This is a genomic window from Nocardioides sp. Z13_37 (genome assembly GCF_058355585.1).
The window spans coordinates 56,410-170,184 of sequence record NZ_JBZGDV010000008.1 but is presented as its reverse complement, the minus strand read 5'-3'; the positions used below and the strand labels follow the sequence as shown (position 1 = coordinate 170,184).

96 protein-coding genes, 1 tRNA gene and 1 pseudogene (2 of these 98 cut by a window edge) are annotated in these 113,775 nt (G+C 73.0%); 28 read left to right on the top strand and 70 right to left on the bottom strand.

Going from position 1 to position 113,775, the window contains the following annotated elements; all coding sequences use genetic code 11:
• Both AC4H2S_RS18090 and AC4H2S_RS18085 read left to right on the top strand, forming a co-directional pair.
• A protein-coding gene (locus AC4H2S_RS18090) for a hypothetical protein (protein WP_491498366.1) crosses the window boundary here: on the top strand, positions 1–108 show its 3' portion. The gene continues 72 nt to the left of window position 1, outside the view; the window shows 108 of its 180 coding nt (coding positions 73–180); the start codon falls outside the window, past its left edge; it ends in the stop codon at positions 106–108.
• Positions 105–1,583: an FAD-dependent oxidoreductase gene (locus AC4H2S_RS18085; protein ID WP_491498365.1), complete on the top strand. Its 1,479-nt coding sequence runs from the start codon at positions 105–107 to the stop codon at positions 1,581–1,583. The genes AC4H2S_RS18090 and AC4H2S_RS18085 overlap by 4 nt, the downstream gene beginning before the upstream one ends.
• Before the next feature lie 116 nt (positions 1,584–1,699).
• Here AC4H2S_RS18085 and AC4H2S_RS18080 read toward each other — a convergent pair whose 3' ends face one another.
• Both AC4H2S_RS18080 and AC4H2S_RS18075 read right to left on the bottom strand, forming a co-directional pair.
• A complete protein-coding gene (locus AC4H2S_RS18080; RefSeq protein ID WP_491498364.1) occupies positions 1,700–2,302 on the bottom strand; it encodes a rhomboid family intramembrane serine protease in 603 nt (200 codons plus the stop codon).
• Between the two features lie 5 nt (positions 2,303–2,307).
• Positions 2,308–3,366 (bottom strand): LacI family DNA-binding transcriptional regulator, encoded by a 1,059-nt coding sequence (locus tag AC4H2S_RS18075; protein WP_491498363.1) that lies wholly within the window; start codon positions 3,364–3,366, stop codon positions 2,308–2,310.
• A gap of 29 nt (positions 3,367–3,395) precedes the next feature.
• On the opposite strand from AC4H2S_RS18075, the gene AC4H2S_RS18070 reads away from it, so the two are divergent.
• Positions 3,396–4,631 (top strand): MFS transporter, encoded by a 1,236-nt coding sequence (locus AC4H2S_RS18070; protein WP_491498362.1) that lies wholly within the window; start codon positions 3,396–3,398, stop codon positions 4,629–4,631.
• A 12-nt stretch (positions 4,632–4,643) separates the two neighbouring features.
• Here AC4H2S_RS18070 and AC4H2S_RS18065 read toward each other — a convergent pair whose 3' ends face one another.
• The 3 genes from AC4H2S_RS18065 to AC4H2S_RS18055 all read right to left on the bottom strand — a co-directional run bounded on the left by AC4H2S_RS18065 (position 4,644) and on the right by AC4H2S_RS18055 (position 7,707).
• Positions 4,644–5,201 (bottom strand): M15 family metallopeptidase, encoded by a 558-nt coding sequence (locus AC4H2S_RS18065; protein WP_491498361.1) that lies wholly within the window; start codon positions 5,199–5,201, stop codon positions 4,644–4,646.
• Positions 5,202–5,320: 119 nt separating this feature from the next.
• Positions 5,321–5,506 (bottom strand): YbdD/YjiX family protein, encoded by a 186-nt coding sequence (locus AC4H2S_RS18060; protein WP_491498360.1) that lies wholly within the window; start codon positions 5,504–5,506, stop codon positions 5,321–5,323.
• Positions 5,503–7,707: a carbon starvation CstA family protein gene (locus tag AC4H2S_RS18055; protein WP_491498359.1), complete on the bottom strand. Its 2,205-nt coding sequence runs from the start codon at positions 7,705–7,707 to the stop codon at positions 5,503–5,505. The genes AC4H2S_RS18060 and AC4H2S_RS18055 overlap by 4 nt, the downstream gene beginning before the upstream one ends.
• Positions 7,708–7,865: 158 nt before the next feature.
• Between AC4H2S_RS18055 and AC4H2S_RS18050 the strand changes: the two genes are divergently transcribed.
• Both AC4H2S_RS18050 and AC4H2S_RS18045 read left to right on the top strand, forming a co-directional pair.
• Positions 7,866–9,719, top strand: a complete 1,854-nt coding sequence (locus AC4H2S_RS18050) for a DUF294 nucleotidyltransferase-like domain-containing protein (protein WP_491498358.1) — start codon at positions 7,866–7,868, stop codon at positions 9,717–9,719.
• The gene (locus AC4H2S_RS18045; RefSeq protein ID WP_491498357.1) at positions 9,716–10,417 is read left to right on the top strand and encodes a 3'-5' exonuclease; all 702 of its coding nucleotides are present in this window, start codon (positions 9,716–9,718) and stop codon (positions 10,415–10,417) included. The genes AC4H2S_RS18050 and AC4H2S_RS18045 overlap by 4 nt, the downstream gene beginning before the upstream one ends.
• Positions 10,418–10,427: 10 nt before the next feature.
• Here AC4H2S_RS18045 and AC4H2S_RS18040 read toward each other — a convergent pair whose 3' ends face one another.
• Positions 10,428–11,009: a TetR/AcrR family transcriptional regulator gene (locus tag AC4H2S_RS18040; RefSeq protein WP_491498356.1), complete on the bottom strand. Its 582-nt coding sequence runs from the start codon at positions 11,007–11,009 to the stop codon at positions 10,428–10,430.
• 38 nt (positions 11,010–11,047) lie between these two features.
• Between AC4H2S_RS18040 and AC4H2S_RS18035 the strand changes: the two genes are divergently transcribed.
• Complete coding sequence (locus AC4H2S_RS18035) at positions 11,048–12,253, top strand: MFS transporter (protein ID WP_491498355.1); 1,206 nt, start codon at positions 11,048–11,050, stop codon at positions 12,251–12,253.
• 29 nt (positions 12,254–12,282) lie between these two features.
• Here the strand turns inward: AC4H2S_RS18035 and AC4H2S_RS18030 are convergent.
• The 3 genes and pseudogenes from AC4H2S_RS18030 to AC4H2S_RS18020 form a co-directional block, all read right to left on the bottom strand.
• Positions 12,283–13,224, bottom strand: a pseudogene (locus tag AC4H2S_RS18030) (aldose epimerase family protein); the annotation flags it as partial.
• 403 nt (positions 13,225–13,627) lie between these two features.
• Positions 13,628–14,326: a GAF and ANTAR domain-containing protein gene (locus AC4H2S_RS18025; RefSeq protein ID WP_491498354.1), complete on the bottom strand. Its 699-nt coding sequence runs from the start codon at positions 14,324–14,326 to the stop codon at positions 13,628–13,630.
• A 105-nt stretch (positions 14,327–14,431) separates the two neighbouring features.
• Positions 14,432–15,451 carry a hypothetical protein gene (locus AC4H2S_RS18020; protein WP_491498353.1) on the bottom strand — a complete coding sequence of 340 codons (1,020 nt, stop codon included), beginning with the start codon at positions 15,449–15,451 and terminating at the stop codon, positions 14,432–14,434.
• 64 nt (positions 15,452–15,515) lie between these two features.
• Here AC4H2S_RS18020 and AC4H2S_RS18015 point away from each other — a divergent pair, with 64 nt between their 5' ends.
• A complete protein-coding gene (locus AC4H2S_RS18015; protein ID WP_491498352.1) occupies positions 15,516–16,157 on the top strand; it encodes a TetR/AcrR family transcriptional regulator in 642 nt (213 codons plus the stop codon).
• Here AC4H2S_RS18015 and AC4H2S_RS18010 read toward each other — a convergent pair.
• From AC4H2S_RS18010 to AC4H2S_RS18000, 3 genes are all read right to left on the bottom strand, one after another.
• Positions 16,102–16,422: a hypothetical protein gene (locus AC4H2S_RS18010; protein ID WP_491498351.1), complete on the bottom strand. Its 321-nt coding sequence runs from the start codon at positions 16,420–16,422 to the stop codon at positions 16,102–16,104. The genes AC4H2S_RS18015 and AC4H2S_RS18010 overlap by 56 nt on opposite strands.
• A gap of 86 nt (positions 16,423–16,508) precedes the next feature.
• The gene (locus tag AC4H2S_RS18005) at positions 16,509–18,440 is read right to left on the bottom strand and encodes a PKD domain-containing protein (protein WP_491498350.1); all 1,932 of its coding nucleotides are present in this window, start codon (positions 18,438–18,440) and stop codon (positions 16,509–16,511) included.
• Positions 18,441–18,603: 163 nt separating this feature from the next.
• The gene (locus tag AC4H2S_RS18000) at positions 18,604–24,366 is read right to left on the bottom strand and encodes a LamG-like jellyroll fold domain-containing protein (protein ID WP_491498349.1); all 5,763 of its coding nucleotides are present in this window, start codon (positions 24,364–24,366) and stop codon (positions 18,604–18,606) included.
• A 371-nt stretch (positions 24,367–24,737) separates the two neighbouring features.
• On the opposite strand from AC4H2S_RS18000, the gene AC4H2S_RS17995 reads away from it, so the two are divergent.
• On the top strand, positions 24,738–24,965 hold the full coding sequence (locus AC4H2S_RS17995; protein ID WP_491498348.1) for a tautomerase family protein: 228 nt from the start codon (positions 24,738–24,740) through the stop codon (positions 24,963–24,965).
• 99 nt (positions 24,966–25,064) lie between these two features.
• On the opposite strand, the gene AC4H2S_RS17990 is transcribed toward AC4H2S_RS17995, so the two are convergent.
• From AC4H2S_RS17990 to kduI, 12 genes are all read right to left on the bottom strand, one after another.
• Positions 25,065–29,078, bottom strand: a complete 4,014-nt coding sequence (locus tag AC4H2S_RS17990; RefSeq protein WP_491498347.1) for a LamG-like jellyroll fold domain-containing protein — start codon at positions 29,076–29,078, stop codon at positions 25,065–25,067.
• A gap of 165 nt (positions 29,079–29,243) precedes the next feature.
• Positions 29,244–30,023: an IclR family transcriptional regulator gene (locus AC4H2S_RS17985; RefSeq protein WP_491498346.1), complete on the bottom strand. Its 780-nt coding sequence runs from the start codon at positions 30,021–30,023 to the stop codon at positions 29,244–29,246.
• A 10-nt stretch (positions 30,024–30,033) separates the two neighbouring features.
• Complete coding sequence (locus AC4H2S_RS17980) at positions 30,034–31,707, bottom strand: copper resistance CopC/CopD family protein (RefSeq protein WP_491498345.1); 1,674 nt, start codon at positions 31,705–31,707, stop codon at positions 30,034–30,036.
• A 154-nt stretch (positions 31,708–31,861) separates the two neighbouring features.
• Positions 31,862–32,959, bottom strand: a complete 1,098-nt coding sequence (locus tag AC4H2S_RS17975) for a sugar kinase (protein WP_491498344.1) — start codon at positions 32,957–32,959, stop codon at positions 31,862–31,864.
• On the bottom strand, positions 32,956–33,621 hold the full coding sequence (gene eda / locus AC4H2S_RS17970) for a bifunctional 4-hydroxy-2-oxoglutarate aldolase/2-dehydro-3-deoxy-phosphogluconate aldolase (RefSeq protein ID WP_491498343.1): 666 nt from the start codon (positions 33,619–33,621) through the stop codon (positions 32,956–32,958). The genes AC4H2S_RS17975 and eda overlap by 4 nt, the downstream gene beginning before the upstream one ends.
• Positions 33,618–35,108, bottom strand: coding sequence for an aldehyde dehydrogenase family protein (locus tag AC4H2S_RS17965; protein WP_491498342.1), 1,491 nt, complete (start codon positions 35,106–35,108; stop codon positions 33,618–33,620). The genes eda and AC4H2S_RS17965 overlap by 4 nt, the downstream gene beginning before the upstream one ends.
• A 63-nt stretch (positions 35,109–35,171) precedes the next feature.
• Positions 35,172–36,167, bottom strand: coding sequence for an ABC transporter permease (locus AC4H2S_RS17960; protein WP_491498341.1), 996 nt, complete (start codon positions 36,165–36,167; stop codon positions 35,172–35,174).
• The gene (locus AC4H2S_RS17955) at positions 36,168–37,730 is read right to left on the bottom strand and encodes a sugar ABC transporter ATP-binding protein (RefSeq protein ID WP_491498340.1); all 1,563 of its coding nucleotides are present in this window, start codon (positions 37,728–37,730) and stop codon (positions 36,168–36,170) included.
• Positions 37,727–38,734 (bottom strand): ABC transporter permease, encoded by a 1,008-nt coding sequence (locus AC4H2S_RS17950; RefSeq protein WP_491498339.1) that lies wholly within the window; start codon positions 38,732–38,734, stop codon positions 37,727–37,729. The genes AC4H2S_RS17955 and AC4H2S_RS17950 overlap by 4 nt, the downstream gene beginning before the upstream one ends.
• Positions 38,735–38,736: 2 nt before the next feature.
• Entirely contained in the window at positions 38,737–39,816 is a 1,080-nt protein-coding gene (locus AC4H2S_RS17945; RefSeq protein ID WP_491498338.1) for a sugar ABC transporter substrate-binding protein, read from the bottom strand.
• Between the two features lie 115 nt (positions 39,817–39,931).
• On the bottom strand, positions 39,932–40,711 hold the full coding sequence (gene kduD, locus AC4H2S_RS17940; RefSeq protein ID WP_491498337.1) for a 2-dehydro-3-deoxy-D-gluconate 5-dehydrogenase KduD: 780 nt from the start codon (positions 40,709–40,711) through the stop codon (positions 39,932–39,934).
• Positions 40,708–41,487 (bottom strand): 5-dehydro-4-deoxy-D-glucuronate isomerase, encoded by a 780-nt coding sequence (gene kduI / locus AC4H2S_RS17935; protein WP_491498336.1) that lies wholly within the window; start codon positions 41,485–41,487, stop codon positions 40,708–40,710. Before kduI ends, kduD begins: the two co-directional genes overlap by 4 nt.
• Positions 41,488–41,737: 250 nt before the next feature.
• Between kduI and AC4H2S_RS17930 the strand changes: the two genes are divergently transcribed.
• Positions 41,738–42,535: an IclR family transcriptional regulator gene (locus tag AC4H2S_RS17930; RefSeq protein ID WP_491498335.1), complete on the top strand. Its 798-nt coding sequence runs from the start codon at positions 41,738–41,740 to the stop codon at positions 42,533–42,535.
• Between the two features lie 14 nt (positions 42,536–42,549).
• Here the strand turns inward: AC4H2S_RS17930 and AC4H2S_RS17925 are convergent, their stop codons facing one another.
• From AC4H2S_RS17925 to AC4H2S_RS17850, 16 genes are all read right to left on the bottom strand, one after another.
• Positions 42,550–44,601, bottom strand: coding sequence for an MFS transporter (locus tag AC4H2S_RS17925; RefSeq protein ID WP_491498441.1), 2,052 nt, complete (start codon positions 44,599–44,601; stop codon positions 42,550–42,552).
• Between the two features lie 111 nt (positions 44,602–44,712).
• Positions 44,713–45,621, bottom strand: a complete 909-nt coding sequence (locus AC4H2S_RS17920; protein WP_491498334.1) for a class C sortase — start codon at positions 45,619–45,621, stop codon at positions 44,713–44,715.
• A gap of 18 nt (positions 45,622–45,639) precedes the next feature.
• Entirely contained in the window at positions 45,640–47,166 is a 1,527-nt protein-coding gene (locus AC4H2S_RS17915) for a SpaH/EbpB family LPXTG-anchored major pilin (RefSeq protein WP_491498333.1), read from the bottom strand.
• Positions 47,167–47,275: 109 nt separating this feature from the next.
• Complete coding sequence (locus AC4H2S_RS17910) at positions 47,276–50,092, bottom strand: CshA/CshB family fibrillar adhesin-related protein (protein WP_491498332.1); 2,817 nt, start codon at positions 50,090–50,092, stop codon at positions 47,276–47,278.
• Positions 50,093–50,256: 164 nt separating this feature from the next.
• Positions 50,257–50,697: a MarR family winged helix-turn-helix transcriptional regulator gene (locus tag AC4H2S_RS17905; protein WP_491498331.1), complete on the bottom strand. Its 441-nt coding sequence runs from the start codon at positions 50,695–50,697 to the stop codon at positions 50,257–50,259.
• Positions 50,698–50,839: 142 nt separating this feature from the next.
• A complete protein-coding gene (locus tag AC4H2S_RS17900; protein ID WP_491498330.1) occupies positions 50,840–51,832 on the bottom strand; it encodes an aldo/keto reductase in 993 nt (330 codons plus the stop codon).
• Between the two features lie 14 nt (positions 51,833–51,846).
• A complete protein-coding gene (araD, locus tag AC4H2S_RS17895; protein WP_491498329.1) occupies positions 51,847–52,569 on the bottom strand; it encodes an L-ribulose-5-phosphate 4-epimerase AraD in 723 nt (240 codons plus the stop codon).
• The gene (gene araA / locus AC4H2S_RS17890; protein ID WP_491498328.1) at positions 52,569–54,080 is read right to left on the bottom strand and encodes an L-arabinose isomerase; all 1,512 of its coding nucleotides are present in this window, start codon (positions 54,078–54,080) and stop codon (positions 52,569–52,571) included. The genes araD and araA overlap by 1 nt, the downstream gene beginning before the upstream one ends.
• A complete protein-coding gene (araB, locus tag AC4H2S_RS17885) occupies positions 54,077–55,807 on the bottom strand; it encodes a ribulokinase (RefSeq protein WP_491498327.1) in 1,731 nt (576 codons plus the stop codon). The genes araA and araB overlap by 4 nt, the downstream gene beginning before the upstream one ends.
• A complete protein-coding gene (locus AC4H2S_RS17880; RefSeq protein WP_491498326.1) occupies positions 55,804–56,871 on the bottom strand; it encodes a LacI family DNA-binding transcriptional regulator in 1,068 nt (355 codons plus the stop codon). Before AC4H2S_RS17880 ends, araB begins: the two co-directional genes overlap by 4 nt.
• Complete coding sequence (gene yjfF / locus AC4H2S_RS17875; protein WP_491498325.1) at positions 56,868–57,869, bottom strand: galactofuranose ABC transporter, permease protein YjfF; 1,002 nt, start codon at positions 57,867–57,869, stop codon at positions 56,868–56,870. The genes AC4H2S_RS17880 and yjfF overlap by 4 nt, the downstream gene beginning before the upstream one ends.
• A gap of 70 nt (positions 57,870–57,939) precedes the next feature.
• Positions 57,940–58,998 (bottom strand): ABC transporter permease, encoded by a 1,059-nt coding sequence (locus AC4H2S_RS17870; RefSeq protein WP_491498324.1) that lies wholly within the window; start codon positions 58,996–58,998, stop codon positions 57,940–57,942.
• Complete coding sequence (locus AC4H2S_RS17865; RefSeq protein WP_491498323.1) at positions 58,991–60,568, bottom strand: sugar ABC transporter ATP-binding protein; 1,578 nt, start codon at positions 60,566–60,568, stop codon at positions 58,991–58,993. Before AC4H2S_RS17865 ends, AC4H2S_RS17870 begins: the two co-directional genes overlap by 8 nt.
• Before the next feature lie 91 nt (positions 60,569–60,659).
• The gene (locus AC4H2S_RS17860) at positions 60,660–61,661 is read right to left on the bottom strand and encodes an ABC transporter substrate-binding protein (protein WP_491498322.1); all 1,002 of its coding nucleotides are present in this window, start codon (positions 61,659–61,661) and stop codon (positions 60,660–60,662) included.
• 278 nt (positions 61,662–61,939) lie between these two features.
• Positions 61,940–62,980, bottom strand: coding sequence for a LacI family DNA-binding transcriptional regulator (locus tag AC4H2S_RS17855; protein WP_491498321.1), 1,041 nt, complete (start codon positions 62,978–62,980; stop codon positions 61,940–61,942).
• A gap of 125 nt (positions 62,981–63,105) precedes the next feature.
• Positions 63,106–63,178 (bottom strand) — tRNA-Thr (locus AC4H2S_RS17850).
• Between the two features lie 129 nt (positions 63,179–63,307).
• On the opposite strand from AC4H2S_RS17850, the gene AC4H2S_RS17845 reads away from it, so the two are divergent.
• Positions 63,308–63,751 (top strand): OsmC family protein, encoded by a 444-nt coding sequence (locus AC4H2S_RS17845; RefSeq protein WP_491498320.1) that lies wholly within the window; start codon positions 63,308–63,310, stop codon positions 63,749–63,751.
• A gap of 7 nt (positions 63,752–63,758) precedes the next feature.
• Here the strand turns inward: AC4H2S_RS17845 and AC4H2S_RS17840 are convergent, their stop codons facing one another.
• The 11 genes from AC4H2S_RS17840 to AC4H2S_RS17790 all read right to left on the bottom strand — a co-directional run bounded on the left by AC4H2S_RS17840 (position 63,759) and on the right by AC4H2S_RS17790 (position 77,965).
• A complete protein-coding gene (locus AC4H2S_RS17840; RefSeq protein WP_491498319.1) occupies positions 63,759–63,932 on the bottom strand; it encodes a DUF6767 domain-containing protein in 174 nt (57 codons plus the stop codon).
• An 88-nt stretch (positions 63,933–64,020) separates the two neighbouring features.
• Entirely contained in the window at positions 64,021–65,583 is a 1,563-nt protein-coding gene (locus AC4H2S_RS17835) for an alpha/beta hydrolase (protein ID WP_491498318.1), read from the bottom strand.
• Complete coding sequence (locus AC4H2S_RS17830; RefSeq protein WP_491498317.1) at positions 65,583–66,755, bottom strand: DNA polymerase III subunit delta'; 1,173 nt, start codon at positions 66,753–66,755, stop codon at positions 65,583–65,585. The genes AC4H2S_RS17835 and AC4H2S_RS17830 overlap by 1 nt, the downstream gene beginning before the upstream one ends.
• Complete coding sequence (gene tmk / locus AC4H2S_RS17825; RefSeq protein ID WP_491498316.1) at positions 66,752–67,390, bottom strand: dTMP kinase; 639 nt, start codon at positions 67,388–67,390, stop codon at positions 66,752–66,754. The genes AC4H2S_RS17830 and tmk overlap by 4 nt, the downstream gene beginning before the upstream one ends.
• Positions 67,391–67,427: 37 nt before the next feature.
• Positions 67,428–68,831 (bottom strand): Vgb family protein, encoded by a 1,404-nt coding sequence (locus tag AC4H2S_RS17820; RefSeq protein ID WP_491498315.1) that lies wholly within the window; start codon positions 68,829–68,831, stop codon positions 67,428–67,430.
• Positions 68,832–68,945: 114 nt separating this feature from the next.
• Positions 68,946–69,743, bottom strand: a complete 798-nt coding sequence (locus AC4H2S_RS17815) for an SGNH/GDSL hydrolase family protein (protein ID WP_491498314.1) — start codon at positions 69,741–69,743, stop codon at positions 68,946–68,948.
• Positions 69,744–69,799: 56 nt separating this feature from the next.
• Complete coding sequence (gene topA / locus AC4H2S_RS17810) at positions 69,800–72,505, bottom strand: type I DNA topoisomerase (protein ID WP_491498313.1); 2,706 nt, start codon at positions 72,503–72,505, stop codon at positions 69,800–69,802.
• A 201-nt stretch (positions 72,506–72,706) separates the two neighbouring features.
• On the bottom strand, positions 72,707–73,753 hold the full coding sequence (locus AC4H2S_RS17805) for a sugar phosphate isomerase/epimerase family protein (protein WP_491498312.1): 1,047 nt from the start codon (positions 73,751–73,753) through the stop codon (positions 72,707–72,709).
• Between the two features lie 45 nt (positions 73,754–73,798).
• A complete protein-coding gene (locus AC4H2S_RS17800; RefSeq protein ID WP_491498311.1) occupies positions 73,799–75,922 on the bottom strand; it encodes a PQQ-dependent sugar dehydrogenase in 2,124 nt (707 codons plus the stop codon).
• 146 nt (positions 75,923–76,068) lie between these two features.
• A complete protein-coding gene (locus AC4H2S_RS17795) occupies positions 76,069–76,410 on the bottom strand; it encodes a DUF3140 domain-containing protein (RefSeq protein WP_491498310.1) in 342 nt (113 codons plus the stop codon).
• Between the two features lie 73 nt (positions 76,411–76,483).
• Complete coding sequence (locus AC4H2S_RS17790; RefSeq protein WP_491498309.1) at positions 76,484–77,965, bottom strand: DUF7059 domain-containing protein; 1,482 nt, start codon at positions 77,963–77,965, stop codon at positions 76,484–76,486.
• Positions 77,966–78,004: 39 nt separating this feature from the next.
• Between AC4H2S_RS17790 and AC4H2S_RS17785 the strand changes: the two genes are divergently transcribed.
• Together AC4H2S_RS17785 and AC4H2S_RS17780 are read left to right on the top strand one after the other, a co-directional pair.
• Complete coding sequence (locus tag AC4H2S_RS17785; RefSeq protein WP_491498308.1) at positions 78,005–78,898, top strand: phosphotransferase family protein; 894 nt, start codon at positions 78,005–78,007, stop codon at positions 78,896–78,898.
• Positions 78,899–78,961: 63 nt separating this feature from the next.
• On the top strand, positions 78,962–81,082 hold the full coding sequence (locus AC4H2S_RS17780; protein ID WP_491498307.1) for an MMPL family transporter: 2,121 nt from the start codon (positions 78,962–78,964) through the stop codon (positions 81,080–81,082).
• Between the two features lie 149 nt (positions 81,083–81,231).
• Here the strand turns inward: AC4H2S_RS17780 and AC4H2S_RS17775 are convergent, their stop codons facing one another.
• Complete coding sequence (locus AC4H2S_RS17775) at positions 81,232–83,556, bottom strand: sodium-translocating pyrophosphatase (protein WP_491498306.1); 2,325 nt, start codon at positions 83,554–83,556, stop codon at positions 81,232–81,234.
• 201 nt (positions 83,557–83,757) lie between these two features.
• Complete coding sequence (locus AC4H2S_RS17770; RefSeq protein ID WP_186339981.1) at positions 83,758–84,093, bottom strand: anti-sigma factor antagonist; 336 nt, start codon at positions 84,091–84,093, stop codon at positions 83,758–83,760.
• A 186-nt stretch (positions 84,094–84,279) separates the two neighbouring features.
• On the opposite strand from AC4H2S_RS17770, the gene AC4H2S_RS17765 reads away from it, so the two are divergent.
• Entirely contained in the window at positions 84,280–86,628 is a 2,349-nt protein-coding gene (locus AC4H2S_RS17765; RefSeq protein WP_491498305.1) for a DEAD/DEAH box helicase, read from the top strand.
• 9 nt (positions 86,629–86,637) lie between these two features.
• Positions 86,638–86,943, top strand: coding sequence for a hypothetical protein (locus AC4H2S_RS17760; protein ID WP_491498304.1), 306 nt, complete (start codon positions 86,638–86,640; stop codon positions 86,941–86,943).
• 10 nt (positions 86,944–86,953) lie between these two features.
• Here the strand turns inward: AC4H2S_RS17760 and AC4H2S_RS17755 are convergent, their stop codons facing one another.
• Complete coding sequence (locus AC4H2S_RS17755; RefSeq protein WP_491498303.1) at positions 86,954–87,550, bottom strand: TetR/AcrR family transcriptional regulator; 597 nt, start codon at positions 87,548–87,550, stop codon at positions 86,954–86,956.
• 126 nt (positions 87,551–87,676) lie between these two features.
• Here AC4H2S_RS17755 and AC4H2S_RS17750 point away from each other — a divergent pair, with 126 nt between their 5' ends.
• On the top strand, positions 87,677–88,654 hold the full coding sequence (locus tag AC4H2S_RS17750) for a DUF5692 family protein (RefSeq protein ID WP_491498302.1): 978 nt from the start codon (positions 87,677–87,679) through the stop codon (positions 88,652–88,654).
• Positions 88,655–88,740: 86 nt separating this feature from the next.
• Here the strand turns inward: AC4H2S_RS17750 and AC4H2S_RS17745 are convergent, their stop codons facing one another.
• The 7 genes from AC4H2S_RS17745 to ssd all read right to left on the bottom strand — a co-directional run bounded on the left by AC4H2S_RS17745 (position 88,741) and on the right by ssd (position 93,432).
• Positions 88,741–89,106: an Rv3654c family TadE-like protein gene (locus tag AC4H2S_RS17745; protein WP_491498301.1), complete on the bottom strand. Its 366-nt coding sequence runs from the start codon at positions 89,104–89,106 to the stop codon at positions 88,741–88,743.
• Complete coding sequence (locus AC4H2S_RS17740; RefSeq protein WP_491498300.1) at positions 89,103–89,465, bottom strand: TadE family type IV pilus minor pilin; 363 nt, start codon at positions 89,463–89,465, stop codon at positions 89,103–89,105. The genes AC4H2S_RS17745 and AC4H2S_RS17740 overlap by 4 nt, the downstream gene beginning before the upstream one ends.
• Positions 89,465–89,638: a DUF4244 domain-containing protein gene (locus tag AC4H2S_RS17735; RefSeq protein ID WP_186339976.1), complete on the bottom strand. Its 174-nt coding sequence runs from the start codon at positions 89,636–89,638 to the stop codon at positions 89,465–89,467. Before AC4H2S_RS17735 ends, AC4H2S_RS17740 begins: the two co-directional genes overlap by 1 nt.
• 143 nt (positions 89,639–89,781) lie before the next feature.
• Positions 89,782–90,480 carry a type II secretion system F family protein gene (locus tag AC4H2S_RS17730; protein ID WP_491498299.1) on the bottom strand — a complete coding sequence of 233 codons (699 nt, stop codon included), beginning with the start codon at positions 90,478–90,480 and terminating at the stop codon, positions 89,782–89,784.
• Positions 90,481–90,485: 5 nt separating this feature from the next.
• Positions 90,486–91,175 (bottom strand): type II secretion system F family protein, encoded by a 690-nt coding sequence (locus tag AC4H2S_RS17725; protein WP_491498298.1) that lies wholly within the window; start codon positions 91,173–91,175, stop codon positions 90,486–90,488.
• A complete protein-coding gene (locus AC4H2S_RS17720; RefSeq protein WP_491498297.1) occupies positions 91,169–92,392 on the bottom strand; it encodes a TadA family conjugal transfer-associated ATPase in 1,224 nt (407 codons plus the stop codon). Before AC4H2S_RS17720 ends, AC4H2S_RS17725 begins: the two co-directional genes overlap by 7 nt.
• Before the next feature lie 26 nt (positions 92,393–92,418).
• On the bottom strand, positions 92,419–93,432 hold the full coding sequence (gene ssd, locus AC4H2S_RS17715; RefSeq protein ID WP_491498296.1) for a septum site-determining protein Ssd: 1,014 nt from the start codon (positions 93,430–93,432) through the stop codon (positions 92,419–92,421).
• A 153-nt stretch (positions 93,433–93,585) separates the two neighbouring features.
• On the opposite strand from ssd, the gene AC4H2S_RS17710 reads away from it, so the two are divergent.
• Complete coding sequence (locus AC4H2S_RS17710) at positions 93,586–94,380, top strand: HAD family hydrolase (protein ID WP_491498295.1); 795 nt, start codon at positions 93,586–93,588, stop codon at positions 94,378–94,380.
• Between the two features lie 253 nt (positions 94,381–94,633).
• Here the strand turns inward: AC4H2S_RS17710 and AC4H2S_RS17705 are convergent, their stop codons facing one another.
• The gene (locus tag AC4H2S_RS17705) at positions 94,634–95,350 is read right to left on the bottom strand and encodes a Fic family protein (protein WP_186339970.1); all 717 of its coding nucleotides are present in this window, start codon (positions 95,348–95,350) and stop codon (positions 94,634–94,636) included.
• 130 nt (positions 95,351–95,480) lie between these two features.
• On the opposite strand from AC4H2S_RS17705, the gene AC4H2S_RS17700 reads away from it, so the two are divergent.
• The 6 genes from AC4H2S_RS17700 (at position 95,481) to AC4H2S_RS17675 (ending at position 101,502) form a co-directional block, all read left to right on the top strand.
• Positions 95,481–96,329 carry a class I SAM-dependent methyltransferase gene (locus AC4H2S_RS17700; protein WP_491498294.1) on the top strand — a complete coding sequence of 283 codons (849 nt, stop codon included), beginning with the start codon at positions 95,481–95,483 and terminating at the stop codon, positions 96,327–96,329.
• A 69-nt stretch (positions 96,330–96,398) separates the two neighbouring features.
• On the top strand, positions 96,399–97,673 hold the full coding sequence (locus AC4H2S_RS17695) for a calcium-binding protein (RefSeq protein WP_491498293.1): 1,275 nt from the start codon (positions 96,399–96,401) through the stop codon (positions 97,671–97,673).
• Between the two features lie 82 nt (positions 97,674–97,755).
• Positions 97,756–98,883, top strand: coding sequence for a sensor histidine kinase (locus tag AC4H2S_RS17690; protein ID WP_491498292.1), 1,128 nt, complete (start codon positions 97,756–97,758; stop codon positions 98,881–98,883).
• The gene (locus AC4H2S_RS17685) at positions 98,880–99,593 is read left to right on the top strand and encodes a LytR/AlgR family response regulator transcription factor (RefSeq protein ID WP_491498291.1); all 714 of its coding nucleotides are present in this window, start codon (positions 98,880–98,882) and stop codon (positions 99,591–99,593) included. Before AC4H2S_RS17690 ends, AC4H2S_RS17685 begins: the two co-directional genes overlap by 4 nt.
• Positions 99,590–99,991, top strand: a complete 402-nt coding sequence (locus tag AC4H2S_RS17680) for a hypothetical protein (protein WP_491498290.1) — start codon at positions 99,590–99,592, stop codon at positions 99,989–99,991. The genes AC4H2S_RS17685 and AC4H2S_RS17680 overlap by 4 nt, the downstream gene beginning before the upstream one ends.
• The gene (locus AC4H2S_RS17675) at positions 99,988–101,502 is read left to right on the top strand and encodes a sodium/solute symporter (RefSeq protein ID WP_491498289.1); all 1,515 of its coding nucleotides are present in this window, start codon (positions 99,988–99,990) and stop codon (positions 101,500–101,502) included. The genes AC4H2S_RS17680 and AC4H2S_RS17675 overlap by 4 nt, the downstream gene beginning before the upstream one ends.
• Positions 101,503–101,613: 111 nt before the next feature.
• On the opposite strand, the gene AC4H2S_RS17670 is transcribed toward AC4H2S_RS17675, so the two are convergent.
• Genes AC4H2S_RS17670 through AC4H2S_RS17660 form a run of 3 tightly spaced genes read right to left on the bottom strand, consistent with a single transcriptional unit; the run spans position 101,614 to position 103,199 of the window.
• Positions 101,614–102,294, bottom strand: coding sequence for a VOC family protein (locus AC4H2S_RS17670; protein ID WP_491498288.1), 681 nt, complete (start codon positions 102,292–102,294; stop codon positions 101,614–101,616).
• Positions 102,295–102,298: 4 nt separating this feature from the next.
• Positions 102,299–102,745 carry a hypothetical protein gene (locus AC4H2S_RS17665; protein WP_491498287.1) on the bottom strand — a complete coding sequence of 149 codons (447 nt, stop codon included), beginning with the start codon at positions 102,743–102,745 and terminating at the stop codon, positions 102,299–102,301.
• A gap of 34 nt (positions 102,746–102,779) precedes the next feature.
• The gene (locus AC4H2S_RS17660) at positions 102,780–103,199 is read right to left on the bottom strand and encodes a MarR family winged helix-turn-helix transcriptional regulator (protein WP_491498286.1); all 420 of its coding nucleotides are present in this window, start codon (positions 103,197–103,199) and stop codon (positions 102,780–102,782) included.
• Between the two features lie 72 nt (positions 103,200–103,271).
• On the opposite strand from AC4H2S_RS17660, the gene AC4H2S_RS17655 reads away from it, so the two are divergent.
• Positions 103,272–104,357 (top strand): methyltransferase, encoded by a 1,086-nt coding sequence (locus tag AC4H2S_RS17655; RefSeq protein WP_491498285.1) that lies wholly within the window; start codon positions 103,272–103,274, stop codon positions 104,355–104,357.
• Positions 104,358–104,400: 43 nt separating this feature from the next.
• On the opposite strand, the gene AC4H2S_RS17650 is transcribed toward AC4H2S_RS17655, so the two are convergent.
• Positions 104,401–105,318: an NAD-dependent epimerase/dehydratase family protein gene (locus tag AC4H2S_RS17650; protein WP_491498284.1), complete on the bottom strand. Its 918-nt coding sequence runs from the start codon at positions 105,316–105,318 to the stop codon at positions 104,401–104,403.
• A 68-nt stretch (positions 105,319–105,386) separates the two neighbouring features.
• Between AC4H2S_RS17650 and AC4H2S_RS17645 the strand changes: the two genes are divergently transcribed.
• Entirely contained in the window at positions 105,387–105,818 is a 432-nt protein-coding gene (locus AC4H2S_RS17645) for a GNAT family N-acetyltransferase (protein ID WP_491498283.1), read from the top strand.
• Positions 105,819–105,878: 60 nt separating this feature from the next.
• Here AC4H2S_RS17645 and AC4H2S_RS17640 read toward each other — a convergent pair whose 3' ends face one another.
• From AC4H2S_RS17640 to AC4H2S_RS17630, 3 genes are all read right to left on the bottom strand, one after another.
• Positions 105,879–106,082 (bottom strand): cold-shock protein, encoded by a 204-nt coding sequence (locus AC4H2S_RS17640; protein ID WP_186339957.1) that lies wholly within the window; start codon positions 106,080–106,082, stop codon positions 105,879–105,881.
• 240 nt (positions 106,083–106,322) lie between these two features.
• A complete protein-coding gene (locus AC4H2S_RS17635) occupies positions 106,323–107,375 on the bottom strand; it encodes an S-adenosylmethionine:tRNA ribosyltransferase-isomerase (RefSeq protein ID WP_491498282.1) in 1,053 nt (350 codons plus the stop codon).
• The gene (locus tag AC4H2S_RS17630) at positions 107,372–108,055 is read right to left on the bottom strand and encodes an SDR family oxidoreductase (protein WP_491498281.1); all 684 of its coding nucleotides are present in this window, start codon (positions 108,053–108,055) and stop codon (positions 107,372–107,374) included. The genes AC4H2S_RS17635 and AC4H2S_RS17630 overlap by 4 nt, the downstream gene beginning before the upstream one ends.
• A 70-nt stretch (positions 108,056–108,125) precedes the next feature.
• Between AC4H2S_RS17630 and soxR the strand changes: the two genes are divergently transcribed.
• From soxR to acs, 4 genes are all read left to right on the top strand, one after another.
• Positions 108,126–108,581 (top strand): redox-sensitive transcriptional activator SoxR, encoded by a 456-nt coding sequence (gene soxR, locus AC4H2S_RS17625; protein WP_489975544.1) that lies wholly within the window; start codon positions 108,126–108,128, stop codon positions 108,579–108,581.
• A 159-nt stretch (positions 108,582–108,740) separates the two neighbouring features.
• On the top strand, positions 108,741–109,082 hold the full coding sequence (locus AC4H2S_RS17620; RefSeq protein ID WP_186339953.1) for a DUF485 domain-containing protein: 342 nt from the start codon (positions 108,741–108,743) through the stop codon (positions 109,080–109,082).
• Positions 109,082–110,689, top strand: a complete 1,608-nt coding sequence (locus AC4H2S_RS17615) for a monocarboxylic acid transporter (RefSeq protein ID WP_491498280.1) — start codon at positions 109,082–109,084, stop codon at positions 110,687–110,689. The genes AC4H2S_RS17620 and AC4H2S_RS17615 overlap by 1 nt, the downstream gene beginning before the upstream one ends.
• A 151-nt stretch (positions 110,690–110,840) precedes the next feature.
• Positions 110,841–112,766 carry an acetate--CoA ligase gene (gene acs / locus AC4H2S_RS17610; protein ID WP_491498440.1) on the top strand — a complete coding sequence of 642 codons (1,926 nt, stop codon included), beginning with the start codon at positions 110,841–110,843 and terminating at the stop codon, positions 112,764–112,766.
• A 190-nt stretch (positions 112,767–112,956) separates the two neighbouring features.
• Here acs and nhaA read toward each other — a convergent pair whose 3' ends face one another.
• Positions 112,957–113,775: the 3' portion of a Na+/H+ antiporter NhaA gene (gene nhaA / locus AC4H2S_RS17605; RefSeq protein ID WP_491498279.1), read on the bottom strand. The gene runs 582 nt beyond the window's last position; the window shows 819 of its 1,401 coding nt (coding positions 583–1,401); its start codon lies beyond the right edge, outside the window; it ends in the stop codon at positions 112,957–112,959.

The following is a 113,775-nucleotide window of genomic DNA, read 5'->3' as shown; positions in this document are numbered from 1 at the left end:
AACGCCGAGCCCGCCCACCCCGAGCCCGCCGAGCCCGCCGAGCCCGCCGACGCGCAGCCGGGCTCGCGGCCGCAGGGATCCGACGAGCCCGCGGAGGAGGTGTCGTGACGTCGCTGTGGCTCGACCGGGCGACGCCCGTGACCGACGACCCGCTGCCCGCGCCGGGCGCCACCCTCGACGCGCTGGTCGTGGGTGCGGGCCTCACCGGCCTGACGACAGCCCTGCTGCTGGCGCGTGCCGGGCTGCGGGTGGCGTGCGTCGAGGCACGCGAGGTCGGTGCCGTCACGACGGGCCGCACCACCGGCAAGGTGTCGCTGCTCCAGGGCACCCATCTCTCCCGCATCCGCCGGCACCGCTCCGAAGAGGTCGCGGCGGCCTACGTCGACGCCAACCGCGAGGGCATGGAGTGGCTGCTGCGCTTCTGCGACGACCACGGCGTGGCCTACCAGCGCCGCACCGCGGTGACCTACGCAGCCGACGAGCGGGAGCGCTCGTCGGTGGAGCAGGAGCACCGGGCGGCCGCCGACCTCGGGCTCGCCGTCGAGTGGCACGACTCCCTCGACGTGCCGTTCCCCCACGTCGCCGCGACGACGCTGCGCAAGCAGGCACAACTCGACGCGATGGACGTCCTCGGCGCGCTCGTCGAGCAGCTGCGCGCCCACGGCGGCACCCTGCACCAGGGACACCGGGTGCGCTCGGTGTCGAAGGGCGGGCGGCCCACCATCCGCCTCGAGAGCGGCAGGGCCCTGACGGCCGACCACCTCGTGCTCGCCACCGGCACGCCCATCCTCGACCGCGGGCTGCACTTCGCCCGGCTCGAGCCGCAGCGCTCCTACGTGCTCGCGCTCACCGGAGCCGAGCCGCTGGAGGGCATGTACCTGTCCGCGGGCTCCGACGCCCGCTCGGTGCGCGAGGCCCCGGGCGGCACGCTCGTCGTGGGCGGCGCGGGGCACGTCGTGGGGCGTACGGACTCCCACCTCGCCCACCTCGAGGCCCTCCGGTCGTGGTCGGCGACGTGGTACCCCGGCACCACGGAGACCCACCACTGGTCGGCGCAGGACTACAGCAGCCCCGACGGCGTGCCCTACGTCGGCCCGTTGCGGCGGGGCGGCGACCGCATCCACGTCGCGACCGGCTACGAGAAGTGGGGCATGACCAACGCCGTGGTTGCCGCCCGCACGATCTCCTCCGACGTCCTGGGCGACCTGCCGCCGTGGGCGCAGGTGCTCAGCGCGAGGCCGCCGTCGGGCACCAGCGCCGCCGAGGTGGCCCGGATCAACCTGGGGGTCGGCGCGGCCGTGGTCAGGGGGGCCGTGCGCACCGCCCGCGAGCGGATCCCCGGAACGGCCGGTCCGGCGCAGGCCCGCGCGTGCGGCGTCGTCGGCGTCTGCACCCACCTCGGCGGGCTGCTGAAGTGGAACGACGCCGAGGACACCTGGGACTGCCCCCTGCACGGCTCGCGCTTCACCCCGGACGGGGAGGTCCTCGAGGGGCCCGCCACCCGGCCGCTCCTCAAGCGCACCGAGACCACCCCCGAGACCACCCCCGGGATCGCTCCCGACGAGGGAGACCGGGTGGAGTGATGACGGAGTGATGACCGGGATCCGCCGGGCGCTCCTGCTCGTGACCGACGCCGTGCTCCTGGCGGGGTGCGCCCGGGTCTCCGACGACTTCCCGGCCGACCCCTACCAGCCGCCGGTCAGTAGGAGGTGAGGCTCGACTCCCGGGGGCGCCCGGTGGTGAGCACCCGCGCGGCGACGAAGCCGCCGATGGCACCGAAGAGGTGGCCCTGCCACGAGACGCCGGGCTGGCCGGGGAGCACGCCGAGCAGGGCGCCGCTGTAGAGCAGGAAGACGGCGACGCCGATCATGATCTCGGTGGTGCGCCGGTTGAGGAAGCCCCGCACGATCAGGTAGACGATCCAGCCGAAGATCAGCACGGACGCCCCCGCGTGCACGCTGCCGGGCTGCGCAAAGAGCCACACCCCGATCCCGCCGACGACCCAGATGATCGCGGTCGCCGCGATGCCGCGGGCCACGCCGGTGGCGAGGGTGAGGAAGCCGAGCACGAGCACGGGGATCGTGTTGCTGACGAGGTGGTCGAAGCCGAAGTGCAGCGTCGGGGCGAGCAGGATCCCGACGAGACCGTCCTCGCTGCGCGGCTGCACGCCGTAGGAGTCGAGCGGGTGGCCGGTCGCGGTGTCGAGGATCTCCAGCAGCCAGAGCAGCACGACGAACCCGCCCGTCACCAGCGCGGCGCCCTTCCAGGCGGGCTCACGGGACGGCTGGCGGGCGGGCTGCATGCCCCTCATCGTGACAGCCGGGCCGAAACCGGCCCGGCTGCGCCGGGGTCGCGGACCTGCCAGGGGACGGGGCCGACCTCGGTGCCCGGGTCGAGGGCGGCGCGGGCACAGAGGCGTCCCTGGTCGCGCAACGGGTTGGTCACGGTGAGGATGCCGGCGGCGAGGGCGGCGGGCGAGGCGTCCCAGCCGGCGATGGTCGCGGTGGGGTGCGTCGGGTGGAGGGCGTCGCGCGCACCCAGGGCGAGCTCGTCGCTCATCGCCAGGACGACCGGCGAGGCGCCGACGGGGAGGCGGGGCAGGAGGGCGCGCATCGCGGTCTCGCCCTGACCGCGTCCGTTGCGCTCGACCACCGCGACGGGGGTGCCGCTCCAGTCGTGACCCGCTGCCACGAGCGCGTCGCGGAAGCCGTGGAGCCGGTGCCGCGTGACGGGGAACGGGACCGCGCTCGGCACCGCGCCACCGGTGAGGACCTCCGCCGTCCGTCGGCGGTCGAGCGGGAAGCTCACGACGACGGGCACGTCGCCGCGGGCCAGCGCGGCGGCGGCCACGGCCCGGGCGGCGGCGCGGTCGTCCGAGCCGACGCACGCGATGCCGGGCACCTCCGGCCCGCCCTGGATGGCAGCCGGCCGGCCGCTCTGCGCCACGGCAGCCAGCACGGGGTCGTCGTCGGTGGTCGTCCACAGCACGTAGGCGTCGACGGCCGCCGCCAGGACGCGGTCGACGTCCGAGGCGTCGCCGTGCGTCGGGATCAGCACCATCCCGAGCCCGTCCTCGACGCAGACGTCGGCGACGCCCGCGAGGAACGTCGATGCCTGGGGGTCGTCGAAGGCGTAGGCCAGGTGCTCCCCGAGCACGACACCGACCTGGCCGGTCCTGCCGGAGCGGAGCGCGCGGGCCGTGGCGTCGGGGCGGTAGCCCAGCCGCCGGGCCGCCTCCATCACGCGCGCGCGGGTCGTCGCGGCCACGCGGTCGGGCCGGTTGAACGCGTAGGAGACGGTCATCGCCCCGACCCCGGCCTCGGCCGCGACGTCCTTGACGGTGGGTCGGTCCCGTCGGGTTGGCATGGGCCAAGCCTATGCGTATCGTTACACAGATGTCGATGCGTAACGTTACACAAGTGGCCGCGCCGCCGGTGCGTCGTGCTCGCCGGCGACCGCCCGGCGTCACGGTGGCGGCCTACGCGGCGTTCGGCGCGTTCGGGACGTTCTGGGGCGCGTGGGGCGCCGCGCTGCCAGCGATCAGGTCCCAGGCGGGGTTGACGGACGGGCAGCTGGGGACGGCCCTGCTGTTCGTCGGCGCGGGCGCGCTCCCGGCGATGGTGGCGACCGGGTGGCTGCTCGAGCGGTGGGGCCTGCGGCTGGCCGCGCTGCTGCTCGCGCTGATGGCAGGCGCCGGAGTGGTCATGGCGCTCGCTGCTCGTGACCTCGTCTCGGTGGTCGTGTGCCTGACGCTGGTCGGCGCGACGTCGGGTGCGGCGGACGTCGCCATCAACACGCTGGCCGGGCATGCCGAGCAGCGCACCGCTCGTGCCGTGCTGACCCGGGCGCACGGCGTGTTCTCGCTCGCGGTCGTCGTCGCCAGCCTCGGCGTCGGTGCCGCGCTCTCCCGGGAGCTGGGTCTGCTGAGCGCCTTCGCGCTGGTCGCGGTCGTCGTCGTCGCCCTCGCCGGACTCGTCGGCGCCGCGCGGCCCGACAGCTCGGCCGGCGCCGCCGACCGACGCCGGGGCGGGCCGGAGCGGACCGACCCCGAGGGCGGCGGACGCGCCATCGGCGTGCTTCCCCTGGTCGTGGTGGGACTGGTGGGGGCACTCGCCTACGCCACCGAGAACGCGCACCAGAGCTGGGGGGCGGTGCTCGTCACCGACGTGTTCGCCGCCACGCCGCAGCTGGCCTCGCTGGCCCCCGCGACCTTCGCCGCCAGCGCCGCACTCACCCGGCTGGCCCTGGCGCCGCTGTCGAGGAGCCATCCGCTCCTCCTCCTGACCACCGGTGGCGCCGTCGCGGCGGGCGGCAGCGTCGTCGTGGCCACCGCCCCCACCGTCACCGTCGCCCTCCTCGGGCTCGCCGTCGCTGCGGCCGGGACGGCCACGCTCTTCCCGACCCTGCTCAGCCACGTGCTCCGCGACACCTCGCCGTCCCGCCGGGCGCGGGCCACCTCCGCCATCGCCACGACCGCCTACCTCGGATACCTGCTGGGTCCGGCCTACGTCGGCCTGGTCGCCGATGCGTTCGGCCTGCGCAACGCCGTCCTCGCCGTGGCGGCGACCGCGCTCGTCTTCGCCGCCACCGCCGCCCCCGCCGGGCGGTGGGCCCGTCGCGCGACCTCCTGACGCGCGCCCCGATCAGCGTTCTCGCGAGCTGCTGTCCGGCAGCATCTCCGGGCACCGCCCGCCGGGCGTGGTGAGCAGCTCGTAGTGCCAGACCTCGTTGGCGAAGGCCTGGCAGAGCCCGTACGCCGACCCGTGGTCCGCCATCCAGAGTGCGCCGTCGGTCGGGCCGATGTCCACGGCGTCCCCCGTGACGTGAGCAGAGACGTCCGGCGAGGCGACCCACCGGCGGGCCTCCTCCGCGGAGCCGTACCTGTCCACCGCCTCCTCGAGGAGCCTCTCCTGGTGGGCCCTGCTGCGCCACCCGCTGGTCACGTGCACGTCGACCCCCGCCGTCCGGGCGTCCTCCGCCGCTGCCATCACCGCCTCGAGCAGGGCCGGGTCGAGCCGGCCGAGGGCGGCGTCGTCGTGCAGCCCCTCCCCCAGCTCGCGCGCCGCGGCCTCCGGGGGCGTCGCCCGCGCGGCAGGCCGGAGGATGCCGTTGCCCCCACCCGGCGAGTCACAGGCGAAGACGGCGACGCAGACGGCGGCGAGGGTCAGGGCGAGGAGGAGACGGGTCCCGGTGTCGATCACGCGACGACGCTAGGAAGTCCACCGCCCCCGGGGCCTCCACCCGAGGTGCCGACCCGGGAGCCGCAGGTGCCGCGCGACTCAGACCCCCGTGTCGGACCCCGGGCCGCCGGGCGCGGGCCTCAGCAGCAGCGTCCGCCCGCCTGGTGCTCGCGCTCGTGGTCGCGGCGGCGCTCGAACTCTCGCCGCGACATCGGCGGCTCGCCGAAGGCCTCGCACTCCGCGACGTAGTCGTCCCACCGGGCCTCCCCGGTCAGCTCGCGGACGTAGCGCCGCAGCGTGCGCGCCGCCTCCGCCACCCGGGTCACCGCTGGCTCCCCGCGTCGACGCCGCGGCCCGCGGCCTCCCACTCGCGCACCGCCTCCTTCTCCTCGGCGGTGGCGATGAAGTCGGAGGGCTGGACCAGGTGGGACTCCTGCCACGGCACCTCGGTGGTGGGCAGGCCACCGGCACGCACCGCCTTGATCCAGATGACGAAGGCATTGAGGACCACCACGACCACCAGCAGCGCGAAGAGCGCCTGCAGCGTGCCGTTGACGGTGGAGTTGAAGACCACCTGGTTCATCTGGTCCACGTCGGTCGCGGGGGCGAGCAGCTCGCCGGCGTCGAGGGCGTCGGCGTAGCGCTCGCGCTGGGTGAAGTAGCCGATGGCCGGGTTGTCGGAGAACACCTTCTGGTAGCTGGCGGTCATGGTCGTGACCAGGTCCCACGCCAGGCCGACGCCGGGCACCCAGGCCCACTTCACCTTCCCGTGCTTGATCAGCAGCGTCACGCACAGCGTCAATGCGATGGCCGCGAGCAGCTGGTTGGCGATGCCGAAGAGCGGGAACAGCTGGTTGATGCCCCCGAGCGGGTCGGTCACGCCGACGTAGAGCATGTAGCCCCACAGCCCGACCACCACGGCGCTCGCCGACCACGCGGCGGGCTTCCAGGACAGGTCGGCGTAGCGCGGCCACAGGTTGCCGACGGTGTCCTGCAGCATGAACCGCCCGACCCGGGTGCCGGCGTCGACCGCGGTGAGGATGAAGAGCGCCTCGAACATGATCGCGAAGTGGTACCAGAACGCCGCGAGCCCGCCGCCGAACGCCTCGGTGAAGATCTGCGAGATGCCGAGCGCGAGCGTCGGTGCGCCGCCGGTGCGGGAGATGAGGGTCTGCTCCTCCACCGCGGCGGCGGCCGCGGTGAGCTGGTCGGGGGTGATGCTGAAGCCGAGGCCCGAGACGAACTCGGCTGCGGTGGCCGGGTCGGCCCCAGTGGCGCCGGCGGGGCTGTTCATGGCGAAGTAGAGGCCGGGGTCGATGACGCAGGCGGCGATGAGGGCGCTGATCGCGACGAACGACTCCATCAGCATCCCGCCGTAGCCGATCATCCGGACCTGGCTCTCCTTGGCCACCATCTTGGGCGTGGTGCCCGAGGAGATGAGGGCGTGGAAGCCCGACAGGGCGCCGCACGCGATGGTGATGAACACGAACGGGAACAGCTTGCCGGCGAACACCGGCCCGTCGCCGTCGATGGCGAAGTCGGTCACCGCCTCCTGCTGCAGGACCGGTGCGGCGAGCACCAGTCCGATGGCGAGGAGCACGATCACGCCGATCTTCATGAAGGTCGACAAGTAGTCGCGAGGCGTGAGCAGCATCCAGACCGGCAGGATCGAGGCGACGAAGCCGTAGACCACCAGGCCGATCGTCAGTTGCTCCTTCGACAGCGTCAGCGCCTCCTCGAGGCCCATCTGCTCGACGTAGCCGCCGCCGATGATCGCGAGGAGCAGCAGGGCGACACCGATCGCCGTGACCTCCGAGACCCGGCCCGGTCGCAGCACCCGCAGGTAGTAGCCCATGAACAGCGCGATGGGGATCGTCAGCCCGATCGAGAACACGCCCCACGGCGACTCGGCGAGCGCGTTGACGACCACCAGCGCGAGCACGGCCAGGATGATGATCATGATCGCGAAGACCGCGATCAGGGCGGCGATCCCGCCCACGAGGCCGATCTCCTCGCGCACCATCTGGCCCAGGCTCTTGCCGTCGCGGCGCATCGAGAAGAAGAGGACGACCATGTCCTGCACGGCCCCGGCGAAGATGACGCCGACGATGATCCAGATCGTGCCGGGCAGGTAGCCCATCTGGGCGGCGAGGACCGGGCCGACCAGCGGGCCCGCCCCGGCGATGGCGGCGAAGTGGTGGCCGAAGAGCACGTGCCGGTCGGTGACGTCGAAGTCGCGGCCGTTGTCGTGCCGCTCCGCCGGGGTGGCCCGGGTGTCGTCGACGCCCAGCACCCGGTAGGCGATGAAGCGGGAGTAGAAGCGGTAGGCGATCGCGTAGGAGGACAGGGCCGCGAAGAGGATCCAGAGGGCCGAGACCTCCTCGCCGCGGGAGAGCGCCAGGACGCTCCAGCAGACGGCACCGACGACGGCGACCGCGCTCCACACCGCGATCGCCTTGGGGCTCATCCGGGACCGGCCGCCCGGGGGTGACGGCGATCGGGGCGTGCTGGTCGACTGGGTGGCCATGGCGCGACTCCTCCGTGCTCAGGCGCGCCCCGGCGGGCCGCGAACCCTCCCCAGATCAGTACCCCGCGCCCCGACCCCACCGCAAGGTGTTCGGCGCTGCGAAACCCGGCCCGGGTGATCGGACGACCCGGCGGCGGATCGGTGCCACGATGGGCGCCATGGAGGTCGAGATCGCCGAGGTCCGCGACTTCCTCGCGGGGCACGCGCCGTTCGACGGGCTGCCCCCGGGCGTGCTGGCGGCCCTGCCCCGCCGGTGCACCGTGCGCTACGCCCGGCGCGGCACCGTCGTCCTCGACGTCGGCGAGCCGGGCGAGGGCCTGTACGTCGTGCGCTCGGGCGCCGTGGAGGTGCGCGACGAGGCAGGTGGGCTCGTCGACCGGGTCGGCACGGGCGAGGCGTTCGGGATGAGCTCGCTGCTGGAGCGCCGGCCCACGCGCCACCGCTGCACCGCCGTCGAGGACACGCTGCTGCTGGTGCTGGAGCCGGAGGCGTTCGACGAGCTCTGCCGGGCACACCCGGCCGTCGCCGCCTTCTACGCCGCCACGCACCACGCGCGGCTCACACGGGCGATCCACCACCTCCAGCGGGCGACGTCGGGCGGCACCGCGCTCGGCACCCGGGTCGGCGACCTGGTGACCCGCCCCGCGGTGACCACGGCTCCCGACACGTCGGTGCGCGACGCCGCGGCCACCATGTCGCGGGCCGGGGTCTCCAGCGTCCTGGTCGTCGAGGACGGCGAGCTGCGCGGCATCGTGACCGACCGCGACCTGCGCACCCGCGTGCTCGCCGCCGACGTGCCGCCCGACACGCAGGTGCGCGCGGTGATGACCCCCGACCCGGCCACGCTCTCCCCCGACGCGCCGGCGTTCGAGGCCCTGCTCGAGATGGTCGAGCGCGACATCCACCACCTCCCGCTCACCGACGAGGCCGGACGGCCGGTCGGCCTGGTGTCCACCACCGACCTGGTCCGGCTCGAGAACGCCGACCCCGTCCACCTCGCCGCGGCGATCGGGAGGCAGACGACCCTGGCCGGCGTCGTCGCCGAGGCGCCCGGCATCCGCACGGTGGTCGGCCGGCTCGTCGAGCGCGACGTCACCGCCGCGGACGTGTGCCGGGTCGCGACCGCGCTCGGCGACGCCGTACGACGCCGGGTGGTCGCGCTGGTCGAGGACGAGCTCGGGCCGCCGCCGGTGCCCTACAGCTGGGTCGTGCTCGGCTCGGCCGCTCGCGACGAGGAGGGGCTCACCGCCGACCAGGACCACGCGCTCGTGCTCGCGCACGAGCCGGACGAGGCCGCCGGCGCGTGGTTCGCCGAGCTCGCCGAGCGGGTCACCGCGGTGCTCGAGCAGTGCGGCTGGCCGCGCTGTCCGGGCGAGGTGATGGCGACCAACCCCGAGTGGCGGCTGAGCGTGACGCAGTGGCACGACCGGTTCGCCCGGTGGTCGCGCGAGCCGCAGCCCGACGCCGTGCTGCGGGCGGCGATCTTCCACGACATGCGCCACCTCGCCGGCGAGCGGCGGCTCGCCGAGCAGGTCCACCTCGCGTCCGTGCAGACCGCCTCCCCGCGCCTCCTCGGCCACCTGTCGCGGCAGGCGCTGTCGATGCGCCCGCCGCTCGGCTTCTTCCGCGGGCTGGTGCTCGAGCGGCACGGCGAGCACCGCGACACCCTCGACATCAAGCGCCCGATCTCCGCCGTGGTGCAGCTGGCCCGCATCCACGCCCTCCGGGCCGGGTCGCCCGCCCTCACCACGCGACGTCGGCTCGACGCGGCGGTCTCGGCGGGCGTCCTCGACCACGAGACCGCCACCGAGCTCGCCGACGCCATGGAGCTGATGTCCTACCTGCGCCTGCACCACCAGGCGGCGCAGGTCGGGGCCGGGCGGGTGCCGGACAACAACGTGCGCCCCGCCGACCTGACGCAGTGGCAGCGCCGCCACCTGCGCGACGCGTTCGAGATCGTGCGGTCCGCCCAGCAGACCCTGTCCAGCCGCCTGCCGCCGGGGTTCGAGTGAGGGCGCGCCGTCCCCTCCTCGCCCGCCGCCCGCGCGGGCCCGACCGCTACCCGCCGGGCCCGCTCCGCGAGCTCGCGGCGGTGCCCGCCCCGCCGGACACGACCCCGGTGTCGCGGCTCGAGCTCCTCGCGCTCGACGTCGAGACGACCGGCCTCGACCCCCGCACCGACCACCTGCTGTCGCTGGGGTGGGTGCCGGTGGTGGGCGGACGCGTGCGGCTCGCCGAGGCGCGCGAGCACCGCGTACGTCCTCCCGACGGCGTGGGCGTGGGGGCCTCGGCCACCTGGCACCGCCTGACCGACGACGGGCTCTCCGACGCCGCCGCGCCTGCCGACGTCCTGCCGGGCCTCCTCGCCGACCTGCGCGGCCGGGTGCTGCTCGCCCACCACGCGCCGATCGAGGTGGGGTTCGTCGCCGCGGCCACGCTGGCGGCGTACGGTGCGCGGGCGCCGCTCACCGTGGTCGACACCCTCGCGCTCGAGCACCGGCTGCGGGCCGACGTGAACGGGGAGGTGCAGGGGTCGCTGCGGCTCGACGCGGCTCGACGCACCCACGGGCTCCCCCGCTACGCCGCCCACGACGCCCTGACCGACGCGATCGCCGCCGCCGAGCTGCTGCTCGCCCAGGTCCCCGAGCTCGAGGAGCGGCTCGGCCGGGAGGTGCTGCTGCGCGACCTGGCGCCGAGGCGGTCGGGGTAGCGGCCCGGGCTCACGCCGCCGGCGGCTCCTCGACGGGCACCAGCTGGTCGGCGATCGCGCGCGCGACGCCGATGGGGTCGGCCGGCGCACCGCGCAGCAGGCCGGCCAGCGCGCCGTCGTAGACGACGACGAGGCGGTCGGCGACGGCGTCGGGGGCGGCGAGGCCGGCCTCGCGGGCGAGCCCGCTCAGCCGCGACGTCAGGGCGGTCGTGTCGGCCTCGACCAGGGCCTGCACCGGGTCGCCCGCGCGGCCGGCCGGCCGCTCGGAGGCCGTGGCGAGGAAGCAGCACCACTGGGTGGCGCCGGAGGAGCGGCGGAAGTCGGCGAGCGCGTCGAAGAGCGCGAGCAGGCGGCCCCGGGGCGACCCGGCCGCCTCGATCGCGGCCTCCCACTGCGCGGTCCACGCCGCGAGGCGTCGCTCGAGCACGGCCGCGAGCAGGCCGTCCTTGCTGCCGACGTGCTGGTAGAGGGTGGCGATCGCGACGCCGGCCTCGCCGGCCACGCGGTCGACCCCGGTGACCGCGATGCCGTCGCCGAAGAACAGCCGCTCCGCGGTGTCGAGGATGCGCTCGCGCGTCTGGTCCCTGCCCACGATGGAAGCATAACGACCGTTCTGATAGAACGGTCGTTATGCCTGCCGAGCCCGCCCTCACCCCGCCGCCCGCGCGCGGCGGCCTCGCGGTGGCGGTGCTCGGCATGGTGCTGATCGCCTCGACCTACGGCATGGCGCGCTTCGGCGTCGGCCTGTTCGCTCCCCGCCTGGTGGCGGAGCGCCCCGACCTCGCGCCGGTGGTGGGGTGGGCTGCGGCAGCGCAGTTCACGTCGTACTCCCTGGCCGCGGCGCTCGCCGCCCGGCTCTCCGACGTCCGGCCCCGCAGCGGGGTGGCGCTCGCGGGCGCCGCGGCGAGCGTGGGGTGCCTGGGCGTCGCGACGACCGCGTCCGCCCCGTGGCTGGTGGTCAGCGTCTTCGTGGGGGGCACGGGCGCCGGGTTCGCCTCGCCCGCGCTCGTCCGGGTCGTCGACGCGGTGACGGCTCCCGGGCGGGCCGCCGGCGCCCAGTCGCTGGTCAACACCGGCACGGCCGTCGGCGTGGTCCTCACCGGCGTGCTCGCCCTCACGGTCCCGTCCGTCGCGGCCGCCTGGCTGCTGATGGCCGCGGTCAACGCCGCGGCCGCGGGAGGCGTGCTGCTGCTGGTGCGCCGCAGCCCCGGCCCCGGGGCCGCGGCCGCCTCGGGCATCTCGTCGTCGTACGACTGGCGCACGCTCGCGACGCCGGCCGCGGGCGCCGCGGTCGTGGGGGCCGGCTCCGCCGTGATCTGGTCCTTCGGCCCGCTGCTCGCGACCCGGTCGGGCCCGATCGACGGGTCGCGGGTGGGGTTGCTGTGGATCGCCCTCGGGGTCGGCGGCCTGCTCGGCCCGCTCACCGGCAGGCTGGTGGAGCGCTGCGGGCTGCGCGGCGCCTGGGCGGTGTCGGTCGGCGCGGTGGTGGGTGCCAACCTCGCCCTGGCCGCGGGGCTCGCCCTCGGGCTCGCGTGGGCGACCTACGCCGCGATGGCCGGCTTCGGGGCCGGCTACATGTGCCTGTCCGGCGTGCTGATCCTGTGGGCCCGCGAGGCGTGGCCCGACGCCGCGGGGCGCGGCACCTCGCTGCTCTTCATCGCGCTGGCCGTGGGCCAGGCGGTGGGCGCGGCCGGGCTCGGGGCGTGGCAGGACGTCGCCGGTCCTGTCGGCGCCGCGCTCACGGCCGCGCTGGCGTGCGCCGCGGGGGTCGCCCTCGTCGGGCGCGCTCTGTCGGAGGCGCCGGGCGCGAAGCGCCACTCGAGCGTCGCGCGGTAGGCCTCCCCCGGTCGCAGCACGGCCGACGGCCACTCCGGCCGGTGGGGCGAGTCGGGGAACAGCTGTGGCTCGAGCGCGACGCCGTCCCCCTGGCGGTAGCGGCCGCCGCCGACCGAGCGGCGGGCGCCGTCGAGGACGTTGCCGGTGTAGACCTGCACGCCGGGCTGGTCGGTCCACACCTCGACGCTCGTACCGGTCGCCGGGGAGGCGAGCGCCGCGGCCCGGCGCAGCCCGGTGCCGCGCACGACGTAGTTGTGGTCGAGCCCCCGGGTGGCGACCATCTGGGGGTGCTCGGCCCGCAGGACCGGCCCGAGCACCGTCGGCCGGCGGAGGTCGAACGGGGTGCCGGCCACCGGGGCGTGGTCGCCGAGCGGGATCCCGGTGTCGTCCACCGGCGTGTAGGCGTCGGCCTCCACCAGCAGCTCGTGGCGGTCGATCGTCCCCGTCCCCTCGCCGTCGAGGTTGAAGTAGGCGTGGTTGGTCAGGTTGACGACGGTGGGGGCGTCGGTCGTCGCGTGCATCGTCACCCCCACCGCGTCGCCCTCGACGCGGTAGCGCACCCGCACCGTCACCGTGCCCGGGAAGCCCTGGTCGCCGTCGCGGCTCACCAGCGCGAGCACCGCCTCGTGGGTGTCGTGCGACTCCACGTCCCACGGGCGGACGTCGAACCCGTCGGGGCCGCCGTGCAGGCTGTTGCCGCGGTCGTGCGTGCGCACCTCGACGTCGCGGCCGTCCAGCGCGAACCGGCCCCCGGCGATCCGGTTGGCGTAGCGCCCGATGGTGCCCCCGACGTAGTCGCTGCTCGCGAGCCGCTCCTCGACGTCGGGGTGGCCGAGCACCACGTTGCGACGCTCACCGTCACCGCACCGCACCACCAGCCGGTGGACCGTGGCGCCCAGGGTGAGCACCTCCACGACGGGCCCGGGCTCGGCGCCGATCGTCAGCAGGCGCACCTCGCGCCCGTCGGGCATCCGGCCGAACACCCGGTCGCGCGTCCCCTCGCTCACGCCCCCATCCTCGGGCATCGCGCCCCGGCTCCGCCCGCGCGACCCGCGCGAGCCGACGGCCCCGCGGTCCGCTCCGCTCCCCCCTGGGGGTGGTTTGTGGGCAAAGCCCGGCGGCGCGCGCCGGCGCGACGTACGGTCGTTCGCGCATGGGGGGCCGGATCCGGGACCCCGCCGGGCCGGGGGGCTGGCGGGAACCGGGCACGGCACACCGCGTGCCGCGCCGGGGGATCGCGACGAGTTCGTCGGTTCGCCGGACAGCGCGGCGCGCGGCCCCTAGGCTGCCAGCGCCGGTCGCCCACCGCGGCGTCCGGCGCGGGCCCTGGCCGTCGGTGCCCCCGGCCGACCGAACGGCGAGTCCACCTCCCGGCTACGACTCGAGGTCGACCAGTCGCCGGGTGCGGGTGATGTCCGCCGCCACGTCGACGACCTTGCGGTTGGCGGTCATCGAGGCGCGCCGCAGGTAGTCGAACGCCTGGTCCGCGGTGATCTCGAGGCGCTCCATCAAGATCCCCTGCGCCTGCCCGATCACGAGCCGGTTGTGCATCGCGAGACCGAGCTGGTCGATCTGTCGCTCGGCCGCCGTGACCACCGCGAGCTGGGCGGCGAGCGCCTGCCCGATCGCGACGTCGTCGGCGTCGAAGCGCTTGCCGTCACGGGCGTAGAGGCTCAGCGCGCCGAACGACTGCTCGTCGGTGTAGACAAGCAGCGACATCATCGACCCCATCCCGAGCTCGGCGTGCACCCGCGGGGCCCACCGCGGCCAGCGCCGGTCCTGGTCGAGGGCGGTGCTGACGAGGGTGTTCTGGTCGCGCATCACGTCCAGGCACGGCCCCTCGCCGAGCTCGTGCTGCAGCTCGTTGGCGCGCTGCACCACGTCGTCGCTGCCGACGGTGGTGGTCAGGGCGCGCTCCCGGTTGATCGTCACGCCCGCGTGGTCGCACCGGGCCACGAGCGTGACGGCGGCGTCGACGGCGAGCTTGATGCGCGCGTCCTCGTCGGGCGCGGAGCGCAGTGCATGGGCGAGCTGGCTGAACTCGTTGATGCGCCTGCTGGCATCACTCACCATGGCTTCGATCACCTTGTGCGAACTCCGAACTGTGTCGACCAGATGATAGTCGCGGCACCGAGGGACGTCACCGGTACGCCCGAGCCGGCACGGGTGCCCCGCCCGTCAGGACAGCCGGAAGACGTGGACGACGTGGGAGGTGTCGACCAGCGTGTGCGGCGCGAACGCGTGGTAGGCCCACACGTGGACCCACGCGTTGCCGGTGCGCACCGTCAGGTAGGTCTTGAGCATCCCGGGAGCCAGGTAGGTGAGCACCACGAAGACCAGGGAGAGCAGGACCGACCGCGGCGAGTCCAGGACCGCCCAGGCGTCCCACACGTGCAGCGCCGCGTAGGTGAGCCCGCCGCACAGGACCGTCGCCGCGACCGACCCGGTGAGGCGCAGGAGGCGCGGGACCAGGATCGCGTAGAGAAAGACCATCGCCGGCAGCACCGTGCCGAGCAGGTAGAGCACGAACGTCAGGGCGGCTCCCCGCGCCAGGACGCCTGCCGGGAGGTCGAGGCTCTCCGGCTGGAGCACGACGACCTGGAAGCAGGTCTCGAGGGCGAGGACGACGGCGACCACCAGCAGGTCGTTGCGACGGTCCACCGACCTCAGGCCGAGCGACGTCGCGTCGTAGCGCCGCCGGAACCAGACGAGCGGGACGATCGCGTAGACGACGAGGTTGTAGGCCGCCCACGCGAGCACCTCGAGCCTCTCCACGTGGGCGTGGGTGCCGAACAGGGTCCCCGCGAGGTGCAGGCCGAACGGGCTCCAGCCCATCGCAGTGCCCAGCAGGTGGCCGCCACCCAGCGCGAGGGCGCCGTAGCCGAGCAGGCCCAGGGTCTCCCGCCACGCCTGCGTGCGCTCCGGCGAGCGCTCGGCGACCCGGGGATCGGTGCGGCGGCGGGTCAGCCGCCTCACCACGAGCATCAGCACCAGCACCTCGGCGAGGGCCACGTTGGTCTCGACGAGGACGTCCCCCGTGGTCAGCCCGGCACGCACCGGCCAGTCGAACGGCAGCGACCCGGGCGCGGCGAGCCAGGCGTACGCGTTGGCCGCGAGCCACAGCACCGCCGCCACCACCAGCGCCCGGCGCGCCCGCGGCGTTGCGGACCTGGTGTCGGTCGTCGTGCTGAGGCTCATGGGGACCCCGGTTCTGTCACAGGTGTGATAGAAGCAAGCTAGCACACCTGTGATAGACAGAGCCGTGCCCCGAGTCGTCGACCGCGAGGACCGCCGCCGCCAGCTCGCCGCTGCGGTCTGGCGGGTCGTCCGCGACGAGGGAGTGGAGCAGGCCTCGGTCCGCAACGTGGCACGGGAGGCCGGGTTGTCGACCGGGTCGCTGCGCCACTACTTCGCCAGCCAGTCCGACCTCCTGCGGTTCGCGATGCACCTGGTCATCGAGCGGCTGGAGGCCCGGGTGGCGGCGCTCGACCTGCCCGACGACCGCCTCGCGGCCGCGAAGACCGCGCTGGCCCAGCTGTTGCCGCTCGATCCGGAGCGGGCGGTCGAGAACGAGGTCTGGCTCGCCTTCTCGGTCAGGGCGATGGTCGACGACGACCTGCGGGCGCTGCGCGACGACGCCTTCGACCGGCTGCGGGCGGCGTGCCACCGGTGGGCCGGCGCGCTGCTCTCGGACGCCTCGCCGGAGGTCGTCGACCTCGAGGCCGAGAGGCTCTTCGCGCTCGTCGACGGGCTCGCGGTGCACGCCGCGCTGCGACCCGACGCCGCCTCCGTGTCGGGGATGCAGGCGGTGCTGGACCTGCACCTCGAGGCGCTCGCCCAGCGGGCGGTCAGTCCCCCGGGTTCTCCCCGCACGCCTCGTCGAGGTGACCGAAGGCCACGGTGACCCACGCGGGGGCGCCGTCCTCGTTGCCGTGCTCCGCGACGTGGTCGGCGGCGTCGGCGGCGTCGCCGAAGACCCGCTCGACCTCGGCGTCACCTCGTTCGGCGACGTCGTGGAGCACCTCCGCGGCCCGCCCCACGTCGCCCGCGGCCATCGCGTCCTCGACGGGCCCCCGCACCTCCGCGCACGCCTCTGTCATCGACAGCTCGTCGCCGCCGCACCCGGCCAGGGCGAGACCTGCGGCGAGCGCCAGTCCGAGCCGAACCATCAGCACCCCCCTCACCCTCGTCGAGCCGCGTCGCGAGCTCGCCCTCTCGAACGTACTGGACATCGGCGCCGGGAAGAGGCGGCGGCTCATCGGCCGACGCGGAACGTCCAGGTCGCGACGCGCCGGTTGCCGGCGGCGTCCACGACGACGAGTCGCGCGGTGTGCCGGCCGAGGGCGAGCGGGCGGCGCGGCGTCCACCGCACCTGCCCGCGCCGGGCGACGTGGCGCACCGGCGCGACCCGGGCGCCGTCGACCTGCAGCACGACGCGTCGTACGGACGAGTGGGCGTCGCGGATCTTGGCCCTCAGCGTCGGGGTGCGGTCGGTGGTCACCGACGGCCGCACGGCGCGGACGACGGGAGCGGTGCGATCGACGGTCCACTCGTGCGAGGCCGGGGTGGCGTCGGTGTTGCCGGCCGCGTCGCTCGCCCGCACCAGGAGCCGGTGCCGTCCCTGGCCCAGGCCGGTGAACCGGGCCGTGGCGGGGCACGCCTGCCACGCGCCACCGTCGAGGCTGCACGTGAAGGTGCTGCCCGCCTCGGTGCTCGACAGCGTGAACGTCGCGCGCTTGGCACGGACCACGCCCGCGGGCCCGCCGCTCACGGCGGTGTCGGGGGCCACGGTGTCGACCGGGGTCGGCCCGGGGGGCGCGGCCACGGTCACGGCCACGGTCGCGATGTCGGTGTTGCCGTGGCCGTCGGCGACCGTCAGCTTCGCGGTGTGGGTGCCGCCGGCGGTGTAGACGTGGTGCGGGTCGGTGCCGCGGCCGGTGCTGCCGTCGCCGAAGTCCCAGGCGTAGGTGAGTCCGGCGACGCTGGGCGCCAGGTCGACGCAGCCGATGCGGAGCGCGGGGTTGTCGGGGTCGTGGATGACGATCGAGACGGCCCGCTCGTTGGCGCGCTGGGGCTGGACGACCTCGACCAGCCCGCTGCGGCCCTGGGCGTCGGAGGTGAAGGGCAGCCAGATCTCGTTGTCCTCCTCGAAGGGAAGCGACTCGTCGAAGCGGAAGTGCGCGCCGGCGTTGTTGGACGAGCAGGCCTCCTCGTGCACGTGCACCATGTGCATGGCGCCGGCCTTGAGGCCGCTCACGTCGAGGGAGGTGGAGGTCGCGCCGCGCCGGCGCACCATCGTGGCGGTGCCGGTGAGACCGGGATAGCTGATCAGCCCACTGGCGAACGCCCGGAACGGCCCGCTGGTGCTCACCTCGGCGGAGAAGGCCACCGCCAGCGGCGCCGTCCCGGAGGCGGGGGCGGCCGTCGCGGCGAGCTGTGGCAGCCCGTGGTGCGCGTGGCCGTCCGTCACGGTGATGTCGACGCTGTCGGTCCCGGTGACTCCGTCGGCGTCGGTGGCGGCGAGCGTCGCGGTGTAGCGCCCGGGCGAGGCGTAGGAGTGCTGGTGCTCGGCACCGGCGCCGGTCGCGCCGTCACCGAAGTCCCACACGTAGGTGAGCTCGCCGTCGCCGGTGTGCTGGGCCGAGCCGCTGAAGGCGACGTCGAGCGGCGCCGGCCCGGTCGTCGGGGTCGCGCTCGCGTCGACCGTCGGCGCCTCGCCCCCGGGCTCCCCGGACTCGGTCACCACGACCGTGCCGGTCATCATCGTGCCGTGGATGGAGCAGGTGTAGGAGTAGGTGCCGGGCGCGGTGAACGTGTGCCGGACCGGGCCGTCCGGGTCGTCGGGTGTGCGGTACTCCTGCACCGGGGGCACCCAGGTGCCGGCGGGCGTGTCCACCGACGTCAGGTCGTGCTCCTGGCGGGCCGTCGGCCACTCGAAGCGCCACTCGACCGTGTCGCCGACCGCGATCGTGACCCGCGAGGTGCCGGTGTCGCGCGAGCGCCAGCTGTTGCCCTCGGCGTCGTCGACCGCGTCCACGATCCAGGTGCGCGCCGCCTGGCCCGCGCCCGGCGCGGACTGCAGGGGCGAGCCCGGGAGCGCGCCGGCCGCCACGAGGCCGGAGAGCACGAGGACGGCGGTCACGGCAGTCGTCACAGCGGCCCGCAGGGCCCGGCGTGAGGTGAGCATCACACGACGCTAGGGCGGTGGCGTGGGCACGGTCAAGAACCGCGTCCTACCATGTGAACGGACCAGCCAACACGTCCACACCTGTGGACGCCAGCGACGCCGTAACGGCCCCCGCGGGAGTCCCGCGGGGGCCGTTCACGTCTCGCACCGGGTGCGGCTCAGGTCAGCGGACCCAGAACCACTGCCGGACCTGGCTCCCCGAGGTGCTCGCGTCGCCCTTGTAGGTGACCGACACGTAGTGCCTGCCGACCTTGAGGTTGCGCGTCACCTTGAGGACGTAGCGGCCCTTGGCGTTGACCCGGGCCACCTTGACCAGACGACCGTCGATGCGGATCTGCACCTTGCCCCTGGCCGGGACGCCTCGCAGCGACGCGACCTTGGTGACCACCCTGAAGTCCTGCTTGTGGGTGAGCACCTCGGGCTTGATCTTCACCACGGTGCGCGAGCGCGCCTTGCGGGTCGGCCCCGCGTCGACGACCACGGTGACGTCGGCGGACGACGCACGGTGGCTGGCGTTGCCGGCGTAGCGCAGCGTCAGCACGTGCTGCCCGACCGGCAGGGACCGCGGCGGCAGCACCACGGTGCCACGGCCGCCCGCGACCGCTGCGGTCGCGACCAGGGCTCCGTCCTTGCGCAGCTCGAGCGTCCCGGACGCCGTCTCCGGCGAGACGGTGACCGACACCGAGCCGCTTGCGCCGTAGGTCACCGGCAGCGCCGCACCCGCGACCGCCGTGGTGGCCGGCCCGTCACCGGGCTGGCCCGGACCGCCGCCCGCCGCCTTCTTCACCGTGATGGTCACCGTCGTCGCCGCCGAGGTGGCGGTGCCGTCGCTGGCCCGGTAGGTGAAGACGTCGGTGCCGGAGAACCCGGCCCGCGGGGTGTAGGTGAACGACCCGTCGGCAGCCAGCACCACCGTGCCGTTGGCCGGCTGGGTGAGACCCGTCGCGCTCAGGCTGTCGCCGTCGGCGTCGGTGTCGTTGCCCAGCACGCCGGGCGCCGGGAGCACCAGCGGTGCGCCCTCGACCGCGTTGAACGCGTCGGGCTGCGCGACCGGAGCCCTGTTGACCGGCGGCACCTCGGCCTTCCGCACCGTGATGGTCACCGTCGTCGCCGACGACGACGCGATCCGGTCACTGACCTGATAGGTGAAGGTGTCGGTGCCCGAGAACCCCGCCCGCGGCGTGTAGGTGAACGACCCGTCGGCAGCCAGGACCACCGTGCCGTTGGCCGGCTGGGTGAGACCCGTCGCGATGAGGCTGTCCTCGTCCGCGTCGGTGTCGTTGCCCAGCACGCCGGGCGCCGCGACGGTGAGGGGGGTGCCCTCGTCGGTGCCGTAGTCATCCGCGCCACCGACCGGTGCCCGGTTGGGCGGCGGGCAGGTGGCGACCTCGGCGACCTGGTCGGCGTCGAGCTCGTAGCCGTAGATCCGGAAGTCGTCGACCAGCTCGGTCGGCTTCGGGTCGGGGTAGCTGGTGTTGCCGATGAAGTTGGCCGTCGTGCCACCCTCCCCGACGTCACCCATGTCCACCGGGATGGTGTTCTGCGCCATCAGCTCGCCGTCGAAGTAGATCCGGCCGGTCGTGCCGGGTCCGTCCGCGGACGGCCCCAGGGTGACCACGACGTGCGTCCACTCGTTGAGGGGAAGATCCCCCTCACCGGGCAGCTGGATGCGGTGGTCGAGTCCGTTGTCGACTCGCAACGTCGCCGCGAATCCCCGGTCCCCGCCCAAGGTCGAGGACTGGAGCAGCAGGTACTCCTGGGTGCTCTTGCCGATCTGGACGTGGGTGGTCCAGTTGGGCAGGGCAGTGGGTCGGATCCACGTGGACAGAGAGAACTCCGCGTCCATGCCGGCCGTGATGTTGTCGGGCAGGTTGACGTGGCCGGTGCCGTTGAGCGACACCGCACCGGCGCACTGCCCGGTCCCCCAGCCAGCGCCCTGCACGAGCGTCGCCGCTCCGACGGACGCGTCGATCCCCGAGTTGTGCACGGACGTGCCCTGTCCCTCGTCGAACCTGTAGTGGACGGGGATCCCCGCGGACGGCGGCGGCCGGGACACGACGTGGGTGGTGGAGGCCTGCGAGTCGCGCCAGCCCTCCCCGGCCACGAAGCGCACCTCGATCTGGCGCTGGCCCTGGCCCAGCGTGAGGGGCGGGAACGCCACCGCACCGTCGACGACGTCGACCGGCACGCCGATCCGGCCGCCGTCGACCCAGAGCTCGGCCTCGCCCTCGGGGTCGCCCGGGACCTCGTCGGTCACCGTCGCGGAGACCGTGAGCGGCTCGTTGAACGCGGAGGGCGACTCGGGCGTGACCGTGAGCGTGGTCGTGGTCTCGAGGGCGGTGCCCTCCTCGTGGAGCGACGTGACGTCTGCCTGGGTCAGCGTGGACTCGTAGAGCCGCACGTCGTCCATCAGCCCGTCGAACGACGGGTCGTCGACGTAGCCGTTGCGCCCCAGCCAGTTGTTGGCCGTGGGCCCGACGTCGCCCATGTCGATGGTGAGGTCGTCCTCGGACGCGATGACCTCGCCGTTGAGGTAGAGCGTGCCCGTCGCGCCCTCGCGGGTGAAGACCACGTGGTTCCACTGTCCCTGCACCACGTCGACCTCGTCGGGCGCCTGGACGCGCTCCTGGAGGTCCGAGCCCTTGGCCTTGAAGGTGGCCGCCAGGCCACGGTCGCCGCCGCTGGTGCGCATCTGGATCTGGAAGAAGCTGCCGGCGTCACCGAGCCCGTCGCCGATGTGGAACAGGTTGATCCAGTCGCCCATCGTGTCGGGGCGCACCCAGAACGAGGTGGTGAAGTCGTCCGCACCCTGCAGCAGGTTGTCGGGCAGGTCGGCGGTGTTGGCGTTGGGACCGCCCGGCAGGTCGAGGGCGCCACCGATGACGCCGTCGGCCGCCCACCCGGTCTCGCCGGTCAGCTCGGCCGACCCGACGGACTTGTCGGTGCCGGTGTTGGCCGCCGTGCGACCCTCCTGCTCCTCGAACTCGTAGTTGACCGCGACGTCTCCGGTGCCGGGGTCGACCGCGGTGATGACGAGGTTGTCGATCATCATCCCGGCGTCGCCGTCGCCCGCCTCGAGGCGGAGCGTCTCGGCGCGCTTGCCCGCGGTGAAGGTGCTCACCCAGGTGCCGTAGACGACGTCCTGCCCGTTGCCCTGCGAGGGCAGGTCGGTGCCGGCCGTCAGGGTGTGGTCGAGGGAGCCGATGGACACCCGCGCGTTGGCGGGACCGGCCGGGGCCGGGGACCTGCTGTCACGCGCGTAGCGCAGGTGGATGCGGTAGTCCCGCCCCGGGTCGAGGCCTTGGACGACCCGCGAGAGCGCGCCCGACTGGCCGAGGGCCAGGCTGTAGCCCACCTTGCCGAGAGCGCCCTGGCTGGCGTGCTGGGCGGGAACCAGCTGGACCTGGCTGTCGACGTTCCACGGGGCCATCCGGCCGCTGTCGGGGGCGATGTCGGCGATCGCGCCGGCGTTGCCCGGGAAGCGGGGGTACTCGAACATCTCGACGACCTGCGGGGTGCGCTGGTCCATCTTGACCGTGGGGTCGATGTCGAGGATCGAGGCGACCGACGGGGTGCCGTCCTCGTCGAAGACGAACACCATGTAGGCGCCCGGAGGGGCGTAGGTGGCGTCCACGGGCGAGGTGACGGTGATCCCGTCGGGGCCCTGGACGAAGTCGAGGTCCTGGAAGTTCTGGTCGTTGTTGAAGCTGTGGGTCACCGACCCGTTGCGGACCAGGGTCACCCGGGAGACCGAGGTGGAGGCCTCGATCTCGAAGGTGCCGTCGTAGCCGATCTTCTTCGGCGCGCTGGTGATCTCCGGGCGCTCGGCGAGCCCGTTGCCGTCGAACAGGTAGGCCGGGGAGTAGTACTCCACGTCCGTGTAGTTGCGCGGACCCGGAGCGCCGCCGCCGCCGATCATGACGCGGCCGTCGGGCAGGAGCAGCGCGGTGGAGTGGTAGAGCCGGGCGTGCTCGTAGGGCACCTCGATCGTGGTCCACTTCCCGGTGTCGGGGTTCCAGATCTCGGCGTTGGTGACGTAGCCGCCGTTCTCCGCGTTCTGCCGGCTGCCGCCGGTGACCAGGACGTCGCCGTCGGGCAGGATCGTCGAGTTGGCCCAGTGCCGCTGGTACTTCATCGGCTCGGTCGGCTCGATGACCGGGTTGGCGGTGCCGCCGGGAGTGGTCAGGTCGACGGTGAAGCCGGCACGGGCGCCGTCAGGGCCGCCGCCGTTGGCCCACCAGCCGCCACCGACCTGCAGGATCTTGCCGGGCCGGTACATCGCGGCCGTCGACGTGGCGCCGACCGGGTTGCCCTGGGCGCCCTGGTTGGCGATGTTCGCCGGGAGCTCGCTGATCAGCGTCAGCTCGCCGGTGCCGTCGTTGCCGTCGGGGTCGAGCTCGTACATCTGGGTGCCGGTGATGTTGAACAGCGTGCCCTTGCCGGGGGTCACGAAGGCCCTGGGGTACCACCAGCGGTTCTGGTGCCTGCCGTAGGCCGCCTCGCTCTTGGCACCGGTCAGCAGCTTCCAACTGGCGCCCTCGTCGGGGGTGTAGACCTCGGGGGTCAGCACACCCGGACCGCCGGGGCCGCCGCTCAGGCTTCCGCCCTGGACGACGACGGAGCCGTCGGGCATGGTCGTGCCGGTGGGGTACCACCGGGCGAAGTGCATCGGGGCCTCGTTCTGCAGGCCGTTGTTGGTGTCGTAGCTGGTGACGCCCATCGACCCGTCGTTGGGCGCGTTCTCGCCGAGGCCGTCATCGCCTCCGACGGTCAGTACCTTCTTGGTATGGGGGTTCTGCACCTGCATGGAGCAGAACAGGTCGGTGTAGGTGGCGTTCTCGATGATCCCGGCGCGCAGCTCGGCGCGGGTCATGTCCATGCTCCTCGGCTCGGCCGGGTCCCAGATGTCGATCTCGACCTGGCCGCCCTGGTAGATCGACTCGTCGCCGGTCCAGTCGAACGCGCCCGGCCCGCCCTGGCCGCCCTTGCTGCCGAAGGACTGCACCTTGCCGTCGGTGGTCAGCGCCATGTTGATGGGCATCAGCGGCCACGGCACGACGCCGCTCCACGAGCCCTCCTCGGACTTCACCGGCGGGGAGCAGTCGGCCTCGAGCAGGCCCGCCGCGTAGGCGAGGCCGTGCCTCATCTGCGTGCGGACGAACGGCTCGGCGTAGGAGGTCTCGGTGTGACCGAGCCCGGAGTACCACGAGCGGCCGGCGTCGATCTCCTGGCACCAGGTGATCGGGTGCGTGGTGCCCTGGCGACCCATGCCGTAGGAGAACTCGTCGGCCTCGAGCAGGGTGCGCACGTGCGGGGCGGGGTTGACCGTCCAGTCGTACCACTCGTCCTGGCGGTTGATCCTGGCCGGGAGGCCGGCGGTGAGCGGGTGCTCCTCGTCCTTCACGACGACGTCACCGGGCCGCACGCCGGGGTTCTCGGGGTGTCCCTCGGACATCGCGCCGACGAGGCGCAGGTAGAAGGGGTTGACGTCGTGCTCGCTCTGGCCCACCGACCAGCCGGTGTAGTGCATGCCGGTGAAGCCGCCACCGCCGCGGATGTACTCCTCGAGCGCGGCGCGCTGCTCGAGGTTGAACAGCACCCCGCCGGTCTGCATGAACGACACGGTGTCGACCGTGGCCAGGTTGGCGGTGTTGAACGCCGACGGGTCGTCCGTCGCCTGGATCTGCACCTCCTGGTCGTACTCCTCACCCAGGTCGTCCACGAGGTCGCGGATCGCCTGGACCCCCTCGTCCCACGACTCGTGGTATCCGGTCTTGTAGAACAACAGCACCCGGAGGACGCCGTCGTCCGCCGGGGCGGCGGCAGCTGCCGGCGCGGCGGAGACGGGTGGGGCGACGACGCCGGCGACCGCCAATGCGGCCGCGAGCGCCACCGCGGGGGTGAACGACTTGGGTATGGACTTCACGCGTTGTGACGCTCGCGCGCGAAGGGAAGGGCGATGCTTCATCTCGGGATCCCTCGGCTTGGCTCGGATGACGCGAGGGCAGGCGTCGCTGCGCCGCGCTCGTGGGCCGAACGTATGACCGTCGTCACACAGAGTCAAGAAATCCGTCCAGCATTCTGGACGATCTGGACCAGTTGTCCACGTACATGGACGATCAGCCGATTTCGCCGCGCCTGAGGCCCGAAACCGTGCGCATCGTCCGACCGGCGACCGCCCGTCGGACAGCGGTTGTGTCCGTCGTCACTGGTTCCATATGCTGACATCCGTTCACACATCCGACCTGAGTCGTCACCGTCGTCTGCCGTGCAGGCGGCCCGATCGAAGGAACCTCCATGCCCAACATCACCGTCGAGCTGCTCCGCGGCCGCACCATCGAGCAGCGCCGCGCCTTCGCCGAGGCCGTCGCCGACAGCGCGGTCGAGATCCTCGGTGCGCGCCGCCAGGACGTCCGCATGGTCTTCAGCGAGATCACCCCCGACATCGTCGCCAACGGCGGCGTGCTGGCGAGCGAGGACCAGTCGCGGGCCGGCGTGGTGGCCGCCCTCGACGAGAAGGGCTGAGCCCGCCCGGCTCGCGCGGCCGCGACCCGACACGACACCACGAGGGGCCCCGCCGGATCACTCCGGCGGGGCCCCTCGCGCGTGCGGCGTCGGCCCGGGTCAGCGCACGACCCGGATCCGCTGCCGGTCCCTGCTCCACTCGGTGGAGGCGTCACCGCCGTAGGTGACCGCGACCATGTGCCGCCCGACGTTGAGGTTGCGCCGGATCTTCACGACGTAGCGACCCCGGTCGTCGAGCCGGCCGACCTTGACCCGGCGGCCGTCGATGCGCACCTTGACCGTGCCCGTCGGCGGGGCGGCCTTGCCCAGCACCGTGCTGACCTGCACCACGACGCGGAAGTCCTGCTTCCACGACAGCCTCTTCGGCCTCACCTTCACGAGGGTCCGCGACGCCACCCTGGTGGCGGGCGTCGCCTCCACCAGGACCGTGACCTGTCCCGTGGACGCCCGGTGGGTCGCGTCGCCGCCGTAGTGCAGCGTCAGCGCGTGCTGGCCCACGGGCAGGGACCGCTGCGGCAGCACCACCGAGGCACGCCCGGCCGCGACGGTGCCGGTCGCGAGCACGTCACCGCCCCGACGCACCTCCACCAGTCCGGACGCCGTCTCCGGCGAGACCGTGACCGACAGCGCGCCGCTGGCGCCGTAGGTCACCGGCAGCGCCGCACCCGCGAGCGCCGTGGCGGTCAGCCCGTCGTCGTCAGGCAGGCCCGCACCGCCGCCCGCCGCCGGCTTCACCGTGATGCTCACCGTGGCGGGGGCCGAGGTGTCCTGGCCGTCGCTGGCGCGGTAGGTGAAGACGTCGGTGCCGGAGAACCCGGCCTGCGGGGTGTAGGTGAACGAGCCGTCCTCGTCCAGCACGACAGTGCCGTGCGCCGGCTGAGTGGCGTCGATCGCCGTCAGCTCATCGCCGTCCGCGTCGGAGTCGTTGCCCAGCACGCCCGGCGCCGGCAGCAGCAGCGGCGCACCCTCCACCGCGTCGAACGCGTCCGACTGCGCCACCGGGGCCGCGTTGACCCGGATGGTCACCGTCGCCGGCTCCGAGTCGGCGACGCCGTCGGTGGCCCGGTAGGTGAAGGTGTCGGTGCCGGCGAACCCGTCGCCCGGGGTGTAGGTGAACGAGCCGTCCTCGGCCAGGTCGACGGTGCCGCCGGCCGGCTGGGTGAGGCCCGTCGCGCTGACGTCGTTCCAGTCCGGGTCGGTGTCGTTGGCGAGCACGCCGGGGGCGTCCACGGTGAGGACCTGGCCCGCGCCGGTGGCGTAGGAGTCCTCCACCGCGACCGGTGCCGCGTTGGGCGGGGCGGCGGCGTGCAGGTCGGCGACCTGCTGGGCGCTCAGCTCGTAGCCGTAGAGGCGGAAGTCGTCGACGAGCTCAGCCGGGCGGGGGTCGTTCCAGCTGGTGTTGCCGATGAAGTTGGCCGTCGTGCCTCCCTCCGCCACGTCGCCGATGTCGACCGGGATGTTGTGGCGCGTGGCGGCGTCGACGAGCACGCCGTCGAGGTAGATCCGACCGGTGGTGCCTCCGCCCGACGGCGACGGGCCGAGGGTCACCACGACGTGGGTCCACTCGTTGAGCGGCAGGTCGTCCTCGCCGGGGAGCATGATGCGGTACTGCTCGCCCTCGTCGACGCGCAGCGTGGCCGCGAAGCCCCGGTCACCGTTCATGACCGACGACTGCAGCAGGAAGAAGTCCTCGGTGCTCTTGCCGAGCTGGACGTGCGTGGTCCAGTTGGGCAGGGCGGTCGGCCTGATCCAGGTCGACACCGTGATCTCCTCGTCCATGCCCGCCGTGATGTCGTCGGGCAGGTCGATGTGGCTCGAGCCGTCGACCGGTCCGGCCGGACCGCCGGGCAGGGAGACACCGTCGTCGTAGCGGCCCTCGGTCCACGTGGACGCACCGACCAGGGTCGCCGGACCGACGGACCGGTCCGTGCCGTAGTTGGCGGCCGACGTGCCCCGGCCCTCGTTGAAGGTGTAGTGGATCGGGGCGTCCGTGCTCACCACCGCCCGCCGCACGGTGTGGGTGGTGGTGGCACGGGAGTCGCGCCAGCCCACGTCGCCGGTGAACCGGACCTGCACCTGGTGGGCACCCGCCGACAGGGTCAGCGCGGGGAACTGGGCGGCCCCGTCGTCGAGCTCGACCGGCGCTCCGACGCGGGCCCCGTCGACCCACAGCGCGGCCTCGCCCTGCGCCGCGTCGTCGTTCTCGTCGGTCACCGTCGCGGAGACCGTGAGCGGCTCGTCGACGAGGGACGGCGAGGCGGGGTCGACCGTGAGGGCGACCTCGGTGTCGAGGGCGGTGCCGTCGGCGTGGAGGGCGGCCACGTCCTCGTCGGTCAGCGCAGACTCGTAGAGCCGCACGTCGTCCATCAGCCCGTCGAACGACGGGTCGTCGACGTAGCCGTTGCGCCCCAGCCAGTTGTTGGCCGTGGGCCCGACGTCGCCCATGTCGATCGTCAGGTCGTTGCGGCTCGCGACCACCTCACCGTCGAGGTAGAGCGTCCCGCTCGCGCCGGAGCGGGCGAAGACGACGTGGTTCCACCGGCCCGCCACGACGTCGACCTCGTCGGGCGCCTGGACGCGCTCCTGGAGGTCCGAGCCCTTGGCCTTGAAGGTCGCCGCGATGCCACGGTCGCCGTTCTCGGTGCGCATCTGGATCTGGAAGAAGCTGCCGGCGTTGCCGAGCCCGTCACCGAGGTGGAACAGGTTGATCCAGTTGCCCATGGTGTCGGGGCGCACCCAGAACGAGGTGGTGAAGTCGTCCGCACCCTGCAGCAGGTTGTCGGGCAGGTCGGCGGTGTTGGCGTTGGGACCGCCCGGAAGGTCGAGCGCCCCGCCGTGCACGCCGTCGGCCGCCCACCCGGTGGCGCCGACCAGCGTGGCCGCCCCCACGGACGCATCGCTGCCGGTGTTGGCCGCCGTGCTGCCGGACTGCTCCTCGAACTCGTAGTGCACCGGCACCTCGGACGTGCCGGCGTCGGGCGCCACACCGTCCTTGATCTCGATGCCGCGGAAGTCGACCGCGTGGGACGCGCCCCGGTTCTCCAGCCCGATGAACCCGTTGGTGGCCAGGGGCTGCGCGCTGGCGTAGGTGTTGACCAGGGTGTCGTTGAGGAAGACGCGGACCTGCGAGCCGGTGAGCTGCACGAGGTAGGAGTTCCACTCGCCAGCCGGACGCTCCGCGGCTGCGACGGCGTCCTGGTCCGGAGCCTGCGCCGTGCCGCCCGTGGGCACGATCGCACCGGTGTCGGTGCCGATGGGGATCCTGATGCCGCCGACCGGGTCGGCGCCGGTCCGGCTCGTGGAGGCGAGGTAGACGCTCGACTCGTCGTCCGCGCCGTCGCGGCGCCAGTCGAGCCTCAGCGTGTAGGGCGCGGACTGCTGGGTGGTGAACCACTCCGCGCCACGACCGCGGATGGTGCGGATCGTGCAGTCGGTCTGGCGCCCGAAGCCGCCGGAGCCGGCCTTGCGCCAGCCGTCGAACGACTCGAAGGTGCCGTCGAAGAGGGCGCGGTAGCCGGGACGGACGGGGGTCCCCGCGCAGGGGTCAGGAGTGGTCCCGCCGACCTGGATGGCGTCGAAGTTGAGCCGGCAGAAGTCCACCGACCGGTCGCACTCCAGCGCCAGCGTGTTGGCACCCTCGTCGAGCGTCACCTCGGTCGACACGAAGTCCCAGGCCTCCCAGTCCTGGAGGCTGGTCATCGGGAACGCGAGCTGCTGGCGCGTGCCGTTGGTGCGCAGCCCCATCGACCGGGTGACGTTCTCGCCGGCGCCGAGCGGTCCGGCGGCGTAGCGCACGTGGACGGGGTAGACGCCCGCCTCGGGCACGGTCACCGTCATCGTCGAGGCCATCCCGGTCTCGCGGAACGTGTAGGACCCCTGGCCCGAGAAGTTGCCGTGGTCGCCGGAGTTGTAGGCCGGGCCGCCGCTGATCACGCCGTCCTCGACCTCGACCCAGGCGGCGACGTCGTCACCGGGCGCGGCAGCCGCCGCGGCGGGCGCCGCGGTGACGCTGCCGAGGCCGACGACCAGGCCCAGCGCGGCGAGGGCGGCGGTCGCCGGGCGGCGGATGGCCCGGAGCGGGCCGGGGCGGGCAGACCTGCGGAGAAGCTTCATCACGGATCCCTCGGGTTGGGCTCGGCTCGGCGCGAGGGCAGGCGTGCCAGGAGTGCCGGCGCTCGACGTGTGGGCCGACCGTATGACCGTGGTCACACAGAGTCAAGAAGTCCGTCCAGACTGGTGAACCATGTGGGTGATGTGTCCACGTATGTGTACCAGTGTCTAGACAGAGGGTACGTCGAGCGCGCGGTGGCCCAGGTCGAGCAGCGACCTCACGACGCGGGCCTCGCGCGAGCGGTCGAGGCGGGCGAGCGGCACGGCCACGCTGATGGCGTGGACCGGGGCGCCGGGAGGCGCGAGCGCCACGGCGAAGCACCGGATGCCGGGACAGACCTCCTGGCTCTCCACCGCGTAGCCGCGCACGGACGCCTGGTCGATGGCGGCCAGGACGGCCGCGCGGTCGGTGCGGGTGTGCTGGGTCATCTTCGCGATCGCGTCGGGCACCAGCGCCTCGCGCACCGCCGTGGGCCGGGTGGCCAGGACGGCCCGACCGAGCGAGGTGGACCAGGCCGGCAGGCGCCGCCCGACCGCCGAGGCCATCCGTACCGGGCGGGTCGACTCGCGCTTGTCGAGGCAGATCACGTGGGCGCCGTCCATCCGGCCGAGGTGCACGGTCTCCCCGGTCTCGGCGGCCAGCCGGTCCAGGAGCGGCGCCACGCGGGCGATCACGGGGTCGTCCTCGACGTAGGCCGCGCTCACCGCCACCGAGCGGAACCCCAGGCGGTAGGCGCCGCGGGCGTGGTCGAGCTCGAGCCAGCCGCGCTCGGTCATCGTCCTCAGCACCGCGTGCATGCTGCTCTTGGGGATGCCCATCCGCAGCGACAGCTCGGCCCGGGTGGCCGGGCCGTGCGCGGCGATGTCCTCGAGCAGGTCGAGGACGCGCGCGGCGGACTTGACCGGGGTCCCGCCCGTCGCGCCGGACCGGTCGTCGTGGGTGGTCATCTGGGCGCGATCACTCGTCGCCGACGCTGAAGGCGAACGTCTGCACGGGGTTGTCGAACTCGCTCACCCGCAACGACACCTGCACCCGCCAGGTGCCCGGCGCCGGCAGCACCACGTCGCCGGCGTACTCCCCCGGTGCGATCGACTCGAGGGCGATCTCGCCGAGGTCGATGTCGTCGGACTCGACGCGGATCTTCGGTGCGTCGAAGCCCTCGAAGGGCTCGCCTGCGGCGTCGCGCGTCGACACCGACACGGTGTTGGCCCCCGTGGCGAGCGGGTCGAGGGTCACCTCGACCTCGTGGTCGCCGAGCATGCCGGTCTGCACCCCCGGCTCCGCGGCGCCGGCCGAGTCGGCGCCCCGGCCGGCCTCCGGGTTGCGGTCGACCAGCATTCCGGTCACCAGCAGCAGCACGACGAGCAGGGCGGCCTCGGCCGCGGCGGCCCGGACCACGAGGCGCGTGCCCGAGCCGAGGTCGCCCGACGGCGTCGCGGCGCGCACGCGCGGCAGCACGGCGTACCTGTTCCACCCGGCGATGGCGACCACGAGCAGGGCCACGCCGATCTTGATCGCGAGCAGCCGGCCGTAGCCGGTGTCGAACAGCGCGGTGAGCGATCCCATGATCCGCCAGGCCAGCACCGTGCCGGAGACGACGAGGACGGCCAGCACGCCTGCGGCGACCGTCGAGAACCTGGCGAGCACCTCAGCCGCGACCGGGCCACGCCCGGCGAGCACGGGCAGCACCAGCACCAGGGCGACCAGCCCGCCGAGCCACACGCTGGCGGCGAGCAGGTGCAGCATGTCGACGCCCACCACGAGCGCCTCGGGCGAGGCCGCCCGGGTGTGCCCGGTCAGTGCCGGCGCGCAGGCGGCCACGACGGCGGCCGCCAGCGCGACCCGCCCGCGCGTGCGACCGGGCCCGGCGGCGCCCACCACCATCAGCGTCGCGAGCAGCACGCCCAGCGCCACGCAGGCCGCGACGACGTACTCGGTGCTCGCCATCGTCGACCACGCCGCGGACTCCATCAGCGAGTCGGCGCCGCCGCCGGACTGGTAGAGGGCGGTGAGCGGGAGCCCTGCCAGCCACGCCGCCGCGGTCAGCGGCGCGGCGACGCGCAGCACCCGGACCAGTCGTCGGCGTGCCCGCGTGTCGTCGTCGGCGGCAGGCAGCACCGCCGCGACGAACCACGCCAGCCCGACGCACAGCAGCAGGCCGACGTAGCCGAGCCACCGCGCGGCCGTGAGGGTCCGCGGCACGTCGTCGGTGGGGGTGGCGGCGGCCGGTGGCACCTGCACCGTCTCGCTCGCGGCGCCGATGGAGAAGCTGAGCGACCCGCTGACGGGGTGGCCGTCCTCGGAGATGACCCGCCACACCACCACGTAGGTGCCGTCGCCGACCTCCTGGTCGAGGCCCACCGTGAGCACCTTGCCCTTGACGGCCGAGGAGGAGGGCACCACGCCGCCCACGGCGTCGAACACCTGGACCCCGTCGGAGACCCCGGCGACCGCCTCGGTGAACGTGAACGCCATCTGCTCGGGGGCGGCGTCGAGCACGGCCCCCTCGGCGGGGTCGGTGCTCACCAGGTCGGCGTGGGCGCTCGCGGGAGCGCCCGCGCCGACCGCGAGGGCGACGACGAGCCCGGTGAGGAGCACGGCGACCAGCCGCGCGAGTCGCGGGAAGGACACCCGCCGCCCGTTCATGTGCGGCGGCGGTGGGGCACGAGGCTCGCGGCGCCGAGTGCGACGCCCGGCACCGTCACGGCCGCCAGCCGCGTCAGGTGGTGTCTCATCGCTCACATCCTCGGGGATCGGCAGTCGTCGGGGGCGGCGTGTCCACCGCTCAGCGGCGCACGCGGGCGCTGCCGCCGCCGGCGAGCGCCCTGACCTCCTCGCGGGTGACCATGGAGGTGTCACCGGGAGTCGTCATCGCCAGGGCGCCGTGGGCGGCGCCGAGCTCGAGGCACGTCTGGAGGTCCTCGCCCTCGAGGAGCCCGTAGACGAGACCGGAGGCGAACCCGTCACCGCCTCCCACGCGGTCGTAGATCGCGAGGTGGTCGCGTGCCGTCGACTGCAGGACGCCCGTGTCCGGGGACCAGGCGATGGCCTGCCAGTCGTTGTCGCTGGCACTGTGGACGCCGCGCATCGTCGTCGCGATGACCTTGAACCACGGCATCTTCTCCGCGACGGTGGCGACCATCGCGGCGAAGCTGTCCATCGGCAGCTCGCGCAGGTGCTCGTCGACGTGCTCGACCTCGAAGCCGAGGGCGGCGGTGAAGTCCTCCTCGTTGCCGATCATCACGTCGACGTGCGAGGCCAGCCGGGTGTTGACGTCGCGGGCGAAGTCGGGCCCACCGATCCCCGCCCACAGGCTGGGCCGGTAGTTGAGGTCGAACGACACGACGGTGCCGTGGCGCTGCGCGGCGGCCATCGCCTCCTCGGCGACGGCAGCCGCGTTCTCCGACAGCGCCGCGAAGATGCCGCCGGTGTGCAGCCAGCGCACGCCGCGACGCCCGAAGAGGTCGTCCCAGTCGACGGTGCCGGGCGTCATCTGCGCGATCGCCGTGTGCGCCCGGTCGGAGACCCCCACCGCACCGCGCACGCCGAAGCCGCGCTCGGTGAAGTTGAGGCCGTTGCGCACCGTGCGCCCGATGCCGTCGTAGGGCTCCCACCGGATGAGCGAGGTGTCGACCCCGCCCTGCATGATCAGGTTCTCCACGAGGTGGCCGATCTCGTTGTCGGCCAGGGCGGTGACCACCCCGGCACGCAGGCCGAAGACCTTGCGCATGCCGCGCGCCACGTTGTACTCGCCGCCGCCCTCCCACGCCTCGAACCGGCGCGCGGTGCGGACGCGACCCTCGCCGGGGTCGAGGCGCAGCATCACCTCGCCGAGCGCGACGATGTCGAGCTCGCACTCGGCCGCCGGACGGGTCTCGATCATGCGTGCGCTCCTTGGGGGTCGTGGTGGGACAGGCGGGACGTGGCGGCGCAGCGCGCCGCGACCTCCGCCCACTGGCCGGCGGCCAGCAGGTCGGGGGCCACCATCCAGCTGCCTCCGACTGCGGCGACCGCGCCGTGGGCCAGGTAGGCCGGCGCGCTCGCCTCGGTGATGCCGCCGGTGGGCACGAAGCGCACCTGCGGGAAGGCGGCCGCGAGCGCCTTGACGGCGGGGAGCCCGCCGGTGGCCTCGGCGGGGAAGAACTTCACGGTGTCGAGACCGAGGTCGAGCGCGCGCATGATCTCGGACGCGGTGCTCACCCCCGGGACGACGGGCAGGCCGAGCTCCTGGCACCGGCGCACGACGCCGTCGCTGAGGCCGGGTGAGACGACGAAGCCCGCGCCGGCCTCGTGGGCGAGGTCGACCTGCGCCGGGGTGAGCACCGTGCCGGCACCCACCACGAGGTCGTCGCGCGCCGCCAGGCGGCGCAGCACCGCGGCCGCGCCGGGCGTGCGGAACGTCGCCTCGGCGACGGGCAGGCCGCCGCTCACCAGCGCGTCACCGAGGGCGTCGGCCCGGTCGGGGTCGTCGAGGACCACGACGGGCACGACGCGGTGCCCCCGCAGGACCTCCATGAGGTCCCGCGGGGTGTCGCCAGCGGTCATCGGAGCTCGGCGATGACGGTCTTGAGCTCGGTGTAGTCGTCGAGCCCGAACGACCCGAGCTCGCGGCCCCAGCCCGACTGCTTGTAGCCGCCGCGGGGCAGGGTCACGTCGTCGGCGTGCCAGGTGTTGAGCCACACGGTGCCGGCGCGCAGCCGGCCGCCGACACGGTGGGCGGTGCCGAGGTCGCGCGACCAGACGCCCGCGGCCAGGCCGTAGACGGTGTTGTTGGCGGCGGCCACGACCTCGTCCTCGGTGTCGAACGGGATGGCGGTGATGACCGGGCCGAAGATCTCGTCGGTCTGCACGGCCATCTGCTCGGTCACGTCGGTGATGAGCGTCGGGGAGAAGAAGTAGCCGCGCTCCTTGGCCGGGTCGGGGCTGCCGGCGGTGATCGTCGCGCCGTCCGCGACGGCGCCACGGACGTAGCCCATGACCTTCTCGTGCTGCTCCTGCGAGACCAGCGGGCCCATCGTGGTCGCCGGGTCGAACGCGTCGCCGACGGTGATGGCCCGAGCGGCCGCCGCGACGCCCGCGATGACCTCGTCGAAGACGTCGCGCTGGACGTAGAGGCGCGAGCCGTTGACGCAGCACTGGCCCTCGTTGAAGTAGCCGGCGAGCGCGGCGCCCGCGACGGCGGCCTCGAGGTCGGCGTCGTTGAAGATGATGTTGGGAGCCTTGCCGCCGAGCTCGAGGGAGACCTTCTTGAGGTTGCCCGAGGCGGCTGCCGCGATCTTCTTGCCGACCTCGGTGCTGCCGGTGAAGGCGACCTTGTCGACGCCGGAGTGCGCCACCAGGGCGGCGCCCGCGTCGCCGAAGCCGGGCAGGATGTTGACGACGCCGGCGGGCAGGCCGGCCTCGAGCAGCAGCTCGCCGAGGCGCAGCGCGGTCAGCGGGGTCTGCTCGGCGGGCTTGAGGACGACGGTGTTGCCGGCGGTGATCGACGGGATGATCTTGAAGGCGGCCATCGTCAGCGGGAAGTTCCACGGCACGATCCCCGCGACGACGCCGATCGGCTCGCGGCGCGTGTAGGCGTGGAAGTCGCGCCCGGGCACCGACATCGGGATCGTGGTGCCCTCCATCTTGGTGGCCCAGCCGGCGAAGTAGCGGAACAGCTCGGCGGCGACGCCGACGTCGCCGCGCGCGGAGGCGAGACTCTTGCCGTTGTCGAGGGACTCGAGCTGGGCGAACTCCTCGGCGTGCTCGTCGATCAGGTCGCCGATGCGCCACAGCAGGTGGGAGCGGTCGCGAGGGGAGAACCTCGACCACGGCGAGCCGTGCTCGAAGGCGGTGCGGGCCGCGACGACCGCGCGGTCGGCGTCCACGGCGGAGGCCTGCGCGACCTTGACGAGGACGTCCTCGGTGGCGGGGTTGACGGTGTCGAAGGTCTGCCCGTCCTTGGCGTCGACGAGCTCGCCGTCGATCAGGAGCTTCTTCGGGGAGGAGAGGAACGACTGGACGGCAGGGAGGAGCGAGGTGGTGTCGGACATGGTGGCCTTCCGAGGGTCGGAGCGGAGGGTGGGGACGTACGTCGGGGAGTCAGGGGGTCGGGACTACTTGATGATCAGCACCTTCGAGCGGTCGAGGGTCAGGGCGACGGCGGCGACGATGATCGCGCCGTAGAGGATCTGCTCCCACGCGGACGGGACGCCCACGATGGGCAGCCCGACGCGGAGCAGAGTGATGACGAGGGCGCCGACCAGCGAGCGCCACAGGCTGCCGTGACCGCCGGTGATGGCGGTGCCGCCCACGACGATCGCGGCCACCGCCGGCAGCAGCAGGTTGTCGGCCATCGTCGGGCTGCCGCTGAAGTTGCGCGACACGAGCATCACCGCGGCCAGACCGGCGCACGCGCCCGAGACGATGAACGCGCCGACCTTGACGAGGTCGACCGGCGTGCCGGCCAGGCGGGCCGCCGACTCGGAGTAGCCGGTGGCGGTCACCCAGCTCTGCAGGGGGGTGAGCTTGAGGACCAGGGCGATGGCGGCGACCACGACGACGGCCACGAAGAACGACATCGGCACGACCCCGGCGACGTACATCGTGATCCACTTCGTCGCCTCCCGGTCGACGATCCGGATCGGCCCGGCGTCGGAGATCACGAGGGCGACCGCCGAGAAGATGCTGAGCCCGCCCAGGGTGACGATGAACGACGGGATGCGCAGCACGACGTGGGCGATGCCCTGCACCGCACCGAGGGCTCCGGCGGCCGCGATGACGGCCGGCACGGTGAGGCCGCCGAGGTCGGGCAGCCACATCGCGAAGAGCACCGTCGACAGCGAGCACAGGGCCGCGATCGACAGGTCGATGCCGCCGCAGAGGACCACCAGCGTGGCGCCCGCGGCGAGGACGACGAGCGGGGCCGACGTGCGGACGACGGCGATCATGCTGCGCTGGGTGAGGAAGTCCGGGTCGGCGATGGTGAGCGCAGCCAGCAGCGCCAGGAGCGCGATGAGCGGCATGAACGACGTCAGCCGCTGGCCGACCGTGGGCCCGCCGTGGACGGCGGGCTGCTCGGCTGCCGGGGTGGCGAGAACGGGGGTCGTCACTCAGACCATCTCCTTGACCAGGTCGAGGGGGGTCGGCTTGGCGCCCGAGGGGCAGGCGACCTCCTTGGTGGCGCGACCGTCGTTCATCACGATGATCCGGTCGGACATGCCGATCGCCTCCTCGAGGCTGTCGGCCAGCAGGACCGTGGCGACGCCACTGTTGGCGAGCTCGCGCATCAGCCGGTAGACCTCCGAGCGGGCCCCGATGTCGAGACCGCGGGTCGGGTGGTCGAGGAGGAGCAGGCGGATGTCGCCGGCGACGAGCCAGCGAGCCAGCACCACCTTCTGCTGGTTGCCGCCGGAGAGCCGCTGGATCGCGGTGCCGCGGTGGGGCGTGCGGATGGAGAGCCGCTCGATCCAGCTGTCGACGAGGGTGGCCTGCTTGCGCGGCGCCACGAGCGGACCGGTGCAGCGGGCCTTCTGCTTGGTGAGGGTCATGTTGTCGGCGACCGACATCGGGCCCACCATGCCCTCGATCTTGCGCTCCGCCGGCACGTAGCCGATGCCGGCGGCGCAGGCAGCCCGCGTGCCGGTGAGCTCCAGCTTCTCGCCGTCGAGGGTGACCTCGCCCGAGGTGGTCGGCTCGGCGCCGAAGAGCGCGCGGCAGACGTCCTCGCGCCCCGAGCCGTGCACGCCGACGATCCCGACGATCTCGCCGGCGTGGACATCGAGGTCGACGTCGCGGAACGTCGCGCCCGAGAGGTTGCGGACGCTGAGCATCGGACGGCGCTCCTCGTCGGCGCGACGGGCGGCCGTGTCGTGGTAGTGGTCCTCCGAGCCGGTCGAGCCGATCATCATCCGGTGCAGGTCGCCGGGAGCGGCGCCCTCGGTGGGCACCTCCCCCACCGACTGGCCGCCGCGCAGCACGGCCACGCGGTCGCAGACGTCGAGCACCTCGTCGAGGCGGTGGGAGACGAAGACGACCGACGCGAACTCGCGCAGCCGGCGCACCTGGGCGAAGAGGGTCTCGATCTCCTTCGACTCCAGCACCGAGGTGGGCTCGTCGAGGATGATCACCGGCGCGTGCTGGGAGCGCTCCTCGATCCGCAGCACCTTGGCGATCTCCACCATCTGGCGCTCGGCGAAGCTGAGGGTGTCGGTGCGGGCCAGGGGGTCGATGTGGGAGCCGATCTTGTCGAGCTGCTCCTGCGCCAGGCGGCGCATGGTGTCCCAGCGGTAGAGCCCGCGGCGCACGCCGGGCCCCTCGCTGCCGAGCACGATGTTCTCCGCCGCGGTGAGGTTGGGCACCAGCGACTGCTCCTGGAAGACCATCCCGATGCCGTGGTCGGCGGCCTCGACGACGCTGCGCAGGCGCACCTTCTCGCCGCGGACCCAGATCTCTCCGGCGTCGGGTCGGACGAGCCCGACGAGGGCCTTGAGCAGCGTCGACTTGCCGGCACCGTTCTCGCCGGCCAGGCCGAGCACCTCGTGCTGGCGCACGACCAGGTCGACGCCGTCGAGGGCCTTCACGCCGGGGTAGTGCTTGACCAGCCCGCGCACCTCGAGCGCGTGGACCGGAGCCGCTGCGGGCACCTCGGGCGCCTGCTGGACATCGGTGGTCACTTCGTCACCTGGTTCCTTCGACGTTGAGGGAGGACGGCCGCGGCGACCGCGACGACGACGATGAGGCCCTGCACACCGCCCTGCCAGTAGGGGCTGACGCCCACCTGGACCAGGCCGTTGGTGAGCACGGTGACGAGCAGGACGCCGACCGTGGAGTGGAGGATGCCGCCGCGACCGCCCGTGAGCAGGGTGCCGCCGACGACCGCCGCGGTGATCGCCGCGAAGTCGTAGCCGCGTCCGGCCTGGACGAGCCCGGCGCCGAGCTGGCTGGTGACCATGACCCCGGCGAGGGCGTAGAACGCGCCGGCCAGGGTGAACGCGGCCACCTTGTAGGGCGCGACCTTCACGCCGGAGAGGGCGAGCACCTCCTCGGCGCCCCCGATCGCGAACGCGTAGCGCCCGAGACGGGAGTAGCGCTGGACCAGGTAGCCGAGCAGCACGCAGCCGGCGGCGATCCAGGTGAGGTAGGAGAAGCCGAGCAGGCGGTCGACCGCCCACGACTCCAGCATCGTGTCGGAGATGTTGGGCTGGACGCCGGCGAACATCAGCGTGGCGATCCCGAGCCCGATGGCGGAGACGCCCAGCGTCGTCATGAACGACGGCACCTTCAGCAGCACCAGGGCCAGCCCGCTCAGGCAGCCCAGCGCGGCGCCGACCAGCACGGCGAGCAGCACCCCGAGGAGACCGAGGTCGTTGTCGTTGCGGTTGTTGGCGACGAGCAGGGCGACGGCGATCGCGGAGGCCCCCATGACACCGGGGGCGGAGAGGTCGATCGACCCCATCATCAGCACGAACGTGATGCCGCAGGCCACGACGGCCAGCACGGCCGCCGTGTCCATGATGTTCTGGACGTTGCCGAGCGTGCGGAAGTCGGAGCTGAGGGCTGCGAACACACCGAAGATCACGAGGAGCGCGACCGGGGGACCGGCGTCCCGCAGCGACACCCCCCGCCGAGGCTGGGGGCGCGTCGCGACGACCTCGACGTCCTCGGCGGGGGATGTCATGGTCACGAGATGGCGCCCTGCGAACGGCTGAAGAGGTTGTCGCAGGCGAACTCGGACTCGTCGACCTCGGGGGAGATGAAGTCGGCGACGTTGTCCTCCTGGATCAGGAACTGCTCGGCGAACCAGGCGCGCTCGGAGATCTCGTCGACCTCGAGCTCGCCGGTGGCGACGCAGTAGCCGATGGCCAGGCCGATGCCTCCCTGCCACGGGCCGTCGCTGGAGACGGTGGCGGTCATCGAGCCATCCTCGATGGCGGTCAGGGCGTCGGGGACCGCGTCGATGCCGACGACGGCCACGTCGTCGCGACCGGCCGCCTTCAGGGCCTCGAGCGCGCCGAGGGCCATGTCGTCGTTGGCCGCCCAGATGCCCTTGATGTCCTTGCCGTGCTTGGTGAGCAGCGTCTTGGTCACGTCGAGCGCCTCGGCGCGGGAGAAGTTGGCCGTCTGGTCGTCGAGCAGCTCGACGTCCGGGTTGGCCGCCAGCGACTCCTCGAGGCCGGCGAAGCGGTCCTTGGCCGCGCCGGTGTCCAGGATGCCCTGGAGGGCGATGATGCCGCCCGAGCCGCCGATGGCCTCGGCCAGCGCGTCACCGATCTGCTTGCCGGACTCGACACCGTTGTAGGTGATGTGGCTCAGCCACTGGTCGTACTCGGTGACGTCGAGGTCGGCCGGCTTGTTCCACTGGGTGACGAGGTAGGCCCCGGCGTCCTGCGCGCCCTCGACGATCGGCGGGGTGTCGGAGTCGCCGTTCGGGAGGATGTTCATGACCAGGCACTCCGTGTCGCCCGCGAGCAGCTGGCTGATCTGCTCCTGCTGCTTGGTGGAGTCGCCGTCGTAGGTCATCCGCTCCTGGCTGAGGTCGACCGACTCGGCGAACGCGTCGCCACCGTCGAGCCAGGCAGCCTCGTACGGGTTGGACTCGTTGCGGACCTGGCCCACGAGCGTGATGTCGGACGGGCTGCAGCCGCCGGCCTCGGCACCGCCGCCGGACGAGCCGCCTGCCTCCTCGCTGCAGCCGGTGAGGGCAGCGGCTGCCAGCGTCAGGCCGAGGACGGCCGCGGCTGGACGAGATGTGAACTTCATCATCGATCCTTCTTTCTTGGTGCCAGAGGCTCCGGCAGGGGTTGAGGTCCGAGAGGGGGGTCGTGGTGCCGCGGGGGCGGCTCCGGGGTGGGCGTCCGGGTCGGGGACGGGTCGGTCAGCGGGCCATCCAGCCACCGTCGACGACCAGCACGTGGCCGTTGACGTAGTCGGCGGCGGAGGAGCTGAGGAACACGGCAGCGCCTGCGATGTCGGCGGCGGTGCCCCACCGGCCGGCGGGGATCCGCTCGAGGATGGACCGCGAGCGGTCCGGGTCCTCGCGCAGCGCGGTCGTGTTGTCGGTGGCCATGTAGCCCGGCGCGATGGCGTTGACCTGCACGCCCGCCGGGCCCCACTCGTTGGCGAGCGCCTTGGTGATCCCGGCGACGCCGTGCTTGCTCGCGGCGTACGACACCACCCGGATGCCGCCCTGGAAGGCGAGCAGGCTGGCGACGTTGACGATCTTGCCGTGGCCGCGCTCCACCATGGAGCGGCCGATGTGCTGGGACAGGAAGAACAGCCCGCCGAGGTTGGTGTCGACCACGCGCTGCCAGGACTCCGGGGTCAGGTCGACGGTGTCCTCGCGCTCGATGATGCCGGCGTTGTTGACCAGGATGTCGACCTGGCGGGCGGCGGCGACCTCGGCGCCGACCCGGGCCACGGCCTCGTGGTCGGAGACGTCGAGGTCGAGGACGGCGGCCTCGCGACCGAGCGCCTCCACCGTCTCGCGCGTCGCGTCCTGGCTGCCCGGCCGGCCGAGGAGCACCAGGTCGGCGCCCGCCTCGGCGAGTCCGACCGCAACGGCCCGGCCCAGGCCGCGGCCGGCGCCGGTGACGACGGCCGTCCTGCCGTGCAGGTCGAACGGGGAACGACGCGTGGTCGCGGTCTGCGTGGTCACAGGTCTGCCACGTCGACGGGGGTCAGGTCGGTGTAGGTGTTGTTCTCGCCGGCCATGGCCCAGATGAAGACGTAGGAGCCGGTGCCGGCGCCCGAGTGGATCGACCACGGCGGCGAGATGACGGCCTGGCGGTTGCGCACCACCAGGTGCCGGGTGGCCCCGGGCTCGCCCATGAAGTGGAAGACGCGGTCGTCCTCGTCGAGGTCGACGTAGAGGTAGACCTCCGTGCGGCGCTCGTGCAGGTGCGGCGGGAAGGTGTTCCAGACCGAGCCGTCGGCGATGACGGTCAGGCCGAACTGCAGGACCGAGGTCTGGAGCTCCTGGCCCCAGGCGTAGCGGTAGAGGTTTCGCTCGTTGGCGCCGCCGGCGCTGCCGAGGGAGAGCGGCTCGACGTGCTGGTGGCTCAGGAACGTCGTGGGGTGGGTCGCGTGCGCAGGGGCCGAGACGAAGTAGAAGGCCGCGTCGGTGCCGGTGAAGGAGACCTCGCTGCCCCGGCCCACGAAGATGCCGTCGAGGTGGCCGAGCTCGAACTTCTCGCCGTCCACCAGCACGTGCCCGTCGCCGCCCACGTTGATGACGCCCAGCTCGCGGCGCTCGAGGTGCGAGTCGGTGCCGAGCACGTCCCACGCGGGGAGGTCGAGCTGGCCCCCGGCCGGGACCGCGCCGCCGACGACCATCCGGTCGTCGTGGGTGTAGACACCGTGCACCTCGCCGTCGAGGAACAGGTCCTCGCAGAGGAAGTTGTCGCGCAGGTCGGCGCTGGTCGCCGTCTCCACTACCGACGGTGACGTGGAATAGCGAACCTGGATCACTTGTGGACACTCCTCGCGTCTCTGAACTTCGTTCGGGGGGCTGAACTGACAGGGACGCTATCGTGAGCACCATCACAGGTCAACAGCAAGAAATCAATCCATGTACGTGAACCGTCCATGTATGTAAACTCTTGTCAAACAGGGGTCGACGCACCCCCGGACGGTGGGCGGCAGTGGCTGCTCCCGGAACCCATCACAGAAGAGGCGACCTGCCATGGACACATCTGCCGCGCCGACGCCCTCGGGCAGCGCCCCGGTCAAGTCGGCAGCACGTGCGCTGGACGTGCTCGACGACCTCGCCGCCAACGGGCCCGGCACGCAGCTCCAGCTCGCCACCCGTCTCGGCATCCCCAAGAGCAGCCTGCACGCGCTGCTGCGCACCATGACGGCGCGCGGCTGGGTGCAGACCGACCCGACCGGCAGCGTCTACCAGGTCGGCATCCACGCCCTGATCGTCAGCTCGGCCTACCTCGACGGCGACCCCGTCCTGGCGCGCGCGAGCTCGTGCATGGACGAGATCAGCGCGGCGACGGAGGAGGCGGTCCACCTCGGGCGCCTCGACGGCGCCGACGTGGTCTACACCGCCAAGCGCGAGTCGATCCACCCGCTGCGCATGCACTCGGCCGTCGGCCGCCGCCTGCCGGCGTACTCCACCGCGCTGGGCCGCGCCATCCTCGCCGAGCAGCCCCTCGCCGTTCGCGAGGAGCTCATCCCCGAGGAGATCACCGCCCTCACGCCGCACACGACGACCGACAAGCAGCGCCTGCTCGAGATCATCGACCACGCCTCGGTGGCCGGCTACGCGGTGGAGCGCGAGGAGTCGTGCATCGGCGTGCGCTGCTTCGCCGTCGCGCTCCCCTTCGACCGCCAGAGCATCGACGCGCTGAGCGTCTCGGTGCCGATCAGCCGCCTCACCAACGGCCGCGAGGACTTCATCATCGAGACGCTGCTCAGCGTGAAGGCGCGGCTCACGCTCCTCCACAGCAACAGCATGGTGCGCTCCCCCGCCTGAGACCGCACGTCGGGCTAGGCGGAGCCCTCGTCACCTGCGCGCGCCGACGCGGTCAGGTCCGCCGGGTCGGGCAGCACGAGGTTGAAGCGGCGCCGCTGCGCGCTGATCACCACGTCCTCGGACTCGGCCGCCCCCGTGCGGGGGTCGAGCGCGGTCAGGACGTAGCGACCCAGCGGCGGCATCCCGATCTCGTAGTGGCCCTCGTCGTCGGTGCGGGTGGCGCCCGCGGACTCCCCGGACGAGTCGGTGAGCACGACGAGCGCGTCGCTGAGGGGCCAGCCGCCGCGGGAGATCACCCCCGCGACCGTGAGCCGCTGGTCGAGGTGCAGCACGGGCACGGTGTCGGGTGAGAGCTGGCGCAGCTCCGAGCGCGCCGCCCAGCCCTCGGCCGAGCAGATGACGAGGTACTCACCGGCGCCCGGCAGCACGACCGACCAGCGGCCGTCGTTGTCGGTGCGGGCCCAGTCGGCCTGGCGTCCGCGGCGGTCGAGCATCGAGACCACCGCCAGCCGGGCCGGCCTGCCGTCCGGGCGCTGCACCCGACCTCGTACGACCACCTCGGCGCCGATGTCCGCGCGGCGCACGGCGTCGCCGCGCACCCCGGCCCGGGGCGCCCCGGGCACCTCCGGAGCGCCCGCGAGGACGGGCGCGATGCGGGCCGGAATCATGAACCCGACCCCGGCGGCGGCGAACGCGACGGCCGCGGCGAGCCAGCTCATCGAGTGCAGGGCGGCCTCGGACGGGTAGGCGTCGCCGGCCACGACGCCGGCGGCCAGGATCGCGGCCACCGTCGCCGAGCAGGTGGACGTGCCGATGGCGCGGACGACCGTGTTGAGGCCGTTGGCGGCGGCCGTCTCGCCGATGGGCACCGACTGCATGATGAGCACCGGCATCGCCGCGAAGCTCACCGCGATGCCGACCGAGACGATGCACACCCCGATCACGAGCTGGGCGAGGCTGGCGTCGAGCAGGACGCGGACGACGTAGCCGAAGCCGGTGATGCACAGCCCCGCGACGAGCGTGATCCGGGCGCCGAACCGGCGCGTGATCGACGCCGACACCGGCGCCATCAGCACCATCAGCACGCCGCCGGGCAGCATCGCCAGGCCCGCCTCGGTGACGTCGAGGCCGAACCCGACGCCGGTGTCAGCGGGGATCTGCAGCTGCTGGGTGGCGACCAGGAGGTTGGTGAACATCGCGAAGCCGGCGAGCAGCGAGGCGATGTTGGTCAGGAGCACCGGGCGCCGGGTCGAGGTGCGCAGGTCGACCAACGGCTCACCCGTCCGCAGCTCCCACGGCGCCCACAGGGCGAAGAAGAGGACCGAGACCGTGAAGGACAGCAGCGTCCACTGCGAGGTCCAGCCCCACGAGCCGCCCTTGGAGATGCCGAGCAGGAGCGACGTCAGCGCGATGGACATCAAGATGGCGCCGGTCCAGTCGAACCGGGCCGGCGTGCGCACCCCGGACTCGGGCACCACCAGCATGACCAGCGCCAGCATGACCGTGGACATCGCCACGCTGCCCCAGAACACTGCCTGCCAGTCGAACAGCTCGTAGATCACGCCCGACAGCGGCAGCCCCACCGCACCGCCGATGCCCAGCGTCGCGCTCATCAGGGCGACGGCGCCGCCGATCCGCTCGGGCGGCAGCTCGTCGCGCATCATCGAGATGCCGATCGGGATCAGCGCGGGCGCGAACCCCTGCAGGGCACGGGCCACGATGAGCACCGCCAGCGAGTCGCTCATCGCCCCGAGCAAGGAGCCCGCGAGCAGCACGAGGAGGGAGACCACGACCATCCGGCGCTTGCCGTGCATGTCGGCCAGGCGCGACAGGATCGGCGTGGCGACCGCGCTGGTCAGCAGCGTGACCGTGACCAGCCAGGAGGCGTTGTCCGCGGTGGTGCCCAGCAGCCTGGGGAAGTCGGGCAGGAGCGGCACGACCAGCGTCTGCATCAACGACACCGACGTGCCGCACAGGGCGAGCACGAGCACGATGAGGCCCGAGCGGCTCGACCCCTCGGGGGCCGTGCGGGTGTCCCTCCGGACCGCCGCGGCCGTCGACGTCATCGGCACGACCGCCCCTCGACTCCCATGGAGGCGACCCTAGCGTCGCCGGCGGAGCGCCCGGGCGCCGCGCCCCCGGGATGGGAGCGCGCCCGCGGGCCGTCGCGACCTCGGTCAGGCCTGCTCGCCGGCGGCCACCCGGCGGCGAGGCCAGGCGTGCGCGACCGCGACGACGAGAGCGGCGGCGGCGCCCAGGATCCACCAGGGGAAGCCGGCCGCGCCACCCGGCCCGGCACCCTCGACCGCGGCCGGCGGCACCTGGGCGAGACGCTCCCCCGTCACCAGGATCCGGTGGCTGTTGACGCCGAGCGGCGTGCAGGTCACGAGCATCACCCGGTCCTTGCCGGGCACGGGGCGCAGCGCCTCGGTCTCGTCCGGCTCGACCACCTTCGTGCTGGTGACCTCGTAGGCGATCGCGGTGCCGAACACGTCGACGACGAAGTCGTCGCCGACCGTGAGCTTGTCGAGGTCGTCGAACATCGTCGCCTCGGGCAGGCCGCGGTGGGCCGCGATGACCGCGAGCGTGCCGCGACCGCCGACCGGCAGGTGGGATCCCTCGAGGTGGCCGGCTCCCTTCGCCAGCACCTCGTCGGAGGTGCCGTGGTAGATGGGCAGGTCGACGTCGATGTCAGGGATGACCACGTGCCCCATCACCCCGGAGCCGTTGAGGTCGAGGATCGAGTCGTAGTCGAGGGTGGCATCCCCGGAGGTGCCCCTGCCGGCCGGCTTGCGGCTCCCGGCCTCCAGCAGGGCCCCGCTGGTGAGGGCGGCGTTGTAGCGCTTCGCCCGCCGGACGTGCGCCGCGACCTCCTCCGGCGAGGCCTGGCGCAGGTCGGCCTTGTAGTCCCTGGTGACCTCGGCCTGGTTGACGGCGCTGAACCAGCTCGCCGCGCTCGGGTAGAGCAGCAGCCCGCTGCCCAGCACGACGAGCAGCGCCACCACGACCGACCCCACGACGGACGAGGCCGCCCTTCCCCCGTCGCGGGGGGAGGGGCGACCCGTCCGTGCTGCGTGCGTCGGCACTGGTGACTCGTCGGTCGGTCAGGCCTGCGCCGTGCGGCGGCGGTTGACCACCGAGAGGGCGATTGCCAGGCCGAGCACGAGCGCGCCGCCCGCGAGCAGCGCGGCGCGACCCTGGCCACCGGTGGAGGGCAGCGCGGGCGCCACCTGCTGCACGTTCTCGATGGTGAGGTCGACGCCGGTCGTGGCGCCGGTGCGGACCTTGACGGGGGTGTAGGCGTCGTCACCGCTCGGGGTGACGAAGCCGGCCGGCGCCTGGACCTCCTTGAGGACGTAGCACCGTGCGTCCGCGCTCGCCTTCTCGTTGACGCTGTCGCTGACGAACAGGCCCTTGACCGAGATCCGGCCGTCCGCGTCCGAGGTGAAGACCGACGTGCCGTCCACGGTCAGCGGCGACCCGGTGGGCCGGGCCGCGGTGCAGTCCGCGGCGTACGGGTCAGCGGCGGCGTAGACCTCGAACTTCGCCCCCGCCAGACCGGTCCCGGGGCTGGCGGCGTCGGTCTTGTCGATGACGAGGTCACCCCAGTTGGTCTCGACGGTGTTGGACGTGATGCCGCCCGTCTCGGAGGGGTCATTGACGAACACGGTCGCCTCGTTGGTGATCGTGCCGTCGCCGATCGACTCGACCGTGCCCTCGAACGTCGTCACCAGCCGCTGGTCGCCCTGGGTGGCGAGCCAGGCCAGGCCGGCGGGGGTGAAGACCACGCGCACGGTGTTGCCGTCGACCTCGACGGCGTAGTGCGACGCGTCGACGTCCTGGCCACCGAGGCTCACGCCGGCGACGCCGACCGAGCCCAGGCGGGCGTCGAGGGTGTCCTGCACGACGTAGTTTTCGAAGCTGGTGCCGGGGGTGAGGCCGGGCACCCGCGTGGTGACCGGGAAGGACACCGTGCTGCCGAGGCCGAGACCGTCAGCGGGCTGCGCGGTGACCGACTTGGTGATGTCGACGAGACCGTTCTTGGGGTAGACGTGCACCTCGTAGAGCCAGCCGTCCTGGAACGGGAGCGGGATGGTGACGACGAACGGGTTGGCCCGCTGAACGACGGATGCGGGAGCGTCGGTCTCGACGACCACGTAGGCACCGATCCGGTCCAGGTCGAGCCGGGTGGTGCCGTCAGCGCCGGTGGTGCCGACGTCCTTCGCGGCACCGATGGTCCACGGGCCGCTGGGCGCGCCGGGGCCGCCGGTCAGTGTGCTGCCGTCGGCGGAGACCTCGAGGTCCTCGAGGTGGTCCCAGGTGCCGGGCACGGTCAGGTCGACGGGCTTCCCGCTGGCGTCGACGATCTCGTAGACGGTGAACTCCGCCCCCTCGACCGGCGCGGACGGGATGGGCGTGCCGGTGCCGTCGGGGTTCTGCTCGGCGTCGGTGCCGACCTGGTTCTCGTGCTTGTGCACGATGATCGAGCCCGAGGCGTCCTCGTCGATGTTGCCGAAGCTCGGCGCGGCGTCGGCGCCCGTCGCCATCCCCAGGGTGGCGCCCACGGTCAGCGTCCCGGCCGCGAGCGCGGCGAGGAAGCGCCTCCTCCGGTTCATGCCTGTGTGTGACACGGGTGTTCATTCCTTTCTGGGCGTCCGCGCTGATGAAGGGAGCAGGCGGACGATCTGGCGCCACGGACGTGGCGCAGGCTGGGGCCAGGTGACGTGACGTGGGTGGACATCAGCTGCGGCGGGCCCGTCGGGTGCGAACGCCGCGCCGGAGGCCGAGGAGCGCACCGAGGGACAGCAGGAGGATCCCGCCGCCGAGGTAAGCGTCCCGGCCGAGGCCACCGGTCACCGGCAGCGACAGCGACGGCACCGACTGGTTGACGAACCGGTAGACGGCGTGGGTCCCGGCCCGGAGGGTGACCGCGTCGTCCGGGTCGACCGCCCGCCACGTGCGCCCCCCGTCGGTGCTCAGCTCGATCCGGTCGAGGTGGTAGCCGTCCGGCGCGCCGTCCGTGGCGCGCTCGCCGATCCGGTAGGGCTGGTCCGGACGGACCTCCCAGGTGGGCGCGGCTTCCAGCGACGCGGTTCCTGGCGTCTCGTGCTCGGCAAGGTCGAGGTCGGACGCCTGCGGGCGCGCGCCGAGGGTCCAGTCGCCGGGCTCGGCGTCGCCTCCCTCGACCTCCTTGAGGAGGGAGAGCCGAGCCGTGGTGTTGGTGAGCGTGCAGGAGACGTCCTGGCCCGGGCGCAGGGTCACCCCGTCGTCGGGCGCGGTGACCTCACGACCCGTCCGGTCGTCGACGCACTGCCAGCCCTCCTCGGTGGCGACGTACTCGTCGGGGCCACGCTCGCTGAGCTGGTAGGTCACGTCCGCAGAGACCCCGACGGTGGTGCCGGTCGTCGCGTCCCGGTGACCGGGCAGCGCGTCCGCCGGGCCCGTCGCCGACAGCCCCCAGTCGTCCGGCGACCGCTCGCCGTACTCGACCTCCTTGAGCAGGGTGAGGCGCTGGTCGCAGCTGACCTCGTTGGTGACCCGGTAGCGGTTCGTCGACTGCGGGAGCGTCACCGTCGCGGTCGCCGTGCCGCTGCGCAGGTCCACGCCACCTTCCGGCAGGCCGTCGCCGGTGAGGGTGCTCCGGGTGACCGTGCAGCCGGCGATGGCGTCGTCGATGGCCACGGTCTCGCCGATCCGGACCTCGTCACCGGGCTGGTAGCCGCCCTGCCACACGCCCCACTCGGGGTCCGCGTCGGCCACCGGGTCGAGCGTGGGACGGGCGTCGAGGCCATCGGGCTGGTCGCCGTGCGGGTAGCGCTCGCCGTCGACGAGCCACGCCTTGTCCACCACCAGGCGGGCAGGCAGCTCGAGCCGGTAGTCCTCGACCTCGCCGCTCCGGGACACACCCGTGGGCTGCTCGGCGGCGGCGCGGTCCTCGGCGATGCGCACCCGGAGGTAGGTGTGGCTGCCGTCCGGGCTGGCACCGGCCGGCACCGTCCACTCCAGGTCGACGGTATGCGGGCCGCCCGCGGCGCACTCCGCGGTGGCAGAGCGCTCCTCCGCGTCGAACGTCCCGTTGCCGTTCCAGTCGATCCAGGCCGAGACGTACGACGTCCCGGTCGTCGGGCCGTAGCAGGCGACGTCCTCGACCACGAAGGGCTGCGGGCTCGCCGCGTCGAGCAGCGCCACGGGCAGGGCGAACCCGTCGCGGGCGAGCGTCGTCGCGCCCAGGCCGTCCTCGTCCGCACGTCCCGTGACGTCGTCACCGTCCGCCGCAGCGGTGCCACGGTGGGTCGGCTCGGCGTCGACGACCTCGCCGAGGATGCTCCGCCGCGGCAGCTCGTAGCGCGCCTGGGGGGCGGTGGACAGGTTGGTCGTGACGCCCTTGCGGATCTCGCCGTCGGTCCATCGGGGCTGGAGAAGAGCGCCCGCCTCGCCGTAGCTGGTGGGGGCGTCGCCGAAGTCGGTGTTGAGCACGTAGCCGAGCGCGATCGCGCTGTAGCCACGGCCCTGGGTCTCGACCCGGGCGGCGACCTGGGAGGCGCCCGACGTGTTCTCCAGGAACGCGACCGCGGTCGGGCCGTGGCCGTTCGGGTCGGGAGTGGGCCAGGCGTTGCCGTTCTGGTAGGTGCACTCCTGCCCGTCGACCCCCATGCGGAGGGCGTTCCCCTGCCAGGTCGCCACGCTCGACACCTGCGTGCAGGTGCGCTCCTGCTCCAGCAGGCGCCACGTCGCGGTCGTGTCGGTGGCGCTGGCCTGGACCCACTCCGGGCCGTTGTTGCTCCACGTGTTGGCCGTGTTGCGGGCGCTGGATGCCTCCGCGTCGGCGAAGACGATGCCCTCGAGAGGGAGCGGCTGGCCGTCGAGGCTGGCGCTGCAGGTGAAGTCGAACGACATCCGCGCGCCGTCGGTCTGCGCGTCGGTGACCGGGACGGGCGCGCTGTCACGCAGGCCCGGGTTGGGGTTGCCGAGCCCGATCACCATCGAGTTGGGGTTGCGGAAGTCGTCGGGGAACACCGGCTTGCGACCCTGCGTCGGTACGGCGTACCCGGGCCCGCCGACGTTGTAGAGGTCGTCGAGGGCGTCGCCGGCCCAGCTGCCCGGGGCGTAGGCGACCAGGGGCGGGGTGAGCGTCTCCCCCGTGTTGGAGCCGTGCTGGCCGGTCCCGAGCGACTGCTCCCAGCGCAGCCCGCTGACGGTGCAGTCCACGCGCAGGGTCTGGCTGCCGACCCGGCGGGTCGAGGTCACCGTCTTCGTGCTCTGGGGGTTCTGCAGCACGACCTCGTTGTTCCGGGTCCCCCACTGGACCCAGTCGATGACGTCGACGTACGCGCCCTTGCTCGTCGGGCCGGCGAACACGGCCTCGGCCGTCTGGCGTCCGGCGACGCCGTCGACCATGCCGAGCCCTGCGGTGGCCAACGCCAGCACGACAGCTGTCCGGACACCGGTCCCGGGGGTGTGGGTCCGGCGGCGCCGATCCTGGTACGTCATCGTCTCGAGCTCCCAGCGCAGTGCTTCCTGGTGCAGCCGCGATCCCCCGAACATCTGGCGCTGCATTATCTGCGTCGGCAACTATAGGTATGGAAGATATCCACCGGTAATCGTCTGGGGGTGACGTCACGCACACGCCGGGATCCTGCTCCCGGGCGCGCGATGGCCTGCGCGCGCCCAAGCGGCGCGGCGTGCGCGGCGTGCGCGGAGTGCGCGGAGTGCGCGGAGTGCTACGCGCCCTCGGCGAGACGGTTGAGGTAGGCGAGCACGTGGCGGGCCTCGGTGGCGCTCTTGAACTGCGCGAGGCTCTGGCGGACCAGGGCGCGGTGCTCCTCCACGACCTCACGCGCGAGGTCGAGGCCCGCGGCCGTGAGCGACACGAAGACCACGCGTCGGTCGCTCTCGTGGGCGCTCCGCTCGACGAGCCCCTTCTCGACCAGGCGGTCGATGACCTTCGTCGCGGAGCCGCTGCTGTAGAAGAGGGCCTGGGCGAGCTCCTGCGTGCGCGAGCGGTGGCCCTCGGCCTCGAGCAGGCGCCGGAGCACGTCGAACGTGGGCTTGCTCAGACCGTGCCGGTCCCTCAGATGGGCCTCGAAGATGCGGATCAGCCGGTCGTGGGCGTAGACGAGGGCGCGCCACGCCTCGTTGACGTCGTGGCCGCTCTCGCTCATGGCCGCCTTTCCGCGCGGGTGCAGGTGTCCGCGGACGTCCGGCCCGCGGCGCGGACTCTACCGTCGTACGGGTCTCCGGCCGGGACGCTTCCAGCGCACGGCTCCGGTGTCGGAGTGTCGACCACAGGACGCGGGATGGAGCTCACCAGCGCCCGTGGACCTGCTCCCTGATGCGCCGGTCGTAGAGGTCGCGCACGCCGTCGACGAACGAGGCGGGCAGCTCCTGGACCAGGCCGGCGGCGGCGTTGGCCCGCGCCTGGTCGACGTTGCGCGCGCCCGGGATGACCGTCGAGACGCCCGGCTGCTGCCAGACCCACGCGATCGCGGCCTGGGCCGGTGTGACGTCGAGTCCCGAGGAGGACACGAGCGCCGCGAACTCCTGCGCCGCCTCGACGCCCGTGGCGTAGTCGACACCGGAGAAGGTCTCGCCGACGTCGAACGCGCTGCCGTCGCGGTTGTAGGTGCGGTGGTCGTCCTGGGCGAAGGTGGTGTCGAGGTCGTACTTCCCGGACAGCAGCCCCGACGCCAGCGGCACCCGGGCGATGATCCCGACGCCGGCAGCCCGGGCCGCGGGGAGCACCTCGTCGAGCGGCTTCATCCGGAAGGCGTTGAGGATGATCTGCACGCTGGCGACGCCGGGCCGGGCGATCGCGCTGAGGGCCTGCGCGCACGTCTCGACGCTGACGCCGTACGCCGTGATGACGCGCTCGTCGACGAGGCGGTCCAGGACGTCGTACGTCGCGTCGTCGTCGATGACCTCGCTCGGCGGGCAGTGCAGCTGCACGAGGTCGATCGTGTCCACCCCGAGGTTCGTGCGGGACCGGTCGAGCCAGGAGCGGAGGTGGGGCTCGACGTAGTTGGCCGGCACCTGGTCCATCCGGCGGCCGATCTTGGTCGCGACCGTGAAGCCGGCGTCCGGGTGCGCGTGGACGAAGCGGCCGACCAGCTGTTCACTGCGGCCGTCGCCATAGACGTCGGCGGTGTCGTAGAACGTCACGCCGGCCTCGGCCGAGGCCTCCAGCACGGCCATCGCGTCGGACTCGCTGACGTCGCCCCAGTCGGCGCCGAGCTGCCACGTGCCGAGCCCGACGACCGAGGCGGAGAAGGGCGTGCGCGGGAGGGGACGTGACTCCATCGTTGCTCCAGTCATCAGGCAGGGCCCGAGAGGGCGCGGTCGGGATTACCGTAGTAGGCGCCCGGTCCGTGCTTGCGGCTGAAGTGCCGCTCGAAGAGGTGGTCGGGCGACGAGGCCGCTGGGTTGAGCGTCAGCGTGCGCATCGCCATCTCGGCCACGGCCTCGAGGATCACCGAGTGCTCCACCGCCTCGGCGGCCGTCGCGCCCCAGGTGAACGGCCCGTGGCCCGCGACCAGCGCGCCTGGCACGCCGAGCGCATCCGCTCCCATCACCTCGACCAGCACGCGGCCGGTGTTGAGCTCGTAGTCGCTCGCGCACTCCTCGGCCGTGAGGGTCCGGGTGACCGGCACGGGCCCGTTGAAGGTGTCGGCGTGGGTGGTGCCGAGCATCGGTACCGGCCGGCCTGCCTGGGCGAAGGAGACGGCGTACATCGAGTGCGTGTGCGCGACGCCGCCGAGACCGGCGTGCTCGAGGTAGAGCAACCGGTGCGTCTCGCTGTCGGTCGACGGCTTGAGGTCGCCGGTGAGCACGCGTCCCGTCTCGACCTCGACGGGCACCAGGTGCTCGAGGGCGAGCTCGTCGTAGGGCACACCCGACGGCTTGATGACGTAGACCCCGCGCTCGCGGTCGAAGCCGCTGACGTTGCCCCAGGTCAGGGTGGCCAGGCCTTCTCGGGGGATGACCTGGTTGGCCGCCAGCACCTCGTGCAGGAGGTCGTCCGAGACGGGGCCCGACATCACAGCCCCTCCGCGAGCCGGTGGTAGGCGGCGTTCCACCGCAGCTCGCGCTTGAAGCTGCGGGGGGTCGTCTCGTCATCGATGACCACCAGCTCGACGCCGGTCATCTCGGCGAGGTCCTCGAACGCCTCGACGCCGATCGCCTTCGACAGCACGGTGTGGTGCGGGGCGCCCGCCATCAGCCACGCCTCGGCGGACGTCGACAGGGAGGGACGCGGCTCCCACACCGCGCACGCCACCGGCAGCAGTGGCAGGTCGGCGTCGGGCTCGACCACGTCGATGTCGTTGACCGTCAGGCGGAACCGGTCTCCCAGGTCGGACAGGCCGGCGACGACGCCGCGCCCCGGGTCGGCGGTGAAGCGCAGGCGGACCGGGTCCTCGCGGCCACCGATGGAGAGCGGGTGCACCTCGAGCGACGGCCTCTCGGTGGTGATGGTGGGACAGACCTCGAGCATGTGCGCGCCGAGGATCTTCTCCTGCCCCGGCACCAGGTGGTACGTGTAGTCCTCCATGAACGACGTGCCCCCGGGTAGCCCCGCGGCCATGGTCTTGGTGGCGCGCAGCAGCACCGAGGTCTTCCAGTCGCCCTCACCGCCGAAGCCGTAGCCGTCGGCCATCAGCCGCTGGACCGCGAGGCCCGGGAGCTGGCGCAGCCCGCCGAGGTCCTCGAAGTTGGTGGTGAAGGCGCCGAAGCCCCCGGAGGTGAGGAACTCGCGCAGGCCGAGCTCGATCCGCGCGCCGTAGCGCAGCGAGTCGGCGCGCTCGCCGCCCGGCCGCAGCTCGGGCGCGACGGCGTAGGCGTCGACGTACTCGTGCACCAGCTTGTCGATGTCGGCGTCCGCGATCTCGTCGACGACGGCCACCAGGTCGTTGACGCCGTAGGTGTTGACCGAGACGCCGAAGCGCAGCTGTGCCTCGACCTTGTCGCCCTCGGTGACCGCGACGTCGCGCATGTTGTCGCCGAAGCGGGCGAGCCTGAGGTGCGACAGCTCGTGGCGGCCCAGGGCGGCACGCGCCCAGACCGCGACCCGCTGCGCGACGCCCGGGGAGTCGACGTGCCCCGCGACGGTCTTGCGGGCGACGCCGAGGCGGGACTGGATGTAGCCGAACTCGCGGTCGCCGTGGGCGGCCTGGTTGAGGTTCATGAAGTCCATGTCGATCGTGGACCACGGGAGCTCCATGCCGGCCTGGGTGTGCAGGTGGAGCAACGGCTTGCGCAGGGCGTCGAGACCGGCGATCCACATCTTCGCCGGCGAGAAGGTGTGCATCCATGCGATGACACCGACGCACCCGGGGTCGGAGTTGGCGTCGAGCATCTGCCGGTGGATCGACGCCGCGTCGAGCAGCACCGGCTTCCACACCACGGTGACCGGCAGGTCGCCTCCCGCGCCCAGGCGATCGGCGATGGCCCGCGACTGGGACGCCACCTGGTCCAGGGTCTCCGGACCGTAGAGGCCCTGGCTCCCGGTCAGGAACCAGACCTCGGGGGTGGGGACGGACGTCATGCTCATGCGGGGTTCCCTCCGTGGGTGGCGATGGCAGCGGCGCGGCGGGCGACGGCGTGGCGCCGGATCGCCTTGAGCCGCCGCATCGTGGTGGTCGCGCGGCCGAAGTGGTCGTGCAGCGCGACGTACTGCTCGAACAGCAGGTCGTACGCCGCCGCGCGCGCCTCGTCGGGCACGTAGACGTGGCGACGCACCTTGCCCATCTGCTTGGCGGCGGTCGGCACGTCGTCGTAGGCCCCCGCAGCGACCGCGGCGTGGATCGCCGAGCCGAGCGCCGGTCCCTGCTCGGAGTCGATGATCGACAGCGGCAGGCGGGTGACGTCGGCGTAGACCTGCATGAGCAGGGCGTTCCTGGCCAGTCCGCCCGCGACGATGAACTCCTCGACCGGGACGCCGCTGTCGCGGAAGGTCTCGACGATCATGCGCGTGCCGAAGGCGGTCGCCTCGAGCAGCGCCCGGTAGACGTCCTCGGCCCGGGTGGCCAGCGTCTGGCCGACGACCAGGCCCGACAGCTCGTGGTCGACGAGCACCGACCGGTTGCCGGAGTGCCAGTCGAGCGCGACGAGCCCGTGCTCACCGATCTCCTGCCCGGCGGCGAGCCGGGTCAGGTGCTCGTGCACCGACTCCCCCGCCGCCGCGGCCGCCGCGGCGTAGGAGGCGGGCACGCCGTGCTCGGCGAACCAGCCGAAGATGTCGCCCACCCCGCTCTGGCCGGCCTCGTAGCCCCAGAGCCCGTCGACGATGCCGCCGTCGACGACGCCACACATGCCGGGCACCTCGCGCAGCACCTCGGCGTTCATCACGTGGCAGGTCGAGGTGCCCATGATCGCCACCATCTGGCCGGGGCCGACGGCCTGGGCGGCGGGCGCGGTGACGTGGGCGTCCACGTTGCCGACGGCCACGGCGATGCCCTCGGGCAGGCCGGTCCACGCCGCGGCCTCCGCGGTCAGCGTGCCGGCGCGCTCGCCCAGCGCGCCGATGGGGTGCTCGAGCTTGTCGGTGACGAAGCCACCGAAGCCGGGCGCGAGCGCGGTGAGGAATCCGGACGAGGGGTAGGCGCCGTCCTGGCCGTCGAACGTCTGGAGCTGCCCCTTGTAGCCGGCGGTGCAGGCGTTGCGGACGTAGGTGCCGCACAGCTGCCACACGATCCAGTCCGCAGCCTCGACCCAGTGCGCCATCCGCTCGTAGAGGTCGACGTCCTCCTCGAACAGCTGCAGTCCCTTGGCGAACTCCCACTCCGAGGAGATCAGCCCGCCGTAGCGCGGGAGCCAGGGCTCGTTCCGCTCGCGGGCGAGGCGGTTGATCCGGTCGGCCTGCCCCTGGGCGGCATGGTGCTTCCACAGCTTCACGTAGGCGTGCGGCCGCTCGCCCAGGCCGTCGACCTCGTTGAGCGGGGTGCCGTCGGCGAGGGTCGGCACCATCGTGCAGGCGGTGAAGTCGGTGGCGATCCCGATCACCTGGGCGGGGTCGATGCCGGCGGCCTCGACCGCGGCCGGGACGGCGACGCGCAGCACCTCGCGGTAGTCCTCGGGCACCTGCAGGGCCCACTCCGGTGCCAGTGGGAGCTCGGTGCCGGCGAGGTGGGCGGGAAGCGACCGCTCGAGCACGGCGTGCGGGTAGGGGTGGACACCGGTGCCGAGCTCCGCGCCGTCGGAGACGCGTACGACGACGGCGCGCCCCGACAGGGTGCCGTAGTCGACGCCGACGACGTACCGCTCGCTGGGGTCGGTCATGGTGAGGACGTCCTCTCGACGGGTGCGGCGCTGCTGGCCCGCACCACGAGCTCGGGCTTGATGAGTCGGTCGGGGGCGGGCTCGTCGGCGATGGCGGCGCGCAGGATCTCGATCGCACGACGACCGACGGCCTCGAAGTCCTGTCGGACCGTCGTCAGGGGCGGGATGAGGTAGGGCGCCTCGGGGATGTCGTCGAAGCCGACGACGCTCACGCCTCGCTGCCCGCCGGGCACGGTGCGGCCTGCCTCGCTCAGCGCGCGCAGGAGACCCAGCGCCATCTGGTCGTTGGCGCAGAAGACGGCGGTCACCTCCTCGTCGGCCGCGATCTCGCGCCCCACCTCGAAGCCACTGGCGGCCGACCAGTCGCCGGTGACGTGCTGGGACGGGCGGAGCCCGGCGGCGTACATCGCGTTCTGCCAGCCCTGCAGGCGGGCGCGTGCCTCGGTCCAGTCCTGCGGGCCCGCGACGTGGACGATGTCGGTGTGCCCCAGCTCGATGAGGTGGCGCGTGCCGAGCTCCGCGCCGGCCACCTGGTCGACGCCGACGGTCCAGCGGGTCCTCAGCGGGTCGCCCTCGACGACGACCACCGGCACGCCCCACTGCTCCTGCGCGCGAGCGACGCCGACCGCGTCGTCGGTGGCCGAGATGAGCACGATGCCTTCGACGCCCTGGTTGCGCAGGTGGTCGATCGCGTCGACGAGCTCCTCACGGGACAGGCTCTGGAGGTTGGCCGAGCTGACGAAGTAGCCCGCGTCGCGGCCGGCGGCCTGGATGGTGCGGTGCACGGTCGAGGGACCCCAGTAGCCGCTCTTGGAGCCGATGACGCCGATGGTCGCGGACCTGCGGGTGACCAGCGCTCGAGCGGCCGTGTTGGGGCGGTAGCCGAGCTGGCGGATCGCGTCCTCGACCTTCTCCCGCGTCGCCGGGCGCAGGTTGCTCTGCCCGTTGATGACCCGGGAGACCGTCTGGTGGGAGACCCCCGCCAGCCTGGCCACGTCGGCCATGACCGGCGTACGTCGCTGGTGCGCCGGCGGCATCTCCGGCGTGGGTGAGGTCTCGGTCATGCCCGGCGCCTGGTGGCGAAGCGCTGCACGACCACGAACGCCAGGAGGAGCACCCCGGTGATGATGCGGATCCAGTAGGAGCTGAGGGTGCCGTCGAAGGAGATGAGGGTCTTGATGATGCCGAGCACCAGCACGCCGAGGAGCGAGCCGAGGACGTAGCCGCGGCCGCCGGTCAGCAGCGTGCCGCCGATGACGACCGCGGCGATGGCGTCGAGCTCCATGCCGATGGCGTGCAGGCTGTTGCCCGAGAGGATGTAGAGGGAGAACAGCAGGCCGGCCAGCGCGGCGCAGAAGCCACTGATCACGTAGACGCCGACCTTGGTGGCCGCGACCCGCAGGCCCATCAGCATCGCCGAGCTCTCGTTGCCGCCGATCGCGTAGACCGTGCGGCCGAAGCGGGTGCGCGCCAGGACGTACGCAGCGACGGCGACCGCGACGAGCGCGATGATGGCGGTCCACCGGATGTAGTAGTCGCCGATCCAGACGGTCCTGAACGCCAGCTCGGTGAAGGTGGGGTCCTTGATCGAGATCGACTCGACGCTGATCAGGTAGGTGAGCCCGCGAGCCAGGAACAGCCCTGCGAGCGTGGCGATGAACGGCTGGATGTCGAAGTAGTGGATGAGCAGGCCCATCAGCAGCCCGAGGAGCGTGCCGGTCGCGAGCACGGCGACCATCGACAGGTAGGGCGACCACCCCATGTCGAGCGTCTTGGCGGCGATCATCGTCGACAGCGCCACGACGGAGCCGACCGAGAGGTCGATGCCGCCGGTGAGGATGACGAAGGTCATCCCGACGGCGAGGACGACGAGGAAGGCGTTGTCGATCAGCAGGCTGAGGAGCACCTGGGGGTCGGTGAGCCCGTCGTACCGCAGCCCGCCGAGGCCGTAGAGGCCGAGGAAGAGCGCCGCGGTGGCGATGATCGGCAGGTAGCGGTGGGGCGGGCGGTAGGTCCGGACCCGGTCCCAGGTCGACGCGGTGGGGACGGTGACGGCGCTCATCTCGGGGTCCCTGCGGCGTTGTCCGACGGAGGAGCGAGGCGGGGGAGGCGACGAACGCCGTGGGGTGGGTTCATGCGGGGGAACCTGCCTTCGCGAGGACGGGGGTGGGTGCGTCCGGCCGGCGTACGCGCAGCAGGGCGCGCGCCTTCGGCGACTGGAGGAGGCACACCGCGATGACGACGATCGCCTTGAAGAGGTAGTTGACCTCCGAGGGGATGCCGATGTTGGGGATCGTGCGGGCCAGGGTCGCGATGAACAGCGCGCCGACGAAGGTGCCGGCCAGCGAGAAGCGCCCGCCCATCAGCGACGTGCCGCCGATGACGACCGCGAGGATCGCGTCGAGCTCGATCCACAGGCCGAGGCTGTTGGCGTTGACGGAGTTGGTGTTGGCCGCGATCACGAGGCCGGCCAGACCCGCGCACAGACCAGAGAAGGCGTAGACGGTCCAGATGATGGTGCGGGCCCGCACGCCGGCGAGCCGACTGGCCTCCGGGTTGATGCCGACCGCCTCGATCAGCATGCCGAGCGCCGTGCGCCGGGTGAGGAGGGCGGTGAGGAGCACCATGGCGAGCGCGACCAGGAAGGCCAGCGGCAGCGTCAGCACGAAGCCCGACGCCAGGTCGCTGAACCAGGGGTTGTTGACGGTGGTGATCTGGCCGTCGGTGATGGCCATCGAGATGCCGCGCCCGGCGACCATGAGGATCAGCGTCGCGATGATCGGCTGGATCCCGAGGACGGAGACGAGGAAGCCGTTCCAGGCACCGAGCGCGAGGCACACGACGATGGCGTAGGTCATCGCCATGACGGCCGTGACGAGCGCGCCCTCGTCGCCGGCGCCGATGATCCGGGTGCAGGCGACCGCGGCCGCGATGGCGGCGATGGCGCCGACCGACAGGTCGATCCCGCGGGTCGCGATGACGAGCGTCATGCCCAGGGCGACGAGCATCACCGGTGCGCTGTTGCGCGCGATGTCGACGAGGTTGCCGTACAGGTGGCCGTCCTGCATCCGGACGTCGAGGAACGCGGGCTTCGCGATGACGTTGACCAGCAGCAGCACCACCAGCGCGAGCACGGGCCACACGAGCTGGTGGCGCAGCACCCGTTGCGCGCGGGTCGGGGACTCAGGCACGGGACTGCCCCTCCTCGCGGGCCTCGCCCGCGATGATCTCGAGGACGTCGCGGACGCTGACGTCGTCGTTGGCCTGCTCGTGGATCTTGCGACGCTCGCGCATCACGACCAGCCGGTCGCTGAGGCGCAGCACCTCCTCGAGCTCGGCGGAGATGAAGACGACCGAGAGCCCCTGCGCGGCGAGCTCGGCGACCTTGGCCTGGATCTGTGCCTTGGCGCCGATGTCGATGCCGCGGGTCGGCTCGTCGAGGATGAGGATCTCCGGCTGGGTGATCAGCCACCGCGCCAGCAGCACCTTCTGCTGGTTGCCGCCCGACAGGTTGCGCATCGGGGCCGTGGGGTCGGGCGGTCGGATGTCGAGGGCCTCGATGTACTCCTTGACCAGGCGGGCGCGCGTGGCCTGCGGGATCGGGCGGAGCCAGCCGCGTGAGGCCTGCAGGGCGAGCAGCATGTTGTCGGCCACGGTCAGGTCACCGACCACGCCCTCGGCCTTGCGGTCCTCGCTGGAGAACGCGATGTTGCGGTCGATCGCGTGTCGCGGGCTGCGCAGCCTGCGCCGGGTGGAGCGCACCGACAGCTCACCGCTGTCGGCGGTGTCGGCGCCGAAGAGCAGCCGGGCCAGCTCGGTGCGGCCCGAGCCCAGGAGGCCGGCGATGCCGACGACCTCGCCCTCGAAGAGCTCGAGGTCGGTGGCCTCGAGCGTGTTCTTGCGGCCGATGCCCACCGCCTTCAGCAGGGAGGTGCCGGACTCGGCGTCCGCGTGCGGGGCCGCGCGGTCGAGTCGGTCGAGCACCTCGAGCTCGCGGCCGATCATCAGGCGCACGAGCTCGAGCCGACTTGTCTCGGCGACCATCCGCTCCTCGACCAGCGTGCCGTTGCGCAGGATGGTCATGCGGTCGGCGATCTCGTAGACCTGGTCGAGGAAGTGGGAGACGAAGACGATGGCCACGCCTTCGTCGCGCAGCCGGCGCATGACGGTGAAGAGCTTCTCCACCTCGTCGGCGTCCAGGCTGGAGGTGGGCTCGTCCAGGATGAGCACCTTGGCCTCGACGTCCACCGCACGCGCGATCGCGACGAGCTGCTGCACCGCGATCGGGTGCTCGTCGAGGACCGTGCGCGGGTCGATGTCGATGCCGAGGTGGAGGAGCGTACGGCGGGCGCGGCGGTTCATCTCGCGCACGTGGACGGCCCCGAAGCGGCGCGGCTCCCGACCGAGCAGCATGTTCTCGGCCACCGTCAGGTTCGGCACCAGGTTGACCTCCTGGTAGACGGTGCTGATGCCCGCGGCCTGCGAGGCGGCCGGGGAGGAGAACTCGTGCTCCTCCCCGTCGACGAGCACCGTGCCCGAGTCGATCGTGTAGACGCCGGTGAGCGCCTTGATGAGGGTGGACTTGCCCGCGCCGTTCTCGCCCATCAGCGCGTGCACCTCGCCGGGGAACAACCGCACCGAGACGGCGTCGAGGGCGCGGACGGCGCCGAAGGTGATGGAGATGTCGCGCATCTCGATCACCGGCCGCTGGTCCGTCCCGGGCCGAGCGGCGTGCTCCGGCTGCGTCCTCATCTGGGTCATCTCGTTCCTCTCAGGCATCTCGGACTGATGCTGTGTCGCGCCCCGGGCGGGGTGCGGCACGGCCCGCGGGCGGCGCGGGCCGCGCGGCGGATCAGTACTGCCGGTCGGGCAGCGCCTCCTTGGCCTGCTCCTGCGTGAAGGTGCTCTCCTCGGTCACGACGCGCTCGGGGACCTCCTCGCCGTCGAGGACCTTGGCGGCCAGGTCCATCAGCTGGGGACCGAGCAGCGGGTTGCACTCGACGATGAAGTTGATCTTGCCGTCGGCGAGGGCCTGCATGCCGTCCTTGACCGCGTCGATCGTGATGATCTGGATGTCCTTGCCGGGCTCGAGGCCGGCGGCCTCGATCGCCTCGATCGCGCCGAGGCCCATGTCGTCGTTGTGCGCGAAGACGACGTCGATCGAGTCGTCGGACTGCAGGAACGACTCCATGACCTGCTTGCCGCCGTCACGGGTGAAGTCGCCGGTCTGCGACGCGGTCACCTCGATGGTGTCGTCGGCGCCGATCGTGGACGCGAAGCCCTCGGCGCGGTCGATCGCCGGGGCCGCGCCGGTCGTGCCCTCGAGCTGGACGACGGTGACTTTGCCGTCACCGTCCACGTCGGCGTCCTTGGCGTTCTCGACCAGCCACTCGCCGGCCTTCTCACCCTCGAGCACGAAGTCGGAGCCCAGGAAGGTCACGTAGAGCGAGGTGTCCTCCACGTCGACTGCGCGGTCGGTCAGGATGACGGGGATGTTGGCGGCCTTCGCCTCCTGGAGGACGGCGTCGAAGCCGGTCTCCACGACAGGGCTGAAGGCGATGACGTCGACCTTCTGCTGGATGTAGGACCGGATCGCCTGGATCTGGTTCTCCTGCTTGCCCTGGGCGTCGGTGAACTTGAGGTCGACGCCCTCGGCGTCGGCGGACTCCTGGATGGACTTCGTGTTGGCCGTGCGCCAGCCACTCTCGGCGCCCACCTGGGCGAATCCCATCGTGATCGTGCCGTCGTCGCTGCCGCTCTCGGACCCCGACGCCGCATCGGAGTCGCTGCCACAGCTGCTGAGAGCGAAGGTGCTCAAAGAGATCGCCGCCGCGGCGGCCAAGGTCTTCTTCACCACTGTCGTTCCTCCACATCAAAGGGGCGTCTCGCCCGTGTGACTGGCGTCACATGCCTTGAGTGTGAGCGCTAACATTCCACCGGTCAAGCCCCCGCGGGTCCGCGTTGTCACGAGATGTGAGCGCTCACCTGACACCGCCCACGGCAGTACGACGGTCGGCAGTCCGCCACGGCGTGCCCGTCGCCCGCGTCGAATGCGCCGGGGTGCCGGCGCCTCACCTGCTGCCGGGCGCCGCCCGGCGCGCGGGTGCCTGCCCCGAGGAGTCCGCTCGCGGCCTATCCGCGCCGCGGCTGAGCGCTGGGCGCAGCCGTGGATCGCCGCACCGTCAAGGTGGGCACGATCGGGTCCAGCACCGTGTCGCGATCACCGCGCACCGCGGCGAGCGCCACGCTGAGGGCACGGCGGCCCAGCTCGGCGAAGTCCTGGGACACCGTGGTCAGCGCGGGCCAGTAGTACGCGGCCTCCGGCACGTCGTCGAAGCCCACCACGCTGACGTCGTCCGGCACCCGTCGGCTGGCCTCGTGGAGCGCGTTGAGGAGGCCGAGCGCCATCGAGTCGTTCCCCGCGAAGACCGCAGTGACGTGGGGATCGTCGGCGATGAGCACGCCGGCACGGTGCCCGCTCTCCGGCGACCAGTCTCCGGCCAGCTCGGGGCCGGGCAGCAGGCCGCGCTCCTCGTGGGCCCTTCGCCAGCCGGCCCGCCGCTGCTCGGCCTCCACCCAGTCGGCAGGACCCGCCACGTGGGCGACGTGGCGGTGCCCGAGGTCGAGGAGGTGCCCGACCGCGAGCATCGCCCCGGCCACCTGGTCGATGCCGGACGACAACGGCGTCCCGGCCTGCACACCCTCCACGGTGACGATCGGGATCGGCAGCTGCAACGAACGGGTCAGCTCCGCGGCCTCCCGGTGGGCGACCGCGACGACGATCGCCTCGACCGCCTGGTCGCACAGCCGGTCGACCGCGTTGCCGAGGAGCTCGGCGGAGAACTCCGGCAGTCCCACCAGCGAGACGTCGTACCCCGCCTCGTAGCCCGCCTCCTGCACGCCGAGGGCGATCATGCTGGGGCCGTGGAGCGCCAGGTGGGCGGTCACCATGCCGATGCGCCTCGAGCGGTTCGTGGCGAGCAGCCGGGCCGCGAAGTTGCGGCGGTAGCCGAGCTCCTCGATGGCAGCGAGCACCCGGAGCCGCGTCTCCTCCTTGACCAGGGACGCGTCGTTCAGCACGCGGGAGACGGTCTGGTGCGAGACGCCCGCCCGCTCGGCGACCTGGGCCATGCTCGGCGACCGGGACGGCGTGGCCCTTCCCCGCTCCCCCATGTCAGGCATCCTAGGGCGGCTCAGCGCGCTGATCTCGAAGGAGGTCCCTGCGCGGCGCCAGCCACCACCGGTCGGTCCCGGACATGGAGGACTCCCCCGGGGTCTCGGGTCCCCGGGGGAGTCGGAGCCGCCTGTCAGAATCGAACTGACGACCTAATCATTACGAGTGATTCGCTCTACCGACTGAGCTAAGGCGGCGTGGCCCGCCGAGCGTGCTCAGTGGACCGCGGGCGAGTATACGGAAGAGGCCGGTCCGCACCGAATCACGGGTGGGGTGCACCGGCTAGGTTCGAGAGACTGTCCCATCCCCAACTTCCGGGAGGCACGATGCCCACTCGCACCGCACGCACGGCATGGAACGGCGGACTCCAGGACGGCTCCGGCCAGGTCGAGCTCACCAGCTCCGGCGTCGGCACCTACGACGTCAGCTTCCCCAAGCGCACCGCGGAGGACGCGGGCGGGACGACGAGCCCCGAGGAGCTCGTCGCCGCGGCCCACTCCTCCTGCTACGCCATGCAGCTCTCGGCGCTGATCGCAGAGGCCGGCGGCACCCCGCAGTCCCTCGAGGTCACCGCCGACGTCTCCCTCGGCGAGGACAAGGAGGCCGGCGGGTTCAAGCTCACCGGCATCAAGCTCACCGTCCGCGGCGAGGTGGAGGGGCTCGACGAGGCCGGCTTCACGCAGGCCGCCGAGAAGGCCAAGGCCGGCTGCCCGGTCAGCAAGGCGCTCGCCGCCGTCGACATCACCCTCGACGCCGCCCTCGAGGGCTGACGCCGACTCAACGGGCTGCGGCGCGTGCCTCGCGTCGCAGCTCGGCCAGTCGCTCGCGCAGCGCCGGGTCCCGCATCACCTCGGCGACCGTCGGGCAGTCCTGCGGCCCGGTCGTCCCGGGGACGCACAACGAGCAGGTCTCCCCCGGGCGCAGGGGGCAGCGGGCCTCGGCGGTCGCCATGGGCCCACGCTAGGCAGCCGCGACGTGCGGTCGTAGGGCCGAAGGTCCTCGCTGCCCCGCGTCAGGGTCGCGTCCGACCGGGGGCGAGTCAGCAGGTCGTGCCGTCGGCGGGGACGTCGCCGTCGATGAGGTAGTCCTCGATGATCGTGTCGATGCACTCGTTGCCGGCGTTGTAGGCGGTGTGGCCGTCGCCGTCGCGCTCGATCAGGACGGCGGAGTCGAGCTGGGCGGAGAGGGCCTCGGCCCACTCGAACGGGGTGGCAGGGTCGCGGGTCGTGCCGAGCACCAGGATCGGGGCGGCACCCTCGCCGCGGATCTCCAGCGGGTCCTCGCTGGACGTCACCTCGACGCCGCTGCACGTCGCCATCCCCCACGCGAACACCCGGCCGAAGGTCGGCGAGGCCTCCTCGAACTCCTCGAACAGCGAGGGGACCTTCGAGAACGGCACGGAGGTGGGGTCGTCGAGGCAGTTGATGGCGTAGTTGGCCTCCACCGAGTTGTCGGCGAAGCTGCCGTCGGGGTTGCGCGAGGCGTAGGCGTCGGCGAGCGTCATCAGGGCCGAGCCCTTGCCGTCCAGCGCCGAGGTGAGGGCCGTGCTCAGCAGGAACCAGTAGTCACGGTTGTAGAGCGGCGTGATGATGCCGTAGAACGCGTTGCCCACCGTCAGCTCGCGGTCGCCCGCCGGCAGCGGCTCCTCCTCGATGCTGTCGAGGAGGTCCCTGATGGTGGCGAGGCCCTCGTCGACGGTGTCGCCGAGGAAGCAGTTGTCGGTGGTGTCGAGGCAGTTCTGCACGTAGGCGCGCAGCGCGGTCTCGAAGCCGGCGGCCTGCTCGAGCGCGAGCGACTTGGCGTCGAGGGAGACGTCGACCGCGCCGTCGAGGACGAAGCGACCCACCCGCTCGGGGAAGAGCTCGGCATAGGTCGCGCCGAGCTTGGTGCCGTAGGAGGCGCCGAAGTAGGACAGCGTCTCCTCCCCCAGCGCCGCGCGCAGCACGTCCATGTCGCGGGCGGCCTCGGTCGTGGTCACGTGGGCGACGACGGGGCCGGAGCTCGCCGCGCACTGCTCGCCGAAGTCCAGCACGGAGGCGCGGTAGTCGGCGCGCTCGGCGGCGGTGTCGGGCGTCGGGTCGGCGCTGAGGTAGGCATCGAGGTCTGCGTCGCTGAGGCAGTCGACCGGCGCCGACTCGCCCACCCCGCGCGGATCGAAGCCGACGATGTCGAACGCGTCGAGCAGCGCCTCGCGGAAGACCTGGCCGCCCGCCGCGGCGTACGTCGTGCCGCGGGCCCCGGGGCCGCCGGGATTGACCACCAGGGAGCCGACCCGCGCGCCGCGGGCCGGGACGCGGAGCAGCGCGAGGTCGATCGTCTCGGCCTGCGGGTCGGCGTAGTCGACCGGCACGGTGAGCGTGCCGCACTCGTGGTCGTCGTTGCTCTCGCAGGGCTGCCAGTCGATGCGCTGGGAGTAGAAGTCGGCGAGGTCGGGCGCGGGTGGCTCGGTCACGCTCGCGGGCGGCGGGGTGGTCGGCGACGGCGTCGGCCGCACCGCGGGCCCGCTGGAGGAGTCGGGCGAGCCCTGCACCGCGAGGCCGACCGCGACGAACGCGGTCAGCGCCAGCGCCATGACCGCGATGATGGCGAGCACCTTGCGCATCAGCGACCCCCGGGCAGCTGCAGGGCGACGGTCATGGACTCGAGCGCCAGCTGAGGGGGCACGTTGAACTCCAGCATCTGTTCGCGGGCGGTGAAGATGGCGTCGATCATGCGGAGCAGCTGCTCGGGCGACGCCGCCCTGGCGAGGACGGCGACGTCGTCGCGCAGCTCCTCGTTGACCAGCAGCCCGGGCGCCCCGACGGAGACCGCGATCGCGTCGCGGTAGACCGAGACGAGGTCCATCAGGGCCCGGTCGATCACGTCGAGCACGCGGCGCTTGGCCTTCTGCTTCTGCAGCTTCTCCAGGCCCGCGAGCGCGGCGCGGTAGGAGCAGCTGGTCGTGTCCTTGCGCTCGCTGCCGAAGATCGCCTGCAGCTCCTCGAGCTCGCGGCGCTCGGCGTCGGCGGTGATCGCCTCGGTCTCGGCCTTGGCGAGCTCGGCGAGGCTGGTCGCCGCGGTCATGCACGCGCCCAGCGACGTCAACCGGGCCGGGATGCTGGTCACCTCGCGCCGCCGCGCGCGGGTCTGCTCGTCGAGGGCCAGGGCGCGCGCCCGGCCGATGTGGCCCTGGCTGGCGCGCGCGGCGAAGCCGGCCATGGTCTCGGAGATGCCCTCGTCGCGGGTCAGGAACGCCGCGACGTCACGGGTGCCGGGCGTCGCGAGCGTCAGCGTGCGGCAGCGCGAGCGGATGGTCGGCAGCACGTCGCGCACGGTCGGGGCGCACAGCAGCCACACCGTCTTGGGCGTCGGCTCCTCGATCGCCTTGAGGAGCGCGTTGCCCGTGCGGGGGTTCTCCGGGGTGCCGAGTCGGTCGGCGTCCTCGATCACCACGATCTGCCAGCGGCCGATGGACGGGAACTTGGCCGCCGACTGCACCAGGTCGCGCATGTCGTCGACGTAGAGCACGGAGGTCTCCGACTTGACCCAGGTGATGTCGGGGTGGGAGCCCCGGAGGCCGAGGCGGCACGCCTCGCACTCGCCGCAGCCGGTGCGCTGCTCGCACTGCAGCGCCGCCGCGAACGCCCGCGCGACGTTGGAGCGCCCCGAGCCCGGTGGGCCGGTGAAGAGCCAGGCGTGGGTCATGCCCTGCCCGGCCGCCGCGCGCTGGAGCACCTCGATCGTCGGCCGCTGGCCGACGAGGTCGGACCACACGGTCCCGGCCGCGGTGCTCACGCCCGCTCCAGGAGGGGCGCGATCCGCTGCTGGACGGCGGCGGCGATCTCCTCGCGCGGGGCCCGGGCGTCGAGCACGACGTAGTGGTCGGGGTCGGCGGCCGCGAGGTCGAGGAAGCCCTGGCGCACCCGCTGGTGGAACTCCGGCGACTGGCCCTCGATCCGGTCGCGCTCGGTGAACCGGTCGAACCCGGTCTCCGGCGCCAGGTCGAGGACGATCGTCAGGTGGGGGCGCAGGTCGGCGGTGGCCCACCGGGCGACGGCCTCGACCTCGGCCACGTCGAGGGTGCGGCCCGCCCCTTGGTAGGCCAGCGCGGAGTCGACGTAGCGGTCGGTGATGACGACCTCGCCGCGGGCCAGCGCGGGCAGCACGACATGGTCGACGTGCTCGGCCTTGTCGGCGGCGTAGAGCAGGGCCTCGGTGCGGTCGGACAGCTCGCCGGTGGCCGGGTCGAGCACGATGCGGCGCAGCTCCTTGCCGACCGGGGTGTCGCCGGGCTCGAAGGTGAGCAGCACGGACGAGCCGCGGGCCACCAGCCAGTCGCGCAGGAGTCGCGACTGGGTGGACTTCCCCGCGCCCTCGCCGCCCTCGAAGCACACGAAGAGCCCGGTCTCCGAATACACGCCTGCGCTCACGGGCACACCCTACGGGCGGGCTGGGACAGCGCCGGGGTCAGCCTCGGCGGACCCTGATGGTCCGCTTGGCCAGCACCTTCCTCGATCCGGGCGCGGTCAGCTCGACACGCACCTTGACGACGCGCCCGGGTCGCAGCGAGCGGATCCCCTTGCGCGACAGCTTCACCATCACGGTCTTCTTCCGCCCCGCCTTGATCCGGTACGCCTTCTTCGAGGCGATCGCCTTGCCGCCCTTCGCCAGCTCGAGACCGGCCCGGCCGGCGCAGCCTCCTGCGGCGCCCTTCGGGCAGACCACGCGCACCGCGACCTTCGCCCGCCGCACGGGGGTGACGCCCTTGGCCTTGGGCAGCTTGCCGACCGCCCGCGTGGGCGTCGTCGGCGGGGTCATCGTGACCCCGTCACCGAGGTCGACGTCGGTGGTCTGCAGCTCGTCGGTGGTGACCCGGACGATCGAGTTGTTGGTCTCGTCGGTGAACCAGATCGCGCCGTCGGGACCGAAGGTCAGCGAGGTCGGCTCGTAGTTGCCGACCGAGCTGATCGCACCGACACCGGTGGCCGAGATGTGGCCGATGCCGGGTGCCGCGCCGCGGTTGGTGAACCACATCTGGTCGTCGGGACCGCGGACGATGTCGTGCGGTGCGGACCGCGACCCCGTCCGCCAGATCTGCGTGGTGCCGCTCGCCTGGTCGAGGTATCCGACCGATCCGTCGGCGGGGCTGGCGAACCCCGGCGTGGTGCTGCGGGTGAACCAGATCGAGCCGACGGGCCCGCCCGCGAGACCCATGGGGTAGGTCGCGTCCGAGGGGAGCGGGTAGGTCACCCCGTTGTTGGCGTCGGGCCCGACCTTGACCAACGTGGTGAGCGCGGCGCCCTGGCACCACATGGAGCCGTCCGTGGCCTCGCCCAGCAGGTCCTTGCACTCCGGCGCGTTGGCCGCCCAGGTGACCGGCTGGCCGGGAACGGCGCGGACGATCCCGGACTCGTCGTAGTTCATGGTGATCCAGGCCGCGTTGTCGGGTCCGACCCGCACCGCGCCGCCGTAGGGCTCACCGCCCAGGTCGTAGACGTCGAGGCCCCCGGTCGCCGGGTCGAGCCGCGCGGCCTTCCACCCCTGGTCGTAGACCACCCAGACGCTGCCGTCGGGCGAGACGTCGAGGTCCATGACGCGCGCGCTGGCGACCGTCGTCGGCCCGAGGGGGAACTCGGTGATCGCTCCGCCCGGGGTGATGCGTCCGACCTTGTTGGCGTCGCGCATCACGAACCACATGGTGCCGTCCGGCGCCGTGGTGATCCGGCCCAGGCCGGCGTTGCTGGTCGGCACCGGGAACACGCTGACCGCCGCACTGGCCGGCGCGGACGCCTGGACCACGAGGAGGGGGCTCAGGAGCAGGGTGAGCGCGGCGAGCAGGGTGGTCCGGGAGGTGTGGGATGTGGTGGCCATGGCGTCACTTCCGTCCACGGTGGCGCGATCCCCCCATGGTCACGCGTCCCACCGTGGCCCCACCCAACCACCAGCGCCGGCCGCGCACCAGAGACCGAGGAATGAAGTGCGCCGTCAGCGCTGCCGGCCCGGCTTGATCGCCGCGGTCACGGCGCCGGCGTACGCCTGGTAGCCGGCGAGCGTCGGGTGGAAGGCGCCCGGGTCGGCGGGACCGAGGATCCACGGGTCGGGCGCGTTGACGCCGTGGCCGACGAACCGCGACGTCACGTCCACGACGTCGAAGCCGTGCCGGCGCGCGGCGGCGGCGATGACCGAGTTGAGCAGGTCGGCGCCGTCGTTGAGCGCCTCCTGCTCGGCGGGGGTGGCGCCCAGGTAGGCGCCGTGCTCGGGCGAGAACAGCCGGGGGTAGCCGGTGACGATCACCCGGGCCTCGGGAGGGGCCGCCTCGATCCCGTCGTGGAGCGCGTCGAGCAGGCCCGGGAGCTGGGTGACCACGCGACCCCGCACGACGGCGAGCGCGCCGGCGCACGCCGCGTCCGAACCGCCCAGGCAGGCCACGACCGCCGACGACCACCCGATGTCGTTGCCGCCGATGCTCAGCAGCACGAGGTCGGTGTCGTCGTCGAGGGCGTCGAGCTGCCCGCCCGCGACCAGCGAGGTGGTCGTCGCCCCGGCGCACGCGACGAAGTCGTCGAGGTCGAGCCGCGCGCGCCCGTCGACCAGCACGCCGTAGGCCGACTGCGAACGCCCGCACGCACCGTAGGGCGGCACGCCGTAGCCGGATCCGTAGGAGTCGCCCAGCACGTCGTACGTCGTGCGCGACGGCGCGGACGACGCGGGGGGCGCAGCCACCGTGGCGAGCGGCAGCAGCAGGGCGACGAGCAGGGCGAGGCCGCGCAGGCGGGGGGTCATCTCCGGACGGTACGTCCGCGAGCTCGCGCGGTCACCCCCCGTGCGGGGGGAGGGCCTCAGGACTTCTTGGCAGCCTTCTTCGTCGTCGTCTTCCTGGCGGTCGTCTTCTTGGCAGCGGTCTTCTTCGCGGCGGCCTTCTTGGCGGGCGCCTTCTTCGCGCCCTTCTTGGCCGCCTTCTTGGCCGGACCGCGCTCGCGGCGCTCGGCGAGCAGCTCAGCCGCCCGCTCGAGGGTGATCGACTCGACCGTGTCGTCCTTGCGGAGGGTGGCGTTGTACTCGCCGTCGGTGACGTACTCGCCGAAGCGTCCGGCCTTCACCACGACCGGCTGGCCGGAGACGGGGTCGTTGCCGAGCTCCTTGAGCGGCGGGGTGGCCGCGCCGCGGCCGCGCTGCTTGGGCTGGGCGTAGATCGCCTTGGCCTGGTCGAGGGTGATGTCGAAGATCTGGTCCTCGCTGGTGAGCGAGCGCGAGTCGGTGCCCTTCTTGAGGTAGGGCCCGTAGCGACCGTTCTGCGCGGTGATCTCGGTGCCGTCGTCGTCGACGCCGACGATGCGGGGCAGGTCGAGCAGCTTGACCGCCTGCTCGAGGGTCACCGTGTCGAGCGTCATCGACGAGAACAGCGAGCCGGTGCGCGGCTTGGCCGACTTGGGCGCGTCGTCGGGCAGCACCTCGGTGACGTAGGGCCCGAAGCGGCCGTTCTTCGCCACGATCTGGAGGCCGGTGTCGGGGTGGTTGCCGACCACCTGCTCCTCGCCGGCCGGGTTGGCCAGCAGCTCCTTGGCCTTCGCCACGGTGAGCTCGTCGGGCGGCAGGTCGTCGGGCACGTTGGCCCGCACCGGGGCGCCGTCGCCGTCCTCGGGCGCCGGGCCCTCGACGTAGGGGCCGTAGCGGCCGACCCGCAGGTTGATCCCATCCCCGATGGGGAAGGTCGCCATCTCCTTGGCGTCGATGTCGCCGAGCTCGGTCACCAGCGTCTTGAGGCCGGTCACGTCGCCGGAGCCGTAGTAGAACTCCCCCAGCTCGCTGGCGCGGTCGCGCCGGCCGCTGGCGATGTCGTCGAGGACGTCCTCCATGTCGGCGGTGAACTCGTAGGACACCTGGCGCGGGAAGTGCTCCTCCAGCAGCCGGACGACCGAGAACGCCAGCCAGGCCGGCACCAGCGCGGTGCCCTTCTTGTAGACGTAGCCGCGGTTGAGGATCGTGCCGATGATCGAGGCGTAGGTCGACGGGCGGCCGATCTCGCGGTCCTCGAGCTCCTTGATGAGCGTCGCCTCGGTGTAGCGCGACGGCGGCTTGGTCTCGTGGCCCTCGGGGGTCAGCGTGGCCGCCGAGACACCGGCGCCCTCGGTGAGGTTGGGCAGTCGCGTCTCTGCGTCGTCGCGGCGCTTGGAGGCGTCGTCGATGTCCTCGACGTAGGCCTTGAGGAAGCCGTGGAAGGTGATCGTGCGACCGCTCGAGCTGAAGACGACGTCACGGCCGTCGTCGGCGGCGCCGCCGATGCGGATGGTGACGGAGTTGCCGACGGCGTCCTTCATCTGCGAGGCGACGGTGCGCATCCAGATCAGCTCGTAGAGGCGGAACTGCTCGCCGGACAGACCGGTCTGCGCGGGCGTGCGGAACGTGTCGCCGGCCGGCCGGATCGCCTCGTGCGCCTCCTGGGCGTTCTTCACCTTGGAGGCGTAGGTGCGCGGCGAGTCGGGGAGGTACTCGGCACCGTAGAGCTCGCGCACCTGGTCGCGCGCGGCACCCACCGCGGCGCCCGAGAGCGTGGTCGAGTCGGTGCGCATGTAGGTGATGAAGCCGTTCTCGTAGAGCCGCTGCGCGACCGACATCGTCACGCTGGCGCTCATGCCGAGCTTGCGGCTGGCCTCCTGCTGCAGCGTGGTCGTGCGGAAGGGGGCGTACGGCGAGCGGCGGTAGGGCTTGGACTCGACCGAGCGCACGGCGTACGACGCCTCGCCCAGGCCGGCGGCGAGCGCCTCGGCGTCGGCGCGGCTGAGGTGGACGCGCTCCGCCTTGCCCTTGAGCTCGCCGGTGTTGTCGAAGTCGGCGCCGCGGGCCACCCGCACGCCGTCGACGCTGTAGAGCTTGGCGGGGAACATCCGCGGGTCGTGGCCGGTGCCGGCGTCGAAGGTGGCGTCGAGGTCCCAGTAGGACGCGACGCGGAACTTCATCCGCTCCCGCTCGCGGTCGACGACCAGGCGGGTGGCCACCGACTGCACGCGGCCCGCGGACAGGCCCGACATGACCTTCTTCCACAGCACCGGGGAGACCTCGTAGCCGTAGAGGCGGTCGAGGATGCGGCGCGCCTCCTGGGCCTCGACGAGGTCCTCGTTGATCTCGCGCGGGTTCTCGACCGCGGCGAGGATCGCGGGCTTGGTGATCTCGTGGAAGACCATCCGGTGGACCGGCAGGCCCTTCGGCGGCTTGAGCTCGTCGAGCAGGTGCCACGCGATGGCCTCGCCCTCGCGGTCCTCGTCGGTGGCGAGGTAGAGGGCGTCGGCCTCCTTGACCAGCTTCTTCAGCTTGGCGATGTGGCTCTTCTTGTCGCGGGGCACGACGTAGTAGGGCTCGAACCCGTTGTCGACGTCGACGGCCAGCCGGCCCCAGGGCTTGTCCTTGATCTTGGCCGGGGTGTCGGCGGCGTTGTTGGGCAGGTCACGGATGTGACCGATCGAGGACTCGACGACGTAGTCCGCGCCGAGGTACCCGCCGATGGTGCGGGCCTTCGCCGGGGACTCGACGATGACGAGCTTTGCCACGTGTGTTTGCTCCCTCAAGGTGTGCGCTGCGATGTTGCTCAGCGCCGCAACGGTAGCGCCACATTCCGAGATCGCCACTCCTCGCAGTCCACAGTGAGCGCCCGGGAGGGGACCGGCGGTGCCCCGGCAAGGTGCCCGGGGACGGCTCGGGCCCCACGCCACCAGGACGCGGGGCCCGAGCACGTCAGGCTGTCTGCCGGGTCAGAACTCCAGGCCCTCCAGGTAGCGGAACCCCGTGTTGGCGGTCGCCGCCGGGTGGAAGTCCGGGGTGTCGTTCTCGACGATGTACTCCTCGGCCTGGTGCTTCTTGAAGATGGCCGGGAAGTCGATGACGCCGAGGCCGAGGTCGGCCATGTCGCCGGGCTCCTGCTCGTAGAGCGCGGCGGCGTCGGCGCCGTGGCGGTCCTTGACGTGGTACTGGCGGACCTCCTGCGGCGCCGAGCGGATCACGTCGATGGCGAACCGCAGCGGGTCGGCCGCCCCGGTGTTCACGCCACCGGTGTAGGCCCAGTAGAGGTCGACCTCGAGGTGGACCAGCCGACGGTCGAGCTCGCTGGTGAGGATGTCCCACGGCGTCAGGCCGCCGCCGAGGTCGATCGTGAACTCGTGGGCGTGGTTGTGGTAGCCGTAGCGCAGCCCGCGCCGCCTGGCCGCCGCTGCCTCGGTGTTCATCTGCTCGGCCCACCGCTGCCAGTCGGCCTTGCTGGTGGAGTTGAGGTAGGGCACGACGATGTACTTCTGGCGGAAGGTGTTGGCGTCGTCGAGCTTCTTGTTGAGCTTGGCCGGGTCGAGCCGGGTGGCGTCGCCGTCGACCGTGCTGATCTCGTCGTGGCTCGAGGAGGCCCAGATGCCGCGGGCGTCGAACTCCGCCTTGAGCTTGGCCGCGGTGTCGAGACCGGCGTTGGGGTAGAGACCGGCCCGCTCGACGCGCTCGTAGCCGAACTTCGCCAGCTGGTCGAGCTGCTGCAGGACGCCGGCGTTGTCGGTCATCGCGTCCCGCAGCGTGTAGAGCTGGATGCTGATCAGGTCGGTCGGCACCTCCTTCTGCCGTCCGTGATCGTGGCCGTGGCCGTGGCCGTGGCCCTTGCCGGGGTGGCTGCCGGGCTTCCCGGCGAACGCCGGGCCACCGGCGAGCACCGCGGCGCCGGCTGCACCCGCCGCGGCACCGCGGATCAGGCCTCGGCGACTCGCGCCCTTCCTCTCGAGCGACTCGCGCAGGGCGGCGTCGCCGTCATATCCGTAACACATCTGTGCCTTCTTCCTGGTTTGTCGGGGAGCTGTCGGAGCTCTGCGTCAGCCGGCCGGGTCGAGCACGACCTCGGCGTAGCCGCTGAGGCCGGGCACCGACCCGGTGTCGGTGTACTCGGCGACGAAGACGGCCGCGAGGTCGTCGGTGGCCGGGTCGTGGCCGCCGGGCACGGTCGTGACCAGCGAGCCCGAGCACCCCGTGGCCGTGGACTGCGGGTGGCCGTGGGTGTCGTGGCCGAGCACGTACGTCACGGTGACGCGGCTGCAGTCGACGGGCTCGTCGTCGGTGATCTTGAGCTCGTAGGCCACCGTGTCGCCGAAGCGGAACGGCTGGTCCTCGACCGGGGTGACGAACTCGATCTCCGGGGCCTGGTTGCCCACGAGGACGTCGACGTCGGCCGAGGCGCGGCGTCCGCCCTTGTCGGTGACCCGCAGGGAGGCGCGGTAGCTGCCGTCCTGGGTGTAGGTCCAGGTGCCGCTGCGCTTGCGGCTGTCGACCTTGCCGTCACCGTCGAAGTCCCAGGCGTACCGCAGCTTCTTGTCCCCGTCGGGGTCCTTGGTGCCCTTGCTGCTGAACGCCACCGTCAGGGGCGCGCGGCCGGCGGTGGGCTCCGCGGTGATCTTCGGGATCGGGCTGCGGTTGCCGCCCTTGCCGACGAAGTCGATGCGCGAGAGCTGGGCGTCGGGGTTCTCCGCGAAGTAGCCGTCGCCGTACTCGAGCACGTAGAGCGCGCCGTCGGGGCCGAACTCCATGTCCATCGGGTTGTCCACGACGAAGCCGCGGAGCACGTCCTCGATGCCGACCTTGGTGCCGTCGACGTGGATGCCCTTGATGTAGTCGCGGGTCCACTCGTAGAACAGCGGGGTGCCGTCGTAGCGCTCGGGCCACGCGACGGGGTTCTTGCCGCGGGTCAGCTTGCGGTCGAACTGGTAGGCGGGGCCGGCCATCGGGGCGATGCCGCCCTTGCCGAGCTTGGGGAACTGCTTGGACTTCCCGTAGGAGTACCAGACCTCCGGCTGCTCCACCGGCGGCAGCCGGCGCTTGCCGGTGTTGTGCACCGAGGTGTTGACCGGCGCGGCGCAGTCGAACTTCTTGCCGCTCTTGTCGGTGGCGAAGTTGTAGTCGGTGTAGGGCAGCTTGGCGGTGGCGCAGTAGGGCCATCCGTAGTTGCCGGGGCCGTCCACGATCGCCCACTTGCCGTGACCCGCGGGGCCGCGGCTGGCCTTCGACTTCTTCGCGTCGGGCGAGTAGTCGGCGACCCACAGGTCGTCGGTGCGGGGGTCGATCTCGATGCGGAACGGGTTGCGCCAGCCCATCGAGTAGATCTCCGGGCGGGTCTTCGGCGTCCCGGGCTTGAACAGGTTGCCCTTGGGGATCGTGTAGCCGCCCTTGGCCTTGGGCGTGATCCGCAGGATCTTGCCGCGCAGGTCGTTGGTGTTGGCCGAGGTGCGCTGGGAGTCGAAGGCGGGGTTGCGGTCCTTGCGCTCGTCGAGCGGCACGTAGCCGTCGGACTGGAACGGGTTGGAGTCGTCGCCCGTGGACAGGATCAGGTTGCCCGCCGAGTCGAAGACGATGTCGCCGCCGACGTGGCAGCAGATCCCGCGGTCGACGGGGACGTCGAGCACCTTGCGCTCGGAGCCGAGCTTGACCTGGCCGTCGACGAAGCGGAACTTCGAGAGCCGCAGGAAGCCCTTGAAGGCCTCGAAGTCCGCGGCCGTGCCCTTCTCCGGTGCGTCGCCCTCGTTGATCGAGGCGGTGCTCTGGTCGTCGGCGGGCGTGTCGAGCGGCGGGGAGTAGTAGAGGTAGATCCAGGTGTTCTTCTTGCCGTCGAAGCCCGGGTCGAGGGCGATGCTCTGCAGGCCCTCCTCATCGTGGAGGTAGACCGGGATGCGGCCGGCGACACGGTTGGTGCCGGTCTGGGCGTCGTTGTGCCAGATCACGCCGGCGCGGGTGGTGTGCAGCACGTCGCCGTCGGGCAGCACAGCGAGGTCGATCGGCTCACCCGGCCGGTCGTTGAGGGTGACCTTCTGGAACTGCTTGGACGGCGGTGGCGCGGCAGTGTCGTCGTGGCCCTCGTGCGCCGTGGCGACGGTGGTCACGGACAGCAGGGGCAGGCAGAGGGCGGCGCCGGCGGCGGCCGTGAGCCCTGCGCGGAGGGGGTGCTTCATCAGTGGGTTCTCCTGTATCCCGAGGTGGCAAGGAGCCGATGTGCAACGTAGGCATGTGAGCGGCGTCACGTCAACGAGCGAACGTCTTTTGACCACCTGCCGACACAAGCGCGCCGACCGAACCACCCGGCGGGGTGGCCCCCGGCTCACTCCCCGGTGGGGCGGAGGGGGTCGTGGCCGAGGAGCATCAGGGCGCGGCGCACGGAGTCGTCGTACGCCTCGGGCTCGGGCTCGTCGCCGCGGATGGTGCGCACCTGGTCGACCACCAGCTGCATGGTGTCGACGTCGTCGGGGGTGAGGTCGGTGCGCCGCTTGGCCAGGATCGCGACGACCGACTCGCCGACCTCGAGCTCGGGCAGGCCGGTCTCGGCCGTGCCGTCCTCTGCGGCCGCCTCGGTGCGCAGCCAGTCGGAGAGCTCGCGCGAGGTCATGTTGACCACCTCGTGGAAGTCCTCCCAGAGCTCGTCGCTGACGTGGGACTCGGCCATCACTGCTCCTCGGTCTCGGTGGTCTGGTCCTGGCGGGGCAGTACCCACACGTGCCCGACCCAACGAACCGGGCTCAGCCGAGCGTCAGGAAGCCCTCGCCCAGCAGCTCGCGCACCGTGGGGACGTAGGTCGCCCGGAGCTCGGCCTCGTCCCGCCCGAGCAGCGTGCCCAGCGCGCCCAGCACCTGCCCCAGCGTCAGGTCGCCGTCGCTCGCCCCGACGAGCGCGGCCTCGACGGTGTCGGCGGTACGGGCGCGCCGGAAGCCGCGCTGCTGGCGCAGCACGATCGCCTCCGGGTCCTCGGCGCCGGGCCGGCCGATGGTCTCCTGCTGCACGTCCTCGCGGGCCCGCAGCCGGGTCGCGAGCAGCGCCTCGTCGGAGAGCCCGCGCAGGTCGGCGACCGACTCGCCCCAGGCGTGGATCGCCGGGCCGATGGGCTGCTCCACGTCGTAGGGCCACTCGAGCAGGTCGTGACGCGAGCCCACCTGCCCGGTGCCGCCGAGCCGGACGTTGATCCAGCCGAACCCGACGCCCTCGATGCCGACCTCCTCCAGCCACGACAGCCAGGTGTCGTAGCGCTCGGCGTAGCCGGGGCGGCCGTGGTGCCCGCTGTCCTTGAGCCACAGCTCGACGTAGGCCGCGGGGTCGAGCGTCTCGCGCTGCACGACGAGCGCGTCGCAGTCGTCGCGCAGCCAGGAGCCGATCCGCTCGTCCCACGGGCGGCCGTCCACGATCGCCCAGTTGGCCAGCACCTGGAGCCAGCCGCCCTCGGTGAGGTGGTCGGGCCCGGTGCGGACGATGTGCTCGACGACGCGGTCGCCGGGCAGGCCGGAGTCGCGGTAGACCAGCCGCTCCCCCGTCGCCGGGGAGATCACGAAGGGCGGGTTGGTGCTGATCAGGTCGAAGCGCTCGCCGGCCACCGGCTCGAAGAACGACCCGTCGCGGACGTCGACCTCGACGTCGTTGAGCGCCGCGTTGAGCCGCGTCATCCACAGCGCCCGCTCGTTGACGTCGGTGGCCACGACGGCGCCCGCGTGCGCCGCGAGGTGCAGCGCCTGCACCCCGCAGCCGGTGCCCAGGTCGAGGGCGCTGCCGACCGGCTCGCGCATGGTCAGCTGCGCCAGGCTCGTCGACGCGCTGGAGATGCCCAGGACGTGGTCGGGCCCGACGGCGACCGGCGCGCCGTCGAGGCCGGGGGTCAGGTCGGAGACCACCCACAGGTCGCGCTCGTCGGTGGCGTACGGCCGGCAGTCGGTGCGGGCGGCCACCTCGGCCACGCTCTGCTCGAGCAGGCCGGCGTTGCAGAGCCGGTCGACCAGGCCCGGCAGCGCCCGCTCGGCCGCGTCGCGCGCGACCGGCGCCTGCAGCAGGAACAGGCGGACCAGGGTGTCGAGCGGCGAGCCCGACGTCGTACGCCGCAGCGCGGGCAGGGTCTCGTTGCGCCCGAGCGCCCGGTGGGCCTCCTCCCCGATCGCCTCGGCGACCCGGTCGTAGGTGAAGTCGGCGGCGCGCAGGGCCTCGCGCAGCGGCGCGGCGAGGTCGAGGTCGGACGGCATGGCACCAGCCTCGCAGACCCGCCGTGCCACGATGCAGCGGTGCTCGAACGACCCCCGGACGTGAGCGACGACGAGGTGCTGGCGCTCGTCCGTCGCCACTGGGAGCCGCGCGCGGGCGCCGTCGAGCACCTGCCCGTCGGCTGGGGAGCGCACCACTGGCGGGTGGACGTGGCCGGGGAGCCGATCCTCTTCCTCACCCTCGACCCCGACCTGCCCCGCCACACGCGGGCCACCCTCGAGGCGGCGTACGCCTCGGCGGCCGCCCTCGACCTCCCCTTCGTGTGGCCATCGCTGCCGAACACCGACGGTGCCTTCACCGTGTCGCTGGGCGCGCGGACGGCCAGCGTGACCGGCTGGCTGGAGGGCGAGCGACCGGAGGCGTCCGTCCCGGAGCTGCCCGACCTGCTCGCCGCGCTGCACGCGGCGCCTGTGCCCGCCGCCGCACGCGCGTGGTCGAGCGAGATCCCTCCCGACCTGCCGGTCCTGCTGCGCGACCTGCTCCAGCGCGACTGGGCCGGGCCACTCGGCCCGGCGGCGCGCGAGCTCGTGCTCGACCACGTCGCCGCTGTCGGCGGCTGGGCACGCGAGCACGCGCGGCTGCTCGCGCTCGCCGACCCGGCGTCCTACGTGGTCACCCACGGCGAGCCGCACGTGCGCAACCAGTGGCTGGCCCGGGGTCGTACGTGGCTCGTCGACTGGGAGTCGATGCTGCTGGCGCCGCGCGAGCGCGACCTCGCCACGCTGGTGCGCGAGGGCCGCGACGTCGACCACGACGCGCAGATCGTGCGGCTGTTCGACCTCGAGTGGCGCCTCTCGGAGATCTGGTCGTTCGCCCAGTGGCTGCAGGGGTCGCACCCCGGTGACACCGACGACCACACCGCGCTCGGTGGGCTGGCCGACGAGCTGACCCGGCCCCACTTCGGCGAGCGCTGACGTCGGACGACCCCTCCGGTGGACGCCCGCCCCGGGCGGCCCCGGCGTGACTAGAGTCACCGCGTGCTGGAGCGGATGGGCCGGTGGGTGCACCGCCGGCGGACGGTGGTGCTGGCCCTGTGGGCGGTGCTGGTGGTGGCGGGTGCCGTGCTGGGCGGATCGGTCTTCGACCGCGCCGAGGACGTGGGCCCGCGCGCCGGGGCCGAGTCGACCGTCGTCGACCAGCGGCTCGATGCCCTCGACACCGAGGGCGAGCAGGTGGTCGCGGTGCTCTCGGGCGCCGACCCCGTCGACGCGGCCACCAGCGAGGCGGCCAGCGAGGTGCTCTTCGCGATCCGCGAGCTGCCCGGCGTGGTCGACGTCCGCGACCCGTGGACGACCGGCGCCTACGAGCTCACGGCCGAGGACCGCAGCAGCGCGGTGGTCGAGGTCGACCTCGACCACGCACTCGGCGACGACGATGCCCTCGCCCTGGCCGACCGCATCGCCGACGCGCTGCGCGAGACGCCCTTCCCCGACGTCGCCGTCGGCGGCGACCTGCTGGCTGAGCGGACCTTCACCGACCAGGCCATCCAGGACGCGGCCCGCGGCGAGGGCGCTGCCCTCGTGGTGCTCCTCGTGCTGCTCGCCGTGGCGCTGGGCGGACTCGTCGCCGGCGTGCTGCCGGTCGCCGCGGCGCTCGCCGCCGTCTCCGTCTCGCTGCTGGCGCTCGCGGGCCTGGCGGGCGTGACCTCGGTCAGCGACTTCGCGGTCAACGTCGTCACGGTGCTGGGCCTGGGTCTCTGCGTCGACTACAGCCTGCTCGTGCTGGCCCGCTTCCGCGAGGAGCGCGCGGCCGCCGGTCGTCGTCCGGACCTCGAGGCGGTGCTCGGCAGGACGCTGGCCACCGCCGGGCGCACAGTGCTGGTCTCCGGCGTCACGGTCGGCTCGGCCGTGGCGGCCCTGCTGCTGCTGGGCGACCCGCTGCTCACCGGCATGGCGGTCGGCGGGCTGGTCGCGGTCGCCGTCGTCACCGCCGCCGGCCTCACCCTGACCCCCGCGCTGCTGGCCGTGGCGCACCGGCGGGTGCCCGCCGCCGACCGCGGCGCGTGGGGACGGCCCGCGCGTGCGCCCGAGCGCTCGGTGCTCGCCCGGCTCGCGCGCCTGGCGCAGGCGCGTCCGTGGCCCGTCCTCCTGGCCTCGACCGGGTTCCTCCTGGTGCTGGCCGCTCCCCTGCTCGGCCTCGAGCTGGGCGCCTCCGACGCGCGGTCGCTGCCCCCTGGCAGCGAGGCCCGCACCGTCGTCGAGGTGATCGAGCGCGACTACCCCGACGTCGCGACCGCACCGATCGACGTGCTGGTCGACGCGCAGCCCGACGATCCGCGGCTCACCGCGCTGGCCGAGGAGATGGCGGCGCTCGACGACGTGGAGGACGTCTTCCTGCGCGACGGCCTGCCCGACGGCTGGAGCCGCTACACCGTGATGCCCGAGGGCACCACCAGCGGACCGGCGGCGCAGCGGGTGGTCGCCGACGTCCGCGCGCTCGGCGACGACGTACGCGTGCAGGTCGGCGGGCCCGCCGCGGAGCTGGTCGACGCGCGCGCCGCGCTGGCCGAGCGTGCGCCGCTGGCCGTCGCGGCGGTCGTGCTCGTGGCCGGCCTGCTCCTGCTGCGGCTCACCGGGGCGCCGGTCATCGCCGTGAAGACCCTGTTGCTCAACCTGCTCTCGCTGGCGGCCATGCTCGGGATCGTCACGCTGGTCTTCCAGCACGGCTGGGGCGGCCCGCTGCTCGGCGGGACCGCGACCGGCAGCCTCGACCTGACCACGCCGCTGCTGTTGTTCATGTTCGCCTTCGGGCTCTCGATGGACTACCACGTGTTCCTCGTCGCCCGCATCAAGGAGGAGTGGGACTTCCCCCCTCCGGCGCGTCGCAACCGGCCGGTCCCCGCACCCGGCGCCCGGGCAGCCAACGACCGCGCGGTGCTCGCGGGCATCACCGCGTCCGGCCCGGTCGTCACCCTGGCCGCGCTGGCCATCTCGGTGGTGTTCATCGGGTTCGCCGCCGGCGAGCTGGTCGCGGTCAAGGAGGTCGGGGTCGGCATGACCGTGGCGATCCTGCTGGACGTCACGGTGGTCCGCGGACTGCTGCTGCCGGCGGCGATGACGCTGCTCGGCGAGCGCAACTGGTGGCGTCCGGGGCGCTGACGCCTCGGTCGCCCCCCGGCGTACGACCGCCGGCTCGCGAGTCCCGCCCCGTCCGACTCCGGAACGCCGACGGCGGCCGGTCGCAGGAGCGACCGGCCGCCGGGGCGGGTGGAGCGACCCGGCCCTCGCGGGGTCCGGGGTGGTGCGGGTCAGGCGTGGTGCGGTGCCAGCGAGCTGGAGCCGGTGTTGTCACCGTCGTCGGCGATCGCGACCTCGCGCCGCTTCGAGATGACGACCGCCACCGTGATGATCGCGACCGCGGCCAGCGCGATCACGATGCGCAGGACGTCGTTCTGGTCGTCGCCGACGCTCAGGGAGACGACCGCGCTCGCGATGAGCAGGGAGACCAGGTTCATCACCTTGATGAGCGGGTTGATGGCCGGTCCGGCGGTGTCCTTGAAGGGGTCGCCGACGGTGTCCCCGATGATCGTGGCCTCGTGGGCGGCCGAGCCCTTGCCACCGTGGTGGCCGTCCTCGACCAGCTTCTTGGCGTTGTCCCACGCCCCACCCGCGTTGGCCAGGAAGACGGCCATCAGCGTGCCGGTGCCGATCGCTCCGGCGAGGAAGCCGGCCAGGGCGGTCGCGCCGAGGCCGAAGCCCACCGCGATCGGGGCCAGCACCGCGAGGATGCCGGGCGTCACGAGCTCGCGCAGCGAGTCCTTGGTGACGATGTCGACGACCTTGCCGTACTCCGGTCGACCGGTGCCCTCCATGATCCCGGGGATCTCGCGGAACTGGCGGCGGACCTCCATCACGACCGCACCGGCAGCGCGGGCGACCGCGTTGATGGCGAGGCCGGAGAAGAGGAACACCACGGCCGCACCGAGCAGCACGCCGACGATGACCGCCGGGTTGAAGACGCTGAAGTCCAGTAGGTAGGCCTCGTCGATGCCGACGTTGGCCTCGGCGAGCGACTCGAACACCGACGTGGCGTACGAGCCGAACAGCGCCGTCGCGGCCAGCACCGCGGTGGCGATCGCGATCCCCTTGGTGATCGCCTTGGTCGTGTTGCCGACCGCGTCGAGCTCGGTGAGGATCTGCGCGCCCTCGTCGCTCACGTCGCCGGACATCTCAGCGATGCCCTGCGCGTTGTCGGAGACGGGACCGAAAGTGTCCATCGCGACGATGACGCCGACGGTCGTCAGCAGGCCGCAACCCGCCAGGGCGACGGCGAAGAGGGACACCGTGAGGGCCGCGCCGCCGAGGAGGTAGGCGCCGAAGACCGCGGCGCCGATGACGAGCGTGGTGTAGACGGCCGACTCGAAGCCGACGGAGAGGCCGGACAGGATGACCGTGGCCGGGCCGGTCAGGGAGGTCTTGCCGACGTCCTTGACAGGGCGGTACTCCGTGCCGGTGTAGTAGCCGGTGAGGGCCAGGATGCCTGCGGACATCACGATGCCGATGACCACTGCGGAGGCGGCGATGAAGCGGGGGTCACCCTCGGCGCCGGCGAGGTCGACGGCGATGTTGGTGAACTCCGCGAAGCTGCTCGGCAGGTAGAGGTAGGACAGCACGACGCTCGCCACGGCGGCGATGCCCGACGAGATGTAGAACGACTTGTTGATCGTCGTCAGGCCGTTCTCGTCCGCCTTGGGCTTGGTCAGGTAGACGCCCGCGACCGCGGTGAGAGCACCGATGGCCGGGATCAGCAGGGGGAAGACGAGGCCCTTGTCACCGAAGGCCTGCGAACCGAGGATCAGCGCGGCGACCAGCGTGACGGCATAGGACTCGAAGAGGTCGGCGGCCATGCCGGCGCAGTCGCCGACGTTGTCGCCGACGTTGTCCGCGATCGTGGCGGCGTTGCGCGGGTCGTCCTCGGGGATGCCCTGCTCGACCTTGCCGACCAGGTCGGCGCCGACGTCGGCAGCCTTGGTGAAGATGCCGCCGCCGACCCGCATGAACATGGCGAGCAGCGCGGCACCGAAGCCGAAGCCCTCGAGCACGTCGGGCGCCTCGTCCTGGAAGAACAGGACGACGAGGCTGGCACCGAGCAGGCCGAGGCCGACGGTCAGCATTCCGACCATGGCGCCGGTGCGAAGGCCGATGGTCATGGCGGGCTCGCGGCCGGTGGTCTCTGCGGCGGCAGCGACGCGCAGGTTGGCGCGCACGGCGAGGTTCATGCCGAGATAGCCCACCGCCGCCGAGAAGCCTGCGCCGATGATGAAGAACACCGAGCGGAAGATGCGCACGGTGGTGTCGTCGGCCGGCAGCACGAGCAGCGCGAAGAACGCGATCGCGGCGAAGATGGCCAGGGTCCGGAACTGCCGCTGCAGGTAGGCGTTGGCGCCCTCCTGGACGGCCTGGGCGATCGTCTTCATGTTGTCGGTGCCCTCGCCCGCGGCGAGCACCTGCGACCTGAACATCGCGGCCAACCCGAGCGCGGCGAGCGCGATCAGGGCGACGACGACCACCAGGACGAGGTTGCCGCCTTCGAGCTCGGGCTTGGCAACGACCGCGGGCAAGATCCCCGTCATGCGTGTCCTCCTCGGACTTGAGCTGCTGCTGGAAAAGATCCGTGAACGCGCCGGAGTCTACGCAGACGTGACCCAGATCACGGGGCAGCGTGACCCAGACCACACTGGGGCGCCGGATCCGGGCATGACAAAACCCCTCCGGACACGTCCGGAGGGGTGGTGGCGCGCGGCGCAGGGCCGGGCTGCGGGACAGCCGGCGGGTCAGGCCCCGGGGGCCATGCTGATGGAGTCGTGGATCACGAAGACCTTGGCCAGCCCGGTGATCCGGAAGATCTTGAGCAGCCGCTCCTGGGTGCAGACCAGGTCGAGCGAGCCGTCGTGGGCGCGGACCTTCTTCAGGCCGCCGACCAGCACGCCGAGGCCGGTGGAGTCGAGGAACTCGACCGCCTCGAGGTCGATCACGATGTCGTAGGTGCCGGCACCGACGAGCTCGGTGATGCAGTCGCGCAGCTTGGGCGCGGTGTAGACGTCGATCTCGCCGCCCACCGCGACGACGGCACGGCCATCCACCTCGCGTGTCGCAAGGGTGAGATCCACGACTGCTCCCCGGTCCCCGAACTCGTTCGGACAGTACGCCTGTGGGCACGCACGTGCCCCTGTGTTCTTTCGGGTCGTATCAAACCACGAGTCCCACGTGTTGCGCAGGAGTCCTCTCCACATGGTGTCGCGATGGTGGCGGACGCCACCTCCGGCAGCGTCCCCGCCCTTTGCCAGACTGCGCGGGTGAACCCCTCCCGTCCCGGCGTCCTGCCGCCCGTCGACGCGCTGGTCCGTCGGCTGGCCGGCGTGCCCGGGCGCGAGGACCGGCTGCGGCACCTCGAGGTGCTCCCGGCCCGGGAGGCGGTGCACGAGGACTGGCCCGGGTGGGTGCCCGACGACGTGCGGGGCGCCTTCGCCGCCCAGGGCGTGGCGCGGCCCTGGCGCCACCAGGTCGTCGCCGCCGACGCCGCGCACGCCGGCGACCACGTGATCCTCTCGACGGGCACCGCGTCGGGGAAGTCGCTGGCCTACCAGCTCCCGGCGCTCTCGGCGATCCGCGCGGCCCGTGGTCCGCGCGGCGAGCGCGGCGCCTCGGTGCTCTACCTCGCCCCCACCAAGGCCCTCGCCCACGACCAGCTCGCCGGCCTGTCGTCGCTGGGCCTCGACGTACGACTGGCCGCCCACGACGGCGACAGCTCGCGCGAGGAGCGCGACTGGACCCGCGACTTCGGCGAGTACGTCCTGACCAACCCCGACATGCTCCATCGCTCGCTGCTGCCCGCCCACCACCGGTGGTCGCGGCTGCTCGGCTCGGTGCAGTACGTCGTGGTCGACGAGTGCCACCACTACCGCGGCGTCTTCGGCGCGCACGTGTCCCACGTGCTGCGGCGTCTGCGGCGGGTGTGCGCGATGTACGGCGCGCACCCGACCTTCGTGCTGGCCTCGGCGACGGTGGCCGAGCCGGAGGTCACCGCGTCGCGGCTCACCGGGCTCGACGTGGTCGCGCTGACCCGCGACGACTCCCCGCGCGGCCGGGTCTCGCTCCTGCTCTGGGAGCCGCCGTTCACCTCCCACGTCGGCGAGAACGGCGCCCCGGTGCGCCGGGCCGCGTCGTCGGAGGTCGCCGACCTGCTGGCCGACCTCGTCGCCGAGGACGTCCGCACCCTCGCGTTCATCCGGTCGCGGCGCGGCGCCGAGCAGGTCGCGCTGTCGGCCGCCGAGCTGCTGGCCGAGGTCGACCCGTCGCTGCCGGGACGCGTCGCTGCCTACCGCGGCGGCTACCTCCCCGAGGAGCGGCGCGCGCTCGAGGCCGCGCTGCGTCGCGGCGACCTGGTCGGGCTGGCGGCGACCAACGCCCTCGAGCTCGGCATCGACATCAGCGGCCTGGACGCCGTGCTGATCGCCGGCTTTCCCGGCACCCGGGCGGCGTTCTGGCAGCAGGTCGGGCGGGCCGGGCGCGGCGCCCAGGACGCGCTCGGCGTGCTGGTCGCCAAGGACGACCCGCTCGACACCTACCTGGTGACCCACCCCGACAAGCTGATCGGCGCACCGGTCGAGGCGTCGGTCTTCGACCCGGCCAACCCTCACGTCATGGGCCCACACCTGTGCGCGGCCGCGCAGGAGCAGCCACTCACCGAGGCCGACCTGCCCCTCTTCGGCTCGACCGCGCGGGACGTGGTCGACGAGCTGACGACGCTGGGGCTGCTGCGCCGCCGGCCGCGGGGATGGTTCTGGACCGACCGCAGCCGGGCCGCCGACCTGGCCGACATCCGGTCGGCGGGCGGGTCGACGGTGCAGCTGGTCGAGGCCGGCACCGGCCGGGTGGTGGGCACGGTCGACGCCGGCGGCGCGCACAACCAGGCGCACGCCGGCGCGGTCTACGTCCACCAGGGCGAGACCTGGCTGGTCGAGGACCTCGACCTCGAGCACCACGTCGCGACCATGCGCCGCGACGACCCGACCTACTCGACCACCGCTCGCGAGGTGACCGACATCAGCATCGTCGCCACCCGTGAGCGCCGCTCGTGGGGTGGCTGCGAGCTCGCGCTCGGCGAGGTGGACGTCTCCCACCAGGTGGTCTCGTTCCTCAAGCGCCGCCAGCCCGGCGGCGAGGTGGTCTCGGAGGAGCCGCTCGACCTGCCCGAGCGCACCCTGCGCACCACGGCGGTGTGGTGGACGGTCCCCGACGACGTCGTGGCCGAGGCCGGGCTCGCCGCCGTCGACGTTCCGGGCGCGGCCCACGCGGCCGAGCACTGCTCGATCGGGCTGCTCCCGCTCTTCGCGACCTGCGACCGCTGGGACATCGGTGGCGTCTCGACCGCCCGCCACGCCGACACGGGCCTGCTGACCGTCTTCGTCTACGACGGCCACCCCGGCGGTGCCGGCTTCTCCGAACGCGGCTTCCACACCGCGGTCGCGTGGCTCCGCGCCACCCGGGAGGCCATCGCGAGCTGCGAGTGCGCGAGCGGCTGCCCGTCGTGCATCCAGTCGCCCAAGTGCGGCAACCAGAACAACCCCCTCGACAAGGACGGCGCGATCGCCCTGCTCGATGCCCTCCTCTCGGGGGCACCGCGAGAGGGCGAACAGGGCTAGATTCACCTCATGGTGATCCTCGGGCTCGGCCTCCTCATCCTCGGCGGCATCGCGGTGCTCTCCGCGATCTTCGTCAGCGAGCCGGGCAGTGGGGGCGAGCTCCTCGGCTTCGACGTCACGACGCTCGAGTCGTTCCTCGTCGGGGTGGCCGCCGGCGCCGCGATCCTCTGGGGCTTCGCGATCCTCAAGTGGGGCACCCGGCGCAGCCTCGCCCACCGCCGCGAGCGCAAGGAGCTCACCAAGCTCAACGAGAAGCTCGACCGGGTCGAGGCCGATCGCCGGGTCGACGACCCGGAGCGCCGCGACACTCCCTGACCACGGGGGCCTAGCGACGCCGCGGCGTGGCCCGGGCGTCGAGCCGGCGTACGGACTCCCGCACCGCGCCGTGCAGCATGATCTCGAGGTCGCCGGCCACGCGGTAGGGATGCTCGACCATCCCGTCCGCGACCCATCGCAGCACCACCGCGAGCACCGCCGAGGTGTAGAAGTCGAGCACCAGGACGCGGTCGTGGGCGTCGGCCGGGCCGCCGCCGTCGCTGTCCATCACGGCCTCGGTGACGGGCCGCATCTGCGCGAAGAGGAAGCGCTCGAGCCCGTCGCGGCCCAGCCCGTCGAGCACCGCGAGCGTCGAGGAGCGGTTGTCGCGCAGGTAGAGCAGCAACCGGACCAGGCCGTCGGCCCATCCCACCTCGGACGCGAAGGTGCGGACCTGGGCGGCGACCTCGGTCTCGAACACCCACACGGCGAGGTGCCGCACGTCGGGGAAGTGGTAGTAGAACGCCTGCCGCGTCAGTCCGCAGTCGCGCGCCAGCTCGGTGACCGTCACCTTGTCGAGCGGCTCGGTGCGCAGCCGGGCCTTGAGCGCGGCCGCGAGGGCGTCGCGCGCGCCCTGCCTGTGCGCCTCGGCGCTCCCGTCGGCCATGCCTCACGGTACGGCCCGGACGCCTCTGGACACATCGCGTCAGGTGTCTAGTGACGCCCGGCGCCGGGATTCCTACCGTGGAAGCAAGACGGCAGGTGTGCCGCAGGCAGCGACGGAGGAGGTCTCGTGTTCTTGTTCGAATCCATTCCCTGGTACTCGTGGGCGATGTGGGGCGCCGTCCTGGTCGCCCTCATCGCGCTCAACGAGGTGACGCGGCGCTGGAAGTGGGCGGGGCTCGCCTTCTTCGTGGCGCTGCCCCTGTTCCTGACCGTGTTCGTGTGGCCCACGACGGCCGGCGAGGGGTCCTCAACGGGCACCTGGTTCCACTGGGTGAAGGTGTACTCCGCACTCATCGGGTGCCTGGGATTCATGCTCATCCGCTACGTCCCGCGGCTGGCCGAGAACCGCTGGATGCTGATGTTCCCCGCGCTGATCCTGGCGATCAACATCGGCGAGGCGGTCATCCGTGACTTCCAGGTGGCGGGCCTGCAGGGCATGCACGACGGCGTCTTCATGGTCGGCGGTGCGTGGAACTACATGAACGGCATCGCCGGGATCATCAACTTGGTCACCATCTGCGGCTGGGCCGGCATCATCGTCTCGCGCGACCGGTCCAAGGACATGATCTGGCCCGACATGATGTGGTTCTGGATCGTCGCGTACGACCTGTGGAACTTCGCCTACGTCTACAACTGCGTCGGTGACCACGCCTTCTACGCCGGTGCGGCCCTGCTCATCTCCTGCACCATCCCCGCCTTCTTCATCAAGAAGGGCGCCTGGCTGCAGCACCGCGCGCACACGCTGGCCCTCTGGATGATGTTCACGATGGCGTTCCCGACGTTCGTGAGCTCGTCGCAGTTCGCCGTCGAGTCGTCGCACAACCCGACCGCGCTGTTCGTCGTGTCGGCCCTGTCGCTGGCGGCCAACCTCGCCGTCCTGGCCTACCAGGTGTTCGTCATCGTCACGCGGCACCGCAACCCGCTGCGCGACGAGCTCTACACCCACTTGCGGTCGTACCGCGAGGTCCGCGACGCGAACCTTCCCCTCGAGTCGCCGGCGCTCGCGCCGTCGTCGCGGGAGACGGACCGACTGGTCACGGTCTGAGCGCCGCGCGCCGGCCCCCGGCCGGACGCGCAGTGACACCCACCCGCCGTGGTCGAGCCTGACGGCTCGGCCACGGCGCCGTGTCATCACCCCGGCCCCGCCCGCGCGTCGGCAGTCACCCGCACCTCCTGCCACGGGACGTCGGGGCCGGCGACCGCCACCGTGACGGTGACCTCCCGGCCGTCGAGCGAGCAGCGCTCGAGGGCGGCCCCATGGGCGCCGGCGACCCGGCCCGCGGCGGCGCAGGGGTCACCCGCGCGGCTGCTGCCGGCGAGCGCGGCGGCGGCACCGAGAGCGGCCAGGTCGGCGACACCCTGCGCGCGCCGCTGCGCGGTGACCAGCCCGCCGGCGGCGGCAAGGCCGGCCGTCACGAACAGCAGCACGCCGGCCATCGCGACCACCAGCACGGTCGCGCCGCCCGCGTCCTCGGCTCGCGCCGACCGGCGCGTCACGACGCCTCGGCCAGCGCGACGGCGTCGGCCGAGACCGTCACCCCGGGTAGCGATCCCAGCAGGCCGCCCGGCCCCGTGACGCGCGCCGTGGTGGTCACCACGACCTCGTCCTCCCCGACCCGGACGTGGACCCGGGCGCCTGCGGGCGCGATGCGCTGCGCCAGGGACGTCGCCGCGGCGACGTCGTCACCGCGGGCGACGGCGCGTGCCGCCTCCCGCGAGGCGTCGACCACCCGCACCTGCGCAGCGCCCAACGCCAGCATCCAGACCAGGCCGGCGGTCAGTGCGACGAGCAGCGGGACGCCGATGGCGAGCTCGGCCGTGGCCGAGCCCGCGTCGTCCCCGGCGAGCGGTCGCATCAGCCGATGCCGAGCAGGCTCATGACGTGCTTGAACAGCCGCTCGAGCAGCTGGTCGCCGAAGGCGCCGGTCAGGAGGGTGTAGAGCAGGCCGGCGAACCCCGCCCCGGCCGCGGTGCCCACCGCGTACTCAGCGGTGGTGATGCCGGACTCGTCGTGACGCTGGACCAACATGTGCTCCCCTGTCGTCGGGGGCTCCCGATGAGCCCCGCCGACACCACGGTCGGGGGTGGGGCGGCCGGGCGCACCCGACCGGACGTCAGCCTGTGGAGACGGCCCGGGACGGCCGTGCTGTGGACGGAAACCGGCCCGGTCCGTCACAGGGTCACCGAGCCGAACAGCGAGGCGACCGTCGGGACGACGCCCAGGAGCATGAAGGCCGGCAGCAGGCACGCCCCGAGCGGGACCGCGGCCGCCACCCCGACGCGGCGGGCGGCGTCCTCGGCGCGGGCGAGCGACTCGCGCTGCAGCTCGTCGGCCAGTCGCTCCACGCTCTGCACCACCGACGCCCCGGAGACGTGCGAGCGGACCATCGCCCGGGCCAGCGGCGCGAGCTCGCGATCGTCGGCCACGGCCGACCAGGCGTCGGCGCCGGCCGCTCCCCAGCGCGATCGCTCGACGACCGGGACCAGCCGGTCGGCGGCCGGCCCGGGCAGCGCGGCGCACACCTGGGCCAGTCCGGACACCGGTGCCGACCCGGCGCGCAGCGTGGCGGCGAAGAGGTCGACCAGGTGCGGCAGGGAGCGCTCCACCTCCTCGCGCTCGCGCCGCGCCGACGGGGCCTCCGCGGCGGCCAGCACCTGCCGTGCCGCCACACCCGCCGCCACCGCGGCCAGGGCCCCCACGAGCCCGCCGACGAGCAGCCAGGCGCCGAGCGCGACGCCGACGACCGCGAGCGGCCGCATCCGGGGCGTCGCCGGCCCGCGCACGCGGGTCGCGGGCTGAGGCGGCGGAGGGGGCGACGGCACGAGCACGGCCACCGCCAGCGCGGCGCACACCACGCTCGTCCACGTCACCCAGGTCACGGTGCCGCCGCCCGGTCGGCGAGCCGCTCGATCCACCACAGGCCGAGCGCCACGAGGGCGAGCCCGAGGACGCCGCACGCCAGGCCGATCGGCGTCGTGAGGAGGAACGACCACGGGTCGGAGCCGGCGCCCGAGCCCATCAGCAGCACGGCGACGGGCAGGCACGCGACGAGCCGGGCGGTCGCCCGTGCCGAGGCGAGCTCGGAGTCGACGAGGCGGCGGGTGCGGCGCCGGGCCCGCAGGCCCGCTGCCGTCCGTTCGAGCGCCGCGGCGAGGCCGTGGCCGGAGTGCTGCGCGACCTGCCACGCGCCCGCCACCCAGCGGAGGTCGGCGGCACCGCGCCGCTGCGCCGCCAGTCGGCGCATCGCGTCGGGGACGTCGGCGCCGAGCCGCATGGCCTCGACGACCGGGCCGAGCGGTGGCCACCGCTGCGCCCCCGCGGCGAGCGCGGCCTCGGGTGGTCGCCCGGCCGCGAGGTCGGCGGCGAGCAGGTCGCACACCTCGAGCACGGCCGCCTGGTCGGCGGCGACCGAGCGGCGAGCCGACGGCATCCGCGCGGCCAGGACCCGGGCCAGGCCCTGTCGGCCAGGCCGGCTCGGTCGTCGCGGTGGCGCGGGACCCGCCGCCGGCACCGCGAGGGCGACGGCGCCGGCCAGCAGGAGCGCCACCACCCACGCGCTCACCACGCCACCGATCGCAGCCGCGCCGCCAGCGCGCCCGCGGCCGGCCCGCGCACGACGCGGTCGGCCTCGAAGGTGGCCGCGGTGCGGAGCACGACCAGCCCCGAGGCGTCGCGCTCGGGCACCCCGAGCTCGAGGACCCGGCGGCGGCCGTCGCGACCGCGGCCGAGATGGATGACGACGTCGAGCGCCGAGGCGAGCTGGCTGTGCGCGGCCGAGCGGGGCAGACCTGCGGCAAGCGACAACGCCTCGACGCGAGCCGGCACGTCGGCGGCCGAGTTGGCGTGGAGGGTGCCGCAGCCGCCGCCGTGGCCGGTGTTGAGGGCGGCCAGCAGGTCGACGACCTCGGCGCCGCGCACCTCCCCCACCACGAGCCGGTCGGGCCGCATCCGCAGCGCCTGTCGCACCAGCACCTGCAGCGAGATCTCGCCGGCGCCCTCGATGTTGGCCGGACGCCCCTCGAGCCCGACCACGTGCGGGTGGTCGGGGCGCAGCTCGCTGGCGTCCTCGACGAGGACGATGCGCTCGCCGGGATCGACGAGCGACAGCAGCGCCGAGAGCACCGACGTCTTGCCGGTGCCGGTGCCGCCGGTGACGAGGAAGGCGCACCGCGAGTCGACGATCTCCTCGAGGAGGAACGCACCGTCCGGCGGCACCGCTCCGGCCGTCACCAGCTCGGGCAGCGTCCACACCCGGCCCCGGGGGACCCGCAGGGACAGCACGGTGCCCGAGCGGGCCACCGGCGACAGCACGGCGTGGAAGCGGGTGCCGTCGGCGAGGCGTACGTCGGCGTGCGGGGTCGCGTCGTCGAGCCGGCGCCCGGCCGAGGCCGCCAGCCGTTGCGCCAGGCGGCGCACCGCGGCGTCGTCGGGGAACGACACCGACGCGCGCTCCAGCCCACCGCCGCGGTCGATCCAGACCTCGCCGGGGCCGTTGACGAGCACGTCCGTCACGTCGGGGAGGCGGAGCAGGTCCTCCAGCGGACCCGCCCCGAGCACGTCGCGGCGCAGCAGGTCGTGCACCGCGAGGACGGTCGCGTCGCCCACCGGTGCCCCTGACGCACGCAGCGCCTCCGCGACCCGGTGCGGGGTGAGCTCGCCGGCCGATCCCGCGAGCCGGCGCCGCACGTCATCGAGCACGGCTGGCGGCACCGCCGGAACCGCCGGCACGGTCGCCGGCCCGGACGTCGTGCCCGTGGTCGTGCCCGCGGTCGTGGCGGCCATCGTCACGGTCGTCCTCTCCGGGGCGCTCATGCCGCGTCGGCGAGCAGGTCGCGGGCAGCACGGGCCAGCGGCCCGCGCCCGGTCAGCGGCCCCAGCCCGCGGTCGAGCGACGCGGCCAGCCCTCGCTGGTCGGGGACGACGGCGGCGACGGGGAGCCCGGTCACCCGCTCGGCGTCGGCGTCGCCGAGCGCGCCCGGGCGCAGGACGAGCGCCGCCCGCCCGGTGCCGCCGAGGTCGGCGACGAGACGCGCGGCGGCCGCCACTCCCGGGACGGTCGCCGGCGTCACCACCAGCAGGTCGTCGCAGCGATCGACGAGCTCGGCGCGCGACGCGCCGCCGTGACGCGCCAGGTCGAGGACGACGAGGTCGTGGCCGCGCACGGCGGCGGGCAGGACGCGGCGGGCGGTCGTCGGGTCGAGCTCGCGGCGCAGCCCCGACCAGGTGAGGACGCCGAGGTGCTCGCGCCGCGGGACGCCCTCGCGCAGGGCCCTCGCGCCGAGGCGGCCGGCCGTCTCGGTCAGGGCCTCCCACCGGACGCCGGCGAGGTCCTCCATGCCGAGCAGCCGGTCGAGGCCGGGCCCGAGGGGGTCGCCGTCGACGAGCAGGGTGGGGGCGCGCCGCGCGTGCCACTGGGCGAGCGCGCAGGCGAGGGTCGTCGCTCCCGCACCGCCTGCTCCGCCGACGACCCCGACGAGACGGCCGGGCGAGGCCCGCTCGCCGACGTCGGCGAGCTCCTCGGAGAGCCACGCGGCCCCCTGGGGCAGGTCGGCGACGGAGGCCGCACCGAGCTCCACGGCGGAGCGGAAGGCGGTGTCGGCGAGGCCGACCCCGACGACGTGGACGCCCGCTCGTCGCGGTGGTGCGAGCCCGGCCACCGCGGCGGCGAGGTCGTCGCCGACCAGCACCAGGTCGGCGTCGCGCCAGGCGGCCAGCGACAGGGAGGGCTCGGCGCACACCTCGACCCCGGCCCCCGCCGCCGCACAGAGGGGGACGACCGAGTCGTGGACGATCGGGGACCGGGTGATCAGGAGGACGGACATGCGGCCAGCGTCGCCGCCGGGCGCGACGCCGGAAAGCCCGCACCCGCGCGGCCTGTGGACGATGGCCGCCGGCCGGCAGCTGTGGACGTCGGCTGGCCCGACCGAGAACGGCGCAAGCCCTCGGCGTCGCGGGTCGGCGCCTACGATGGCCACATGACCCGCCCCCAAGCGGCCTTCTTCGACCTCGACAAGACGATCATCGCCAAGTCGAGCACGTTGGCCTTCAGCCGCGAGTTCCAGGCGGGCGGGCTCATCTCGCGGCGCGCGATGCTGCGCTCGGCGTACGCCCAGTTCGTCTTCTTCACCGGCGGCGCCGACCACGACCAGATGGACAAGATGCGCGAGTTCATGTCGCAGCTGTGCGCCGGCTGGGACGTCGCCACGGTGCGCGACATCGTCCACGAGACGCTCAACACGATCGTGGAGCCGCTGGTCTACGACGAGGCGGTGACCCTCATGGAGGAGCACCGGGCCGCTGGGCGTGACATCGTCATCGTCTCCGCCTCCGGCGTCGAGGTCGTCGAGCCGATCGGCGAGATGCTCGGCGCCGACCGGGTGATCGCCACCCGGATGGAGATCGTCGACGGCCACTACACCGGCAACATCGACTACTACGCCTACGCCGAGGAGAAGGCGCGGGCCATCGAGCACCTGGCCGAGACCGTCGGCTACGACCTCGACGAGTGCTACGCCTACAGCGACTCGGTCACCGACGTGCACATGCTGGAGGTCGTCGGGCACCCGTTCGCCGTCAACCCCGACCGCGAGCTGCGCCGCATCGCCGCCGCGCGCGACTGGCCCGTGCTGTTCTTCGTCCGCCCGGTGGCCCTGCGCCGCCGGCTCCCCGTGCCCCCGGCCCGACCCACGCTGGCGGCCCTCGCCGTCGGCGGGGCGGTGGCGGCGGGTGGGTTCATGTGGGCCCACCGACGACGACGCGCGGCTGGCTGAGCCGACCCACCGGCGCCGGGCAAAGTCAACCCTTGAAGGTCGCCGCGGACAGGGCTAGAACTGAGGAAGAACTCCACAGCAGCACGTGATCCGGGTACCCACGCGGCGATCCACCCATCCGATGGGGTGCTGGCCAGTTCGGGGTCTGCCCGAGGCAGCGATTGAGAAGTGCACGCTTGGTAGCCAAGGTGTCACGTGTCGGCGGCGGCACCCGATCTACGCGAGCGGGTGCCGCTCGCACGTCCGGACGCAGCTAGCCGCGCAGCGGCGAGGCCTCGGCGCCGGCGGCGAACGCCTCGGCACCGTAGAGCGCCCACGCGTGCACCCCGCTCGGCCCGCCCTCGCTGTAGGCGCGCAGGTTGGACTCGTACGCCGCGCGGAGGGCGAGGTGCCCGGCCTCGGGGACGACGAGCGACTTCGAGTCCACGCCGCGCGAGACCAGCACGAGCCGCTCGAGCGCGCGGGCCACGATGCCGTTGTGGGAGGCGAACGGCGCGGCGGTCGCCACGTCGGCGTGCGCGACGGCGGCCACCAGCAGGGCCGGCGCCGCGCTGTCGGCGAGCAGCAGCTCGGCGACCCCGCGCAGCCGGTCGGCGGACGCGGCATCGCGCGGGCGACCGAGCTGGTCGGGCGGCAGTGCCGACGAGGCGACCACGGTGTGCAGCCGCGCGATCGCCTGCAGCGGCGCGGTCTTGAGCAGCGGGGCGAGCGCGAGCATCGACGCCGAGAGCCGGACGGCGTCGGCCGCGATCTCGTCGGCCTCGCCCGCGCGCACCTCCTCGAGCGTCGAGGACGACCCCTCCAGCACCGCGCTCGCGTGGGCGCCGCGCAGCAGCGACTCGGCGGTCAGCTCCGGCGACGTGCGCCGCAGGCCGCGGTCGCGCAGCATCGCATCGATCCCGTCACGGGTGCCGGCGTAGGCCGAGGGCACTCCCTCGAGGTCGACGAGCCAGGCGAGCGGGTCGGTCATGGGGACGACGGTAGTCGCGACCGATTCTCGCCCCGGCGCCGGATCCACCCCACCCGATGCCGTCGATCGGCGCGGGCCCGGGGCAGGTCGCTGGCGCGTCGGGCCGGGGCTCGCTTGTAGCCTGAGGTGGATGAGCGACGACCACCGCGAGACCTCCGCCACCGTCGACCTCGCACGGTCCTTCGGGGCGGTGGCCGAGGCGTACGACCGTGGCCGGCCGAGCTATCCCGCCGAGGCCGTCGCCTGGCTCGCCGGCGGCGATGCGAAGGTCGTCCTCGAGCTCGCGGCCGGCACGGGCAAGCTCACCCGCCAGCTCGTCGACCAGGGCCACGCCGTCTTCGCGACCGAGCCCGACGAGGCGATGCTCGAGGTGCTGCGCGAGCGGGTGCCGGAGGTGAGCGCGAAGGTTGCCGCCGCGGAGTCGCTCCCGGCCAACGACCGCTCGGTCGACGTGGTCGTGGTGGGCCAGGCGTTCCACTGGTTCGACCACGAGGCCGCCCTCGCCGAGGCGGCCCGCGTGCTCAAGCCGGGCGGCCACCTCGCGCTCGTGTGGAACAGCCGTGACGAGCGCATCCCGTGGGTCCGCCGGCTCGGCGACCTCCTCGGCCGCCAGGACCTCGACACCAGCTCCGCCGGCCACCTCGTGCAGAGCGAGCTCTTCGGCTTCGTGGAGGAGGCGACCTTCAAGCACTGGCAGGAGGTCAACCGCGAGACGATCCTCGACCTGGCGCGCTCGCGCTCCAGCTTCGCGGCGATGGAGCCCGACGAGCGCGAGCACAACCTCGCCCGCGTGCGCGCCTTCTACGACGACTACGGCCGCGGGATGGACGGGATGCAGATCCCCTACGTCACCCGCTGCTACCGCGCGGCGGTCACCGGCGGCGACGACACCGGCCCGGGCCCCGACGAGCGCGATCCGGACGGCCCGGCCGTGAGCGACGGCACCGACACCGACATGCTGCTCATCGACTTCCGCTAGGGCCACAACCTCCTGCGGATACGGTGCGTCCCACCGGCGACCGGCTGACACCAGATCTCGGGGGACCCCATGCGACGTACGACCTCACTGACCGCCACGGCACTGATCAGCCTCACCGCGCCGGGCCTGGTCCTGCTCGGACCGAGCGCCGCCAGCGGCGCCGCCGACACCTGCCAGGGCCGGACCGCGACCGTCGTCGGCTCCGGGCGTGCCGTCACCGGCACGGAGGGACCCGACGTGATCCTCACCAACGGCGCCCGGCTGGTCCACGCCGAGGGCGGCGACGACCTCATCTGCATCACCGGGCCCTACACCGGGAAGTACGACCCGGTCACCGTGTTCGCCGGTGATGGCAACGATGTGGTCGACGGCACCGGCTCGCCGCGGCAGGAGGTGCACGCCTTCATGGCCTCGGGCGCGGACGTCTTCCGGGGCGGCGGCGCCCGAGACATCGTCTCGCTCGACTATCCCGATGCCGCCGGTGGCGTCGACACCGTGGACGGCGGAGGCGGCTCCGACTCGATCGGCATCCAGACCGGCCCCGGCGACGTGGTCATCGACAACGCGGCCGGGCACTTCACCTCGGCCGGCGAGGTCCGCACCACGTGGGCGGACGTGGAGGGGTTCCAGATCCGCCAGTCCGCGGGGTCGCAGCGGTTGACCTTCGTGGGCACCGACGCCGACGAGTCGGTCTCCTGGTCCTCGGCCCGCGAGGCCACCGTCGACGTGACCCTGGGCCACGGGGACGACCACTGGTCCAGCCCGACCCCGCCGTCCGCCTCGAGCCGTCTCCTCGGCGGCCCGGGTCGCGACAGCATCTACCTCGCCTCCGTGGAGGCCGGCATCGACCTCGACATGCCGGCCGGCACCCTGAGCGTCGCGGCGGCTGCGCCCTACGTCGTGACGGCCTCCGACTTCGAGGACGTCGACCTCTTCGCCCCGAGCGTCACCGTGCGCGGCACCGACGGCCCGAACGACATCGGCCTCACCGCCTGCACGGGCGTGGTGCGCCTCGGCGGCGGTGACGACTCGGTCCGGCGGCAGTACGACTCCCTCTTCGAGTCCGACATCAGGTGCGCGGAGACCCTCACCGCCAACGGCGGCTCCGGCGACGACGAGCTCTCCGGCACCCGGGGCGACGACACGCTAAAGGGCGGCTCGGGCAAGGACGTGCTCAAGGGCGGCTTCGGCAAGGACCGCCTCGTCGGCGGGCGCGGCCACGACCGGCTCTTCGGCCAGGCCGACGACGACGTGCTGCTCGGCGGCCCGGGCCGCGACCGGGCCGACGGCGGCAAGGGGCGCGACCGCTGCGTCGCCGAGCGCGAGAGGCGCTGCGAGCGCTGAGCCCCCAGCACGGGTCGCGTGCCGAGCCCGTCGTCGTACGCGCGTGGCCACGCACTCGACCCGGGACGGTTAGTGTCTCGCCATGGCCTGGAGATGGCGGCGTACGTCGCTGGGCGGCGAGGCGGACCGCGCCGCCTTCCGCGCCCTCCACAACGCCTCCCTCGCCAGCCCGGCGCTGCGCGCGGGCCTGACCACCGCGAGCGCGGAGCGCTCCGTGCACCACCTGCGCGCCCTGCTCGGCACGCCGGCCGCCGGTCTCGGTGACACCAGCGGGCTGCTCGCGTGGGACGGCCTGGGCAGTCACCACCGCCCCCAGCTGCCCGCCACGATCGGGCAGGTCGCCGAGACCGGTCGCACGATGATCGTCGACGCGCGCACCCTGGTCTGCGACGACGGCGGCTGCCAGGTCCGGCAGGCCATCGTCAGCCCGCTCGTCGTGGACGACACCCTCGTGGGAGCGCTCGTGGTCGGCGCCCCGCACACCACCGGCGGCCTGGTGCGGGCGGCCGACGAGGTGGCGTCGTGGGTCAGCGGCCAGCTCGAGCTCGCCGAGCTCGACCTCTCCCGCACCAGGCTGATGGAGGCCGAGGTGCGGGCGCTGCGCGCGCAGATCAGCCCGCACTTCATCTACAACTCGCTCGGGGCCATCGCCAGCTTCGTGCGCACCGACCCCGACCGGGCGCGCGAGCTGCTGCTCGAGTTCGCCGACTTCACCCGCTACTCGTTCCGCCGCCACGGCGAGTACACGACGCTCGCCGAGGAGCTGCGCTCGGTCGAGCGCTACCTGCTGCTGGAGCAGGCCCGCTTCGGTGAGCGGCTGCAGGTGACCCTGCAGGTCGCGCCCGAGGTGCTCCCCGTCGCGGTGCCCTTCCTGTGCATCCAGCCGCTCGTGGAGAACGCCGTGCGCCACGGTCTCGAGGCCAGCGCCGACAAGGCCGACGGCGTCGGCCGGCTCTCGATCGTCGCGCGCGACCACGGCCAGGAGTGCGTCCTCGAGGTCGAGGACGACGGCACCGGCGAGGACCCCGAACGCGTCCGCCAGGCGCTGGCAGGCGACGCGTCGATGGACTCCATCGGCCTCGGAAACGTGGACGCGCGGCTGCGCAACGCCTACGGGGACGACTACGGTCTGGTCGTCGAGACCGCACCCGGGGCGGGCACGAAGGTGATCGTCCGGGTGCCGAAGTTCGCCCCCGGAGTGCAGGTATGACACAGCTGAAAGTGCTCGTCATCGACGACGAGCGTCCTGCCCTCGACGAGCTGGCCTTCCTGCTCGGCCGCGACCCGCGCATCGGCGAGGTGCGCAGCAGCGACTCCGCGACCGAGGCGCTGCGGGTGCTGCAGGCCGAGGAGGTCGACGCGGTGTTCCTCGACATCCAGATGCCCGGCCTCACCGGCCTCGACCTCGCGCAGGTGCTCTCGCGCTTCCGGTCGCCGCCGCGGGTGGTGTTCGTGACCGCCCACGAGGAGCACGCGGTGGCGGCCTTCGAGCTGCGCGCGGTCGACTACGTCCTCAAGCCGGTGCGCGAGGAGCGCCTCGCCGAGGCCGTGCGCCGGGTGGTGGAGGCCGCCGCCCCGGCGCCGTCGGGCGACGTGCAGATCCCCGTGGAGCGTGGCGGCGTCACCCGGTTCATCAGCCGATCCGAGATCACCCACGTCGAGGCGCAGGGCGACTACGCGCGGCTGCACACCGCCGACGGCTCCCACCTCGTGCGCACGCCGCTGTCGTCGCTCGCCGAGCAGTGGGCCGCGGCCGGCTTCGTGCGCATCCACCGCTCCGTGCTGGTCGCGCTCCCCCACGTCGAGGAGGTGCGCAGCGAGAGCGGGCGGGTCAGCGTCGTCATCGGCGGCGTCGAGCTGCCGGTGAGCCGGCGCCACACCCGCGAGCTGCGCTCGGTCCTCACCCGGCGCGAGACATGAGCGAGCCGCCCGTCGAGCGCGTCCGGGTGACCGGACCGCCGCGGCGTCGAGCGGACGTCGTACGTCCCGCCGGCACGCGCGAGATCGACGCGGAGACCGCTCTGGGCGAGGTGTTCATGCGCTCGCTGCTGCGCGAGCAGCTCATGCTCGCGCTGCGGGTGCTCGCCGCGCTGGCCGTCACCGTGGGCATGCTGCCGCTGCTCTTCCACCTCGTCCCCTCGCTCGGCGACGCGCGAGTGGGGCAGGTGCCGCTCGCGTGGCTGCTGCTCGGGGTGCTGACCTATCCGTGGCTGGTGCTGCTCGGCTGGCTCTACCTGCGCCGCGCCGAGGGCCACGAGCGCGACTTCGCCGACCTCGTCGGGTCGGCCGGCGCCCCCGGACCGGCGGACCCGCCGTGAGCACCGACGTGGTGCCCGGCATCGTCGCCGTCGTCCTCGTCTCGATCGCGACGCTCGCGATCGGCACCTGGGGGCTGCGGATCTCGCGCACGACGAGCGACTTCTTCGTCGCCTCGCGCACCGTCCGGCCGCGGCTCAACGCGAGCGCGATCGGCGGGGAGTACCTCTCCGCGGCGTCGTTCCTCGGCGTCGCCGGGCTGCTGCTCACCTTCGGCGCGGAGATGCTCTGGTACCCCGTCGGCTGGACCGCGGGCTACCTGGTGCTGCTGGTGCTCGTGGCCGCTCCCCTGCGCCGCTCGGGCGCCTACACGCTGCCCGACTTCGCCGAGGCGCGGCTGGGCTCCCGCGACGTGCGCACGCTCTGCTCGGTGCTGGTCGTCGCGATCGGCTGGCTCTACCTGCTGCCGCAGTTCCAGGGCGCCGGGGTCACCCTGCGCGCGACGATCGGTGCGCCGCCGTGGGCGGGCTCCCTGGTGGTCGCCCTGGTGGTGCTCGCGTCGGTGAGCCCGGGCGGGATGCGGTCGATCACCTTCGTGCAGGCCTTCCAGTACTGGCTCAAGCTCACCGCGCTGCTGGTGCCGGTCTTCGTGCTGATGGCGGTGTGGGTGGCCGACGGCGCGGCCGACCCCACGGCAGCCGCCCCGCACTCGTGGTCGATCCCGCTGGCCTCGCCGGGCGGCGGCATCGGGCTCTACACGACCTACTCCCTCATCGTCGCAACGTTCCTCGGCACCATGGGCCTGCCGCACGTGGTCGTGCGGTTCTACACCAACCCCGACGGCCGGGCCGCGCGTCGTACGACGCTCGCGGTGCTCGCGCTGCTCGGCATCTTCTACGTCCTCCCGCCGGTCTACGCCGCGCTCGGGCGCATCTACGCGCCGGGACTGGTCTCGGGGCGCTCCGACGTGCTCGTGCTGGAGCTGCCGTCGCTGATGGTGGGCGGCGCGCTGGGAGCCGTGCTCACCGGCCTCGTCACCGCCGGCGCGTTCGCCGCGTTCCTCTCGACCAGCTCGGGGCTGACCATCGCGGTGGCCGGGGTGCTGTCGCAGGACGTGACGGGACGCCGGTGGGGCTCACGCCGGCTGGGCGGCGTGGCGGCCTTCCGCGTCGCGGCGGTGATCGCGGTCGTCGTCCCGCTGCTGCTCTCCCTGCCCGCCCAGGACGTCGCGGTGGCGCGCACGGTCGGCCTCGCGTTCGCGGTCACCGCCTCGACCTTCGCTCCCCTGCTGATGCTCGGTATCTGGTGGCGCGGGCTGACGCCGGCCGGCGCGGTCGCCGGGCTGCTGGTGGGCGGCCTGGGCTCGGGTGCGGCGGTGGCGTGGACGCTCGCGACGTCGTCGTCGACCGGCTGGACCGCGGCGCTGCTGGGGCAGCCGGCCGCGTGGTCGGTGCCGGCGTCGTTCCTCACGATGGTCCTGGTCTCCCGACTGACCCGCGCCACCGTCCCGGCCCACGCCGGCCGCTTCATGGTGCGACTCCACACGCCCGAGGCGGTCGAGCTCCAGCGCTGACCCGGCCAGCGGCAGCCGGGGCCCGGTCCACCACGAAGGCAGTTCGCGCGAGAGGGGGCACCCGTCACGCTCAGCCGCTCGCGTCGAGCCGCCCAACTGCCTGCAGGGTGGTCACTCCTGCCGGAGGTGGAACTCGTTACCGCCGGGATCCGCCAGCTCGACGTCGTCGCCGCGTGAGACGACCCTCGCGCCGAGGCCCACCAGCCGGTCGACCTCGGCCTCGAGGTCGTCGGTGACCAGGTCGAACCACATCCGGTTGCGTCCCCGACGCTCGTCCAGCGGCGGCCCGCCCCACGCGATCTTCGGCCCGCCTCCCGGTGGCTGGATCGCGGTCTCGCCGTCCTCGTCGTGCACGAGCGGCCACCCGAGCACCGCGGACCAGAACACCCCGACGTCGCGGGTGCCGTCGCAGGCGAGCTCGCCGAGGAGCGGCGTGCCGGCCAGCCAGCGGTTGCCCTGCTCGATCACGCAGAAGGCGTTGCCCTCCGGGTCGGCGAGCACGACGTGGTCCTCGTCAGGCCGCTGCCCGACGTCGAGGTGGGCGGCACCCAGCGCGAGAGCCCGGGCGACGGTCTCCTGCTGCGTCGAGGAGTTGCTCGTCAGGTGGAGGTGGACCTGGGCGGGCAGCCGGACCGGCTCGTCGGAGTCGACGAAGGTGATGCCGAACGGAGCGTCGGGACCGGGCAGGAGCCCGGACCCGGCCCGGCGCCAGCCGAGCAGGCCGCCCCAGAACGTCGCGGCGACCTCCACGTCCGCGGTACGCACGGCGAGCGCGCGCAGGTGGGCGGTCATCCGGTCATCCGGTCAGTCCAGGGAGCTCGACGAGCTCCGGGCGCATCCCGGCCAGCACCGCGAGCTGCTCGGGCGTGACGTACGACGGGTTGCTGCCGGCCGGCATCCGCAGCACCTCCATCGCGGCGAGGTCGGGGTGCCCGACGAGCTCGGAGCGCAGCAGCGGGTCGCCGAGCGGGGCCAGGACCATCGGCATCACGCCGTCGCGGGCGGGCCCGGTGGTCCGGCCGTGGGCGTAGAGGCCCGCCGGCTGGTCGGCCTCGCTGCCGCTGACCCACAGCAGGACCGGCTGTCCTGCCTCGACGAGGTCGGTGCGGTAGGTCGGACGCGCGCACCACGTCTCCACCCCGGCGAACCCGGCGCGCACGTGCGCGCGGGTCGACGGCGCGGCACCGGTGGCCTTCACCAGCCAGGCGCCGAGCGTGTCGGACGAGAGGGCACGGGCGGGCATGCCCCGAGCCTCGCACGGTGCGAGGAACGCCGCCTCACACGTAGGGGTCGGTCACCTCGCGCAGGCGCACCAACGCCTCCCGCAGCCGGGCCGTGAGCTCCGGGCCGAGGTGCTCGTCCCACTCCCTCTCCACGGCCTCCACGACCTGCCCCGCGTGCTGCGCGGCCTCGCGGCCCCGCGCGGACAGCCGGATCAGGCGGGCCCGGCCGTCGTCGGGGTCGGGCACCCGCTCGACGATGCCCTCCCGCTCGAGGGCCGCCACGAGGAGGCTGGCGGTCTGCTTGGTGACCTGGGCTCGCTCGGCGAGCTCGGTCAGCCGCGATCCCTCGTCGGCGATCCGCTGGGCCAGCCGCGACTGCGCCGCGGTGACGTCGTAGCCCGCCTCGCGCATGGCGCGCAGCACCCGCTCGTCCATCGCGCGGTAGGACACGTACATCAGCGTGGCGAGATCCATCATTCCCCTTGACATTGGTCAGTGATGCTGACCATATTGGTCAGCATCACTGACGATCATAAGGGACACCTCATGAGCAACAGACTTCCGCCCGTCCGGGTCGCCCGGGCGGCCACCTCCGCCCGCACGGCGATGCAGGGCCTGACCCGGCGCATGGTGCCGCCGCAGGTCGGCGTGCTCGAGCTGGTCTCGGGCCTCATCAGCGCCAACACGGCGTACGCGCTCGCGCGGCTCGGCGTGGCCGACGAGCTCGCCGCCGGCCCGAGGACGGGCGCCGACGTGGCCGCCGGTCTTGGCACCCACCCCGACGCGACCCACCGGCTGATGCGGGCCGCGGCCGGACTGGGGCTGCTGCGGCAGGACGGCGACACCTTCGCGCTGACGCCGCTCGGCCAGACGATGCGCTCGGACGTGGACGGCTCGATGCGGGCCGTGGTGCTGATGATCGGCGACCCGCGCTACCAGTCGGTGTGGGGCCGGCTGCCCGAGGCGGTCACGACCGGCACCGCGCAGGCGGAGGCGGTGCACGGGGTGTCGATGTGGGAGCTGCTCGACCGCGACCGCGACTACGCCGACATCTTCCACGAGGCGATGTCTCGGCTCACCGCGCTCGACTGGCCCACCGTCGCCGCGGCCTACGACTTCACGCCCTTCCGGCGGATCGTCGACGTCGGCGGCGGCCAGGGCCAGCTGCTCGCGCTGGTGCTGGGCGCCGCTCCGCAGGCCGAGGGGGTGCTGCTGGAGCAGGACGCGCTGCTGCCGGTCGCCGAGCGGCGGCTGCGCGAGGCCGGGGTGCTGGACCGGTGCCGGCTGGCGGGCGGGTCGTTCTTCGACCGGGTGCCCGACGACGGCGACCTCTACGTGCTGCGCCGCGTCGTGCACGACCTCGACGACGACCGGGCGCTCGCCCTCCTGTCCACCGTGCGCGACCACGCGCCCGCCGACGCCACCCTGCTGCTGATGGAGAGCGTCGTCCCGCCCGGCGGCGCGCCCGACTTCGCCAAGTCGCTCGACCTCGACATGCTGCTCTTCGTCGGCGGGCGCGAGCGCACCGAGCAGGAGTACGCCGCGCTGCTCGAGCGGGCGGGCTTCCGGATGACGCAGGTCGTGCCCACCATCTCCACCATCTCGCTCGTCGAGGCACGACCGGCGGCCTGACGCGGACCCGCGCCGGCGGCGTGGGCCCCGGCACGGGATCGACTCAGCCGCGCAGGCCCTCGCGCAGCTCCTCGAGCGCGTCGGCGAGGCCGACCCGAGGCGTCCAGCCCCAGCGCTGGGCGCGGTCGGAGACGATCCGACCCGTCCACGCCGGTCCGTCCTCCCAGACCGGCTCCAGGCCGAGCGCCTCGGTCACCGCACCGAGGTAGTCGCGGTAGGCGGCCGGCGGGCCGGCGACGTTGACAGGTGTGCACCCACCCGCGAGGGGTCCGGCGTCGGGGTCGTCCGCCGTCGCGATCGCGCCCGTGGCGAGGTCGGCGGCGAGGTCCGCGAGGTCGGTGACGTGCACCCAGGCGAACGCCTGGTCGGGGTTGGCGTGCCGCTCGGCCTCGTCGTCGCGGATCTCGGCGGGGCGCACCGAGTTCCAGATCGAGGTGTCGCCGGCGCCGAGGATGGCAGGCGGGCGCAGCAGCACCCGGGTGATGCCGCCCAGCCGCTCCAGCGCGGCATCGACGTCGCGCTTGACCACGCCGTAGGCCGACGCGTCGTCCGGCACACGCGGCGAGGACTCGTCCACGTCGCCCATCCCGGGGCTGCGGTCGTAGACGCCGGCGGTCGAGACATGGACCAGGAGCGGCACCCCGGCGTCGACCGCGGCCTCCGCGATCGCCACCGTGCCGTCGAGCCCGACGCGGCGCTGGTCGTCGCGCCCGCTGCCGAGCGGGTGCACCGTCGTGACGAGGGCGTCGGCGCCCGCGACCACGCTCGCCGCGAAGGCCGGGTCGGTGAAGTCGCCGACGTGCTCCTCGACTCCCGGATGCTGCGGCGCGGTGCCCACGCGGCGTACGACGGCACGCACCGTCGCGCCGCGCTCGCTCAGCGCGGAGACGACGTGGCTGCCGACGAAGCCGTTGGCACCGGTGACCACGACGACGGGAGAGGTCACGACCTGGGAGCTCATGCCCCCACCATGGCAGCCGGGCCCTGACGGCACGTCGCTCGCACGTCGTCCGGGCGCCCGACGGCAGGATGGTGGCCGTGAGCGACGCCTACGACATCCGCACCGGCCCCGCCGCCATGGACCTCTACCGGGTCCACCACTGGCTCAGCACCGACGCCTACTGGGCCACGGGCCGCAGCCGGGAGACCGTGGCGACGGCCGCGGAGCACTCGCTCAACTTCGGCACCTTCGCCGCCGACGGGCGGCAGGTGGCCTACGCGCGCGTCGTCACCGACCACGCCAACTTCGCCTGGCTGTGCGACGTGTACGTCGACCGCGACCACCGCGGGCGCGGCCTCGGCACCGGTCTGGTGGCGGCAGTCGTCGAGCACCTCGACGCGCTGGGGGTCGGGCGGACGCTCCTGGCCACGCACGACGCGCACGGGGTCTACGCCGGCCTCGGCTTCGGCGCCCTTCCCGATCCGGGCATCTGGATGGTCAGGACCCCCGACCCGGGGTGAGCGTGCCCCGAACGCACGAGGAGCCCCGACCGCAGCGCGGTCGGGGCTCCTCGAGGTGTGTCAGATGACGCTGACGTTCTCCGCCTGCGGGCCCTTGGGGCCCTGCGTGACGTCGAACTCGACCTTCTGGTTCTCGTCGAGCGACTTGTAGCCGCTGGACTGGATCGCGGAGAAGTGGACGAACACGTCCTCGCCGCCGCCGTCCTGCGCGATGAAGCCGAAGCCCTTGTCAGCGTTGAACCACTTGACGGTGCCCTGAGCCATGATGATGTTCCTTTGTTCTCGCATCGGGGGCACGTTGCCTCCGAGCTGCTGAAGACATCCATTCCGTACTGATGTCCAGCGAACCGAAAACCAGGAAAACGAGATACGAGCCGCAGCATCCTGCGCGGCCAGGTCGGTGGTGCCGACCCTTCAACACGTTCAGCGTAGCGCACCGAGCCGCGAACGCCACTTCGGCGACTCGGCGCCTCCCCGCGGGAGGCTCAGATCCCTAGCGGATCCCTAGCGCCGCAGCAGCAGCGCGGCGTCGCCGAACTCGTGCCAGAGGTAGCCCTCGGCCACCGCGGCGTCGTACGCCGCCTGGGCGAGGCGCCCGCCCGCCACCGCCTCGACGAGCAGCAGGTGCGAGGCCATCGGGTCGTGCCAGCCGGTGACGAGGCCGTCGACGACGCGCGGGGGCCGGGCCGGGGTGACGACGTGCGAGGTCCAGCCGCGGCCGGCGACCACGTGCCGGCCCCGGACCGACGACTCCACGGCCCGGGTCGCGGTCGTCCCCACCGCGACCACCCGCCCGCCGTTGTCCCGGGCAGCGCCGATCACCCTCGCCGAGGTCGGGGGCACCTCGAACCACTCCGGCCCCGGTGCCTCGCCGGCCTCCTGCGAGGAGACCCCCGTGTGCAGCGTGACCGGGGCGAACTGCACCCCGGCCACGACGAGCCGCGTCACCAGCTCAGGCGTGAACGGCCGCCCGGCGGACGCCATCTCGGCGCTCCCGGGCCGCGTGCCGAAGACGGTCTGGTAGGCGTCCAGCGGGTAGGGCCGGTCGAGGTAGCCGTAGGCGATCGGCCGCCCCGTGCGCGCGAGCAGGTCGTCCAGGTCGCCCCGGACGGACGTACGCCAGAGCCGGTTGCCACGCCCCGTCGGCGACGACGGTGCGCTCGCGGGCCACGGCTCGACCAGCACGAGCCGGACGTCGCCGATCGCGACGACTTGTCCGGGCGTCGCGTCCAGGAGGGCGCGCGAGGCGTCGGGCGCGGTGCGCAGCTCGACCACGCGGTCGCCGTCGTCGAGGCGGTGCGCCACGTGCAGCACCACCGCGTCGCCGTCGAGCGTCGCGTCCACCTCGCCGGGGACCGTCGCCGAGGTGTTGACCACGAGCACGTCGCCCGCGTGGAGGTGGTCCGGCAGGTCGCGGAACCTCCCGTGCGAGAGCCCGTCCGGCGTGCCGACCAGGAGCCGCACCTCGTCTCGCGCGAGGCCGCGCTCCTCGGCCGGGCGGGGCGCGAAGGTGGACGCGGCGAACCTCGTGCGCGGGGTCTCGTCCAGCGCAGTCACGCGACGTCCGCCGCTCGGTAGCGCCCCGACTCGGGCCGTTTCGCCAGCAGGGCGAGCAGACACGGCACGACGGTGTCGGGGAGGGGGCGGTCGGAGATGTCCTCGCCCGGGAAGGCGTCCTGGTGCATGGCCGTGCGCATGTCGCCCGGGTCGACGGCGTACGCCCGCAGGCCCGTCTCGGCGCCGTAGGTCAAGGTGACGTGGTCGAGCGCGGCCTTGCTGGCGCCGTAGAGCCCCCAGGTCTCGTAGTGCTGGACCGCGGCGTCGGAGCTGATCGAGAGGAGCACGCCGTCCGCGGTCCGCAGCCACGGCAGGAGCGACGAGGTCAGGACCAGCGGCCCGCCCACGTTGACCCGCCAGACCTGCCGCAGGTCGTCGACGCCGACCTCGGCCAGGGCTCGCATGGGCAGCGGGCCGAGCGTGCTGGCGTTGTGGACGAGCAGGTCGAGCCGCCCGCGCTCCTCGACCTCGGCCACGAGTCGGCCTCGGTGGTCGGCATCGGTCACGTCGCCGACCACGACCGTGACCTCCGGCGGGAGCCCCGCCTCGGTGAACTTCTGCGCGCTGCGGCCGTCGGTGATGACGTCCCAGCCCTCTCGGACGAGGGCCTGCGCGAGGGCGAGTCCCAGCCCTGTGGATCCTCCGGTGACGAGTGCCACCGGTGTCGTTGTCGTTGTCATGCGGCTATCGTTCAAGTTGAAGTTAACTTGAGTTCAAGGGGTCAGGATGGACGGCCGGGATCTTCTTCCGATGGGCGAGGTCACCAGGCGCAGCGGCTTCGCGGCGTCGGCGGTGCGCTACTACGACGCCGAGGGGCTGATCGAGTCGCAGCGCTCGGCCGGGGGGCAGCGACGGTTCGAGCGCAACGTGCTGCGCCGGCTGGCGTTCATCCGCGCCGCCTCCAACGTCGGCCTGACGATCGACGAGATCCGCGACGAGCTGGCCCGGCTGCCTGGCAACCGCACGCCCACCAAGGGCGACTGGCACCGGATCTCCCAGCACTGGCGCGGCCGGCTCGACGACCAGATCGCCGCGCTCCAGCGCCTGCGCGACGGGCTCGACGGCTGCATCGGCTGCGGCTGCCTGAGCCTGCGCAGCTGCTCGTTCTCCAACCCGGGCGACGTGCACGGCGCGAGCGGCCCCGGCGCGCAGCTGCTGCCCGACACCCTCCGCAAGCCGCACCCGACCCGGCGGTCCGGGGGCTGACCGACCCTGGGGCGACCGCTCGTCGTGCGACAGCGACCGCTGGGCGACGAGCGGCGCCCACCGACCGACCGGCGCGGGCGCGAGACTCCCCCGTCCGGCGTGAGCGGTGTCACCGTGACGGCGGTCACATCTCGGTGACCCCGGCGGAAGGACCCCTCCGTGACACAGCAAGACCGGGCTGAGCGCCACGATCCCATCTACGACAGGCTCCACGCGACCCCCGAGTTCGCCGAGCTGCGCCACCGCTACCGCAGCTTCGTCTTCCCGGCCACGGCCGCGTTCCTCGTGTGGTACCTGCTCTACGTCGTCCTCTCCAACTGGGCCGGCGACTTCATGTCGACCAAGGTCGTGGGCCACATCAACGTCGCCCTCATCTTCGGGCTGCTGCAGTTCGTGACCACGTTCGGTCTCGCGTGGTACTACGCGCGCTACTCGCAGTCCAAGCTCGACCCGCTGGCCCGCCAGCTCGACGCGGACTACCGCAAGGGAGGAGACGCCTGATGGACACCCAGGTCCTCACCACGATCCTGTTCCTGTCGGTCGTCGCGCTGACGATCGGCATCACGTTCTGGGCGAGCCGGCAGACCAAGACGGCCGCCGACTTCTACTCCGGCGGGCGCTCGTTCTCGGGCCTCCAGAACGGTCTGGCCATCGGCGGCGACTACATGTCGGCCGCGTCGTTCCTCGGCATCTCCGGTGCCATCGCGGTCTACGGCTACGACGGCTTCCTCTACTCGATCGGCTTCCTCGTGGCGTGGCTCGTCGCGCTGCTGCTGGTCGCGGAGATGCTGCGCAACGCCGGGCGCTACACGATGGCCGACCAGCTCGCGTTCCGGATGCGCCAGCGGCCCGTGCGCACGGCGGCGTCGATCTCGACCGTCATCGTCTCGATCTTCTACCTGCTCGCCCAGATGGTCGGCGCCGGCTCGCTCGTCGCGCTGCTGCTCGGCGTGGACAGCCAGGCGATCAAGAACATCACCATCATCGGCGTCGGCGCGCTGATGATCTTCTACGTCGTCGTCGGCGGCATGAAGGGCACGACCTACGTCCAGATCGTCAAGGCCGTGCTCCTGATGGTCGGCTCGGCGCTGATCGTGGTGCTGGTGCTCGCGAAGTTCGACTTCAACCTCTCCGAGCTGCTCGGCGCGGCCGCCGACAACTCCGGCAAGGGCGAGGCGTTCCTCCAGCCCGGCCTGCAGTACGGCGCCACCTTGACCTCGCAGATCGACTTCCTGTCGCTCGGCCTGGCTCTCGTGCTGGGCACCGCCGGCCTGCCGCACATCCTGATCCGCTTCTACACCGTGCCCACCGCGCAGGACGCCCGCAAGTCGGTGCTCTGGGCGATCGGCCTGATCGGGGCGTTCTACCTGATGACGCTGGTGCTCGGCTTCGGCGCCGCGGCACTGCTCGACCGCGACCAGGTCGACCCGCTCGAGGGCGGCAACCAGAACCTCGCCTCGCCGCTGCTCGCCGAGGCCGTGGGCGGCGGGGACGGCTCCACGGGCGGCGCGGTGCTGCTCGCGCTGATCGCCGCGGTGGCGTTCGCGACGATCCTCGCGGTGGTCGCGGGGCTCACCCTGGCCAGCTCCTCCTCCGTGGCGCACGACCTCTACAAGGGCGTCATCAAGAAGGACCAGCCGGTCACCGAGAAGGACGAGGTGAAGGTCGCCCGCATCGCGGCGTTCGTCATCGGCGCGGTGGCCATCGCCCTGTCGATCCCGGCGCAGCGGCTCAACATCGCGTTCCTCGTGGCGCTGGCGTTCGCGGTCGCCGCCTCGGCCAACCTGCCGGCGATCATCTACAACATGTTCTGGCGGCGCTTCAACACCCGCGGTGCCACGTGGAGCATCTACGGCGGCCTCATCGCGGCCGTCGGCCTGGTGTTCTTCTCGCCGGTGATGTCCGGCCTGCCGACGTCGCTGTTCCCCGACGCCGACTGGGCGATCTTCCCGCTCAACAACCCCGGCATCATCTCGATCCCGATCGGCTTCCTGCTCGGCTACATCGGCACGGTCACCTCGCGTGATCCCGAGGCCGAGGAGCGCTTCACCGAGCTCGAGGTCCGCGCCCTCACCGGCGCCGGCGCCGAGCAGGCCGCCCAGCACTGATCCGGCCCCGGCCGGCTCATCACCGGTGGTCCCCTCGCCGATCCGAGTAGGTTCGGCGGCGAGGGGACCACCCCGCCCTTCTTCCAGCCCCGACCCAGCACGCGTCCTGCACGAGGAGAGAGCCTTGTCCGAGCAGACCCTGTCCAACCTGATGCACGAGGACCGGCGCTTCGAGCCCCCGGCCGACCTGGCCGCCGACGCCAACGTCAAGGAGGAGGCCTACGCCCGCGCCGACGCCGACCGCGAGGCGTTCTGGGCCGAGGCCGCCGAGCGGCTCGACTGGGGCCGGAAGTGGGACCAGGTCCTCGACTGGACCGACCCGCCGTTCGCCAAGTGGTTCGTCGGCGGCACGATCAACGCCTCGGTCAACTGCGTCGACCGGCACGTGGAGGCCGGCAACGGCGACAAGGTCGCGATCCACTGGGTCGGCGAGCCGGAGGACGACACCCGCGACCTCACCTACGCCCAGCTCAAGGACGAGGTCTCCAAGGCCGCCAACGCGCTCACCGAGCTCGGGGTGCAGAAGGGCGACCGGGTCGCGATCTACATGCCGATGATCCCCGAGGTCGTCGTCGCGATGCTCGCCTGCGCGCGCCTCGGCGCCCCCCACACCGTGGTCTTCGGCGGGTTCTCCGCCGACGCCCTCGCCTCGCGGATCACCGACTGCGAGGCCCACGTCGTCATCACCTCCGACGGCGGCTACCGCCGCGGCGCCGCCAGCGCGCTCAAGCCGGCCGTCGACGAGGCCGTGGAGAAGACGGGCGACCTGGTGCGCAACGTGCTCGTCGTACGCCGCACCGGCCAGGACGTCGACTGGGACGAGTCTCGCGACGTGTGGTGGCACGAGGCCGTCGGCAACTCGTCGGCCGAGCACGAGGCCGAGATGCTCGACTCCGAGCACCCGCTGTTCGTCATGTACACCTCCGGCTCCACCGGAAAGCCCAAGGGCATCCTGCACACCACCGGCGGCTACCTCACCGGGACGTCGTTCACGCACTGGGAGGTCTTCGACCTCAAGGACGACGACGTCTACTGGTGCACCGCCGACGTCGGCTGGATCACCGGCCACTCCTACATGGTCTACGGCCCGCTCGCCAACGGCGCGACCCAGGTGATGTACGAGGGCACGCCCGAGAAGGGCCGCTGGTGGCAGATCGTGCAGGACTACAAGGTGACGATCTTCTACACCGCGCCCACCGCGATCCGCACCTTCATGAAGCAGGGCCGCGAGATCCCCGACGGCTACGACATGTCGTCGCTGCGCCTGCTCGGGTCGGTCGGCGAGCCGATCAACCCCGAGGCCTACATCTGGTACCGCGAGGTCATCGGCGGCGACCGCTGCCCCGTGGTCGACACGTGGTGGCAGACCGAGACCGGCCAGATCATGATCAGCCCGCTGCCCGGCGTCACCGCCGGCAAGCCCGGCTCGGCGATGAAGGCGCTGCCCGGCGTCGCGGCCGACGTCGTCGACGACGACGCCAAGTCCGTCGGCCACGGCAACGGCGGCTACCTCGTGCTCAAGGAGCCGTGGCCGGCCATGCTCCGCACGCTGTGGGGCGACGACCAGCGGTTCAAGGACACCTACTGGTCGCGATGGCCCGGGCTCTACTTCGCCGGCGACGGCGCCAAGCTCGACGACGACGGCGACATCTGGCTGCTGGGCCGCGTCGACGACGTGATGAACGTGTCGGGCCACCGCCTGTCCACCACCGAGATCGAGTCGGCGCTCGTCTCGCACCCCAAGGTGGCCGAGGCGGCCGTCGTGGGCGCGGCCGACGAGACCACCGGCCAGGCCGTCTGCGCGTTCGTCATCCTCCGCGACTCCGCGGGCGACGGCGGCGAGGACATCGTCGAGGAGCTGCGCAAGCACGTCGCCAAGGAGATCGGCGCGATCGCCAAGCCGCGCCAGATCATGGTGGTGCCCGAGCTGCCCAAGACCCGCTCCGGCAAGATCATGCGCCGCCTGCTCAAGGACGTCGCCGAGCACCGCGAGGTCGGCGACGTGACCACCCTCGCCGACTCGACCGTCATGGACCTGATCAAGTCGAAGGAGAGCGCCGCCCCGGCCGAGGACTGACCCCCACCCCTCCCCCGCCGGTCTCTCCACCCACCGGTATCTAGGGACGTTCTGGTAGGTAATCCGGCCTTCCGACCTACCACGACGTCCCTAGATAGGTCCGCTCGCGGTCCGCTCGCGGTCCGCTCGCAGCCGGCTTGCGGCTGGCCACGGGAGGCTCGCGGCTGCGGGCCGGCCGGCGGGGGGACGGTCAGCGGGTGGCGTCCTCGCTCGCCGTCTGGTCGGCGGCCTGGTCCGGACGTACGCCGCGGGTGGCGAGGAGCAGGAGCACGACGCCGACGACGGCCGCGATGAGGGAGGCGAGCAGGATCGCGATCTTCGCCTCGGCGGTCAGCAGCTCGGCGCCGGGGAAGGACAGCCCGGCGATGAAGATCGAGACCGTGAACCCGATGCCGGCGACGGCGCCCAGGCCGAGGACCATCGACCACGGGGTGTTCTCCGGCAGCTTGGCGATGCCGAGGCGCACGGCGAGGAACGACGTCAGCAGGATGCCGACCGGCTTGCCGAGCACCAGGCCCAGGACGATGCCGAGCCCGACCGGCTCGGTGAAGACCTCGCCGATCGCGCCCAGCTCGACGCCGGCGTTGGCGAGCGCGAAGACCGGCAGGACGACGTACGCCGACACCGGGTGCAGCGTGCTGACCAGCCGCTCGACGACCGAGACCGACTCCTTGAGCAGGAAGCGGAGACGGGTGAGCTCGTCGGGGTCGAGCCGGCGGTCGCGCAGCGCCTCGGCGGCGTACTCGCGGGCGACCTCCTCCTCCAGCAGCGGCTTCGCCGGCGCCAGCAGGCCGATCGCGACGCCGGCCAGGGTGGCGTGCACGCCCGACTGGAGCAGGGCGAACCACACGACCACGCCGAGGACCGCGTAGACCACGACCGTCCAGACCCGCACCGCCCGCAGCGCGGCCATGACCGCCAGGAGGGCGACCGCGATCGCCAGCCAGGTCAGCGACAGGTCGCTGGTGTAGAACACCGCGATCACCAGGATGGCGCCGATGTCGTCGAC

What these genes read in the sequence shown, in the direction of transcription:
- AC4H2S_RS18080 (WP_491498364.1), bottom strand. Translation starts at nt 2,302, where the DNA reads ATGCAGCCCGCCCGCCAGCCGTCCCGTGAGCCCGCCTGGAAGGGCGCC.
- AC4H2S_RS18075 (WP_491498363.1), bottom strand. Translation starts at nt 3,366, where the DNA reads ATGCCAACCCGACGGGACCGACCCACCGTCAAGGACGTCGCGGCCGAG.
- AC4H2S_RS18070 (WP_491498362.1), top strand. Translation starts at nt 3,396, where the DNA reads ATGTCGATGCGTAACGTTACACAAGTGGCCGCGCCGCCGGTGCGTCGT.
- AC4H2S_RS18055 (WP_491498359.1), bottom strand. Translation starts at nt 7,707, where the DNA reads ATGGCCACCCAGTCGACCAGCACGCCCCGATCGCCGTCACCCCCGGGC.
- AC4H2S_RS18050 (WP_491498358.1), top strand. Translation starts at nt 7,866, where the DNA reads ATGGAGGTCGAGATCGCCGAGGTCCGCGACTTCCTCGCGGGGCACGCG.
- AC4H2S_RS18035 (WP_491498355.1), top strand. Translation starts at nt 11,048, where the DNA reads ATGCCTGCCGAGCCCGCCCTCACCCCGCCGCCCGCGCGCGGCGGCCTC.
- AC4H2S_RS18025 (WP_491498354.1), bottom strand. Translation starts at nt 14,326, where the DNA reads ATGGTGAGTGATGCCAGCAGGCGCATCAACGAGTTCAGCCAGCTCGCC.
- AC4H2S_RS18020 (WP_491498353.1), bottom strand. Translation starts at nt 15,451, where the DNA reads ATGAGCCTCAGCACGACGACCGACACCAGGTCCGCAACGCCGCGGGCG.
- AC4H2S_RS18010 (WP_491498351.1), bottom strand. Translation starts at nt 16,422, where the DNA reads ATGGTTCGGCTCGGACTGGCGCTCGCCGCAGGTCTCGCCCTGGCCGGG.
- AC4H2S_RS18005 (WP_491498350.1), bottom strand. Translation starts at nt 18,440, where the DNA reads ATGCTCACCTCACGCCGGGCCCTGCGGGCCGCTGTGACGACTGCCGTG.
- AC4H2S_RS17995 (WP_491498348.1), top strand. Translation starts at nt 24,738, where the DNA reads ATGCCCAACATCACCGTCGAGCTGCTCCGCGGCCGCACCATCGAGCAG.
- AC4H2S_RS17990 (WP_491498347.1), bottom strand. Translation starts at nt 29,078, where the DNA reads ATGAAGCTTCTCCGCAGGTCTGCCCGCCCCGGCCCGCTCCGGGCCATC.
- AC4H2S_RS17985 (WP_491498346.1), bottom strand. Translation starts at nt 30,023, where the DNA reads ATGACCACCCACGACGACCGGTCCGGCGCGACGGGCGGGACCCCGGTC.
- AC4H2S_RS17975 (WP_491498344.1), bottom strand. Translation starts at nt 32,959, where the DNA reads ATGATCGAGACCCGTCCGGCGGCCGAGTGCGAGCTCGACATCGTCGCG.
- eda (WP_491498343.1), bottom strand. Translation starts at nt 33,621, where the DNA reads ATGACCGCTGGCGACACCCCGCGGGACCTCATGGAGGTCCTGCGGGGG.
- AC4H2S_RS17965 (WP_491498342.1), bottom strand. Translation starts at nt 35,108, where the DNA reads ATGTCCGACACCACCTCGCTCCTCCCTGCCGTCCAGTCGTTCCTCTCC.
- AC4H2S_RS17950 (WP_491498339.1), bottom strand. Translation starts at nt 38,734, where the DNA reads ATGACATCCCCCGCCGAGGACGTCGAGGTCGTCGCGACGCGCCCCCAG.
- AC4H2S_RS17945 (WP_491498338.1), bottom strand. Translation starts at nt 39,816, where the DNA reads ATGAAGTTCACATCTCGTCCAGCCGCGGCCGTCCTCGGCCTGACGCTG.
- AC4H2S_RS17930 (WP_491498335.1), top strand. Translation starts at nt 41,738, where the DNA reads ATGGACACATCTGCCGCGCCGACGCCCTCGGGCAGCGCCCCGGTCAAG.
- AC4H2S_RS17925 (WP_491498441.1), bottom strand. Translation starts at nt 44,601, where the DNA reads ATGACGTCGACGGCCGCGGCGGTCCGGAGGGACACCCGCACGGCCCCC.
- AC4H2S_RS17910 (WP_491498332.1), bottom strand. Translation starts at nt 50,092, where the DNA reads ATGCAGCGCCAGATGTTCGGGGGATCGCGGCTGCACCAGGAAGCACTG.
- AC4H2S_RS17905 (WP_491498331.1), bottom strand. Translation starts at nt 50,697, where the DNA reads ATGAGCGAGAGCGGCCACGACGTCAACGAGGCGTGGCGCGCCCTCGTC.
- AC4H2S_RS17900 (WP_491498330.1), bottom strand. Translation starts at nt 51,832, where the DNA reads ATGGAGTCACGTCCCCTCCCGCGCACGCCCTTCTCCGCCTCGGTCGTC.
- araD (WP_491498329.1), bottom strand. Translation starts at nt 52,569, where the DNA reads ATGTCGGGCCCCGTCTCGGACGACCTCCTGCACGAGGTGCTGGCGGCC.
- araA (WP_491498328.1), bottom strand. Translation starts at nt 54,080, where the DNA reads ATGAGCATGACGTCCGTCCCCACCCCCGAGGTCTGGTTCCTGACCGGG.
- araB (WP_491498327.1), bottom strand. Translation starts at nt 55,807, where the DNA reads ATGACCGACCCCAGCGAGCGGTACGTCGTCGGCGTCGACTACGGCACC.
- AC4H2S_RS17880 (WP_491498326.1), bottom strand. Translation starts at nt 56,871, where the DNA reads ATGACCGAGACCTCACCCACGCCGGAGATGCCGCCGGCGCACCAGCGA.
- yjfF (WP_491498325.1), bottom strand. Translation starts at nt 57,869, where the DNA reads ATGAGCGCCGTCACCGTCCCCACCGCGTCGACCTGGGACCGGGTCCGG.
- AC4H2S_RS17865 (WP_491498323.1), bottom strand. Translation starts at nt 60,568, where the DNA reads ATGACCCAGATGAGGACGCAGCCGGAGCACGCCGCTCGGCCCGGGACG.
- AC4H2S_RS17855 (WP_491498321.1), bottom strand. Translation starts at nt 62,980, where the DNA reads ATGGGGGAGCGGGGAAGGGCCACGCCGTCCCGGTCGCCGAGCATGGCC.
- AC4H2S_RS17845 (WP_491498320.1), top strand. Translation starts at nt 63,308, where the DNA reads ATGCCCACTCGCACCGCACGCACGGCATGGAACGGCGGACTCCAGGAC.
- AC4H2S_RS17840 (WP_491498319.1), bottom strand. Translation starts at nt 63,932, where the DNA reads ATGGCGACCGCCGAGGCCCGCTGCCCCCTGCGCCCGGGGGAGACCTGC.
- AC4H2S_RS17835 (WP_491498318.1), bottom strand. Translation starts at nt 65,583, where the DNA reads ATGCGCAAGGTGCTCGCCATCATCGCGGTCATGGCGCTGGCGCTGACC.
- AC4H2S_RS17820 (WP_491498315.1), bottom strand. Translation starts at nt 68,831, where the DNA reads ATGGCCACCACATCCCACACCTCCCGGACCACCCTGCTCGCCGCGCTC.
- AC4H2S_RS17815 (WP_491498314.1), bottom strand. Translation starts at nt 69,743, where the DNA reads ATGACCCCCCGCCTGCGCGGCCTCGCCCTGCTCGTCGCCCTGCTGCTG.
- AC4H2S_RS17805 (WP_491498312.1), bottom strand. Translation starts at nt 73,753, where the DNA reads ATGTGTTACGGATATGACGGCGACGCCGCCCTGCGCGAGTCGCTCGAG.
- AC4H2S_RS17800 (WP_491498311.1), bottom strand. Translation starts at nt 75,922, where the DNA reads ATGAAGCACCCCCTCCGCGCAGGGCTCACGGCCGCCGCCGGCGCCGCC.
- AC4H2S_RS17795 (WP_491498310.1), bottom strand. Translation starts at nt 76,410, where the DNA reads ATGGCCGAGTCCCACGTCAGCGACGAGCTCTGGGAGGACTTCCACGAG.
- AC4H2S_RS17790 (WP_491498309.1), bottom strand. Translation starts at nt 77,965, where the DNA reads ATGCCGTCCGACCTCGACCTCGCCGCGCCGCTGCGCGAGGCCCTGCGC.
- AC4H2S_RS17775 (WP_491498306.1), bottom strand. Translation starts at nt 83,556, where the DNA reads ATGACGGGGATCTTGCCCGCGGTCGTTGCCAAGCCCGAGCTCGAAGGC.
- AC4H2S_RS17760 (WP_491498304.1), top strand. Translation starts at nt 86,638, where the DNA reads ATGGTGATCCTCGGGCTCGGCCTCCTCATCCTCGGCGGCATCGCGGTG.
- AC4H2S_RS17755 (WP_491498303.1), bottom strand. Translation starts at nt 87,550, where the DNA reads ATGGCCGACGGGAGCGCCGAGGCGCACAGGCAGGGCGCGCGCGACGCC.
- AC4H2S_RS17740 (WP_491498300.1), bottom strand. Translation starts at nt 89,465, where the DNA reads ATGCGACCGCTCGCCGGGGACGACGCGGGCTCGGCCACGGCCGAGCTC.
- AC4H2S_RS17735 (WP_186339976.1), bottom strand. Translation starts at nt 89,638, where the DNA reads ATGTTGGTCCAGCGTCACGACGAGTCCGGCATCACCACCGCTGAGTAC.
- AC4H2S_RS17720 (WP_491498297.1), bottom strand. Translation starts at nt 92,392, where the DNA reads ATGGCCGCCACGACCGCGGGCACGACCACGGGCACGACGTCCGGGCCG.
- ssd (WP_491498296.1), bottom strand. Translation starts at nt 93,432, where the DNA reads ATGTCCGTCCTCCTGATCACCCGGTCCCCGATCGTCCACGACTCGGTC.
- AC4H2S_RS17710 (WP_491498295.1), top strand. Translation starts at nt 93,586, where the DNA reads ATGACCCGCCCCCAAGCGGCCTTCTTCGACCTCGACAAGACGATCATC.
- AC4H2S_RS17705 (WP_186339970.1), bottom strand. Translation starts at nt 95,350, where the DNA reads ATGACCGACCCGCTCGCCTGGCTCGTCGACCTCGAGGGAGTGCCCTCG.
- AC4H2S_RS17700 (WP_491498294.1), top strand. Translation starts at nt 95,481, where the DNA reads ATGAGCGACGACCACCGCGAGACCTCCGCCACCGTCGACCTCGCACGG.
- AC4H2S_RS17695 (WP_491498293.1), top strand. Translation starts at nt 96,399, where the DNA reads ATGCGACGTACGACCTCACTGACCGCCACGGCACTGATCAGCCTCACC.
- AC4H2S_RS17690 (WP_491498292.1), top strand. Translation starts at nt 97,756, where the DNA reads ATGGCCTGGAGATGGCGGCGTACGTCGCTGGGCGGCGAGGCGGACCGC.
- AC4H2S_RS17685 (WP_491498291.1), top strand. Translation starts at nt 98,880, where the DNA reads ATGACACAGCTGAAAGTGCTCGTCATCGACGACGAGCGTCCTGCCCTC.
- AC4H2S_RS17680 (WP_491498290.1), top strand. Translation starts at nt 99,590, where the DNA reads ATGAGCGAGCCGCCCGTCGAGCGCGTCCGGGTGACCGGACCGCCGCGG.
- AC4H2S_RS17670 (WP_491498288.1), bottom strand. Translation starts at nt 102,294, where the DNA reads ATGACCGCCCACCTGCGCGCGCTCGCCGTGCGTACCGCGGACGTGGAG.
- AC4H2S_RS17665 (WP_491498287.1), bottom strand. Translation starts at nt 102,745, where the DNA reads ATGCCCGCCCGTGCCCTCTCGTCCGACACGCTCGGCGCCTGGCTGGTG.
- AC4H2S_RS17660 (WP_491498286.1), bottom strand. Translation starts at nt 103,199, where the DNA reads ATGGATCTCGCCACGCTGATGTACGTGTCCTACCGCGCGATGGACGAG.
- AC4H2S_RS17655 (WP_491498285.1), top strand. Translation starts at nt 103,272, where the DNA reads ATGAGCAACAGACTTCCGCCCGTCCGGGTCGCCCGGGCGGCCACCTCC.
- AC4H2S_RS17650 (WP_491498284.1), bottom strand. Translation starts at nt 105,318, where the DNA reads ATGAGCTCCCAGGTCGTGACCTCTCCCGTCGTCGTGGTCACCGGTGCC.
- AC4H2S_RS17645 (WP_491498283.1), top strand. Translation starts at nt 105,387, where the DNA reads ATGGTGGCCGTGAGCGACGCCTACGACATCCGCACCGGCCCCGCCGCC.
- AC4H2S_RS17640 (WP_186339957.1), bottom strand. Translation starts at nt 106,082, where the DNA reads ATGGCTCAGGGCACCGTCAAGTGGTTCAACGCTGACAAGGGCTTCGGC.
- AC4H2S_RS17630 (WP_491498281.1), bottom strand. Translation starts at nt 108,055, where the DNA reads ATGACAACGACAACGACACCGGTGGCACTCGTCACCGGAGGATCCACA.
- soxR (WP_489975544.1), top strand. Translation starts at nt 108,126, where the DNA reads ATGGGCGAGGTCACCAGGCGCAGCGGCTTCGCGGCGTCGGCGGTGCGC.
- AC4H2S_RS17615 (WP_491498280.1), top strand. Translation starts at nt 109,082, where the DNA reads ATGGACACCCAGGTCCTCACCACGATCCTGTTCCTGTCGGTCGTCGCG.
- acs (WP_491498440.1), top strand. Translation starts at nt 110,841, where the DNA reads ATGCACGAGGACCGGCGCTTCGAGCCCCCGGCCGACCTGGCCGCCGAC.